Source organism: Mesorhizobium sp. EU05-FHT14A09, from assembly GCF_058790995.1.
The window spans coordinates 392,146-503,432 of the sequence record NZ_JBYTDF010000002.1 but is presented as its reverse complement, the minus strand read 5'-3'; the positions used below and the strand labels follow the sequence as shown (position 1 = coordinate 503,432).

The 111,287-nt window shown below is 62.1% G+C and carries 107 protein-coding genes, 3 tRNA genes, 1 pseudogene and 2 riboswitches; of the genes and pseudogenes, 68 read left to right on the top strand and 43 right to left on the bottom strand.

The window, feature by feature from the left end:
- Positions 1-310 precede the first annotated feature (310 nt).
- Complete coding sequence (locus tag AC3WTO_RS09850; RefSeq protein WP_492460521.1) at positions 311-1,564, top strand: L,D-transpeptidase family protein; 1,254 nt, start codon at positions 311-313, stop codon at positions 1,562-1,564.
- Between the two features lie 12 nt (positions 1,565-1,576).
- On the opposite strand, the gene AC3WTO_RS09845 is transcribed toward AC3WTO_RS09850, so the two are convergent.
- Positions 1,577-2,512, bottom strand: coding sequence for a LysR family transcriptional regulator (locus tag AC3WTO_RS09845; protein WP_492460520.1), 936 nt, complete (start codon positions 2,510-2,512; stop codon positions 1,577-1,579).
- A gap of 141 nt (positions 2,513-2,653) precedes the next feature.
- On the opposite strand from AC3WTO_RS09845, the gene AC3WTO_RS09840 reads away from it, so the two are divergent.
- The 3 genes from AC3WTO_RS09840 (at position 2,654) to AC3WTO_RS09830 (ending at position 7,062) form a co-directional block, all read left to right on the top strand.
- Entirely contained in the window at positions 2,654-4,090 is a 1,437-nt protein-coding gene (locus AC3WTO_RS09840; protein ID WP_492460519.1) for an MFS transporter, read from the top strand.
- A gap of 130 nt (positions 4,091-4,220) precedes the next feature.
- Complete coding sequence (gene pstS / locus AC3WTO_RS09835) at positions 4,221-5,276, top strand: phosphate ABC transporter substrate-binding protein PstS (protein ID WP_492460518.1); 1,056 nt, start codon at positions 4,221-4,223, stop codon at positions 5,274-5,276.
- Positions 5,277-5,325: 49 nt separating this feature from the next.
- Complete coding sequence (locus tag AC3WTO_RS09830) at positions 5,326-7,062, top strand: Na/Pi cotransporter family protein (protein ID WP_492460517.1); 1,737 nt, start codon at positions 5,326-5,328, stop codon at positions 7,060-7,062.
- 75 nt (positions 7,063-7,137) lie between these two features.
- Here the strand turns inward: AC3WTO_RS09830 and AC3WTO_RS09825 are convergent, their stop codons facing one another.
- The 3 genes from AC3WTO_RS09825 to AC3WTO_RS09815 are packed head-to-tail and all read right to left on the bottom strand — an operon-like array spanning position 7,138 to position 9,069.
- A complete protein-coding gene (locus AC3WTO_RS09825) occupies positions 7,138-7,872 on the bottom strand; it encodes an SDR family oxidoreductase (protein WP_492460516.1) in 735 nt (244 codons plus the stop codon).
- Between the two features lie 37 nt (positions 7,873-7,909).
- Positions 7,910-8,749, bottom strand: a complete 840-nt coding sequence (locus AC3WTO_RS09820; protein WP_492460515.1) for an oxidoreductase — start codon at positions 8,747-8,749, stop codon at positions 7,910-7,912.
- 41 nt (positions 8,750-8,790) lie between these two features.
- Positions 8,791-9,069 carry an Atu4866 domain-containing protein gene (locus AC3WTO_RS09815; protein ID WP_492460851.1) on the bottom strand — a complete coding sequence of 93 codons (279 nt, stop codon included), beginning with the start codon at positions 9,067-9,069 and terminating at the stop codon, positions 8,791-8,793.
- Positions 9,070-9,281: 212 nt separating this feature from the next.
- Between AC3WTO_RS09815 and AC3WTO_RS09810 the strand changes: the two genes are divergently transcribed.
- Positions 9,282-10,184 carry a LysR family transcriptional regulator gene (locus AC3WTO_RS09810; protein WP_492460514.1) on the top strand — a complete coding sequence of 301 codons (903 nt, stop codon included), beginning with the start codon at positions 9,282-9,284 and terminating at the stop codon, positions 10,182-10,184.
- A gap of 284 nt (positions 10,185-10,468) precedes the next feature.
- Positions 10,469-12,145: a Na+/H+ antiporter gene (locus AC3WTO_RS09805; protein ID WP_492460513.1), complete on the top strand. Its 1,677-nt coding sequence runs from the start codon at positions 10,469-10,471 to the stop codon at positions 12,143-12,145.
- 21 nt (positions 12,146-12,166) lie between these two features.
- Here AC3WTO_RS09805 and AC3WTO_RS09800 read toward each other — a convergent pair whose 3' ends face one another.
- Both AC3WTO_RS09800 and AC3WTO_RS09795 read right to left on the bottom strand, forming a co-directional pair.
- Positions 12,167-13,696: an ABC-F family ATP-binding cassette domain-containing protein gene (locus AC3WTO_RS09800; RefSeq protein ID WP_492460512.1), complete on the bottom strand. Its 1,530-nt coding sequence runs from the start codon at positions 13,694-13,696 to the stop codon at positions 12,167-12,169.
- A 329-nt stretch (positions 13,697-14,025) separates the two neighbouring features.
- Positions 14,026-14,568 (bottom strand): dihydrofolate reductase family protein, encoded by a 543-nt coding sequence (locus tag AC3WTO_RS09795; protein ID WP_492460511.1) that lies wholly within the window; start codon positions 14,566-14,568, stop codon positions 14,026-14,028.
- Positions 14,569-14,778: 210 nt separating this feature from the next.
- On the opposite strand from AC3WTO_RS09795, the gene glyA reads away from it, so the two are divergent.
- The 3 genes from glyA (at position 14,779) to AC3WTO_RS09780 (ending at position 19,131) form a co-directional block, all read left to right on the top strand.
- Entirely contained in the window at positions 14,779-16,089 is a 1,311-nt protein-coding gene (glyA, locus tag AC3WTO_RS09790; protein WP_492460510.1) for a serine hydroxymethyltransferase, read from the top strand.
- 188 nt (positions 16,090-16,277) lie between these two features.
- Positions 16,278-17,783: a DegQ family serine endoprotease gene (locus AC3WTO_RS09785; protein WP_492460509.1), complete on the top strand. Its 1,506-nt coding sequence runs from the start codon at positions 16,278-16,280 to the stop codon at positions 17,781-17,783.
- A 37-nt stretch (positions 17,784-17,820) separates the two neighbouring features.
- A complete protein-coding gene (locus AC3WTO_RS09780; protein WP_492460507.1) occupies positions 17,821-19,131 on the top strand; it encodes a replication-associated recombination protein A in 1,311 nt (436 codons plus the stop codon).
- 75 nt (positions 19,132-19,206) lie between these two features.
- Here the strand turns inward: AC3WTO_RS09780 and AC3WTO_RS09775 are convergent, their stop codons facing one another.
- The 5 genes from AC3WTO_RS09775 to AC3WTO_RS09755 form a co-directional block, all read right to left on the bottom strand.
- Entirely contained in the window at positions 19,207-19,971 is a 765-nt protein-coding gene (locus tag AC3WTO_RS09775; protein ID WP_492460506.1) for a Stf0 family sulfotransferase, read from the bottom strand.
- Between the two features lie 77 nt (positions 19,972-20,048).
- Positions 20,049-20,615 carry a manganese efflux pump MntP gene (locus AC3WTO_RS09770; RefSeq protein WP_492460505.1) on the bottom strand — a complete coding sequence of 189 codons (567 nt, stop codon included), beginning with the start codon at positions 20,613-20,615 and terminating at the stop codon, positions 20,049-20,051.
- A 78-nt stretch (positions 20,616-20,693) separates the two neighbouring features.
- Positions 20,694-20,781: riboswitch (yybP-ykoY riboswitch) on the bottom strand.
- A 213-nt stretch (positions 20,782-20,994) separates the two neighbouring features.
- The gene (locus tag AC3WTO_RS09765; RefSeq protein WP_492460504.1) at positions 20,995-21,393 is read right to left on the bottom strand and encodes a RidA family protein; all 399 of its coding nucleotides are present in this window, start codon (positions 21,391-21,393) and stop codon (positions 20,995-20,997) included.
- Positions 21,394-21,562: 169 nt separating this feature from the next.
- Positions 21,563-22,354: a phytanoyl-CoA dioxygenase family protein gene (locus tag AC3WTO_RS09760; protein WP_492460503.1), complete on the bottom strand. Its 792-nt coding sequence runs from the start codon at positions 22,352-22,354 to the stop codon at positions 21,563-21,565.
- A gap of 208 nt (positions 22,355-22,562) precedes the next feature.
- On the bottom strand, positions 22,563-23,468 hold the full coding sequence (locus AC3WTO_RS09755; protein WP_492460502.1) for a phosphotransferase family protein: 906 nt from the start codon (positions 23,466-23,468) through the stop codon (positions 22,563-22,565).
- A 155-nt stretch (positions 23,469-23,623) separates the two neighbouring features.
- On the opposite strand from AC3WTO_RS09755, the pseudogene AC3WTO_RS09750 reads away from it, so the two are divergent.
- The 8 genes and pseudogenes from AC3WTO_RS09750 to AC3WTO_RS09715 all read left to right on the top strand — a co-directional run.
- Positions 23,624-24,511, top strand: a pseudogene (locus AC3WTO_RS09750) (GMC family oxidoreductase); the annotation flags it as partial.
- Between the two features lie 234 nt (positions 24,512-24,745).
- Entirely contained in the window at positions 24,746-25,216 is a 471-nt protein-coding gene (locus AC3WTO_RS09745; protein WP_492460849.1) for a GMC family oxidoreductase, read from the top strand.
- Between the two features lie 351 nt (positions 25,217-25,567).
- A complete protein-coding gene (locus AC3WTO_RS09740; RefSeq protein ID WP_492460501.1) occupies positions 25,568-26,395 on the top strand; it encodes an aspartyl/asparaginyl beta-hydroxylase domain-containing protein in 828 nt (275 codons plus the stop codon).
- Positions 26,396-26,427: 32 nt separating this feature from the next.
- Complete coding sequence (gene crcB, locus AC3WTO_RS09735; RefSeq protein ID WP_492460500.1) at positions 26,428-26,808, top strand: fluoride efflux transporter CrcB; 381 nt, start codon at positions 26,428-26,430, stop codon at positions 26,806-26,808.
- A gap of 35 nt (positions 26,809-26,843) precedes the next feature.
- On the top strand, positions 26,844-27,827 hold the full coding sequence (locus AC3WTO_RS09730; protein ID WP_492460499.1) for an RluA family pseudouridine synthase: 984 nt from the start codon (positions 26,844-26,846) through the stop codon (positions 27,825-27,827).
- Between the two features lie 194 nt (positions 27,828-28,021).
- Positions 28,022-28,939, top strand: coding sequence for a DMT family transporter (locus tag AC3WTO_RS09725; protein ID WP_492460498.1), 918 nt, complete (start codon positions 28,022-28,024; stop codon positions 28,937-28,939).
- 13 nt (positions 28,940-28,952) lie between these two features.
- Complete coding sequence (locus tag AC3WTO_RS09720; RefSeq protein WP_492460497.1) at positions 28,953-29,744, top strand: ATP12 family chaperone protein; 792 nt, start codon at positions 28,953-28,955, stop codon at positions 29,742-29,744.
- 148 nt (positions 29,745-29,892) lie between these two features.
- On the top strand, positions 29,893-31,779 hold the full coding sequence (locus AC3WTO_RS09715) for an MFS transporter (protein ID WP_492460496.1): 1,887 nt from the start codon (positions 29,893-29,895) through the stop codon (positions 31,777-31,779).
- Between the two features lie 109 nt (positions 31,780-31,888).
- Here the strand turns inward: AC3WTO_RS09715 and AC3WTO_RS09710 are convergent, their stop codons facing one another.
- Both AC3WTO_RS09710 and AC3WTO_RS09705 read right to left on the bottom strand, forming a co-directional pair.
- A complete protein-coding gene (locus AC3WTO_RS09710) occupies positions 31,889-32,944 on the bottom strand; it encodes an LLM class flavin-dependent oxidoreductase (RefSeq protein ID WP_492460495.1) in 1,056 nt (351 codons plus the stop codon).
- Positions 32,945-33,181: 237 nt separating this feature from the next.
- Positions 33,182-34,123, bottom strand: coding sequence for a LysR substrate-binding domain-containing protein (locus AC3WTO_RS09705; RefSeq protein WP_492460494.1), 942 nt, complete (start codon positions 34,121-34,123; stop codon positions 33,182-33,184).
- Positions 34,124-34,232: 109 nt separating this feature from the next.
- On the opposite strand from AC3WTO_RS09705, the gene AC3WTO_RS09700 reads away from it, so the two are divergent.
- Complete coding sequence (locus AC3WTO_RS09700; RefSeq protein ID WP_492460493.1) at positions 34,233-34,364, top strand: hypothetical protein; 132 nt, start codon at positions 34,233-34,235, stop codon at positions 34,362-34,364.
- Positions 34,365-34,489: 125 nt separating this feature from the next.
- On the opposite strand, the gene soxR is transcribed toward AC3WTO_RS09700, so the two are convergent.
- Entirely contained in the window at positions 34,490-34,945 is a 456-nt protein-coding gene (soxR, locus tag AC3WTO_RS09695) for a redox-sensitive transcriptional activator SoxR (RefSeq protein WP_492460492.1), read from the bottom strand.
- Positions 34,946-35,058: 113 nt separating this feature from the next.
- Between soxR and AC3WTO_RS09690 the strand changes: the two genes are divergently transcribed.
- From AC3WTO_RS09690 to AC3WTO_RS09660, 7 genes are all read left to right on the top strand, one after another.
- Positions 35,059-35,463, top strand: a complete 405-nt coding sequence (locus AC3WTO_RS09690) for an AraC family ligand binding domain-containing protein (protein ID WP_492460491.1) — start codon at positions 35,059-35,061, stop codon at positions 35,461-35,463.
- A gap of 7 nt (positions 35,464-35,470) precedes the next feature.
- A complete protein-coding gene (locus AC3WTO_RS09685; RefSeq protein WP_492460490.1) occupies positions 35,471-35,848 on the top strand; it encodes a hypothetical protein in 378 nt (125 codons plus the stop codon).
- 157 nt (positions 35,849-36,005) lie between these two features.
- The gene (gene yidD, locus AC3WTO_RS09680; protein WP_492460489.1) at positions 36,006-36,383 is read left to right on the top strand and encodes a membrane protein insertion efficiency factor YidD; all 378 of its coding nucleotides are present in this window, start codon (positions 36,006-36,008) and stop codon (positions 36,381-36,383) included.
- A 143-nt stretch (positions 36,384-36,526) separates the two neighbouring features.
- Positions 36,527-37,732, top strand: coding sequence for a serine hydrolase (locus AC3WTO_RS09675; protein WP_492460488.1), 1,206 nt, complete (start codon positions 36,527-36,529; stop codon positions 37,730-37,732).
- Between the two features lie 19 nt (positions 37,733-37,751).
- A complete protein-coding gene (gene blaOXA / locus AC3WTO_RS09670; protein ID WP_492460486.1) occupies positions 37,752-38,582 on the top strand; it encodes a class D beta-lactamase in 831 nt (276 codons plus the stop codon).
- Positions 38,583-38,743: 161 nt separating this feature from the next.
- Positions 38,744-40,729, top strand: a complete 1,986-nt coding sequence (gene thrS, locus AC3WTO_RS09665; protein ID WP_492460485.1) for a threonine--tRNA ligase — start codon at positions 38,744-38,746, stop codon at positions 40,727-40,729.
- 93 nt (positions 40,730-40,822) lie between these two features.
- Positions 40,823-41,764, top strand: coding sequence for a lysophospholipid acyltransferase family protein (locus AC3WTO_RS09660; protein ID WP_492460484.1), 942 nt, complete (start codon positions 40,823-40,825; stop codon positions 41,762-41,764).
- A gap of 34 nt (positions 41,765-41,798) precedes the next feature.
- Here the strand turns inward: AC3WTO_RS09660 and AC3WTO_RS09655 are convergent, their stop codons facing one another.
- The gene (locus tag AC3WTO_RS09655) at positions 41,799-42,764 is read right to left on the bottom strand and encodes an RgsD C-terminal domain-containing protein (RefSeq protein ID WP_492460483.1); all 966 of its coding nucleotides are present in this window, start codon (positions 42,762-42,764) and stop codon (positions 41,799-41,801) included.
- Positions 42,765-42,916: 152 nt separating this feature from the next.
- Here AC3WTO_RS09655 and AC3WTO_RS09650 point away from each other — a divergent pair, with 152 nt between their 5' ends.
- Entirely contained in the window at positions 42,917-43,498 is a 582-nt protein-coding gene (locus tag AC3WTO_RS09650) for a nitroreductase family protein (protein ID WP_492460482.1), read from the top strand.
- 6 nt (positions 43,499-43,504) lie between these two features.
- Here the strand turns inward: AC3WTO_RS09650 and AC3WTO_RS09645 are convergent, their stop codons facing one another.
- Both AC3WTO_RS09645 and AC3WTO_RS09640 read right to left on the bottom strand, forming a co-directional pair.
- The gene (locus AC3WTO_RS09645) at positions 43,505-44,386 is read right to left on the bottom strand and encodes an HpcH/HpaI aldolase/citrate lyase family protein (RefSeq protein ID WP_492460481.1); all 882 of its coding nucleotides are present in this window, start codon (positions 44,384-44,386) and stop codon (positions 43,505-43,507) included.
- The gene (locus AC3WTO_RS09640) at positions 44,386-44,838 is read right to left on the bottom strand and encodes a MaoC family dehydratase (RefSeq protein WP_492460480.1); all 453 of its coding nucleotides are present in this window, start codon (positions 44,836-44,838) and stop codon (positions 44,386-44,388) included. Before AC3WTO_RS09640 ends, AC3WTO_RS09645 begins: the two co-directional genes overlap by 1 nt.
- A 248-nt stretch (positions 44,839-45,086) precedes the next feature.
- Here AC3WTO_RS09640 and AC3WTO_RS09635 point away from each other — a divergent pair, with 248 nt between their 5' ends.
- Together AC3WTO_RS09635 and AC3WTO_RS09630 are read left to right on the top strand one after the other, a co-directional pair.
- A complete protein-coding gene (locus tag AC3WTO_RS09635; protein WP_492460479.1) occupies positions 45,087-46,208 on the top strand; it encodes a DUF2336 domain-containing protein in 1,122 nt (373 codons plus the stop codon).
- Between the two features lie 39 nt (positions 46,209-46,247).
- Complete coding sequence (locus AC3WTO_RS09630; protein WP_492460478.1) at positions 46,248-47,072, top strand: endo alpha-1,4 polygalactosaminidase; 825 nt, start codon at positions 46,248-46,250, stop codon at positions 47,070-47,072.
- Positions 47,073-47,116: 44 nt separating this feature from the next.
- Here AC3WTO_RS09630 and AC3WTO_RS09625 read toward each other — a convergent pair whose 3' ends face one another.
- The 3 genes from AC3WTO_RS09625 to parE are packed head-to-tail and all read right to left on the bottom strand — an operon-like array spanning position 47,117 to position 52,076.
- On the bottom strand, positions 47,117-49,171 hold the full coding sequence (locus AC3WTO_RS09625; protein WP_492460477.1) for an FUSC family protein: 2,055 nt from the start codon (positions 49,169-49,171) through the stop codon (positions 47,117-47,119).
- Entirely contained in the window at positions 49,168-49,998 is an 831-nt protein-coding gene (locus AC3WTO_RS09620; protein ID WP_492460476.1) for an alpha/beta hydrolase, read from the bottom strand. Before AC3WTO_RS09620 ends, AC3WTO_RS09625 begins: the two co-directional genes overlap by 4 nt.
- 14 nt (positions 49,999-50,012) lie before the next feature.
- Positions 50,013-52,076 carry a DNA topoisomerase IV subunit B gene (gene parE, locus AC3WTO_RS09615; protein WP_492460475.1) on the bottom strand — a complete coding sequence of 688 codons (2,064 nt, stop codon included), beginning with the start codon at positions 52,074-52,076 and terminating at the stop codon, positions 50,013-50,015.
- Between the two features lie 216 nt (positions 52,077-52,292).
- Here parE and AC3WTO_RS09610 point away from each other — a divergent pair, with 216 nt between their 5' ends.
- Positions 52,293-53,465: a GGDEF domain-containing protein gene (locus tag AC3WTO_RS09610; RefSeq protein ID WP_492460474.1), complete on the top strand. Its 1,173-nt coding sequence runs from the start codon at positions 52,293-52,295 to the stop codon at positions 53,463-53,465.
- Between the two features lie 123 nt (positions 53,466-53,588).
- On the opposite strand, the gene gcvP is transcribed toward AC3WTO_RS09610, so the two are convergent.
- From gcvP to ald, 4 genes are all read right to left on the bottom strand, one after another.
- Positions 53,589-56,399, bottom strand: coding sequence for an aminomethyl-transferring glycine dehydrogenase (gcvP, locus tag AC3WTO_RS09605; RefSeq protein WP_492460473.1), 2,811 nt, complete (start codon positions 56,397-56,399; stop codon positions 53,589-53,591).
- Between the two features lie 15 nt (positions 56,400-56,414).
- Positions 56,415-56,783, bottom strand: coding sequence for a glycine cleavage system protein GcvH (gene gcvH / locus AC3WTO_RS09600; RefSeq protein WP_492460472.1), 369 nt, complete (start codon positions 56,781-56,783; stop codon positions 56,415-56,417).
- Between the two features lie 6 nt (positions 56,784-56,789).
- Positions 56,790-57,890: a glycine cleavage system aminomethyltransferase GcvT gene (gcvT, locus tag AC3WTO_RS09595; RefSeq protein WP_492460471.1), complete on the bottom strand. Its 1,101-nt coding sequence runs from the start codon at positions 57,888-57,890 to the stop codon at positions 56,790-56,792.
- 154 nt (positions 57,891-58,044) lie between these two features.
- A riboswitch (glycine riboswitch) is annotated at positions 58,045-58,131 on the bottom strand.
- Positions 58,132-58,351: 220 nt separating this feature from the next.
- Positions 58,352-59,467 carry an alanine dehydrogenase gene (gene ald, locus AC3WTO_RS09590; protein ID WP_129414695.1) on the bottom strand — a complete coding sequence of 372 codons (1,116 nt, stop codon included), beginning with the start codon at positions 59,465-59,467 and terminating at the stop codon, positions 58,352-58,354.
- A 159-nt stretch (positions 59,468-59,626) separates the two neighbouring features.
- Here ald and AC3WTO_RS09585 point away from each other — a divergent pair, with 159 nt between their 5' ends.
- Positions 59,627-60,100 carry an Lrp/AsnC family transcriptional regulator gene (locus AC3WTO_RS09585; protein WP_024924815.1) on the top strand — a complete coding sequence of 158 codons (474 nt, stop codon included), beginning with the start codon at positions 59,627-59,629 and terminating at the stop codon, positions 60,098-60,100.
- Between the two features lie 86 nt (positions 60,101-60,186).
- Positions 60,187-61,449, top strand: a complete 1,263-nt coding sequence (locus AC3WTO_RS09580) for an NAD(P)/FAD-dependent oxidoreductase (protein ID WP_492460470.1) — start codon at positions 60,187-60,189, stop codon at positions 61,447-61,449.
- Here AC3WTO_RS09580 and AC3WTO_RS09575 read toward each other — a convergent pair.
- On the bottom strand, positions 61,424-62,083 hold the full coding sequence (locus AC3WTO_RS09575) for a 5-formyltetrahydrofolate cyclo-ligase (RefSeq protein ID WP_492460469.1): 660 nt from the start codon (positions 62,081-62,083) through the stop codon (positions 61,424-61,426). The two genes, AC3WTO_RS09580 and AC3WTO_RS09575, sit on opposite strands and share 26 nt — an antisense overlap.
- A 215-nt stretch (positions 62,084-62,298) precedes the next feature.
- Between AC3WTO_RS09575 and AC3WTO_RS09570 the strand changes: the two genes are divergently transcribed.
- Positions 62,299-64,278 carry a bifunctional 2',3'-cyclic-nucleotide 2'-phosphodiesterase/3'-nucleotidase gene (locus AC3WTO_RS09570; RefSeq protein WP_492460468.1) on the top strand — a complete coding sequence of 660 codons (1,980 nt, stop codon included), beginning with the start codon at positions 62,299-62,301 and terminating at the stop codon, positions 64,276-64,278.
- A 53-nt stretch (positions 64,279-64,331) separates the two neighbouring features.
- Here the strand turns inward: AC3WTO_RS09570 and AC3WTO_RS09565 are convergent, their stop codons facing one another.
- On the bottom strand, positions 64,332-65,588 hold the full coding sequence (locus AC3WTO_RS09565; protein ID WP_492460467.1) for a class I SAM-dependent methyltransferase: 1,257 nt from the start codon (positions 65,586-65,588) through the stop codon (positions 64,332-64,334).
- 294 nt (positions 65,589-65,882) lie between these two features.
- Between AC3WTO_RS09565 and AC3WTO_RS09560 the strand changes: the two genes are divergently transcribed.
- Both AC3WTO_RS09560 and AC3WTO_RS09555 read left to right on the top strand, forming a co-directional pair.
- Entirely contained in the window at positions 65,883-66,011 is a 129-nt protein-coding gene (locus AC3WTO_RS09560; protein ID WP_492460466.1) for a hypothetical protein, read from the top strand.
- 232 nt (positions 66,012-66,243) lie between these two features.
- Positions 66,244-66,534: a Dabb family protein gene (locus tag AC3WTO_RS09555; RefSeq protein WP_492460465.1), complete on the top strand. Its 291-nt coding sequence runs from the start codon at positions 66,244-66,246 to the stop codon at positions 66,532-66,534.
- A gap of 49 nt (positions 66,535-66,583) precedes the next feature.
- Here AC3WTO_RS09555 and AC3WTO_RS09550 read toward each other — a convergent pair whose 3' ends face one another.
- Both AC3WTO_RS09550 and AC3WTO_RS09545 read right to left on the bottom strand, forming a co-directional pair.
- The gene (locus AC3WTO_RS09550; protein ID WP_492460464.1) at positions 66,584-67,012 is read right to left on the bottom strand and encodes a hypothetical protein; all 429 of its coding nucleotides are present in this window, start codon (positions 67,010-67,012) and stop codon (positions 66,584-66,586) included.
- Positions 67,013-67,153: 141 nt separating this feature from the next.
- Positions 67,154-67,228 (bottom strand) — tRNA-Asn (locus tag AC3WTO_RS09545).
- A gap of 212 nt (positions 67,229-67,440) precedes the next feature.
- Between AC3WTO_RS09545 and AC3WTO_RS09540 the strand changes: the two genes are divergently transcribed.
- From AC3WTO_RS09540 to AC3WTO_RS09520, 5 genes are all read left to right on the top strand, one after another.
- Positions 67,441-67,698 carry a hypothetical protein gene (locus AC3WTO_RS09540; protein ID WP_492460847.1) on the top strand — a complete coding sequence of 86 codons (258 nt, stop codon included), beginning with the start codon at positions 67,441-67,443 and terminating at the stop codon, positions 67,696-67,698.
- A gap of 165 nt (positions 67,699-67,863) precedes the next feature.
- Positions 67,864-67,937, top strand: a tRNA-Cys gene (locus AC3WTO_RS09535).
- An 83-nt stretch (positions 67,938-68,020) separates the two neighbouring features.
- Positions 68,021-68,689, top strand: coding sequence for a protein-L-isoaspartate O-methyltransferase family protein (locus AC3WTO_RS09530; RefSeq protein WP_492460463.1), 669 nt, complete (start codon positions 68,021-68,023; stop codon positions 68,687-68,689).
- A gap of 177 nt (positions 68,690-68,866) precedes the next feature.
- A complete protein-coding gene (locus AC3WTO_RS09525) occupies positions 68,867-70,246 on the top strand; it encodes a TolC family outer membrane protein (protein WP_492460462.1) in 1,380 nt (459 codons plus the stop codon).
- A gap of 304 nt (positions 70,247-70,550) precedes the next feature.
- Positions 70,551-71,309, top strand: coding sequence for a PopZ family protein (locus AC3WTO_RS09520; RefSeq protein WP_492460461.1), 759 nt, complete (start codon positions 70,551-70,553; stop codon positions 71,307-71,309).
- A 79-nt stretch (positions 71,310-71,388) separates the two neighbouring features.
- Here AC3WTO_RS09520 and AC3WTO_RS09515 read toward each other — a convergent pair whose 3' ends face one another.
- The 8 genes from AC3WTO_RS09515 to AC3WTO_RS09480 all read right to left on the bottom strand — a co-directional run bounded on the left by AC3WTO_RS09515 (position 71,389) and on the right by AC3WTO_RS09480 (position 78,485).
- Positions 71,389-72,195 carry a DUF72 domain-containing protein gene (locus tag AC3WTO_RS09515; protein ID WP_492460460.1) on the bottom strand — a complete coding sequence of 269 codons (807 nt, stop codon included), beginning with the start codon at positions 72,193-72,195 and terminating at the stop codon, positions 71,389-71,391.
- Positions 72,192-72,401, bottom strand: a complete 210-nt coding sequence (locus AC3WTO_RS09510; protein ID WP_492460459.1) for a hypothetical protein — start codon at positions 72,399-72,401, stop codon at positions 72,192-72,194. Before AC3WTO_RS09510 ends, AC3WTO_RS09515 begins: the two co-directional genes overlap by 4 nt.
- A 211-nt stretch (positions 72,402-72,612) precedes the next feature.
- A complete protein-coding gene (locus AC3WTO_RS09505) occupies positions 72,613-73,020 on the bottom strand; it encodes a DUF302 domain-containing protein (RefSeq protein ID WP_492460458.1) in 408 nt (135 codons plus the stop codon).
- Positions 73,017-75,938 (bottom strand): excinuclease ABC subunit UvrA, encoded by a 2,922-nt coding sequence (gene uvrA / locus AC3WTO_RS09500; protein ID WP_492460457.1) that lies wholly within the window; start codon positions 75,936-75,938, stop codon positions 73,017-73,019. Before uvrA ends, AC3WTO_RS09505 begins: the two co-directional genes overlap by 4 nt.
- A 701-nt stretch (positions 75,939-76,639) precedes the next feature.
- The gene (locus tag AC3WTO_RS09495; protein WP_492460456.1) at positions 76,640-76,939 is read right to left on the bottom strand and encodes a hypothetical protein; all 300 of its coding nucleotides are present in this window, start codon (positions 76,937-76,939) and stop codon (positions 76,640-76,642) included.
- 59 nt (positions 76,940-76,998) lie between these two features.
- A complete protein-coding gene (locus AC3WTO_RS09490; protein ID WP_492460455.1) occupies positions 76,999-77,604 on the bottom strand; it encodes an ATP-dependent Clp protease proteolytic subunit in 606 nt (201 codons plus the stop codon).
- A gap of 120 nt (positions 77,605-77,724) precedes the next feature.
- Positions 77,725-78,174: an SRPBCC family protein gene (locus AC3WTO_RS09485; protein WP_492460454.1), complete on the bottom strand. Its 450-nt coding sequence runs from the start codon at positions 78,172-78,174 to the stop codon at positions 77,725-77,727.
- A complete protein-coding gene (locus AC3WTO_RS09480; RefSeq protein WP_492460453.1) occupies positions 78,171-78,485 on the bottom strand; it encodes an ArsR/SmtB family transcription factor in 315 nt (104 codons plus the stop codon). Before AC3WTO_RS09480 ends, AC3WTO_RS09485 begins: the two co-directional genes overlap by 4 nt.
- A 235-nt stretch (positions 78,486-78,720) precedes the next feature.
- On the opposite strand from AC3WTO_RS09480, the gene ssb reads away from it, so the two are divergent.
- The 3 genes from ssb to AC3WTO_RS09465 all read left to right on the top strand — a co-directional run bounded on the left by ssb (position 78,721) and on the right by AC3WTO_RS09465 (position 80,712).
- A complete protein-coding gene (gene ssb / locus AC3WTO_RS09475; protein ID WP_492460452.1) occupies positions 78,721-79,263 on the top strand; it encodes a single-stranded DNA-binding protein in 543 nt (180 codons plus the stop codon).
- Positions 79,264-79,326: 63 nt separating this feature from the next.
- Complete coding sequence (locus tag AC3WTO_RS09470; RefSeq protein WP_492460451.1) at positions 79,327-80,241, top strand: 5'-methylthioadenosine/S-adenosylhomocysteine nucleosidase; 915 nt, start codon at positions 79,327-79,329, stop codon at positions 80,239-80,241.
- A 45-nt stretch (positions 80,242-80,286) separates the two neighbouring features.
- Positions 80,287-80,712: an OsmC family protein gene (locus AC3WTO_RS09465; RefSeq protein WP_492460450.1), complete on the top strand. Its 426-nt coding sequence runs from the start codon at positions 80,287-80,289 to the stop codon at positions 80,710-80,712.
- A 32-nt stretch (positions 80,713-80,744) separates the two neighbouring features.
- Here the strand turns inward: AC3WTO_RS09465 and AC3WTO_RS09460 are convergent, their stop codons facing one another.
- From AC3WTO_RS09460 to AC3WTO_RS09450, 3 genes are all read right to left on the bottom strand, one after another.
- Positions 80,745-81,374, bottom strand: coding sequence for a MarC family protein (locus AC3WTO_RS09460; RefSeq protein WP_326892444.1), 630 nt, complete (start codon positions 81,372-81,374; stop codon positions 80,745-80,747).
- Positions 81,375-81,456: 82 nt separating this feature from the next.
- Positions 81,457-81,834: a VOC family protein gene (locus AC3WTO_RS09455; protein WP_492460449.1), complete on the bottom strand. Its 378-nt coding sequence runs from the start codon at positions 81,832-81,834 to the stop codon at positions 81,457-81,459.
- Between the two features lie 32 nt (positions 81,835-81,866).
- The gene (locus AC3WTO_RS09450; protein WP_492460448.1) at positions 81,867-82,394 is read right to left on the bottom strand and encodes a hypothetical protein; all 528 of its coding nucleotides are present in this window, start codon (positions 82,392-82,394) and stop codon (positions 81,867-81,869) included.
- Positions 82,395-82,496: 102 nt separating this feature from the next.
- On the opposite strand from AC3WTO_RS09450, the gene AC3WTO_RS09445 reads away from it, so the two are divergent.
- The 3 genes from AC3WTO_RS09445 to AC3WTO_RS09435 all read left to right on the top strand — a co-directional run bounded on the left by AC3WTO_RS09445 (position 82,497) and on the right by AC3WTO_RS09435 (position 87,088).
- Positions 82,497-83,324 carry a helix-turn-helix domain-containing protein gene (locus AC3WTO_RS09445; protein WP_492460447.1) on the top strand — a complete coding sequence of 276 codons (828 nt, stop codon included), beginning with the start codon at positions 82,497-82,499 and terminating at the stop codon, positions 83,322-83,324.
- A gap of 271 nt (positions 83,325-83,595) precedes the next feature.
- A complete protein-coding gene (gyrA, locus tag AC3WTO_RS09440) occupies positions 83,596-86,391 on the top strand; it encodes a DNA gyrase subunit A (protein ID WP_492460446.1) in 2,796 nt (931 codons plus the stop codon).
- Positions 86,392-86,614: 223 nt separating this feature from the next.
- Positions 86,615-87,088 carry a GNAT family N-acetyltransferase gene (locus tag AC3WTO_RS09435; protein WP_492460445.1) on the top strand — a complete coding sequence of 158 codons (474 nt, stop codon included), beginning with the start codon at positions 86,615-86,617 and terminating at the stop codon, positions 87,086-87,088.
- Between the two features lie 57 nt (positions 87,089-87,145).
- Here the strand turns inward: AC3WTO_RS09435 and AC3WTO_RS09430 are convergent, their stop codons facing one another.
- A complete protein-coding gene (locus tag AC3WTO_RS09430) occupies positions 87,146-87,280 on the bottom strand; it encodes a hypothetical protein (protein ID WP_275448200.1) in 135 nt (44 codons plus the stop codon).
- Positions 87,281-87,471: 191 nt separating this feature from the next.
- On the opposite strand from AC3WTO_RS09430, the gene coaD reads away from it, so the two are divergent.
- From coaD to AC3WTO_RS09400, 6 genes are all read left to right on the top strand, one after another.
- The gene (gene coaD, locus AC3WTO_RS09425) at positions 87,472-87,972 is read left to right on the top strand and encodes a pantetheine-phosphate adenylyltransferase (RefSeq protein ID WP_492460444.1); all 501 of its coding nucleotides are present in this window, start codon (positions 87,472-87,474) and stop codon (positions 87,970-87,972) included.
- Between the two features lie 32 nt (positions 87,973-88,004).
- Entirely contained in the window at positions 88,005-88,592 is a 588-nt protein-coding gene (locus AC3WTO_RS09420) for a peptidylprolyl isomerase (protein WP_492460443.1), read from the top strand.
- 23 nt (positions 88,593-88,615) lie between these two features.
- The gene (locus AC3WTO_RS09415) at positions 88,616-89,131 is read left to right on the top strand and encodes a peptidylprolyl isomerase (protein WP_492460442.1); all 516 of its coding nucleotides are present in this window, start codon (positions 88,616-88,618) and stop codon (positions 89,129-89,131) included.
- A 5-nt stretch (positions 89,132-89,136) separates the two neighbouring features.
- Positions 89,137-89,586, top strand: coding sequence for a DMT family transporter (locus AC3WTO_RS09410; RefSeq protein WP_492460440.1), 450 nt, complete (start codon positions 89,137-89,139; stop codon positions 89,584-89,586).
- A gap of 61 nt (positions 89,587-89,647) precedes the next feature.
- Positions 89,648-90,718 carry a tRNA preQ1(34) S-adenosylmethionine ribosyltransferase-isomerase QueA gene (gene queA, locus AC3WTO_RS09405; protein ID WP_492460439.1) on the top strand — a complete coding sequence of 357 codons (1,071 nt, stop codon included), beginning with the start codon at positions 89,648-89,650 and terminating at the stop codon, positions 90,716-90,718.
- Between the two features lie 71 nt (positions 90,719-90,789).
- Positions 90,790-91,059 carry a hypothetical protein gene (locus tag AC3WTO_RS09400; RefSeq protein WP_492460438.1) on the top strand — a complete coding sequence of 90 codons (270 nt, stop codon included), beginning with the start codon at positions 90,790-90,792 and terminating at the stop codon, positions 91,057-91,059.
- Between the two features lie 5 nt (positions 91,060-91,064).
- Here AC3WTO_RS09400 and AC3WTO_RS09395 read toward each other — a convergent pair whose 3' ends face one another.
- Positions 91,065-91,466, bottom strand: coding sequence for a GFA family protein (locus AC3WTO_RS09395; protein ID WP_492460846.1), 402 nt, complete (start codon positions 91,464-91,466; stop codon positions 91,065-91,067).
- 110 nt (positions 91,467-91,576) lie between these two features.
- Between AC3WTO_RS09395 and tgt the strand changes: the two genes are divergently transcribed.
- Positions 91,577-92,707, top strand: coding sequence for a tRNA guanosine(34) transglycosylase Tgt (tgt, locus tag AC3WTO_RS09390; RefSeq protein WP_492460437.1), 1,131 nt, complete (start codon positions 91,577-91,579; stop codon positions 92,705-92,707).
- 113 nt (positions 92,708-92,820) lie between these two features.
- On the opposite strand, the gene AC3WTO_RS09385 is transcribed toward tgt, so the two are convergent.
- Positions 92,821-93,324, bottom strand: coding sequence for a hypothetical protein (locus tag AC3WTO_RS09385; protein WP_492460436.1), 504 nt, complete (start codon positions 93,322-93,324; stop codon positions 92,821-92,823).
- A 157-nt stretch (positions 93,325-93,481) separates the two neighbouring features.
- Positions 93,482-94,699, bottom strand: a complete 1,218-nt coding sequence (locus tag AC3WTO_RS09380; RefSeq protein ID WP_492460435.1) for a serine hydrolase domain-containing protein — start codon at positions 94,697-94,699, stop codon at positions 93,482-93,484.
- Between the two features lie 292 nt (positions 94,700-94,991).
- Between AC3WTO_RS09380 and AC3WTO_RS09375 the strand changes: the two genes are divergently transcribed.
- The 16 genes from AC3WTO_RS09375 to AC3WTO_RS09300 all read left to right on the top strand — a co-directional run bounded on the left by AC3WTO_RS09375 (position 94,992) and on the right by AC3WTO_RS09300 (position 111,194).
- On the top strand, positions 94,992-95,228 hold the full coding sequence (locus AC3WTO_RS09375; RefSeq protein ID WP_492460434.1) for an Lrp/AsnC ligand binding domain-containing protein: 237 nt from the start codon (positions 94,992-94,994) through the stop codon (positions 95,226-95,228).
- Between the two features lie 169 nt (positions 95,229-95,397).
- Entirely contained in the window at positions 95,398-96,810 is a 1,413-nt protein-coding gene (locus tag AC3WTO_RS09370; protein WP_492460433.1) for a circularly permuted type 2 ATP-grasp protein, read from the top strand.
- 46 nt (positions 96,811-96,856) lie between these two features.
- A complete protein-coding gene (locus AC3WTO_RS09365) occupies positions 96,857-97,252 on the top strand; it encodes a four helix bundle protein (protein ID WP_492460432.1) in 396 nt (131 codons plus the stop codon).
- A gap of 69 nt (positions 97,253-97,321) precedes the next feature.
- On the top strand, positions 97,322-98,263 hold the full coding sequence (locus AC3WTO_RS09360) for an alpha-E domain-containing protein (protein ID WP_492460431.1): 942 nt from the start codon (positions 97,322-97,324) through the stop codon (positions 98,261-98,263).
- A gap of 62 nt (positions 98,264-98,325) precedes the next feature.
- Positions 98,326-99,123, top strand: a complete 798-nt coding sequence (locus AC3WTO_RS09355; RefSeq protein WP_492460430.1) for a transglutaminase family protein — start codon at positions 98,326-98,328, stop codon at positions 99,121-99,123.
- 106 nt (positions 99,124-99,229) lie between these two features.
- Positions 99,230-100,642 carry a pyridoxal phosphate-dependent decarboxylase family protein gene (locus tag AC3WTO_RS09350; protein WP_492460429.1) on the top strand — a complete coding sequence of 471 codons (1,413 nt, stop codon included), beginning with the start codon at positions 99,230-99,232 and terminating at the stop codon, positions 100,640-100,642.
- Positions 100,643-100,759: 117 nt separating this feature from the next.
- A complete protein-coding gene (locus AC3WTO_RS09345; RefSeq protein ID WP_492460845.1) occupies positions 100,760-101,527 on the top strand; it encodes a DeoR/GlpR family DNA-binding transcription regulator in 768 nt (255 codons plus the stop codon).
- A 98-nt stretch (positions 101,528-101,625) separates the two neighbouring features.
- Entirely contained in the window at positions 101,626-103,185 is a 1,560-nt protein-coding gene (gene glpD, locus AC3WTO_RS09340; RefSeq protein ID WP_492460844.1) for a glycerol-3-phosphate dehydrogenase, read from the top strand.
- 22 nt (positions 103,186-103,207) lie between these two features.
- A complete protein-coding gene (locus AC3WTO_RS09335; RefSeq protein WP_492460428.1) occupies positions 103,208-104,287 on the top strand; it encodes an ABC transporter ATP-binding protein in 1,080 nt (359 codons plus the stop codon).
- A gap of 9 nt (positions 104,288-104,296) precedes the next feature.
- Positions 104,297-105,364: an ABC transporter ATP-binding protein gene (locus AC3WTO_RS09330; RefSeq protein WP_492460427.1), complete on the top strand. Its 1,068-nt coding sequence runs from the start codon at positions 104,297-104,299 to the stop codon at positions 105,362-105,364.
- 2 nt (positions 105,365-105,366) lie between these two features.
- Positions 105,367-106,233 carry a carbohydrate ABC transporter permease gene (locus AC3WTO_RS09325; protein WP_492460426.1) on the top strand — a complete coding sequence of 289 codons (867 nt, stop codon included), beginning with the start codon at positions 105,367-105,369 and terminating at the stop codon, positions 106,231-106,233.
- Position 106,234: 1 nt separating this feature from the next.
- A complete protein-coding gene (locus AC3WTO_RS09320) occupies positions 106,235-107,149 on the top strand; it encodes a carbohydrate ABC transporter permease (protein WP_492460425.1) in 915 nt (304 codons plus the stop codon).
- A complete protein-coding gene (locus tag AC3WTO_RS09315) occupies positions 107,149-107,556 on the top strand; it encodes a DUF2160 domain-containing protein (protein WP_492460424.1) in 408 nt (135 codons plus the stop codon). Before AC3WTO_RS09320 ends, AC3WTO_RS09315 begins: the two co-directional genes overlap by 1 nt.
- 75 nt (positions 107,557-107,631) lie before the next feature.
- On the top strand, positions 107,632-109,356 hold the full coding sequence (locus tag AC3WTO_RS09310; RefSeq protein ID WP_492460423.1) for an ABC transporter substrate-binding protein: 1,725 nt from the start codon (positions 107,632-107,634) through the stop codon (positions 109,354-109,356).
- A gap of 85 nt (positions 109,357-109,441) precedes the next feature.
- Positions 109,442-110,932, top strand: coding sequence for a glycerol kinase GlpK (glpK, locus tag AC3WTO_RS09305; RefSeq protein WP_492460422.1), 1,491 nt, complete (start codon positions 109,442-109,444; stop codon positions 110,930-110,932).
- 187 nt (positions 110,933-111,119) lie between these two features.
- Positions 111,120-111,194, top strand: a tRNA-Lys gene (locus tag AC3WTO_RS09300).
- The last annotated feature ends 93 nt before the right edge of the window (positions 111,195-111,287 follow it).

The following is a 111,287-nucleotide window of genomic DNA, read 5'->3' as shown; positions in this document are numbered from 1 at the left end:
TCGCTTGGCTACAAAATGCTCTAAATCTCCGGACTGGGCCGGTGCTGAAAAGGCACTGGCCCTTTCTTTCGTACGACGTAGGTCTAAAGCGCGGGCGTTGTGCCCAATTGCCGCCATATTCCGGTGGAAGCGAGAAACCGGACGGTGCAGTCAGATCTGACTGGCTGGTCTGCTCTCGCGAATGTGCGTTTTCCGGCAGCGAGATGCGAGATATGGTTGGCTAAATGTTAAGGATGGCAACCATAGAGTGCGGGCCGCCAACCGGGCCCACTGGCCAATCGTCGAATTGTTGAACAAGTCTGGAACGCCCATGAACACCAGCCGTCGCCTGTTTCTCACCGGAGCTTCCGCACTCGCCGTGGCTTTTGCCGCCGGTGCTGCCAGCGCCCAGGACGCCGTGGACGGTATCCTGAAGGCTTCAGGGCAGGGCGGTTGGGACGACACCTTTGACGCCCGCGCCACGCAGGGCGGCAAGGTCGCCTCGACGCTTCCGATCTTCAGCCCGCAGACCGTGAGCTATACGGAACAAGCCATTGGCCAGTATCGTGACATCGTGGCTCAGGGCGGATGGCCGCAAGTTCCTGCCACCAAGAAGCTGCAGCTCGGTGTTTCCGATCCCGACGTCGTGCCGCTGCGCAAGCGGTTGATGGTATCCGGCGACCTGTCGCAGAGCGCCGGCTTCTCGGAGTCCTTCGATTCCTACGTCGATGCCGCGCTCAAGCGCTTCCAGACCCGCCACGGCCTGCCGGCAGACGGCGTCACAGGCAAGTACACTTTTGCCGCGATGAACATCTCGGCGCAGGTGCGCCTCGGTCAGCTTGAAACCAATCTGGTGCGTCTGCGCGCCATGGGCGGTTTCCTCGGCAACCGTTACGTGATGGTCAACATCCCGGCCGCGCAGATCGAAGCGGTCGAGGGGGATCGCGTCGTGCTGCGTCACACGGCCATTGTCGGCAAGATCGACCGACAGACGCCGATTGTGAATTCGAAGATCAACGAAATCATCGTCAATCCTTACTGGAACGCGCCGGTGTCGATCGTCCGCAAGGACATCATTCCGCTGATGCGCAAGAATCCGAACTATCTTAAGGACAGCCATATCCGCCTGCTCGCGCCGGACGGCACGGAAGTCGATCCGACCACCGTGGACTGGTCGACGGAAGATGCCGTCAAGTATCGCTTCCGTCAGGATCCGGGCACCGGCAACGCGATGGCTTCGGTCAAGATCAATTTCCCGAGCCCGGACGGCGTCTATATGCACGACACGCCGCAGCAGAGCCTGTTCGGCAAGCTGATGCGCTTCGATTCTTCGGGTTGCGTGCGCGTGCAGAATGTGCGCGACCTCGTCACCTGGATCCTGCGCGATACCCAGGGCTGGAGCCGCCAGCATTTCGAAGAGACCATCAAGTCGGGCAACAACACCCCGGTCGCGGTCACCAATCCGGTGCCGGTCTACTTCACCTATGTCTCCGCCTGGTCGACCGGCCCGGGCGTCGTACAGTTCCGCGACGACATCTATCGTCGCGATGGCGTTGACGAGTTGCAGATCACGTCTTCGCTCTAGGACACAGCGCAGTCAGACAACGACAAAGCCATCGGCGAGCGCGCTGGTGGCTTTGTTGTTTTCGGCGCAGACTTCGCGCACGCAGGCGCGCAGCCAACGATGCGCGGGGTCTGCATCGAGCCGTGGGTGCCACAGAAGCGAGATGGTGATTTCCGGCAGTTCAAGGGGCAGCGCGAACCGGAACATGCCGTTCTTCAGGTGGCCGGTGTAGCGTTCGGGAATGCTGGCGATGAGGCCTGTCGCCTGGGCAAAGACCAACGCTTCCAGAAAGCCGCTGACGGTTGTTGCGATCTGTCGTTGCAATCCCAGGATCTGCAGCGCGTCGTCGATCGGGCCCTTGTCGAGGTTGCGGCGCGAAACCAGCACATGTTGCCCGGCTGCGTAGCGTTCGGGAGTGACGATGCCCTCGCACAAGGGATGTCCGGCCCGCACGACACCGACGAACCGATCCCGAAACAGGGTCTGTGCCCGGATTTCCGGTCCGGTCGTGGTTCCGATCACGCCGGTTTCGAGGTCGACACTGCCATCGCGCAGCGGTGTGCTGTCCTTGTCCGGCTTCGGCACAAAACGCATGCGTACGCCAGGTGCGTCCTGCGCGATGCGGGCCAGCAGGGCCGGCCCGAAATTCTCGACGAAGCCGTCGGAATTCCTCATCGTGAACGTCCGCGTCAGCCTCGCGAGGTCCAGCTTTTCCGCAGGGCGCAGCATGGCTTCGGCTTCTTCGACGATACGGCTGACATGCTGGCGCAGTTCGAGCGCGCGCGGGGTGGGGACAAGGCCACGGCCAGCCCGAACCAGCAGTGGGTCGCCTGTCGTTTCGCGCAGCCGCGCCAGCGCTCGGCTCATCGCGGAAGGGCTGAGCCGCAGTCGCCTTGCGGCGCGGGCAACGCTGCCTTCTGCAAGCAGCACATCAAGCGTGATCAGCAGGTTGAGATCGGGGTGCGACATGCCGGAGAGCATAACGCATGTCTGTTGTTTTGATGAGGCGTCATATGCACGAATGAAGTGCAAATGATGCGCCTTCCGCCATATTGGCTCCAGCTCTACCTGTCTTCCCGAGTTTTGAATCTGACAAAGACAGGGCATAGCATGCAATCGAACGCTATCGAACGTGGGGCAGCAAAAGGTCGCGCTTCGGACAGCGCCGGACGCTGGGCGCTGATCAGTCTGGCCCTGTCGATGTTGCTTTCCTCACTCGGTATCAGCATCGCCAACGTCGCCTTGCCATCGCTGGCTGAAGCTTTCGGAACGTCTTTTCAGAGCGTGCAGTGGGTGGTTCTGGCTTATCTGCTGGCGGTCACCGTCACGATCGTCACGGCAGGGCGGCTTGGTGACCTCGTCGGGCATCGCCGCATGTTGATCGGCGGAGTTTCGCTGTTTGCATTGGCCTCGGGTCTGTGCGGCATTGTTTCTTCGCTTTGGCTGCTGATTGCCGCGCGCGCCTTGCAGGGACTTGGCGCGGCCGTGTTGATGGCACTCAGCATCGCGTTCGTTCGCGATACGGTCTCGAAGGATAAAACCGGAAGAGCCATGGGGCTGCTGGGCACCATGTCGGCGATCGGGACCGCGCTTGGTCCTTCGTTGGGCGGGGTCCTGCTGACCGCGACGAGCTGGCGCGCGATCTTCCTGGTCATGGTACCACTTGCTGCGCTGAATCTTTTTCTTGCCTGGCGGTTCCTGCCCGGCGTGAAGCCGTCCGGGAAGGGTGGCGGTTTTGACGGTCCGGGCACGCTACTGCTCGGGCTTGCGCTCGCTGCCTATTCGCTTGCCGCGACCGTCGGCGGCGCGCATCCGGGATGGCCGAACATGGCATTGCTGGCAGGGGCCATCATGGCGGCAGGCTTGTTCGTCGTGGTCGAAGCGAAGGTGGCTTCGCCGTTGATCCAGCTGTCGGCATTCCGCGATGCAGCCTTTAGCGGCAGCCTGGTGATGAACGCGCTGGTTTCGACAGTCATGATGGTCACCTTCGTGGTCGGGCCGTTCTATCTGGCGCGGGCGCTCGGGTTGAACGCAGCGTCCGTCGGCATGGTGATGTCGGTTGGCCCGGTGATCTCCGCCCTGACCGGCATCCCGGCAGGCCGGATCGTCGACCGGTTCGGCGCCGCTTTCGTGGTCATCATCGGGCTTATCTTGATGACAGCCGGAGCCTCTGTGCTGGTTGCGGTGCCGGCATCAGTCGGGGTAGCAGGCTATATTGTGGGCATTGCCGTCCTGACGCCCGGCTACCAACTGTTCCAGGCCGCCAACAACACGGCTGTCATGATGGATGTCGGCCCGGACAGGCGCGGGGTCGTGTCGGGTATGTTGAGCCTGTCGCGCAATCTCGGGCTGATCACCGGGGCATCTCTCATGGGTGCGTTGTTCGCCTTCGTGTCCGGCACGGCTGATGGATCGGCTATGTATGCCGAGAACGTCGCCGCGGGGATGCGAGTGACATTCGCAGTGGCGGGGACGCTGACCCTGGCCGGGATCGTTATTGCGCTTCTTCTACGCCGCAGCGTCGTTGCACAGCCGGTTGACGGGTGATCCGACTACCGATCCGCCCGAGGTCGGGATCGCTGCGGTGGAGCGTTGTTTCGGCAAAGTTTCAGCTGTTTGTCATCTTAGCGTTATGGGCGGCCACTAGCGTTTTCTCACGGACGTAGGGGACGCGCTCGTGAGATCATCATCCGGAACATGGCGGTTTTGTCTTGCAGCCCTGGCGCTGCTCCTGGCCTTGCCCGCGGCGGCCGAGCCAATTCGCGGTGCCGGATCGACATTCGCCGCGCCGGCGATCGCAGCATGGGGAAAGGCCTACAAGGAAGCGCGCGCCGACGGGGGTGACTATTTCACGCTCGACTGGAGTGTCGACTATGAGCCGGTCGGCTCGCTGGCCGGTGTCATGCGGCTTTCGCAGCCCGAGATGGATTTCGCAGCGACCGATGCGCCGCTTTCGGCGGACGAAGTTGCCAAACGCAACGTGGCGCAGTTTCCGATCGTCATGGGCGGCATCGCGGTGGTCGCCAATGTCGCAGGCATCGAAGCCGGCAAGTTGCGGCTGAATGGCCCGGTGCTGGCCGATATCTTCTCGGGCCGGATCAAGAGCTGGGCAGATGCGGAAATCGCCGCGCTCAATCCGGACCTGCAACTGCCTGATCGCCCCGTCAAGGTGCTCTGGCGTCAGGACGGTTCGGGTTCCACCTTTGTTTTCACCAGCTACCTTTCCAAGACCAATGCCGAATGGCGCCAGAAATTCGGCGCCGCCACGCTAATCAACTGGGCGGTTGGGCAAGGTGTGGAAGGTACCGGAAAGCTGGTTGCGTTGTCTGCCGCGACGGCCGACAGCGTGACCTATCTCGAATATGGCCAGGTGGCGCGTGCGGGGCTCCCCGCCGTGCAGCTGCAGAATGGGGCAGGTGTCTTCGTTGCGCCGACGGCGGAGAGTTTCGCAGCCGGATTAAAGAGCATCACGTGGGATGCGTCCCGGCACTTCTTCGCTGATACCACCAACATGCCTGGCGATGGTGCCTATCCAATGGCTGCCGTTACCTATGCATTGGTACCGAAGGATCGCGGTGTCGAGCGGACGGAGCGTGTGCTGGACCTTTTCCGGCTGGCGTATTCGGCGAGGGGGGATGATACCCGTGCCCTGGGTTACGTCCCGGTGTCGTCGGAACTTGCCCGCCTGGTTGATCGCTACTGGTCGCAGACCCTGACAAATCTGAACAACTAGAGCGTCCCCAAAGGCGCGCCGAACCGTCCACACAGGAAGGCATAGCGACATGCAGGTCGACATCTTCAAGGACATCCTTGTCCCGGTCATCGGTGGCCTGGGCATCTTCATGCTCGGCCTGGAGTTCATGGCCAACGGCATCCAGGCGCTTTCCGTCAACAAGATGCGCGATTTCCTGGCGAAGGCTGCCGGAACGCCAATCAAGGGCGTGCTCGCGGGCACGCTCATCACCGGTGTGATCCAGTCCTCGACGGCCATGACCGTCATGGTGGTCGGTCTGGTCAACGCCGGCGTTGTCGCGCTCAGGCCGGCCATCAGCGTCATCATGGGCGCCAATATCGGCACGACGCTCGGCAATGGCCTGATTGCGTTGCCGCTTGGTCCGCTCGGCCTGATCCTGGGCGGGATTTTCGCGCTGATCTATTGCTTCGCGAAGAGCGAGAAGGTGCGCAACATCGCGCTCGCCTGCATGGGCTTTGCGCTGATCTTCTACGGCCTCAACCTGATGACCGGTGGCCTGCGCCCGCTGCGCAACATGCCCGAAGTGATGGAGTTGCTGCAGACGCTGAGGGCAGATTCTTACTTCAACCTCTTGAAATGCGTGTTGATTGCCGCCGGCGTCACGGCAATGATCCATTCGTCGTCGGCAACCATCGGCATCGTCATGGGGCTCGGCGCCGCCGGCGTGCTCGACTGGACCACTGCCGTTGCCTTCTCGCTCGGGGCCGATCTCGGCACCACGATCACGTCATGGATGGCTTCGCTCAACCTGTCCAAGAACGCCAAGCGCGCGGCTTACGCGCATATGTCGTTCAACGTCATCGGCGTCCTTGTCACCGTCCCGCTGTTCTTCGTCTCGATCGAAGTGCTGCGCTGGGCCATGCAGTGGTTCGGCGGCGACCCGAGCATTCCGGTGGTGGTCGACGGCAAGGATACTTTCCCGCTGGTTCCCGTCGCAGTCGGGCTCTACTCCACCTTCTTCAACGTCTTCAACACGGTGCTCCTGTTTCCCTTCGTTGGCGTGTTCGAGCGGGTTCTGTCGCGCATCGGTCATAGCGAGGCCGATGATGTGGAAGATTTCTCGGTGCCGAAATATCTCGATCGCCGCTTCTCCGGGGATCTTGGACAGGCGGTGCCGGCCGTGGAGCAGGAAACCGAGCGCCATCTCAAGGCCGGTGCGCTGTTCCTCGACATTGCCCGTTCCAAGAAGAGCGCGCCGAGCGATCCGGGCGAGCACTATCTGGCCACCGATATCCTGTCACGCGACATCCGCTCTTACTCGGCAGCACTTTTGTCGTCTGACATGCCGATGGACCAGCTCGACCTGGTTGCCAGCCTGATCGAGGAGGCTGACTTCACCGCGGCGCTTGCCGAGCAACTGCATCAGGTGGCACGCCGGGTTCGCCGCGAGACCTTCGGCGCGCAAGGCAAGGCGATCGTCGACACCGCGCTGGACAAATTGGATTTCGACCTGCGTGAAATCCTGCCGGATTTTGGCGTCAAGGCACCGCAGATGCCGGCTGGCCACGTCAATTTCCCGGAGGTCGACCAGCTTCGCGCCCAGATCCTGGCCGCAGGCGGCGGGGTCACTCCCGGGGAGCGCGGCGCATTGCTGGCGCTGCTCGGCAGCGTCGAGCGTGCGGACCTGTTGATCAAGCGCATCGATGCCGAACGCAAGTCGGTCAATCGCCAGGCCGTCATTGCCCGTGCGAGGATCCGGCGCGAACAGCGCGATGAGAAGGGCGGCATGTTCGGCGGCAATCTGGCGCCGGTGCCAGGCGAATGAATGCGCTTTGTCAGGCAAGGCCGGTTGTTGCCGGCCTTGCCTGACGGACTGCCAATTCCGAAGCAGCATCGTATCTCAATGCGGGCTTGCGGTTGGCCGGATGATGATTTCGCTCACATCGACGTCGGCCGGCTGGCTGATCGCATAGGCGATGGCGTTGGCGACCGCTTCGGCACTGATGGTGATCGCCCTCCAGGCCTTCATGGCTTCGCGCGCGGCAGTGTCCGTGATCGTATCGGCCAGTTCCGACGTGGTGGTGCCGGGTGAGATGACCGTGACGCGGATACGGTCGGTCTCCTGCCGCAGCCCGTCTGAAATGGCTCCGACCGCGAACTTCGTGGCGCAATAGACCGCTGCCGTCGGCGAGACGCTGTGGCCGCCGATCGACGACAGGTTGACGATCTGGCCGTGACCCTGCGCCTGCATCAGGGGCAGGGCGGCGGCGATGCCGTAGAGCACCCCCTTGATGTTGGCGTCCACCATCCTGTCCCACTCGTCCACCTTGAGTTCGGCAAGCGGAGACAAGGGCATGACACCGGCATTGTTGACGATGACGTCGAGCCTGCCGAATTCCTGCTGCGCATAGCGCGCAAAGGCTTCGACCTCGGCTCGCCTGGTGACGTCGAGCTGGCGCACGCGGACGGAGCCGCCAGTGGCGGTTATTTCGCTGCCAAGGGCCTGCAACCGCTCCAGCCGGCGTGCGCCGATGACGACATGCGCACCGCCCGCCGCCAGCACCCTTGCCGTTGCCTCGCCGATGCCGCTGCTGGCACCGGTGATGGCGACGACTTTTCCTGCAATTCCGTTCATCTGGGAGTCTCCATGTTCAGGCAGTGGTGGCGGGGGATCAATCGGGAAAATCAGCGCTGCGGGTCGTCTCGGCCCAGGCGTCGAAATTCGACCGCAAGGCGTCGAGGCGCTGGCGCGCGATGGTCAAGGCTGCGGCGCCGAGCAGCAGGCGCAGTGGCGCCTCGTCTGCTTCGAATGCCGAGATGATCGCGGTGGCGGCGCGCGCGGGATCGCCCGGCTGGCGGCCTGATGCGGCGCGGGTCGCTTCGCGGCGCTTTCCTGCGGTTTCGGCGTAGTCGTCGATGACGGTCGCGGATTCGACCATCGAGCGGCCGGCCCACTCGGTGCGGAACGCGCCGGGTTCAATGATGGTCACCCTGATGCCGAGAGGCTCGACCTCGTGGGAGAGCGATTCCGAAAGCGCTTCGACGGCGAATTTCGTGGCGTGGTAGTAGCCGGTTGCGGCGAAAGCGACGAGGCCGCCAAGTGACGAGACGTTGAAGATATGTCCCCGGCGGCGGGCGCGCATTCCGGGCAGCACCCTTTTCGTCATGTCGACGAGGCCGAAGACATTGGTGTCGAACTGGTCGCGGATTTCGCGGTCGGAACCTTCTTCGATGGCGGCGAGGTAGCCATAACCGGCATTGTTGACCAGTACGTCGATCGTGCCGAATTCTGCTTCGGCTTCCGACACGGCCCGCGCGATGGATGCGGTGTCGGTGACGTCGAGCTGCACGGCGAGCGCGCGTTCGCCATACTTGGAGGTAAACGCCTCCAAGTTATTGGAATTGCGGGCAGTTATAGCCGCGCGCCAGCCGCGTTCCAGCACGGCTTCCGCAAGTGCCTTGCCGAGACCGGAGGAGGCCCCGGTGATGAACCATACGGGATCGGTCGTCATGGTGAGTTCCTTTCGAGCGAGAGCGGATGTCCCAGCGGCGCTCACCGGCGGCGCAGGATCATGCCGCCATGGTGGAGGGTGTTGCGGTCGACGAAGTCGCCGTCGGCGGTGAAGCCGGTGTCGTCCCAGTATTCGATGTGAGTGCCGGTGACTTCGTAGCGCCCCTGGTAGGCGCTTTGCCTGCTGCCGCGCGCTTCGTCATAGCGGCCATCCGGCAGCAGTTCGTGGCGGACGCGGCCGTCATCCGTCGACCACATGCCGACATAGGGATGTTGTGTCATCTGTCTTTCCTTGATCTGGATGTTTGAACCCGCGGCCATTTCCGACGGCAGGGCCGGCGCCGCGGAAAGCGCGGCCAGGACCAGGCTGGACAAAACGTAACCTTGGCTGCGTAGGGTCATAGTTCGATCTCCGGTCGCGCCTTGCGTCATGCAATGTGACGTATTCCCTGGCTGGCACGACGGAACATAGGGTCATCGATTGGCGCGATCGACTTGCCAATTGAAAATGCCTTGGTTAGAAATCTTAACCAATGGCGGATGACTTCGAAGGCATTTCGGTGTTCCTGGCGGTTGCGGAAGCGCGCAATTTCCGCCTTGCCGGCGAGCGTCTCGGCGTCACCCGCTCGGCCGTCAGCCAGGCATTGCAACGGCTCGAGGACCGTATCGGCACGGCGCTGGTGCAGCGAACCACGCGCAGCGTCAGCCTGACGGAAGCGGGCGAGATGTTCTACGACCTGGTGCGGCCATCGGCGCAGGACATCAGCGAGGCCGTGCAGGCCGTTCGCGAAACGCAGATGCGTCCGTCCGGACTGTTGAAAGTCGTGGTGTCCTCGATTGCGGAGCGTTTCATTTCCGGGCCGTTGCTCGCAGGTTTCATGGCGGCCCACCCGGACGTGAAACTGGATGTCACCATCACGGACGCCGAGTTCGATATCGTTGCCGGTGGGTTTGACGCCGGGGTCCGACTGGGTGAGGTGATCGAGCAGGACATGGTCGCTGTGCCGGTTTCTGGGCAACAGCGACAGTGCGCTGTTGCTTCACCCGACTACCTTTGCCGACGCGACAAGCCGCTTCATCCGCGCGACCTGGCAGATCATGTCTGCATCGGCTGGCGCGCGCGGCCGGACACCGCGCCATATCGTTGGGAATTCACGGAACATGGCCGCGATTTCGAACTGGCGGTCGATCCGGCGATGACCACCAATGACATGGGCATGATGATCCGCATGGCTTGCGCCGGCGCTGGCATCACCTTCGGCATGATCGAAACATTCGAGCCCTATATCGCGCGTGGCGAGTTGGTGTCGCTCCTGGAAGACTATTGCCCGCCCTTCGCAGGCTTCTACCTGTACTTCCCGAAGCGTCATCGGCAGCCACTGAAGCTGCGAGCACTGGTGGAGCATGTCCGCACTTTCAGGCGGGATGCGGCCTGAGGATCTGATAACGTTCGAGTTCAGAGTTTGAATCATCAGGATGATCCAAGCTTTTTAATATAAATGACAAAAGGAATGGAAGATTGCGCCGGCACGCTGGGAAGGGCCGTTGCAGCGGCAATTGGTGCTTTTCTCGTTGTCTCAAAGCGTCCACAGCGTTTCCGTTTTTCACGGAAACGCGGAAACGCTCCAAGTTTTTGTTTTCGCCGCATTCTTGTAACGCCAAGTGATTCCACTTGGCTGCAAAATGCTCTAGGTCCAGCAGGTCACGTTTGGAGAAACGCTTGGCCGTCGCGACATTGATCCTGCTGCTCCTGGTGCTGGTTGCCGCTTCCGGCGTGCTGGTGCGTTTCCTGCCATTGCCGTTGCCGATCATCCAGATCGGGCTGGGTGTCCTGCTGGCGTGGCCGATCGATGGGCTGCGCGTGGAACTCGAGCCGGAACTGTTCCTGCTGGTCTTCGTGCCGCCGCTTCTGTTCATCGACGGCATCATGCTGCCGAAACGCGAGTTCGCCGAGCTGGCGCCGCGAATCTTCGGCCTGGCTTTCGGGCTCGTCTTCTTCACGGTCGTGGTTTTCGGATACGCGCTGAACTGGCTGCTGCCGCAGGTTCCGTTGCCGGTGGCCTTCGCGCTTGCTGCCGTGCTGTCGCCTACGGATGCAGTCGCGGTCTCCTCCATCGTCGGACGCGATCTCGTGCCGGCACGCATCCGTCACATCCTGGAGGGCGAGTCGCTGCTCAACGACGCCTCCGGCCTGGTCGTGCTGCGATTTGCAGTCGCTGCCGCGCTGACCGGCCAGTTCTCGCTCGGCGAAACGGCCTTGACCTTCGTGCTGGTCGCGGCCGGCGGCGCGCTGGTCGGTTTTGCCACGCTATGGGCCACCGCCAAAGTCCTGCGCATCGTTGCCAAGATCGGCGACGTGCGGCCGGAGGTGCAGGTGGTCATTCTGATCCTGCTGCCGTTTGCTGCCTATCTGCTGGCTGAAAAATTCCATTTCTCCGGCATCCTGGCCGCGGTGACGGCCGGCCTCTATCTCAGCCGTGCCGGCCTGTTCGGCGTGCTCAGCGTTCCTGCGCGCATGCAGAACGCGGCGCTGATCGAGATGCTGTCGTTCACTTTCAACGGCGTCATCTTCCTGCTGCTCGGCCTGCAACTGCCGACGATCATCCGCAACGTGCCGCCCGAACTGTCGCTCTACGGCACCGTCTGGGAACCGGTGCTGGCAGTGATAACGCTGACGCTGATCCTGCTTGCGATCCGTTTTGCCTGGATCTGGTTCGGCTCAGCGGCGCGCGGCTTGATCGCGCGCTGGCGTGGCGACGATACGCTCAGGCTCACCACACGGCTCAAGGTCGTCATGACGCTGGCTGGCGTGCGTGGTGCAATCACGCTCGCCGGTATCCTGTCGCTGCCGCTCGTCATCTCGGAGAACGGTCCGCCATTTCCGGCCCGCGACCTGGTCATCTTCATCGCCGCCGGCGTCATCATCTGTTCGCTGCTGCTGGCCAGCGTGGCACTTCCGGCGGTGGCACGGGGCATTCCGCTCGATGAAGAGGATATGAGCATCAATGAGGAACGCCTGGCGCGGCAGGTGGCAGCCGAGGCGGCGATCGCCCGCATCGAACAGATGGTCGATGAAGCACGCGACGATGCCGCACAGTATGAAACGCGGCTGGCAGCGGCCCAGCAGATCATTCCCTCGTACCGGCAGCGGATCGTCGGTGAAGCCGACGACACGAAGCCAGGTGAGATGCAAGACGCCCTGGAGGCGATGATCGATGCCGCGCTCGGCGCCGAACGGGATGCGCTGCTCAAATTGCTGAAGGCGCGCAAGATCAACGATGACACCATGCGCGCCGTCATGGGCGAGGTGACGCTCGGTCAGGCCCTGAGCGACCGAAAGCGGACAACACCGGCGAAGTCAAACAAACGGCCGAAGAAGGCGGGCGCCAGGAAATAACGGCGCCCACCCATCCATATTTCAGCTTTCATCCCCGGACACGGTTGCAAAGAAGTTCTCCGGTCCATCGACCTCGATCAGCTTGCGGTTTTCGATCTGCCAGAAACGGTTGCCGACCGTGCGCACGAAGCTGCGGTCGTGCGAAACCAGCAGGCAGCTTGCCTCATGTGCCATCAGTTCGGTTTCCAGTGCTTCCTGGCCCTCGATGTCCAGATGGTTGGTCGGCTCGTCGAGCAGATAGAAGTTGGGGTTGGTGAGCCTCAACGCCAGCATGGCCAGCCTGGCTTTCTGCCCGCCGGACAGCCGGCCAATCGGTCGCTCCTGCATGTCGATGCCGATGCCGGCACCGGCGAGCAGCGTTCGGAGCCGTTGATCGCCGAATTCGAAGCGCCGGCCGATCGCTGCCATCGGCGTATCCGTGTTGCCGAGGTCAGCCAGCGCCTGGTCGACATGACCCAGCGCCAGAGATGGCGTGGCGCGGATGCCGGTCTGCGCGCCGTCACTTCCCGAAATCGCATTGCGCAGCATGCCGACCAGTCGTGACTTGCCGGAGCCATTGCGACCGAGAAGCACGATGCGGTCGCCCTGGCAGATCCAGCGCTTGCCGGTTTTGAACAGAAGCGTTCCGTCGGGCGTTTTCACCTCGGCATCATCCAGCGTCACCAACTGTTTGGCGTGGGTGCCGCGGTTGGCGAGACGGATGGCGCCAGCCGAACGTTCCTGATGGGCGGGGCGGGCCGAATCCTCGAGACGCTCGGCGCGGTCCTTCAATTGCTTGGTCTTGATGACCAGCAGATCGCTGCCGGAATTGATGCCGATGTTGTTCAGCTTGGCGGCCTGCCGGCGAAGTTGCTGCGCCACCTTCATGTCGCGCTGATATTGCCGTTCCTGCGAAGCGTCGATCTCATCCAGCGCTATCCGAGCCCTCGAATAGGGCAAAGCAAAGACCTGGCTCTGCTCGGCGCGCAGGAACAGCGTGCGGTTGGTGACGGCGTCAAGGAAGGCGCGGTCGTGGCTGGCCACGATCAGCGGGACGCTTTGCGGCAAGCTGTTCAGCCAGTCTTCCAGCCAGCGGATGCGGGCGAGGTCGAGGTGGTTGGTCGGCTCGTCGAGCAGCAAGGCATCGGGGTCGTTGACCCAGACGCGCGCCAACAGAGCAAGGCGTTGCCAGCCGCCGCTCAACGCGCCGAGCGGGCGTCCGCGCAATTCTTCGGGAACTTCGAAGGTTTCCAGCACGACATCGGCACGCCAGCTTTCGCTTTCTGCCTGCTCCGCCGGCAGAGCCTGCCGCACCGCTTCGTGGAAGGGCAGGGAGAGCAGTGCGGGGGCGATATCCTGTTCGACGTGGCCGATGGTGAGACCACGCGCCTTGGTGATGTCGCCGTCGGTCGGCTCGAAGGTGCCGGCGATGGTGCGCAGCAGCGTCGACTTGCCCCGGCCGTTCGCGGCGACGATGCCGATACGGTCACCAGCCTCCACGGAGAGGTCGAGATTGGAAAACAGGCGTGCGCCGAGCGTGACGCCGAGTGCCTTGAGATTGATGAGTGCCATTGTTGTTCTCTGGTCTATCGCGAGCCTTGCCGGCGGCCTGACACGTCTGATGCCAGGCGGTGTGCCGGATTGCGTTGGCTCGTTGTGGTAACGATTGGCACGACACACCGGCATTTGCCGGTGTCGCGCCACCCCTTGGGGCAGACCAGATAGAGATGCTTAAGTGCGATCGTCTCGTTGGTCAGCCCTGCAAACGCATTTGCAGGGCCTGGATCGGGCCACGCTGACGGTGTTGATCATGTCTGAACACGCAGCCCTCCTTTCTTCTCGACGGTTGCCAAGCCTAGATAAACGCGGCTGCCCGTCGATGCAAGCCGGTTGCGGACCGGTCAAGCAGCATAGCGCAAAAGCACGACATCCTGCGGCAGGATCCGCTGCCCGATAAACCGCAGTTTCGGCGTCTTGCCGGCGAAGAACGGCTTGCCGCCGCCAAGCACCACGGGATTAACATAAAGGTGGTACTCGTCGATCAGGTCCAGTCCATCCAGACTGGCCGCGAGTTCTGCGCCGCCCACATCGATCATGCCGTCGGTCCTGGCCTTGAGACGCCTGAGCGTTCCGACAACATCCTCGTTGATCAGCGTTGCATTCGGCCCAACATCACGCAGCGTCGTGGAACAGACGAATTTGGGTGTTGCCTGCCACGCCGTGGCGAACTCCCGCGCCTCGTCTGGCCAGTCGGCCTGGTCGTCGTCCCAGTACCGCATCACTTGATAGAGCTTGCGGCCGCAGACGCTGACCTGAATGTCCTGCATCAACTGGTTGAAGTATCGGTGCAGCGGCGCTTCCGGTACCGGCAACTCCGGACCGTCTTCCGGGCCGGCGATGTAGCCGTCAAGCGACGTCAGCATGCCGAAGATCATCGTGGCCATGTTGCCCTCCAATCTGATTGCATATTGCAATCAGATTGTGCGGTTGGCAAGGGAAAGCCGGTGTTGGTTGACCCGCATGATTCTGCCCTGCCTCGTGGTTCAAGAAAACGGCGCGATCGGGCCAGAGGATTTCGCAGCGTAAACGTGGCAGTACCCGGACAACTGTGTTAATGGCGCCGTGACTTTTCCGACAGTGAGGATCCCAAGTCCATGGCGACAACAGCCGTTTCGAACTCCCTCGAATCCTTCTTTGGCACAACGCTCGCGGATGCCGATCCGGAGATCTTCGGCTCCATCCGCAACGAGCTTGGTCGCCAGCGTCACGAGATCGAGTTGATCGCCTCGGAAAACATCGTCTCGCGCGCCGTTCTGGAAGCGCAGGGCTCGATCATGACCAACAAGTATGCCGAGGGTTATCCGGGCAAGCGTTATTACGGCGGCTGCCAGTTCGTCGACGTCGCCGAAGAGCTCGCCATCGAGCGCGCGAAGAAGCTGTTCGACTGCAAATTCGCCAATGTGCAGCCGAATTCCGGCAGCCAGATGAACCAGGCGGTGTTCCTGGCGCTGCTGCAGCCAGGCGATACCTTCATGGGCCTCGACCTCAATTCCGGCGGCCATCTCACGCACGGCTCGCCCGTCAATATGAGCGGCAAGTGGTTCAAGGTGGTTTCCTACGGCGTGCGCAAGGACGACCATCTGCTCGACATGGAAGAGATCGAGAAGCTAGCGCAGCAGCACAAGCCGAAGCTGATCCTGGCCGGCGGCACCGCCTATTCCCGCGTCTGGGACTGGAAGCGTTTCCGCGAGATCGCCGATTCGATCGGCGCCTACCTGATGGTCGACATGGCCCATATCGCCGGCCTGGTCGCTGGCGGCGTGCATCCGAGCCCGCTGCCGCATGCGCATGTGGTGACGACCACCACCCACAAGTCGCTGCGCGGCCCGCGTGGCGGCATGGTGCTGACCAATGACGAGGACATTGCCAAGAAGATCAATTCGGCGGTGTTCCCCGGCCTGCAGGGCGGTCCGCTGATGCACGTCATCGCTGCCAAGGCCGTCGCGTTCGGCGAAGCGCTGAAGCCGGAGTTCAAGCTTTACGCCGAGAACGTCGTCGCCAATGCCAAGGCGCTGGCCGAGAGCCTGAAGGAGACCGGCCTCGATATCGTTTCCAACGGTACCGACAACCATCTGATGCTGGTCGACCTGCGGCCGAAGAACGCCACCGGCAAGCGCGCCGAGGCAGCCCTTGGCCGCGCCAACATCACCTGCAACAAGAACGGCATTCCTTTCGATCCGGAAAAGCCTTTCGTTACATCGGGTGTGCGTCTCGGCACGCCGGCCGGCACGACCCGTGGCTTCGGCAAGGCCGAATTCCGCGAAATCGGCCAGCTGATCGCCGAAGTGCTGGACGGCCTGAAGGTTGCCAATTCGGACGAGGGCAACGCAGCCGTCGAGGCCGCGGTCAAGGCCAAGGTGGTGTCGCTGACCGACCGCTATCCGCTTTACCCTTATCTCGGCTGATTTTTGAAGCGCGGAAAGCCCGCCGGGCCTGCCACTGGCACCCGGCGGGCTTTTGCTTTTGCGTGGACCGATCCTCTGGCTGGACCTTACGGACCGTAAATTCGACAAAAGATCGGAAATACCGATCCGGCCTTTCATTTTGCACATTCATCGCGACAATGGCGCGCAATTCCTTCGGAGGATTCGGTATGCGCCCTAACAGGCTGTCCCTCATTCTGTTTTCCGCCTTCGCGGCACTGTCGCTGGGCTTCGGGCCCGGCATTTCGCGGGCGCAGGAGAACGCCCAGCAGCCGCCGGCGAAGAGCGAACCCGGTCTCTCCGATGTGCTGACGGATCTGCTGCACGGGGTCGAAGGTGAAAATGCGACCGGCGGCCCGGACAAGCGCGTGCCGTTCGGTCGTGAGGAAGTGCAGCTCTCCTTCGCGCCGCTGGTCAAGCAGACCGCTCCGGCGGTGGTCAATGTCTACGCCTCGCAGACCGCCAAGGTGCGCTCGCCCTTCGACGGCGATCCTTTCTTCGAGGAGTTCTTCGGCCGTTCCGTACCGCGTGCACAGTCCTCGCTGGGATCCGGTGTCCTGGTTGATCCGAGCGGCATCGTCGTCACCAATTTCCACGTCATCAAGAATGCCGATGAGGTCAAGGTGGCGACCTCGGACGGGCGTGAATTCACATCCAAGGTGATGCTGAAGGACGAAACGCTTGATCTCGCGGTGTTGAAGATTGCCGCCGACAAACCGTTCCCCGTCATTCCGATCGGCGATTCCGACGCGCTCGAGGTCGGTGATCTGGTGCTGGCCATCGGCAACCCGTTCGGCGTCGGCCAGACCACGACGTCCGGCATCGTTTCGGCGTTGGCGCGCAGCCATATCGGCATCTCGGATTCCGGCTATTTCATCCAGACCGATGCCGCCATCAATCCCGGCAATTCGGGCGGCGCGCTGATCAACATGGGTGGCCAGCTGGTCGGCATCAACACCGCCATCTACAGCCGCAGCGGCGGTTCCATCGGTATCGGCTTTGCCATTCCGGCCAACATGGTGCGCGCCTTCGCGGAAGCCGCCAAGGCCGGCAGCGACTTCTTCGAGCGGCCCTATATCGGCGCGGAGTTCGAGGCCGTGACGCCGCAGATCGCTGAATCGCTGGGCATAGAGAAGGTGGCTGGCGCGCTCGTCTCTTCGGTGGCCGAAGGCGGCCCAGCCGCCAAGGCCGGCCTGAAGCCCGGCGATGTCGTGCAGACGCTGAATGGGGCGACGATCGAAGGCATCGAGGCGCTCGACTATCGCATGGCGACGCTGACGATCGGCTCCAACGCCACGTTCGGCATCCTCACCAAGGGACAGCAGCAGCAGATTGCCATCGCACTCGAACGCGCGCCGGAAGGTCTCACCACGCAACAGATCCTTCTGCGTGGCCGCAGCCCGTTCGCGGGGGCAAGGGTGGCAGACCTGTCGCCACGCCTGGCGCAGCGGCTCGGCTTGCGCAGCGACGTCAAGGGTGTGGTGCTGGTCGACATTGCCAGCGCTTCACCGGCCTCGGATTTCGGCTTCCAGCCGGGCGATATCGTGCGCGAGGTGAACGGCATCACCATCGATTCCGCTAAACGGCTGGAAGAAGCTGCACTGCAAAGCACGCGCTGGTGGCGCTTTACGGTGGAGCGGGGTGGGCAGACGCTACGGCAAGTCCTACGTTATTAGGCTCCAACGAACCCTCTGGGACGCCTGAAGCCGCACCATGGCCGATCTGTTCGGAAGCGATGAAGTCGAGAAGGCGCCACCAGGCCGGCCATTGGCGGACCGGTTGCGTCCGAAGACGCTTGCCGAGGTCGTCGGTCAAGAGCAGCTGACCGGACCGGATGGCGCGCTGTCGCGCATGATCGCGTCTGGCTCGCTCGGCTCGATGATCTTCTGGGGACCGCCCGGCACCGGCAAGACGACGGTCGCAAGGCTGCTGGCCGGCGAAACCAGCCTGGCCTTCGAACAGATTTCGGCGATCTTTTCCGGTGTCGCGGACTTGAAGAAAGTGTTCGAGACCGCGCGCCTGCGCCGCTCCAATGGGCGCCAGACGCTGCTTTTCGTCGACGAGATACACCGCTTCAACCGCGCCCAGCAGGACAGTTTCCTGCCGGTGATGGAAGACGGCACCGTCGTGCTGGTGGGCGCCACCACGGAAAACCCGTCCTTCGAACTGAACGCAGCGCTTTTGTCGCGCGCGCGCGTGCTGGTGTTCCAGTCGCTCGGCGAAGACAGCATCGCCAAGCTGCTGGAGCGGGCGGAGGAGACGGAAGGCAAGCCGCTGCCACTCGACGAGGAAGCGAGGGAAGCGCTGGTGCGCATGGCCGACGGCGACGGCCGCGCGTCGCTGACGCTCGCCGAGGAAGTGTGGCGCGCGGCCAAGCCCGGCGAGGTTTTCGATGCCGCCGGCCTGCAGGGCGTGGTGCAGCGGCGCGCGCCGATCTACGACAAGGGCCAGGACGGCCACTACAATCTGATCTCGGCGCTGCACAAATCCGTGCGCGGCTCCGATCCGGATGCCGCGCTCTACTATCTTTCGCGTATGTTCGATGCCGGCGAGGATCCGCTCTATCTCGGCCGGCGGCTGGTGCGCATGGCGGTCGAGGACATCGGCCTGGCCGATCCGCAGGCACTGGTCATCGCCAATGCGGCGAAGGATGCCTACGACTATCTCGGCTCGCCGGAAGGCGAACTGGCCTTCGCGCAGGCCTGCGTCTACCTGGCCACCGCGCCGAAATCGAACGCCGTCTACAACGCCTTCAAGGCAGCGACGCGGGCGGCCAAGGAAAATGGGTCGCTGCTGCCGCCCAAGCATATCCTGAACGCGCCGACCAAGCTGATGAAGGAAGAGAACTACGGCAGCGGCTACCGCTATGACCATGACGAGCCGGATGCCTTCTCCGGGCAGGACTATTTTCCCGAAAAAATGGGGCGTCAGACGTTCTACGATCCGCCGGAGCGTGGCTTCGAACGCGAGATCAGGAAACGCCTCGACTACTGGTCGAAGCTGAGGAAGGAGAGGGGCGAATAGGCCCCGGACGGAGCCATAGGCGACATCTTCGTTGGAGCATGATCTTTTCCGAAAACCGGTTCCCACTTTTCGGGATCATGCTTTTTCCTGGCCGGTTTCGCGCCGGTAGCGTGCAATCCAATCACTGTTGGTCGCGTCGGCCAGTCTGGCCGTTCCGACCTTGACGGTCCTGGCCCGTTCAGGATCCGCGCCGAGGGCCGACAGCACCTGCGACAGGGCGGATCGCGGGTCCGCGGGCATCGTCTCGTAGGTCAGGCGCAGAGGTTCGATGGCGCGAGACGTGAAGAAATCGGCCCAGTTCGCGTCGTCTTGCTGCAATTCCCTGACGATCCGGTCGATCCGCTCGCCGTCATAGGCGACAGGGCGTGGGGTCTCTTCACCCTCGAGCACCGAACCATCGCTGTTCCTGTGCCACAGGCCGCTCTGCTGGGCACGGATCAGCGAGACCGCCTGCGCAACCTTGTCCAGGCGCGAGACGTGGATGTAGAGCACCGGCCCGAAGGTTTCCTCCAGCCTTGCCGCTATGTCCGCCTTGCCGCCGGCAGCATTGTCCAGCTGCCGCGACGCGTCGGCGACGCTGGCCCACATGAGGCGCAGGCCGAAAGTCCCGGTGCCATCGGTGCCGACCCGCCGCATTGCCGCAACATAGGCCTTGTCGAATTGCACGTCGTCCGAGCCTTGCGCCGGCGCGACACCCCATTCCTCAGCCCACTCGGCGATATCCTCCTGGCGGAAATAGGAATGCGGGCATCCTGCCACGCGGGTCTCGGTCAACATGCCGCACAGCAGGGTGCTGCCCGAGCGCGGCGTGCCGCAGATGATGTAGGAAGAAAACGGCATTGTCGGCGATATCTGTGGCACGGTCGCTCAACCCGCGCGTTGAGCGGGAAGGCAATTACCGCGACGGTGCCGGCTTGTCATGAGGCCAGCAGATGCTCGAAGAGTATCTTCGTGCCGAGTCCGACCAGCGCGATGCCGCCGACGATTTCGGCATATCGGCCGAAGCGCGCGCCCAGATACCGCCCTGCCAGGATGCCGCCGGTCGACATCACCATGGTGGCCAGGCCGATGGCCGCCGCGATCACGACGATGTTGACGTTCAGAAAGGCCAGCGAGACGCCGACAGCCATGGCGTCGAGACTTGTCCCGACCGCCGTCGCCAGCAGGCCGAATGCCGAAGGGTTGGCCATGTCTTCCCGGGCGGTGTCCTGCCGCGACAGGGCATGGATCGTCATCCTGCCGCCGACGGCGGCCAGCAGAACGAACGCAACCCAGTGATCGACCGCCTGGATGTACTGGCTGGCGGCGACACCGAGGGCCCAGCCGATGAGTGGCGTCAGCATCTCGACGACGCCGAACACAAGTCCGGTCCGAAACGCCTGCGACAGGGTCGGGCGAACGGGGGAGGCGCCGCGCCCGAGCGCGGCAATCAAGGCGTCGACAGACATGCCGATCGCCAGCACGGCAATGGAAACGGGTGACATTGCTGATCCCGGAGTTAGGACGTTGGCCGGACGAGTGGAGCTTTCCTGTCCAGGAAAAGCTGTCGTCACGGTCTTGCCGAGCGCCAAGGCGCCGGCCGCACCACGCGATAACGCGAGTATGTTGATGCGGCCCCGTTTCCGGTGGCTACTCCCCGATGACCGCTAACTATCAAAGGGTGATGCTTCCGTCAATGTCGTTTTGCTTTTAATTGATGATTTTCAATGGTTTAGCCTTGGCTATGTTTGCGCGATGGAGGCAAGAAACACTGCTTTGGCAAAGCCGTTCTAAGCATCCTCAGGGTCGCGAATGCCGCATAAAAAAACCGCTCCGTTTCGGCGGAGCGGTTTGCTTGTGCTGATCCGGCGTCAGGATGCGCCTTCAGGCGTCTGCGGGAATGCGCGCGATCACCTTGATCTCGAAATCGAAGCCGGCGAGCCAGTTGACGCCGATCGCGGTCCAGTTCGGGTAGGGCGCCTTGTCGAAGATCTGGTTCTTGACCGCCATCAGGGTCTCGAATTGGTTCTGCGGGTCGGTGTGGAAGGTGGTGACGTCGACGATGTCATCGAACGTGCAACCGCCGGCTTTCAGGGTGGCCCGCAAGTTTTCGAAGGCCAGTTTGACCTGGCGTTTGAAATCAGGCTCCGGGGAGCCGTCGGGGCGGCTGCCGACCTGACCCGAAACGAACAGCAGATCGCTGGAACGGATCGCAGCCGAATAGCCGTGGGCTTCGTAGAGAGCATGCCGGTCAGCCGGGAAAACCGGTTCGCGCTGTGCCATGTTTTGTCCTTTTCAGATTTCGCCCCCCTGCCGATGCAGGGTGTGCGAGATTGACATACGCGGCGTATGTAATATCGCGCGACGATGTTTCAATACGCATACGTCGCGTATGTGAGCGGCGGTTCGCGATTGGCGTATCCGGGGTCGTGAAGCGCCCGGATACCCGACGCTAGAATGTCAGCCCGCAGGCCTGGCGAATGGCGATCTGGACCGGCGAAGGCGGCAAGGTGGGGTCGAACTCGCCCGTTGGCAACAGAGGGGGCTGCGCCAGGAAGCGTGGCTCGGTACCCCGATGCAGCTGGGCGGCATGCACGAGAAAGGGGTGGCATAGATAGACAGTGCCGGCCGCACCGGTTGCCAGGTCGACCTCGCAGGCCTGCGTGGACGCATAGCCATCGGCTGAAAGCTGCCTGAGGGTTGCGCCCGCTTCGCCATAGGGCAGGAGCTCGCGTGCGATGGCTGCGTGGGAGCCCCTGCGGATCCTGGTCGGGGCGTCGTCGGGGCCGATGTCGGAAAGCAGGAACAACATCAGCAAGGCGCGGCCGCTGCTCTTCACATTGGCGCGCCACTCCATGAAGTCCGGATTGCTGGTGCCAAAGCTGACATCGACGTGCCAGCCATCGTCTTCGGGAGCTTGTGGTGACGGGAACCGGATCGGAAAGGTTCCGAGCGCCGCGGGCGCATGCCAGCGGCCTTCTCCGACGAGCTGGTCGAAAGCCCGGTGCAGGCGAGGGCTGTTGGCGGCCTCGACAAAAGGCGGCGACGACATCGAGCCGACGCGGACGACGGGCTTCGTCCAGGTCTCCGGTTCATGCGGCGACAGGCCTATTCTTGTCCACAGTTCGTCCCGGCATTGCCGGGCAAGGCTGCTGCTGAAGGCGTTGTCTATCCTGACGAAACCATGGTCGATGAAATGCTGGACCTGAGCGTGCGTCAGGCCGAAAGGTTCAGGTGCGGGCATTGGCTGTTCTTCCTCGAGTGCCGCATAGGCAGCGGCGAAGCTGATCCGGCGGCGTGAAGACGCCGCATGTCGGGTCGTTCGGGAACGACCGTGCGGATCAGATCAGCGGGAAGAATGTCGACGTGAACATGATGCCAAACTTATGGGATGCGCTGCAGGAGTTCAAGCTTGTGTCGAGCAATGGCCTGCATTGCGGATCGCAGGCCGATCAGACAGGCAGGTCGGCGGCGATTTCGTCGCAGCGAGCCATCGCCCAGCGCAGGTCTGCCAAGTCTCCAGCCTCGGCGCACTCGAAGACCTGCTGCAGGCCGATGCGGAGCTGATAGCAGCGCAGCGTCTGCATCTTATCCATCACGTCCGGACGATGCTTCTCGATGTACCGCGCCTGCGCTTCCATGCAGACAAGCCAGGGGCGCCAGAAGAAGATGTTCGCGATGTCGTAGAGCGGATCGCCGAACAGCGCCTCGCTCCAGTCGATGACGCCGGTGATGACGAGACCATCGGTCAGCACATTGTTGGAACCGAAATCGCCATGCACAAGGCGTCTGCTCTCCGGACACGACGGCAGCAACTCAGTGAGCAGGCTCAAATGCTGTTCGACCCAGCGCCGGCCAACAGCCGGTTCGCATCTCGCCCAGTCGTAGAGAACGGGATCGGCGATGGCGGCGAGGAAATCGTGCCAACTCCGGTGTCTGCCGTTGCCGTTGGCATCGAAGGTGCCAAAGCCCGCCGTGCCGTCCAGCGATGCCGCGGCAATGACGCGCATGACGTCGTCGACGCGGGCAACAACAGGCAGCAGTTCGGCCGGCGACAGGTCCTGCAGGGTTCTGCCCGCAGCACGCCGCGAAACGCAATATGCGTGTCCGTCGACCTCGCCGATCGACAGGATGTGCGGGATCGGCAAGCCGGCGGAAGCAAAGTGCTGTTGGCAAAAAGCATCCTTGTGAAAGCTCTCTGCCTGCCGATTGATGCGAAGAATGGCATCTCCATGCGCAAGCCGGATGCCGAAGACCTGTGATTCCTCACCTTCCGATACGGATGTCCAGCCCGAGACAGGCCCGAGGTCGCGCTCCAGGGCCGCCGTTATGGCTTGACGGGACAGTCTGGGCTTCATGTTCCTTCCGAGGCCTCCGGGAACGATTTCAGCCCACCAATGCGGTGCAATCATCCCAAGGAAAAGGGGAAAGTGACGATAACGGCATTTTGGTTGACAAAGTGAACTAAAATAAGTTCACTTCATCAACTACATTCGACCTGTCGTGTGGGCAGGTGCATCGCAAGGGCCGAGACGTGCAAACATACGACTATATCGTGGTCGGCGCCGGATCGTCCGGCTGTGTCCTTGCGAACAGACTGGTGTCCGCCGGCAAGAGCGTGCTTCTGCTCGAAGCCGGCCCGCCCGACAACACGCCATTCATTCACGTTCCGGCCACCTTTGTGCGTGTGCTCGGGACCAAACGCTCATGGATGTATCAGACGGAACCCGAACCCGGCGCCAACGGTCGCGTGATGACCATTCCGCAGGGGCGCACCCTGGGCGGCGGGTCATCGGTCAATGCGATGATCTATATCCGCGGACAGGCAGAGGACTACGACGAATGGCGCCAACTCGGCTGCCGTGGCTGGGGTTACGAAGATGTCTTGCCGGTTTTCCGCCGCTGCGAGGACAACGAGACCTATTCGGCGCCCTTCCACGGCGTTGGCGGTCCGCTGAAAGTCTCGGAGCCACGCCATAGACATCCCATCAGCTCAGCCTTCGTGCGGGCAGCACAGGAAGTCGGATTGCCGTTCAACGCGGATTTCAATGGCGCCCGGCAGGCCGGTGTCGGTTTCTATCAAACGACCACATTTGCCCGCAGACGCGGCTCGACCGCGGCGACCTATCTGAAAGCCGTGCGCAAGTCGCCCTTGTTGACGGTGCGGACCGGCTGCGCCGTGCTTTGACTGCAATTGGAGAACGGGGCCGCCAGCGGGGTGCGCTTCTGTGCCGACAATGGCGAGGCCGGTGTCGCGACCGCCAAAGAGGAAGTCATCCTGTGCGCGGAGGCGCTGGCAACGCCGAAGCTTCTGATGCTCTCCGGTATCGGCCCGGCTGCCGAGCTGTCAGCTTTCGATATTCCCGTTGTCCGTGACCTGCCGGGCGTTGGCGAGAATTTTCAGGACCATATCACCGCGTCGGTCTACGGCATCACCGATCGGCCGATATCGCTCAAAGGACAGGATCGTGGTTGGCGGGCGGCGGTGAACGCTGTGCAATATCTCTGCGGCGGCGGTCTTCTGGCATCGAACGTTGTCGAGTCGGGCGGATTTGTCGATACGTCGGGTTGTGGCAGGCCGGACGTGCAGTTTCATGTCACGCCCGCCCTGGTCGGTGACGCGACACGCCAGGCGATGGAAGGGCATGGAGTCTCCATCAACCCATGCATCCTGCGACCGGTGTCGCGGGGAAAAGTCACGTTGCGCAGTGCGCGCCCGCAGGACGCCATCCGGCTTGTCGGCAACAATCTGACCGCGCCGGAAGATGTCGATACGCTGTTGCGCGGGGTGAAACTGGGACGCTCCATCCTGGCTGCGCCGTCGATGCGGGCGCTGGGTTTCAGCGAACTGACGCCCGGAGACATCTCGGACGCGGAAAACGTGGCCTACATCCGCTCCCTGGCAAAGACGGTCTACCATCCTGCCGGAACCTGCAAGATGGGCAGTGATCCGCTGGCGGTGGTGGACGAACAGCTGCGGGTGAAAGGCGTGGCGCGATTGAGGGTGGCCGACGCGTCGGTCATGCCGACACTGGTCAGTGGAAACACCAACGCCCCCTGCATCATGATCGCCGAGCGCTGCGCCGATTTCATTCTGGCCGCGTAGACCCGTAATACCAAGGTCCTGGATGCTGCCACATCCAGGAACCCCTCAATCGCCGGCGCGGCCCATCCGGGCCGCTTGGCTTGCTCGCCAACGGGCCCGGCGCGCAGTCGCGCGCACCAACGGTCATTCAATATGACCGTTGGTGTTATTGCGCATGCCTGCTGCGGGCGATGTCGATGGATTAAAGGTGAGGATTTTCCTCCAATTTTGTGGACGGTCCACCGGTACGGTTTTTTCGCCGTCTTGTGCGCAACCGCAATTGCGCCTATGCAGCCGTCACTGGGGTGAATGCGTCGCGGCCGAGGGCGCGGCGAAACTCTTAAAAAGGGTGGCGCCAGGCGCCAGGCTCACATGACCAAAGATCAACGCAAGGCAATCCGCAAAGCCGCAATCGCCATCGTGCTTCTGGGGCTTGGTTTCTACTTCATCCCCATCATCACGCTGATCTGGCTTGTTTGCGGGCTCATCGATGTGCTGCGCAACAAGAAGAAGGATCAGCGGCTGTTCAGCCTCTATTTCACGGGCAACGGCATGTTCACCTGGTTGCTGTCGCCCTTCAACCTGCTGATCGACCTGATCAGCTACAAGAACTGGGGCGTGTGGAAGCTGGAGCAGTTTCCGGCCGACTATCAGCGTGAAGTCAACGAAGTGCTCAACGTGTTCAAGGAGCGCCGCAACGAGATCATCGCCGACATCGATGCCAACTTCGGCACCGGCCGGCGCGGCATGTACGTCTACCAGTGGTACGGCAAGCACAAGATCGACAACGTGGCGGAGTTCAACAAGGACTTCAAATACGTGAAGACGATCGCGGTATCGGTGTTTTCGGGACGTGAATCGACGTCCTGGCATTTCGGCCCGCTGCGTCTTTCGCTGCGGGTGCTGTACAACCTGATCCCGGTGAACGCCGAAATCTTCGTCGAATGCCAGGATGCCAGGAACTACTGGCACGACAATCCGATGTATATTTTCGACGACACGCTGCTGCATCGTTCGGTCAACGAATATGATGGCCGCCGCTACTGCGTGTTCATGGACGTCATCCGCCCTTCACCGGTTCCGGGTCTCGTTGCCGGCTTGCTGACCATCGTCTCGATGAGCGTCGAACGCATCAATTCCATGTTCTACAAGAACTGGAAGATGATTTCGTCGAGCAAGGGCAAGAAGGCCCAGGCCTAGGCCTGGGCATCGCGCTGGCGGGATCAGGAGCGATGTACCATCTTCTCCTCGTGGCGGCAGGCGGTGCCATCGGTGCCGCCATTCGCCATCTGTTCAATCTCGGCGCGCTCAGGATCGTCGGTCCCAGCTTTCCCTGGGGCACGATGGCGATCAACATCATCGGCTCTTTCATCATGGGGGCATTCATCGAGATGTTGTCGCGGCGCTATGGCGGTGCCTCGACGGAACTGCGCCTGTTCGTGGCGACCGGCATTCTCGGCGGCTTCACCACGTTCTCCGCGTTCTCGCTGGATTTCGCCACCTTGTGGGAGCGCGGCGACGTCGTGCCAGCCGTGGGCTACGCGCTGGCGAGCGTCATCGGCGCGATTCTGGCACTGTTCCTCGGGCTGTGGCTCGTAAGAACGCTCGCATAGTGCTATTGGCCCGCTTCGAACAATAAAGGCGGACCATGGCAGGCGTCGAACAGATCACGGTGGAAGCCGGCGAAACGGGCATGCGGCTCGATCGCTGGTTCAAGAGCCACTATCCCGGATTGAGCTTTGTGCAGCTGCAGAAGCTGCTGCGTTCCGGCCAGGTGCGCATCAATGGTGCGCGCGCCAAGACCGACACCCGCATCGAGCCGGGGCAGGTGATCCGTATCCCGCCGCTCGATGTCGACAAGAAAGGCGGCGCCGACCAGCTCACCGGTCATTCGATCCGCAACCAGGGCGATGCCGACGTACTCTCCAAGATGCTTCTGCATGAGGACGACAAGGTCTTCGTTTTCAACAAGCCGGCGGGCCTCGCCGTGCAGGGCGGCTCGGGAGTAACCCGCAATGTCGACGACATGCTGGAGGCCTGGCGCAACAAGAAGGGCGAGAAGCCACGCCTGGTGCACCGCCTCGATCGCGACACGTCCGGCGTGCTGGTCATCGCACGCACGCGGCTGGCGGCGATGAAACTGTCAGAAGCCTTTCGTGCCCGCGAAACGAAGAAGACATATTGGGCGCTGGTCAAGGGCGTGCCGCCGAAGCGCGAGGACAAGATCTCGACCTGGCTGATCAAGGAGCCGACGCCGGATGGCGATCGGGTGCGGGTCGCCAAGCATGGCGAAAAAGGCGCGGACCACTCGGTTTCTTACTACCGCATCGTTGAGCAAGCCGCGCAGTCTTTGTCGTGGCTGGAAATGGAGCCTTATACAGGTCGTACGCATCAGTTGCGTGTGCACGCCGCCTATATCGGCTGTCCGATCATCGGCGACCCGAAATATTTCGAAGCCGACACCAATTGGGACTTCCCGGGCGGGATGCAGAACCGGCTGCACCTGCATGCCCGCCGGATCATCATCCCGCATCCGGACAAGGGCGTGATCGACGTCACCGCGCCGATGCCACCGCATATGCGCCAGAGCTGGAACCTGCTCGGCTTCGACGAGACGAGCGCTGAGGACTGAGTGCCGTTCGCAGTGAACCACCGCTGGAGCGTTTCCGTTTTTCACGGAAACGCTCCAGCTCTTTGTTTTCACGCAACTCCGGACGGAAAACCGCTACGTACTTTTCCTGGAATTGCGCTAGCCGGGCCTTGGATCATGCCGCGACTGCCAACCTCCTGTAGGGACGTTGGCAGGGAGAACCTGCGGAGGGCGTCATGAGTACAACAAGCCAGAGCTTTGACCAGCGCGATGCCATCGACGCCGCGGCGGTGGGCTTCATGCTGGTGCTGACCTTTTCGTGGGGCCTGAATGGCGTCGCCGCAAAGCTCACCAATGTCGGCTACAACCCGATCTTCCTGAACGTTGCGCGCTCGGCCATTGCCTGCGTGCTGGTGTTCCTGTGGTGCCAGTTCCGCGGCATCCGCCTGTTCGAGCGCGACGGGACGCTCGTTGGAGGCATCCTGGCGGGCCTGCTGTTCGGGATCGAATTCAGCCTGGTGTTCGTGGCACTGGAATACACGACCGTGGCGCGCAATTCGCTGCTGGTCAACACGATGCCGTTCTGGGTGCTCGTCGGCGCACATTTCTGGCTGGGCGAACGCATGACCGTGCAGAAGCTGGTCGGACTGATGCTCGCCTTCTGCGGGGTGATCGTGATCTTTTCCGATCGGCTGGGCAGCAACGGCCAATCGACCTTGTTCGGCGATCTGCTCAGTCTCGCTGCCGGGTTGTTCTGGGCGTTGACGACGCTGACCATCAAACGTTCCAAGCTGCAGACCGCGGGTGCCGAGAAGGTGCTGCTCTACCAACTCGTCGTTTCAGCGATCATGGCCATCCCGCTGGTGCCGCTAGCGGGGCCGGCGCTGCGCGACGTGACGCCGCTGGCGACCGGTGCGCTGCTGTTTCAGGCTGTTTATATCGTCACGATCACCTATATCGTCTGGTTCTGGCTGATGCGGCGGTATCCGGCGGCGGGACTGTCGAGTTTCGCTTTCCTGTCACCCGCATTCAGCGTGATATGCGGCTGGATGATCCTCGGCGAACCACTGACCTGGAAGATCTTCCTGGCGCTGGGGCTGATCGCTGTGGGCTTGAGCGTCGTCAATCGTCCGAGACGGCCAAAAACGGCATAGTGAGTGTACGGCAATGCGCGATATTCTGAGCGATCTTGAAGCGGGCAAGCAGCTTTCCGATCCGGACCCGACGCGGCGGGCTCAGATCCAGATGCGCACGCCATTGCCCAAGCGCTTCTACAAGACTGCTTCGGTTGCGCCCTCCGACAATGGTTTCGCCGTACAACTCGACGGCAAGCCTGTCCGCACGCCGGGCAAGGCATTGCTGGCGCTGCCGACCGAAAAGGCCGCCGCACTGGTGGCTGCCGAGTTCGAAGCGCAGGAAGACGTGATCGACCCGGTGATGATGCCAGTACTGCGTCTGGCCAACACAGCCATCGACGGTGTCGCGTCCGACACGCAAGCAGTGCTCGAGGATATCCTGCGTTTCGCCTCGTCGGATCTGCTCTGCTATCGCGCTGACAGTCCGCAGGGACTGGTCGATCGCCAGAACACGCACTGGGATCCGGTCATCGACTGGGCACAGAGTTCACTGGGCGCGCGTTTCGAGCTTGCCGAAGGTGTCATGCATGTCGAGCAACCACGCGAGAGCATTGCGGTGCTGGGCGCACATCTTGCCCGGCGCAACGACCCGTTCCGTCTGGCAGCAATGCATGTAATGACCTCGATCAGCGGATCCGCATTGCTGGCGCTTGCGGTGGAGCAGGGGGACCTTGCCGCCGAAGCGGCGTGGGCGGCAGCTCATGTCGACGAGGACTGGCAGATCGAGCATTGGGGCCAGGATTCGGAAGCGGTAGCGCGGCGTGCCTTCCGCAAGCGCGACATGATGGCAGCGGTGGCGCTGCTCGAGGCGCTGGACGGCTAGCGCCCTCACATTAGACCAAAGTCATAATCCCAATTGCTCGGTCCTCAGGACCGACGCTTTCTGCCAGATTCTTCGCGATAGCTGGTCCGAGTCCGTATCCGGAGGAGGGTAGGGACAGCCGGCATCGGGGCATTTGGGAGGAGCACTCATGGCAATGGCACAGACCGCCGGCAGAAGTGGCCGCGGCATGACGCGAGAGGAGAAGAAGGTCATCTTCGCCTCGTCGCTTGGTACCGTCTTCGAATGGTACGATTTCTATCTTTACGGAGCGCTGGCCGCTTTCATCGGCGCGACCTTCTTTGCTTCCTATCCGGAAGCGACGCGCAACATCTTCGCGCTGCTGGCCTTCGCCGCCGGTTTCCTGGTGCGCCCGTTCGGCGCGCTGGTGTTCGGCCGTATCGGCGATCTCGTCGGCCGCAAATACACCTTCCTCGTCACCATCCTGATCATGGGCCTGTCGACCTTCCTGGTCGGCCTGCTGCCCGGGTCGGCCTCCTGGGGCATCGCGGCTCCGGCCATCCTGATCATCCTGCGCATGCTGCAAGGCTTGGCGCTGGGCGGTGAGTATGGCGGCGCAGCCACTTATGTCGCCGAACATGCGCCCGACGACCGTCGCGGCTACTACACCTCGTGGATCCAGACCACGGCAACGCTCGGCCTGTTCCTGTCGCTTATCGTCATCCTGATCATCCAGGGCTCGATGAGCAAGGAGACCTTCGCGGCCTGGGGCTGGCGCATTCCGTTCCTGCTTTCGGTGGTGCTGCTCGGCGTTTCCGTTTGGATTCGACTGACGCTGAGTGAATCGCCAACCTTCCAGCGCATGAAGGATGAGGGCAAGGGCTCCAAGGCGCCGCTGACCGAAGCCTTCGGTCAGTGGAAGAACGCCAAGATCGCGCTGCTCGCACTGTTCGGCCTTACCGCCGGCCAGGCTGTGGTGTGGTACTCCGGCCAGTTCTACGCCCTGTTCTTCCTGCAGAACGTGCTCAAGGTCGACGCCTATTCGGTCAACATCATGATCGCGATCGCCCTGGCACTCGGCACCATCTTCTTCTTGGTGTTCGGCTGGCTGTCGGACAAGATTGGGCGCAAGCCGATCATCATGGCCGGCCTGGCGCTTGCCATCGTCACCTACTTCCCGCTGTTCAAGGCGTTGACCTGGGCAGCCAATCCGGCGCTTGCCACCGCGCAGCAGAGCACCCGCGCCACGGTGACCGCTGCTCCCGGCGACTGCACGTTCCAGTTCAACCCGGTCGGCACCGCCAAGTTCACGACATCCTGTGACGTCGCGACATCGTTCCTGACCAAGAACTCGGTTCCCTATGACGTCGTGACCACGGCGGCACCCAGCACCGCAGCAACGGTCAAGATCGGCAATGAGACGGTGGAATCCTACGATGCCATCGCGGCCGGCGATCAGGCCAAGGCCAAGGATGCAGCTTTCGCCAAGGCGGTGAACATCGCCTTGCATGACGGCGGCTATCCGCTGGTTCGTGGTGCAGCCAAGGTTGCCGACCAGAAGCTCGACGGCTTCGTCACGGCCAATCCGGAACTGAAGCTCGACGCCGCGGCCATTCGCGGCGGCGAAAAGACCACCGTTCCAGCCACCCAGGCGGTCAAGGAGAAGATCCTGACGCAGGAAGAGGCAGGCAGTGCGACAGACGTCACTGTCTACAGCATTCCAGCTGCAGGCGCCTTCGCCATGGTCGCCGATCCGGCGCAGGTAAGCTGGCCGATGGTCATCGGCATCCTGTTCATCCTCGTTCTCTATGTGACGATGGTGTACGGGCCGATCGCCGCGATCCTGGTCGAGATGTTCCCGACCCGCATCCGCTACACCGGCATGTCGCTGCCATACCACATCGGCAATGGCTGGTTCGGCGGCCTGCTGCCAGCAACGGTGTTTGCACTGAGCGCCGCCAAAGGCGATATCTACTACGGCCTCTGGTACCCGATCGTGTTCGCGGCGATGTCGCTCATCATCGGTACGCTGTTCGTCAAGGATACGCTGGGCACGGATCTTAACGCCAAGGATTGAGTGGCCCGTCCAACGGACCTCATCTGATCGAAACGGCCGGCGCGGGAAACCGCGCCGGCCGTTTTCATTGTGTAGAACAGAAATGCCCTGCTCGTGCCCAGGGGGATATTCAGGCCTCGGAAAGCTCCAGCTTTTCCGCCAGAATATCGCGCACCGTCGGGATCACCCTGGTGCCGTAGAGCTCGATGGAACGCATCATGTCTTCATGCGGCAGCGGGCCGGACGAATACTTCATCTGGAAACGCGCCGCGCCCAACGCCTTGACCGTGGCGGCGATCTTGCGTGCCACGGTTTCCGGTGAGCCGACATAAAGCGAGCCGCGTTCCACTTCCGAAAGGAAGTCGGCACGTGTCGCCGGCGGCCAGCCACGTTCGCCGCCGATGCGGTCGCGCATCAGCTTGTAGTGCGGCCACAATTCCTCGCGGGCCTGTTCGTCGGTATCGGCGACATAGCCCGGCGAATGCACTCCGACAGACAACCTGGTTCCGCCAAGCTGATCGAGCGCCTGGTGGTAGAGGTCGACGTAAGGACGGAAGCGCTTCGGGTCGCCGCCGATGATGGCAAGCATCAAAGGCAGATTGTAGCGCGCGGCGCGAACCACGGATTCCGGGCTGCCGCCGACACCGATCCAGGTCTTCAAGGTGCCGTTCTCGATCGGCGGATAGACTGACTGGTCCTCGAGCGGTGGCCGGATCGAACCTTGCCAGGTGACAGGTTCACCCTTGCGAACCGCCGCGAACAGGTCGAGCTTTTCGGTGAACAGCGTCTCGTAGTCGTTGAGCCGGAAACCGAACAGCGGAAAGGATTCAGTGAAGGAGCCGCGGCCGAGGATCACTTCGGCACGTCCGTTCGACAGTGCGTCGACGGTCGAGAAGCGTTGGAAGACACGGATAGGATCGTCCGAGCTCAGCACGGTGACGGCCGAACCCAGCTTGATGCGGCTGGTGCGCGTGGCGATACCGGCGAGCACGGTCTCGGGAGCGGAGACGGCAAAGTCGTCGCGATGATGTTCGCCAACGCCGATAAAGTCGATGCCGACTTCGTCGGCGAGAATGGCTTCCTCGACGAGATTGCGGATCACCTCGGCCTGCGGCAGCAACTTGCCATCCGCACCCAGCGTGACGTCACCAAACGTATCCAACCCGAATTCGACTTTGTCTGTCATATCATCCCCATGGTGGGCTAGAGCAATTCCAGGAAAAGTGGATAGCGGTTTTCCGTCCGGAATTGCGTTAAAAACAAAAAAGCTAGAGCGTTTCCGCGTTTCCGTGAAAAACGGAAACGCTCTAGCGGCGCGCGATGCTGAGGAGCGAACGGCCAGGCCTCGTCTGGCCACCGATCAACCGGTGGCGGATTGTTCAACTCGATGAATGAGATAGGCGAGGCGGACGGAATTGCCTATTCACTCAGCGAGAACGCACCGTTCACTTTCGGTTGACGACAGCGCGGCAACGCTGGCCGCAAACTCCGCGCGCACCCAATCGGCGAAGATCTGAGCGGGTTCACTCAGTTTCGAAAGGCTGCGCGCAACCAGGAAATAGCTGCCGGAATTGAGCCCGGTGGCAAAGGGCCGGACCAGCGTGCCGGCCGCGAGTTCATCCTGCATGTAGAGGAGATCGACCAGGGCCACGCCGTGCCCAAGCAACGCTGCCTGCTTGGACAGCGCCATGTCTGCATACATCGGTCCCGGCGCCCGCACGTCGGCCTCTTCTTCGCCCGCCAGCCGAAACCAGTTCTTCCAGTGTTCGCGGCTTTCCTCATGGAGCAAGGTGAAACGGCGCAGGTCGCCTGGCTTTTCGATGGCGGGGCTTCCGGCCAGCAGAGACGGCGCCAGAACAGGTGTCTCAAGTGCATAGGCGAGGCGCTCGGCTTCGGTGTTCGGCCAGCTGGTGCTGTGGAAGGAAAAGCGCAGGGCGAGTTCGGCCTGGTCCGCTCGGAACTCGATCAGCCGCGGATCGACGTCGAGCACGACATCGATGTCCGGGTTGGCGCGCCGGAAGCGGTCCAGGCGCGGAATGAGCCAGCAGGCGGCGATGGATGCATCGGAACTCACGCGTGCGGTCCTGGTCTGCCCCCGGTTGGTGATATCGGTGAGCATTCTTTCGATGCCGTCGAAACTTGCAGTCAGCTGGGCGAGCAGCGCTTTCCCGGGCTCGGTCAAAACGACCTTGCGATGCAGGCGCTCGAACAGCGGGGTGCAAAGCACGGTTTCCAATTCACGGATCTGGCGGCTGACGGCTGCCTGCGAGACATGCAGCTCCTCGGCGGCCCGGCTGAAACTTGCATTGCGGCCGGCGGCCTCGAACGAACGCAAGGCGGTGAGGGGCAAACGGCTGCGCTTCATTCATATAACCTCAGGTTATCTGAAGGGGAAAATATACTCGTTTGAAAGCAAGCGCCAGAAGGCGTTGAATCCGGTCATGAAACAGCTATGCGAAACCGGAGTGAATGTGATGTCCGAGATCATCCAGGCGCTTCTCGACGCGCTGACGGTTGCCACGTTCCAAAATTTGAAGAAACCGCCGCAGCGGCAGGACACTTATCTGCGCGCAAGGCATGGTCGAGACGGCGGAACCTGGCGATAACGGCCTGCGAGGCCGAGATGAACCTAGAGCGTTTCCGTTTTTAACGGAAACGCGGAAACGCTCTAGGGTTTTGTTTTTGCCGCATTTTTGTAACGCCAAGTGATTCCGCTTGGCTACAAAATGCTCTAGTCGTCGTTCGAAGCCTGATCGCCAAGCCAGTAGTGTGGGCCGGGGCCGAGCGCTCCGGCCTTGTCGTGCGGGTTGACCAGCCGGCAGAATTCCAGCGACAGGCAGCCGCAACTGATGCATTGCGCAAGGCCGGTCTTCAGCCGCTCGAGTTCGGCGATGCGTTCATCGATGCGGGCCGACCAGGGGCCGGAGAGTAACGACCAGTCCGCTCCCTTCGGCACATGGTCGGTCGGAAGTTTGTCGAGTTCCGAGCCAATTTCAGCAAGCGACATGCCAAGCCGCTGGGCAAAGACGATGAAGGCCAGCCGTCGCAAGGTGGCGCGGGTGAAGCGTCTGTGGCCGGTGCCTCTGCGCTCGGATTGAATGAGCCCGCGTTCCTCATAGTAGCGCAGCGCCGAGGCGGCCACGCCACTGCGGCGCGAAAGCTGGTTGATGGTGAGCGTCGTTTCCATTCCGCTCTTTTCGCATGTTTTGCTCTTGACCTCAAGTTTACTTGAACTTGTAGGACGGCGATGACACCAGCAGATCGTTGGTTCGACAGCGCCGGCAAGAGGAAGAAAGAGCGATGAACACGCAGATCATAAACACGCCCGATATCCGCAAATTCACGGCCGCCGCAGCGCGGGACTGGATGGAGTGGTCCGGCGCAAAACTGGTCGACGTGCTCAACGAAGACGAGATGCCGACGGCCAAGCTTGGCGCGGTCGGCTTCCTGAGGGCTCCGCGAGGCGCAACGAGCGATTTCATCTTCGCTTATGACGAGGTGCTGGTCGTCACTCGTGGGCGCTGCACCATTGCGAGCCGGGATGCGTGGCAGACGGCGGGGCCCGGCGATGTGTTCTACCTGCCTGCCGGCACACCGGGGTCATTCAACGCGCTCGATGATGTGGAGCTGGTCTATGTCGCCTCCTCTCCCTATGGCGCCGTAAACCGAACCATCCGAGCTGTCTTGCTCGACGCTGCTGAATGAGACGGCCATGACGCAACGCATCGTACAATTGTCCAGCTTCGACATCCGTCCCGGCAAGCTCGAACGGTTCAAACGGGCCATCCGCGACGCCGTCGCCTTCGCCGAGAGCCAGGGCCCCCAGCTTGTCGTCGAAACCTATATCGACGAGGAGTCCATGCGGGCGAGCAGCCTGCAGGTCATGCCAAACTCGGAGGCCGTGCTCGCACATTGGAAGATGGCGGATCCCCATATTCGCGAGGTGATGGAGAGCTGCATCATGCGCCGGCTCGACGTCTATGGCGAGCCGAACGAAGAGGTGATGCTGGGGCTGCTTTCGCTCATCGAACAGGGCATACCGGTTACCGTCACACCGGCCTTTGTCGGCTTCCGCCGAGAGCTTGACTAGAACTGTCCGCTTTCGGCGGTAACGCTCGAATTCCTTGTTTCCAGCCGACTCCGGCGCAAACTGCAGCACACTTTGCGGGACGGGCGCCGCGGGCTGTTGCGAAATCTGCCGGCGCGCGCCATCTACAGCGGATGAATTCGCGCGCGCGACATCCGCAATGACAGGCGAGCCAGACGGCCACGGCCATTCGCATATGATCGCCCGCAGCCGCAACTGGGCCGGTCCCTGGCGTAAGACGCCGGGCAGGCTGGCCGGAACCGCTCTTGTCCGAACCTACCAGCTCACGCTTTCCGGCTTTGTCGGCAACACATGCCGGCATCTGCCGACCTGCTCGGAATATGCCTATGAGGCGATCGCCCGGCATGGCCTGTGGGCTGGGGGCTGGATGGGGCTGTTTCGTGTCATGCGCTGCGGTCCGGGCGGCACACACGGCATCGACAACGTGCCGGTACTGCTCGACAAGCGCTACGCCTGGTACGCGCCGTGGCGCTACTGGTCGATCGGCCGCAAGGCTGTGGATACGCCAAATCGTTAAAAAACCACCCACTTTTCGTTAATGAATTCCATACAATAGTGCTCGTGGATTTTCGCGCGACGGGGGGCGTTCCCGGCGGGCGGGGTCCTCAGCATTTCAGTCATCGCTACTCCCTCGGGCGTCTCTACATTCACGGAGCGAATATGCCGGTCATCAACACATGGCTCGGGCGCAAGGTCTTTGCTGCCTCGCTGACGCTTGGCGTGGTCCTGCTGGGCGCGACAGCGGCCAACGCCGATGTTTCCTGGCTGGTGCTCGATACGCAGACGGGCGCCGTGCTCGGCCACGAAAACGCCGGCAAGCGGCATGCGCCGGCTTCACTCGCCAAGCTGATGACGATCTACCTTGCTTTCGAGGCGATCGAACAGGGCAAGCTCAGCTGGGACGATGAGGTCGCCATTTCGAAAAATGCGGCAGCCAAGATTCCGATGAAGCTCTGGCTCAAGCCCGGCGAAACCATCAGCGTTCGCGAGGCCGTCAACGGCATGATCGTGATTTCCGCCAACGATGCCGCTGCGGCCATTGGCGAGCATATGGCGGGGTCGGAAGCTGCCTTCGCGCGGCTGATGACCAAGCGCGGCCGGCAATTGGGGTTGCGCAATACGATCTTCGCCAATCCCTCCGGTTTGACCGACAAGAGCAGCCAGCTGACCACGGCCCGTGACATGGCGGTTCTCGGCATGGCGCTGGAGCGGGATTTCCCGAAACTGTTCGGCCTGTTTTCGCAACCTGCTTTCGTCTTTCACGGCAAGCGGCTGAAAGGACACAACAATCTGATGTACCGCTATGCCGGTGTCGACGGCCTGAAGACGGGGTACACGGCTGTCTCGGGCTACAATCTGGTATCGTCGCTGGAGCAAGGCAAAGGCCATCTGATCGGCGTCGTGCTGGGCGGCAAGACGGCCAGCAGCCGCGACGCCAAGATGGAAGCCCTGCTGAAGCGCTTCAGCACCGAGGGAGCCGTCACCGCGGCACCGCTGGTGGCTTCGAATGCGCCGTTGCCGACACGCAAGCCGCAACCGGCTATCGCAGCGGCCGAGACGATCGGCGCGGCGGAAATCGAGCAGGGCGATGGCGACACGGAAGTCGCACTCATCCCTTCAGCCTGGCAGATCCAGATCGGCGCGCTGCCTGACAAGGCCGCGGCGAAAGCGTTGCTTGGCAACGCGCAGAAATTTGTACGTTCTATCCATGGGGAAGCAGCCGGCCAGATCATGCAGACACAAACACGCGGTACAACGCTCTACCGTGTGCGTTTCGACGGCTTTGAAGATGCAAAAGCGGCGAGCAAGACCTGCGCGGCGCTCAAGCGGCAGAAGTTCGACTGCATAACGGTCAAAATCAACTGAGCGCTGTTTCCCGGAGAATATGATGTCTGTTTCCGTTCGCTCCACCCTTTGCGGTGCGGGCTTTGTCGCGATGTCGCTTGCCGCATGCTGGCCAGCGGCGGCGCAATCCTCCAACGCAAAGCCGGCGCTTGAATGCACGGTGATCGCAGATGCCGCAAATGGCGCTGCGCTGTATCGGCAAGGCAGCTGCGACAAGCGTGTCAGCGCTCTTTCGACTTTCAAGGTGCCGCTGGCATTGATCGGCTACGACAGTGGCATCCTTACGAACCCACACAATCCGCGCTGGGACTACAAGCCAGAGTTCAAGGCCATCAAGCGCCACCAGCACACGGTCGATCCGACGATCTGGCTGGCCGAATCGGTCGTCTGGTACTCGCAGGAACTGACTCGCAAGCTCGGCGCTGCGCGCTTCGGCGACTATGTCAGGAAGTTCAACTACGGCAATCGCGACATATCGGGCAATCCCGGCAAGAACGACGGCCTGACACAGGCATGGCTGAATTCCTCGCTCAAGATCTCGCCGGACGAACAGATCGCCTTCCTGCGTGGTGTCGCCAGCCGCAGTCTGCCGGTTTCCACGAAAGCCTATGAGATGACTGAGGCCGCGATGCCGGCTTTCGAGGCTGGTGGCTGGCAAGTGAAGGGCAAAACCGGGACAGGCCGACTGGCTGGCAAGGGCGGCGCACCCAACAGCAGCCGGCCGATCGGCTGGTTTGTCGGCTGGGCCGAAAAAGACGGCAAGCGCATCGTCTTCGCCAAGCTCGTCATCAACAATGGCAAGAGCGACGAGCTGATGGGCCGCGTGGTGCGGGCTTCGTTCCTCGAGGAATTGCCCGGGCTGATCAAGTAAGCGACCCAGCGGGTGGGATCGAGCAAACGGCGTTGCCTTGCCAGGGCAGCGCCGTTTCGCTTTACGTTGGCTGCAAGTGCCCCTAAAAGACCGCTCGCCGCCGGGCGCGATCCGGCACAACACCACCCGCGTTCGTATGCGGGACTGGATAGGAGAAGACCATGGCCAATGTTTCCCTCACATTCCCCGATGGTTCCGTGCGTGACTACGACGCCGCGATGACTGGTACGGAGCTCGCTGAATCCATCTCCAAGTCGCTTGCCAAGAAAGCGGTTGCCTACGCGGTCGACGGCACCCTGCGCGACCTGTCGGAACCGTTGAAGGCCTCCGGCAAGGTCGAGATCGTCACCCGTGACGACCCGCGCGCGCTGGAGCTGATCCGTCACGATACCGCGCACGTGCTGGCAGAGGCGGTGCAGGAACTGTGGCCGGGAACACAGGTCACCATCGGCCCGGTGATCGAGAATGGCTTCTACTACGACTTCGCCCGCAACGAGCCCTTCACGCCGGAAGACTTCCCCGTCATCGAAAAGAAGATGCGGGAGATCATCCAGCGCAACAAGCCCTTCACCAAAGAGGTCTGGGACCGCGATCGCGCGAAGAAGGTGTTCCGCGACAAGGGCGAGGGCTACAAGGTCGAGCTGATCGACGCCATTCCCGAAGACCAGGACCTGAAGATCTACTTCCAGGGCGACTGGTTCGACCTCTGCCGTGGCCCGCATATGGCGGCCACCGGGCAGATCGGCACTGCCTTCAAGCTGATGAAGGTCGCTGGTGCCTATTGGCGCGGCGATGCCAACAACCCGATGCTGACACGCATCTACGGCACCGCCTGGGCCGACCAGGCACAGCTCGACCAGTACCTGCACATGCTCGAAGAGGCCGAGAAGCGCGACCATCGCCGCCTCGGCCGCGAGATGGACCTGTTCCACTTCCAGGAAGAAGGACCGGGCGTCGTGTTCTGGCACGCCAAGGGCTGGAAGATGTTCCAGAATCTGGTCGCCTATATGCGCCGCCGCCTCGGCGACGACTATCAGGAGGTCAACGCGCCGCAGATCCTCGACAAGTCGTTGTGGGAGACCTCGGGCCACTGGGGCTGGTACCAGGAGAACATGTTCGCGGTGAAATCCGCGCATGCCTTCACCCATCCGGAAGATCCGGATGCCGACCAGCGCATTTTCGCACTCAAGCCGATGAACTGTCCGGGCCACGTCCAGATCTTCAAACATGGCCTGAAGTCCTACCGGGACCTGCCGATCCGGCTTGCGGAATTCGGCGCGGTGCATCGCTACGAGGCTTCCGGCGCGCTGCACGGCCTCATGCGGGTGCGCGGTTTTACGCAGGATGACGCGCACGTCTTCTGCACGGAAGAACAGCTGGAGTCCGAGATCCTCAAGATCAACGACCTGATGATGTCGGTGTACAAGGATTTCGGCTTCGAGGAGGTCGTGGTGAAGCTCGCCACGCGACCGGAGAAGCGTGTCGGCACGGATGCCATGTGGGATCATGCCGAGGAGATCCTGAAGAGCTCGCTCGCCCGCATGGCGCGCGAAGACAACCGGATCAAGACCGGTATCAACGAAGGCGAGGGCACCTTCTACGGTCCCAAGTTCGAATACACGCTGAAGGACGCCATCGGCCGTGAGTGGCAGTGCGGCACGACGCAGGTGGACTTCAACCTGCCCGAGCGTTTCGGCGCCTTCTACATCGACTCGGATTCGGAGAAGAAGCAGCCGGTGATGGTGCATCGCGCCATCGTCGGTTCGCTGGAGCGCTTCCTCGGCATCCTCATCGAAAGCCATGCCGGCCATTTCCCACTGTGGTTCGCACCGCTGCAGGTGGTGGTGGCGACGATCACCTCGGAAGCCGACGACTATGCGCGCATCGTCGTCGACAAGCTCAAGGCGGCCGGACTGTCGGTGCAGGCGGACCTGCGCAACGAGAAGATCAACTACAAGGTCCGCGAACATTCGCTGACCAAGGTTCCGGTCATTCTCGTCTGCGGCAAGCGCGAAGCGGAAGAAGAGACGGTCAATGTGCGCCGCCTCGGCTCGCGCGACCAGGAATCGCTGTCGCTGGCCGAGGCGATCGCGCGTCTGGTCGATGAAGCGACGCCTCCGGATCTGAAACGCAAGAAAACCGCCTGATCGCAGGTGTTCCGGTGAACGGCGGTGGCGTGGCCACCGCCGTTTTCATATCGGCGTCATGTTGACGTCATCCAACTCAATTAACGACGAAATATGCTGAAGCTGAGATCGCGCGAAAGACCGTTCCCGGAGCTTTCTTACGCCAATGCCGGCCAGCCGGTGCTCACGCGCTGGTTCATTCGCTCCGTCGAAGGGCTGTCGGGACGCGACCGCTTCGCCGCCCTTTATGATCTGTGGCGCCGCAACATCGTGCCTACGGGCGACCGGGTGTTCGGGCGCATGCTCGACCTGATCGACGTGCGGGTCCGCTGCGTCGATCAGTGGCCGCCGGCCAATCTGCCGGATACGCCGCTGGTGATCGTCGCCAACCATCCCTTCGGCATCGGTGACGGCATTGCCGTGCTGTCGCTGGCCGAAAAGCTTGGCCGGCCGTTCAAGGTGATGATCCACAAGGACCTGCTGCGCATTCGTGAGATGGAGCCCTATTCGCTTCCGGTCGACTTTGCAGAGACCAAGGAGGCGGTGAAGGCCAATATGGCAATCCGCCACGAGGCGCTGCGCCTGCTGAAGGAAGGGGTGACCATCGTCGTTTTCCCCGCCGGCGGCGTCGCCACCGCGCCGAAGGGTTTCGGCCGCGCCCAGGACCTGCCGTGGAAGATGTTTCCGGCGCGCCTGGTGCAGGAAGCCAGGGCTTCCGTCATCCCCATGCATTTTGCCGGCCAGAACGGCCGGCTGTTTCATCTGGTCAGCGGTCCGATGAACCTGGCCGAGCGGGAAGGGCGGCTGGCGCGCCTTGTCGGCAAAGCCTCGCTGACACTGAGGATTTCGCTGCTGATCCGCGAGTTCGCCAGGCTGGCGGGCCGCTCGATCGAGGTGCGGATAGGCAAGGCGCTGATACCGGAAGAGCTCGATCCGCTGCGCGACCGCAAAATCCTACTGGCGCGGCTGCATCGCGCCGTCTTCGATCTGGCGCCGGTCGAGCCGGCCAAGCGGGCAAAATTGCTGCGGCGGCGGTTCGGTCGCGCCGCTGCCTGATCCGGACGAGAGCTAGACCTTTGCCGGAATTGTGCTAGTCCGCGCCCTCGGCCGGGTCGATTGCCGTCGCCTCCGAGGCGACAACCTCGACTTCGCCGTTCTTGCCGGCTTCGACGGTCAGGTCTTTCTGGTAGATACGGTCGCGATTCTTGGCGATGACTGTGTAGTTGCCTTCCGCCAGCACCATGGGTGCAAAGGCGCCGACGGCTTCCTTGATCGAATCGCCGGATTCGTTGAGCACCGACCAGGACGTGTCGGCCAGCGCTTCGCCGCCGGCCTCGCGCACCAGTTTCAGGGTGACTTCGGCGGCACGGTGTTCGACGGTCGCTTCCGTCAGCTTGCCGGCTTCGACCCTGATGTCGGAACGAATGACGGCATTCACCGAGCCATAGGTCGAGACGACATTGTAGACTCCGGCATTCAGGCGCACGACGCTGTTCGGCTGCACGTTCGGGATGATAAGGGCCTTTTCATCATCCTTGCCGCCGCGCGCTTCATAGATCGAAAAGCGCAGCTTTTCGCGCGGGATGCGGATGCCGCCGGCCAGCGTCGCATCGAGCTTCAGGCCACCGGCCTCGAGAACCAGGTTTTCGCGCTTGGCCTCGCGCCCGACAGTGATGCGTTTGGTGGCGCCGGCGCGGCCGTAGGAGGCATGCACGAGATAGCTGCCGGGTTGCAGCTGAAACGCCGCCGTCCCGCCTTGCGCGGAAGCCACCAGCGGCAACTTGCCGTCGGCGCCGGGTTCGGGCCGGAAAACCCGCCAGACCAGGCCGCGTGTGACGTCCTCGCCTTTGTCGGTGAGCTGCGCGCTGAGCGTGATTTCCCCTTCGCCGCGAGCGAGTTGCGCGCCTGTCGCATGCGGAGGCGCATAGGTCGAAATGCCGGGCAGTTTCAGCTTGTCGAGCGAGTCGGGATCTTTCGCGCCGGCAGGCAGCGCCAGAGCCATGCCGAGCGTGGCTCCGAGAATGGTCAGCGAAAGTCGGCGAAGCCCGGCGAACATGCCTTGCGTTGAAGCCCAAGCCGGTGGCAATTTCAAGGCTGAAGAGTCTGGCGGGAAGCCACGAGGCTCTTTTTCGGTGCATCCCGCGCCGTCGCCAGAGCAGCCGATGCCTATCGCGCGCTTCAGCCCAAACGAATCCAGGAGAATCGCGCATGAACATTATCGACACCCTGCTGATCCGGAATTCCGCCCCGATACCGGAGTTGAAAGCGCCGGCACCGTCGGACGCTGAGATCGCCACCATCATAGCGGCAGCTTCGCGCGTGCCTGACCACGGCAAGCTCGAGCCGTGGCGCTTCATCCTCTATCGAGGCGAGGCGCGGGTGGAGGTCGGCAAGAAACTCGCCGCACTGGCTGAAACCCGGGAAGGTCCGCTCAGCGATGTCCGCCGCGACCAGGAGCTCGCGCGCTTTTCGCGCGCGCCGCTGGTGATCGGCGTGGTGTCGGTGCCGAAGGCGCATCCGAAAATCCCGGACTGGGAGAAATTCCTATCGGGCGGCATGGCGGCGATGAACCTGATGATCGCTGCCAACGCACTGGGCTACGGCACCAACATGATCAGCAACTGGTATTCCGACGTGCCGGAGGGGCGCGCGATTCTCGGCCTCGCACCCGACGAACGCGTCATCGGCTTCGTGCACATCGGCACGTTCAGCGGCACGGCACCGGAACGCCCGCGGCCGAATGTTTCGACGCTGTATGCCGATTATGCGGGGCCGTGGAAGGCTCAATAGCGAGAGCTAGACGCCGACGCCTGCTGCTTTTGCTCGTGCCAGCAGGCGTTCGGCCAGCCGCAGATGCGGGCGATCATACATCTTGCCTTCGATGCCGACGACGCCGGGATTGCCGGCAGCGGCGAAGGCCGCGACGATGGTTGCCGAGCGTTCGACCGCTTCGCTTGAGGGGGTGAACGCCGCGTTGATGACGGGCACCTGGGCTGGATGGATCGCCATCTTAGCGGTGAAGCCGTCGCGCTCGGCCTCGCGGCATTCGGCTTCGAAAGCGGCCATGTCGCTGAAGTTCGGAAAGACGGTGTCGACGGCGGAAACTTCCGCCGCGGAAGCGGCCAGCAGCGTCATCGTGCGGGCAAGGCGAAAGACGTCGGTGTAGCGCCCATGCTCGTCACGCGCCGTGCGTGCACCGATCGCCGCCGACAGGTCTTCTGCGCCCCAGGTCAGGCCTGACAGGCGGCTGCTTGCACCGGCATAGCTGGCGGCGGCCAGCACACCGGCTGGGGTTTCGGTGATGATGGGCAGGATACGGATCGCGCCGTCGGCAAGGCCCGCGCGTGCCTCCTGGACACGCAGTTTCGCGGACAATTGCTGGACGTCCTGCCCGCTGTTCGATTTCGGCAGCATGATGCCGTCCGGCTTCGAGCCGACGACGGCTGCCAGATCATCGTCGGTCAGGCCGGTGGTCAGGTCGTTGACGCGGACATAGATGGCAGCCCTGGTGCCAGTGCGGTTCCGGGTGATGAAACCGGCGGCGATTTCCCGGGCCGCCGCCTTGTTCTGCGCGGAGACCGAATCCTCGAGGTCGACGATGACAACGTCGGTCTCGGAAGCAAAACCCTTTTCCAGCTTGCGTTCCGAATCGCCCGGAACAAACAGCAGCGACCGCATCAGGCAGGCCTCTTCAGCATCATCGCCTGCCGGAGGCATTTGGCGACGAGCACGTTGTCCTGATTGTAGGCGCGATGCTCCAGTTCGACGATGCCGCGATCCGGTTTCGACTGCGACTCACGCGCTGAAATCACGGTTGTCTCGACGCGAATCGTGTCGCCATGGAAGACCGGGTGAGGGAAGGTCGTTTCCTTCATGCCGAGATTGGCGACGGTGGTTCCTACGGTGAGGTCGTTGACCGCAATGCCGATCATGAGACCGAGCGTGAACAGGGAGTTCACCAGCGGCTTTCCCCATTCGCTCTTCGACGCGAAGTCGAAATCGATGTGCAGGGGTTGCGGATTGAGCGTCATGACCGAGAACAGCATGTTGTCGCTCTCGGTCACCGTCTTGCGCAGCGTGTGCTGGAAATTGCGGCCGACGGTGAACTCTTCCAGATAGAGACCAGGCATGGCGATCCTCCGTTTGCAGCTTGATATGCCTAGCGCATCGATCCGAAAATCGGAATCGATTTTCGGATCGATGCGCAATTCAAAGTTCTAGAGCGTCCTTTGCGCGTTCGAAGGGACGCGCGGCGCTCTAGCCGCGAGAGGCCGCAAGCTGGTTAAGAATTATGGTGAACGCTTCGTAAACCATTTCTGCCTAACGTCTTTTTTGGGTTTGCTGGGTTGTGCGCCGGCTGGGGTAAGAAGCTTTGAACATGGTTGTTCCTCATTTTTTGAAATGGGTAGGCACGGCGAGGGTCTCCGAGCGTGCCGCGGCGGCGAGTGCGCTCGCCAGGGCTTATGTCAATCGCGATCTCCCCTTCGAGGATCGCTGCGCAGCCGAGGCGGCATTGACGCTGTTGCTCGACGATGCCTCGTCGAAGGTGCGCGCGGCGATGGCCGAAGCGCTCTCGATGAGTCATCACGCTCCGATCCAGATCATCGCCGCGCTGGCTTCCGACCAGCCGGAGGTCGCCGCTCTGGTTCTGGCGCGCTCTCCCTTGTTGACGGATGCCGACCTCATCGACCGCGTTGCCAGCGGCCAGAAGGCGACGCAAGAACTGATCGCCGATCGACCGGCGGTTTCCATGACGGTTGCGGCGGCGATCGCCGAGATCGGCGAAGCCGTGGCCTGCGTGACGCTGCTTTCCAATCCGGGCGCCGTGATCGCATCGATGAGCTATCGGCGGATCGCCGAACGGCATGGTCATGTGCCGGCGGTACGCGAGGCGCTGATCGCCCATGAGACGCTGCCCGCGGATTGCCGCCATATGCTTCTGGTCAAGCTCGGCGAGGCACTGAAGGGTTCGCCGCTGGTGCTGGCGCTGATGGGATCGGCGCGCGCCGAGCGCGTGTTGCGCGATGCCTGCGTGAAAGCTTCCGTCACCCTGATCGAGAGCACGCAGGCGGTCGAACATCCGGCGCTTGTCGAGCATCTGCGCCTGCGCGGCGATCTGACGGCCTCCTTCATCATCCGCACCGTGGCGCATGGCAAGGTCGACTTTTTCGGCGCGGTTCTGGTGGCGCTGACGGAGCAGTCCGAACAGCGGGTGAGGGCGTTGCTGGCAGGCGGCAACGACGTCGCGCTGCAGGCACTGTTCACCTCGGCTGGCCTGTCGTTTGGGATGCATGGGGTCATCCTCAGGGCGCTCAAGGTCTGGCGCGAGGTTGCCAATGGCAAGCGTGTCGCCGGCGTGCAGGAGGTGAGTTGGCTGATGCTCAAGGAACTGGGCGGACAGCAGGCCGAAGGCGATCTCGCCACCCTCGTCAAGTCGATCCATCTCGATGCGCTGCGCCAGAACGCGCGTGGTCATGCATTGGCCATCGCCGCTGCCTAATCTTCGGCGATCAGCCATCGTCATGGATGAAACAGCACGATGTATCGATCGAATTGGGTTGCAGCTTTCGTTGTCCTAAGCGCCGGTGTCTCCGGCGTTTCAGAGCAAGGGATGGCGCGGCCATTCAAGCCGTTCCCTTCCAGCGCCGTCGCCGACTACCAGCTCGGCGGAGCCTATGATCCGCCGGCCCGAACGGATGTCGTCGTCCGCGACAGCACGGCTGCACCGGCCCCCGGTCTCTACAACATATGCTATGTCAACGGCTTCCAGACACAGCCGGGAGCGGCGTGGCCACTCGAGCTGCTGGTCAAAGACAGCAAAGGCAAACCATTGGTCGATCCGGACTGGCCGGATGAACATCTCCTCGACATTTCCTCGGAAAAGCCGCGGGCCGCGATCCTGGAACGGCTTGCCATCAGCCTTTCCAGTTGCGCTCGTGCCGGATTCGATGCTGTCGAGTTCGACAATCTGGATTCTTTCACAAGGTCGAAAGGAGCGCTCAGCCAAAAAGATGCAGTCACCTTTGCGGCAGCGCTGGTGCGCAGCGCGCACAGCCTGGGGCTGGCGGCCGGGCAAAAGAACACACCGCAGCTTTCCGAAGGCGAGCGCAGGCGGATCGGCTTCGATTTCGCAGTTTCGGAAGAATGCCATCGCTATGACGAATGCGGCGCGTACACCCGGTTCTACGGTGAGCGGGTCATCAATATCGAATATGTCGACAATCTTCGCGGGCGTTTTGCCGATGTTTGCCTGGACCCAACCACGCCTCGTGACACCCTACTCAGGGACCGTGCGCTCAAAGCAGCGAAGCGCAAAGGCTACCGCCACGATCATTGCATAGCGCACAGGATTGGCCAGAAGTAGCCGGTTCGACCCGCGGATGCCGTGCCCAGCCGCCGTCGCCCTGGCTAGTCCTTGCGGAAAAAATCCGGATAGTCTTCGGCGGCAGCCGCAACGACACGCAACGATGCGGCGACGCGTAGCGCGTCCGGCGTGCCGATCGTGGCGATTGCGCTTGCGTCGGCGCGCATGGCGGCGATGCTGGCGCTCCAGGATTCGTTCGGCATGCGCACGAGCAGGTTGCGGGCCAGCTGGCGCAGAAAATCGCTGACGGTTTGTGTCATCGCAGAGGGCAGGCTGCCGGCTTTCTGGTCGATGCGCAGGCGAAGCAGCTCCAGCCCCACCATCACCGAAGCAACGCTGCCGTCGAACAGGGCTTCGCTCTTGCGAGCGGCCTGCTGCATCAACGGCATCATCTGATTGACGCGGTCGTAGGCAAGGCTTTCGAAAGCAGAGCGGCGCGGGATACGATCGTGTAGGCACAAGCGTACCAGGTCCTCACGCATGGCATCGGCAATGCGGCGTGCGGTGGCGATGGGGTCGACCGGCAGCACCACCATGAAGACGCCGATCGCAATCAAGATGCCGACCAGCACGGAAATCGAGCCGGTGAAGAAGGCGATGGGATCGTAGCTCATGCCCTGGTGCGGGTTGAGAAAGGCGAGGAAATTGATGGCAAAGGCCGTCGCGGCGCCGACGAGACGCGGATTGGCCATGGCGAGGGCGGCGGGCACCAGGACCGGCACGACGAACAGGACAAACCAGCCGAAGCCGGGAAAGGCCGGCAAAGCAAGCTGGCCAATGACGAAGGCAACCGGCAGCGCCAGCAAGGTGCCCTTGAAAAAGCCCCATGAGACCTGAGCCGGGTTGGGTCTCGATGCGAACAGGCTCGATACGACCGCGACGAGGATCAGCGTGCCAGCCGCCTCGGACCAGCGGGTGGCCAGCCAGAAACTGGCGACAAGCATGGTCGCGACCGTGGCACGGATGGCATTGCGCCAGGCGGCATGATGGTCGCGATGCACGATCAGTGCCGGCTGCCGGCGCTGCCGCATGGCCTTTTCGGTGGTCGGCCGGCGCACAGCATCGAGGCCGCGCAGCACCTCGCGCAGCGATTGCGCAAATTCGCCGGCGACGGTGAGGCGGGTGATCGTTCCCACCGGGTCCTGACTGTCGTTCGGGACGCGATCCGGGGCGTGCAGGGCCTCGTTGGCAATCGCGGTGAGCTCGGCCTCCCAGAGCTTTGTGTCTTCGAGCGAATTCGGCGTTTCGGCGATGTTGGTAACAAGCGCCTTCAATTGCCCGCGCACGGGCAGCAGGGCGGCGTTCTGCGGCGCGGCGTGAGCGTGCAGCATGCGGGCCGCCGAAAGGGCGGAAAGCAGGTGGCCGATGGTTCGCCGCACCGGATGGGCGCGTGTCGCCACGCTGGGCGCCTCCAGCCGTGCATAGGCGCGCATTTCACCCAATGTCTGCGTGTCGGCGACCAGCTTGCGGTAGAGGGCGTCGAGCTTGGCCGGTTCGGCCCCGGCGAAGGCACCGCGCGTGTAGGCGGCAAGGTCGAGAATGCAGCGTTCCAGCCGCGCCTTGATCGCCGAGCCGGCGAGCCGGGGCAGGATCAGCCGGCTGGTGACCGCCGCGCAGACGATGCCGAGGATGATTTCCTCGCAGCGGGCAATGGCGAGATCCGTAATCAGATGCGATTGACCGAAAGCAGGCAGGCCGACGATCATCGCGGTATAGCCGGCAAGCGCCGCGCCATAAGCCTCCGGATTGCGCAGCAGCGACGAAACGAGCGTGCAAAGACCGATCCAGAGCGAAAGAACCGAGACGAAGAGCCAGGGGTTGCCGCCAAAGGCAAATGTGAAACCGATGGCTGCCGCGGCCCCGACAACCGTGCCGATCAGCCGGTAGAAACCTTTCGCCAGAACCATGCCGGCGACCGGCTGGGCGACGATGAAAACGGTCATCATTGCCCATTGCGGGTGTTCGAGCTTCAGGGCATAGGCCGCCAGAAGCGCGATCAGCCCGGCCGAGGTGGTGCGCAGCGCGAAGATCCAGTCCGAGCGGGTTGGCCGCAAGGTGCTTCTCGCTGCGGTGAGCATGTCGCGCAGGGCGAGACTCATTGGCCCATTTGATCCGGTGACTGGGTGGCTGTGTCGACGAACGTCACCATTTCCTGGACCAGCGCCGGCGTCCAGATGTCGTTGTGACCACGGCCGGTCTGGACGCTGAAGGTCTTGGGGTGCGGCGCGGCATCGAAAAGAGCCCTGCCTGACGTCAATGGGACGGAGCTGTCGAGATCACCATGGAAGAACAGTTTTGGCTCCGCCACCCGAGCGATCCTGAGGTCGGAACGGAAAGTATCCTGGATCAAGGCGCCGACTGGCAGGTACCGATATTGCTCTTGTGCCACGGCCAGCACCGATCGGTAGGCTGAGACAAGCACAATCGCCGCTGCATCCCGTTCCGCTGCCGTGTTGACGGCTATTCCGGTGCCCAGCGAGCGCCCAAGGACGACAATCGGCGAATTGCGATCCGTCGCCGAGAGCCAGTCGAACGCCGCAAGTCCGTCGACAAGCAGACCGGATTCCGTCGGTGATCCCGTCGACCCGGGATACCCTCGGTATGACACCGCCAGCAGTCCATATCCGTAAGACGACAATTGATTGGCGAGAAAACCGTAGTTGGCAACATTGTCGCCATTGCCGGGGAAAAACAGGAGCGTAGGCCGTCCCTGGTGCGCGGGGAGATAGAGCGCTGCGAGCGTCTGACCGTCGGGTGTCACAATCGCGACGCGTTCACCCCAGGGGGCGATGGCGGGCAAAACGCCGACGGCGTTCGTGGCTCCCGGGTAGAGCAGGCTGCGCTGCATGAAATACATCAGCGCAACGACGGAAACGTAGCCAAGGGCAATGACGATCAAGAGCGCTTTCAGGCCCTTCCAGATCAAGCCCACCTTCGTGCTCAGATATCCAGGGCGTCGGCGGCTGCGAATTCGGCGCGTTCCTGGATGAACCTGAAGCGTGCCTCGGGCTTGGTTCCCATCAGCGCGTCGACCGCATCCTTGGTCACGGTCTCTTCGTCCAGCACATCGACCCGCAGCAAGGTGCGTTTCCTTGGGTCCATGGTGGTTTCCTTGAGCTGGCTCGCCATCATCTCGCCGAGACCCTTGAAGCGGCCGAGCTCGACCTTGCCGCGGCCGGTGAATTCGGTGCGCAGCAATTCGTCCTTGTGCGCGTCGTCGCGGGCATAAGCGATCTTGCCGCCCTGGCGCAGAGAATAGAGCGGAGGCACGGCCAGGAAGAGATGGCCGCCACGGATCAGGTTCGGCATCTCCTGATAAAAGAAGGTGATCAGCAGCGAGGCGATGTGGGCGCCGTCGACGTCGGCGTCGGTCATGATGATGACGCGGTCGTAGCGAAGGTCCTCGTCCCGGTATTTCGAGCGCGTGCCGCAGCCCAGCGCCTGGACGAGGTCCGAGATCTGCTGGTTGGCGGCAAGCTTGTCGCTGCCGGCGCTGGCGACGTTGAGGATCTTGCCGCGCAGCGGCAAGACGGCCTGCATGGCGCGGTCACGCGCCTGCTTGGCGGAGCCACCGGCCGAGTCACCCTCGACGATGAACAGTTCGGCGCCGGCTGCCGCGTTCTGCGTGCAGTCGGCCAGTTTGCCGGGCAGGCGCAGCTTGCGCACGGCGCTCTTGCGCGAGACTTCCTTTTCCTGGCGGCGGCGCACGCGCTCATCGGCGCGGGCGATCACCCAGTCGAGCAGCTTGGAGGCTTCCTGCGGATTGTCGGCCAGCCAATGGTCGAATGGATCACGCAGGGCAGATTCGACGATACGCATGGCCTCGACGGTCGCGAGCTTGTCCTTGGTCTGGCCGACGAATTCCGGTTCGCGGATGAAGACGGAGAGCATGCCGGCGGCCGAAATCATCACGTCTTCGGAGGTGACGATGGAGGCGCGCTTGTTGCCGACCAGATCGGCATAGGCGCGCAGGCCGCGCGTCAGCACGTTGCGGAAGCCCATTTCATGGGTGCCGCCTTCGCCGGTCGGGATGGTGTTGCAGTAGGAGTTGAGGAAACCGTCGCCACCATACCAGGTGACCGCCCACTCCAGGGAGCCATGGCCACCCTGCTTCTCGCTCTTGCCGGAGAAGAGTTCGCGCGTGACCTGCATCTCGTCGCCGAGCGACGCCTTGAGGTAATCGCCAAGGCCGCCGGGGAAGTGGAATTCGGCCTTGACCGGCGTCGGATCCTTGTCCGTGATCAGCGACGGGTCGCAAGACCAGCGGATGTTGACGCCGCCGAACAGGTAGGCCTTCGAACGCGCCATGCGGTAAATGCGGGCCGGTTCGAAATGCGCGCCCTTGCCGAAGATGTCGGGATCGGGGTGGAAGCGGGTCCGCGTGCCGCGCCGGTTCTGTACATCGCCGAGGAATTCGAGCCCGCCCTGCGGGATGCCGCGCGAAAAGCGCTGGCGGTAGAGCTTGCGGCCACGCGCGACTTCGACTTCGAGGTCATCGGAAAGCGCATTGACCACCGAGACGCCGACGCCGTGCAGGCCGCCGGAGGTCTCGTAGACCTTGGAATCGAACTTGCCGCCGGCATGCAGCGTCGTCATGATCACTTCGAGCGCCGACTTGTCCTTGAACTTGGGATGCGGATCGACCGGAATGCCGCGGCCATTGTCGGTGACGGTGAGGTAGCCGTCGGCTCCCAGTTCCACGTCGATGAAGGTGGCATGGCCGGCAACCGCCTCGTCCATCGAGTTGTCGATGACTTCGGCAAAGAGATGGTGCAGCGCTTTCTCGTCGGTGCCGCCGATATACATGCCCGGCCGGCGCCGTACCGGCTCCAGTCCCTCCAGAACCTCGATGTCGGCCGCGCTGTAGCCTTCACTGCCATCCTTGGTCGCAGGTTGCGTGCGCTTGGCCGCCTGCACGAGCGGGTCGGCAGGGCGCGCGGTGGCGCGGGCTGGCTGCGGGGGTTGCTTGTCCGGATTGCCGAAAAGGTCGTCCATTTCGTCCATGAGCTTTGAAAACGAATCAGGGAATGATACTGCCATGTTTTGCAGGCCGGATCACAGCAGTTCGTGTTCCGTTCATGGCTGGCGAGTGCTCTACTCCGAATAGAGACGTCTCGTAAACCATCTGGCGAGTTTCTCCTGAGCGTTTGAGCCAGGTTGCCGCAAAATGGGTGATGATAGCGTACACTGTACGCCGTCGTGTTAGCGGGGAAGCGAACAATGCTGGACTATCAGTCCTTGCTGCTGGCGGCAGCATTGTCCGGCACATGCCTCAGCATAACCATGCTGGTGATCTGGAGCGCGATGCGCCAGAGCCACTATTTCCTCACGGCCGCCATCGGCCTGATCGTGGTCGCAGGGCACGTCATCGCCTTCTGGCGCTACACCAGCGATCCACAACCCTGGATCGGAGCGCTGCTGATGGCGCTGCTGCCCAGCGGCTTTGCGCTGGTGCTGGTCGCCGCCGGCCAGTTCTACGGGCACGTCCATATCACGCGGAAAGTCCTGACCGTCGTTGCCATTTCGGTACTTTCCACCACCTATCTGATGATGGTCGGGCTAGACGGCGTGGCCTTCATGGTCGAATACGCCTTCGCCACCACGTTGCTGGTCTGGATCGGCTGGGTTTTCTGGCAGGCCCGCGACGAGTTTCCGGCGCTCATCACCCTGATGACCGTGCTGTTTGCGATCTGTGCGACCTCGTTTGCGCTGTGCGGCCTGGTGCTGCTGTTCAATGGAACCTGGGTGCTGGGCAAGGCGCCCGACAATTGGGCCGAGCGCGTCAACATCATCGTTTCCGTGGCCTGTCTCACCGCACTCGGCGCGCTGCCGATGACCATGCACAATCTGCGGGTGGCTGCTCGTCACCGCAACGAGGCGCTGACCGATCCGCTGACCGGATTGCAGAACCGGCGCGCCTTGATGGACGGCTACCCGGACAGGGCATTCGGCGAGGAACTGGCGGTCGTGATGTTCGATCTCGACCATTTCAAGAACACCAACGACGTCTACGGCCATTCGGCCGGCGACGAGGTGCTGAGGCGCTTCGCCGATGTCATCAGGACGAATCTGCGCGCCGGCGACAGCGCGTTCCGCCTCGGCGGCGAAGAGTTCGCGCTGGTGATCGCGCGTGTCGAAGGCAACTATGTCGAGGCTGCCGCCCGCAACATCCTGGCGGACTTCGCAGGACAGGACATTCACACTCAGGTCGGCGTGTTGCGCTGTACCGTCAGCGCCGGTGTCGCCTTCGGCTCGATGAAGAAGGCCACGCTGACGGAGATGCTGACCCGTGCGGACCGGGCTCTCTATCAGGCCAAGCGAGCCGGCCGGAACAGGGTCGTGGTCGATGGCTGGATCACGGAACCGACGCGGCGGCCCGCGCTGCGCGCCTAAAGTATTTCCCTCTAACTCTTTATTTTTACGTGACCGCCAACAAACCGCTATGCGCTTTGCTGGCGTTGCGAAAAACCCCTCGCGACGGATCGCGAGGGGTTCGGTTAGCCTGATGAGGCCGCCTTATTCGGCGGCGCCGAGATATTCAGAAACCGGCGGGCAGGAACACACCAGGTTGCGGTCGCCCGCGACATTGTCGATGCGTGACACCGGCGGCCAGTATTTGGCTGCGGTATCGGGATCGGATGCCGGGTAGGCGGCTTCCATGCGCGAATAGGGATGAGCCCATTCGCCGGCAAGCGTCTCGGTTGCCGTATGCGGGGCATTGACCAGCGGATTGTCATCCTGCGGCCATTCGCCCCTGGCGACCTTGCCGGCTTCGTTGGCGATGGAGATCATCGCTTCGCAGAACCGGTCGAGCTCATGCTTGGGCTCGGACTCGGTCGGCTCCACCATCAGCGTGCCCGCCACCGGCCAGGACATGGTCGGCGCGTGGAAGCCATAGTCGATGAGGCGCTTGGCGACGTCGTCGACGGTGATGCCAGCGCTGTCCTTGAGCACGCGGGTGTCGAGGATGCACTCATGCGCGACGCGGCCGTTGGCGCCCTTGTAGAGCACCGGATAGTGCCCTTCGAGCCGCTTGGCGATGTAGTTGGCCGACAGGATCGCCGCTTCCGTCGCCTGCTTGAGGCCCTGGCCGCCCATCATGCGGATGTACATCCAGGTGATCGGCAGGATCGAAGCGCTGCCGTAAGGCGCCGCCGAGACCGGGTATTCCGTGCCGAGGTCGATATGACCGGGCAGGAATGGCGCCAGATGCGACTTGACGCCGATCGGCCCGATGCCTGGACCGCCGCCGCCATGCGGGATGCAGAAGGTCTTGTGCAGGTTCATGTGGCAGACGTCGCCGCCAATGTCGCCCGGACGGGCGAGGCCGACGAGCGCGTTGAGGTTGGCACCGTCGAGATAGACCTGGCCACCATTGTCGTGGATGAGCTGGCACAGCTCCTTCACGCCTTCCTCGAACACGCCATGCGTCGAAGGATAGGTGATCATCAGGGCGGAGAGGTTGGCGGCATGCGCGGCGACCTTGGCGCGCATGTCCTCCATGTCGATGTCGCCGCTTTCCATGCAGCGCACCACCACCACTTCCATGCCCGCCATCGCCGCGCTGGCCGGATTGGTGCCGTGCGCGGAGGAGGGGATGAGGCAGATGTTTCGGTGCGCTTCGCCACGCGAGGCGTGGTAGCGGCGGATGGCCAGCAGGCCGGCATATTCGCCCTGGCTGCCGGCGTTCGGCTGCAGCGATACGGCCTGGAAGCCGGTGATTTCCGACAGCCAGCGCTCGAGATCATCGGTCATCGCCTTGTAGCCCTTCGAATGGGCCTTCGGCGCGAAGGGATGCATGTTGGCGACGCTCGGCCAGCTGACCGGGATCATCTCGGCGGCGGCATTGAGCTTCATGGTGCAGGAGCCGAGCGGGATCATGGTGCGGTCGAGCGCCAGATCCTTGTCCGCCAGCTTGCGCAGGAAGCGCATCATGTCGGTCTCGGAGCGGTTCTGGTGGAAGACCGGCTGCGACAGGAAACCCTGCACGGCGCGCTTGCCCGGCAGTTGCCGTTCCGCCTTATCGGAAAGCGTCGCGCCAAACAGGGCGGCGATCGCCTGCAGGTCGGCTTCGGTCGAGGTTTCGTCGAAGCAGATGCCGACGAGGTCGTCGTTCACCATGCGCAAAAGGCGTCCATCGGCCTGGGCTTCCTTGGCTTTCTCCTTGGCCCGTCCCTTCAGTTCGACCGTTACCGTGTCGAAGCGGCTGTCGCCCAGGACGGTGTGTCCCTTGGCCTTGAGGGCCGCAGCCAGCCGCGCCGTCAGGCCATGAACATGCTCGGCGATGCTCTGCAGGCCTTCCGGCCCGTGCCAGATGGCGTAGGCGGTCGCCATGTTCGCCAGCAGCGCCTGTGCGGTGCAGATGTTGGAGGTGGCCTTGTCGCGGCGGATGTGCTGCTCGCGGGTCTGCAAAGCGAGGCGGAAGCCCGGCCGGCCCTTGGTGTCGACCGACTGGCCGACCAGACGGCCGGGCATCAGGCGCGTCAGCTTGTCCGAAACGGCGCAGTATGCCGCGTGCGGTCCACCGAAACCGATCGGCACGCCGAAGCGCTGCATGGATCCGACCGCGATGTCAGCGCCCAGATTGGCCGGCGTGTCGCTGACGACGAGAGCCAATGGATCGGCGACGAAGATGACAACGGCACCTGCCGCCTTGGCTTCGGCGATCTTGGCCGAATGATCGCCATAGACGCCATAGGTGTCCGGCCAGGCTACGACCAGGGCTGCGGTGTTGTCGTCGATGACGTCGCCGTCGACCTCGATGTCGAGCGGCTCGGCGCGAGTGATGACGACGTCGCGGGTCTGCGGATGCAGCTTGCCGGCGAAGGCGATCCTGGCGCGCTTGTCGCGGTGGTGGCGGTAGGCCATGCCGACCGCTTCGGCGAGCGCGGTCGCCTCATCCAGCAACGAAGCGGACGCCACCGGCAGGCCGGTGAGCTCGGTTACCAGCGTCTGGAAATTGAACAGCATCTCCAGGCGGCCCTGGCTGATCTCGGCCTGGTAAGGCGTATAGGCGGTGTACCACGCCGGATTCTCGAACAGGTTGCGCAGGATCACCGGCGGCGTGTGCGTGCCGTGATAGCCGAGGCCGACGAAGCTCTTCAGAACGACGTTGGTCGCCATCTTCTCGGCGAGTTCGGTGAGGGCTTCGGCTTCGGAAGCCGCGGCCGGCAGGTCGAGCGGGCGATCGAGCCGGATCGACTTGGGCACGGCCTGCGAGATCAGCGTTTCCACGGATGGCACGCCGATGGTGGCCAGCATGGAGCGAGCGTCGGTCACGCTCGGCCCGATATGCCGGGTCGAAAAGGGATAAGGGGCAGCGGTCATGGTTTCACGTCCTGCTTAGCCGATATGGGCTTTGTAACCGGCTTCATCGAGAAGTCCGGCGAGCTGGCTTTCATCGGCGAGCTTCATCTTCCAGAGCCAGCCGTCGGTGGTGGCGGCGGAGTTGACCAGCGCGGGATCGCCGGAGAGCGCGCCGTTCACTTCGGTGATTTCGCCATCGAGCGGCGCATAGACGTCCGAAGCCGCCTTGACCGACTCGACCACGACAGCGGTGTCGCCCTTGGCGAGCTTGCGGCCGATTTCCGGCAGGTCGACGAAGACCAGATCGCCGAGCTGTTCCTGCGCATAGTCGGTGATGCCGACGGTAACGACGTTGCCGTCGACGCTCAGCCACTCGTGATCTTCGGTGAAATAGGTCTTGGCCATTGCAAATTATCCTTTGCGGTAACGGTGAGGCGTGAAGGGAAGGGCGCTGACCTCGACCGGAACCCTGGTTCCGCGAACGTCGGCGAACAGCTTGGTGCCGGCCTTGGCCAGCGCAGTGGAAACGTAACCCATGGCGACCGGGTGGCCGGCAGACGGGCCGAAACCGCCGGAGGTCACGGTGCCCGCGGGATTGCCGTCGGCGTCGAACAAGGCAGCGCCGCCGCGCACCGGCTGGCGGCCCTCGGGTTTCAGGCCGACGCGCTTTTGTGCAGCGCCCTTTTCTAGGATAGCGCGCAGCGCTGCGGCACCGATGAAGGTTCCGGCGGCGCGGATTTCCTTCGGCACGGCCCATATCAGGGCGCCGCTCGCCGGATCCGTATCCGGGCTGATGTCGTTGCCATGCAGGCAAAGGCCTGCCTCGAGCCGCAGGCTGTCGCGTGCCGCGAGGCCGATCCACAGGGCGCGCTCGTCGGCCAGCAGCTGCGTGACCAGCGCGCGCGCGTCCGCTTCCGGCAGGCCGATCTCGAAACCGTCCTCGCCGGTGTAGCCGGAACGGGTCATGAACCAGTTCGGCTTCGGCTCGAAGCCATGCATGAAGGTGAGTGCGCTGCCGTCGACACCGGCTTTCGCCAGGACGGCCTCGGCCTCAGGCCCCTGGATGGCGAGGAAGACGCGGTCGAGCGGTTCGACCCTGGCGTCGAAATCCCTGGCGAGCGCCTTGAGATGCGCCTCGTCGGCGACCGCGTTGCCGGCATTGGCGACAACCATGAAACGGTCGACGCCCAGCCGGGTGACGATGAGGTCGTCAAGGATGCCGGCCTGGTCGTTCAGGAAAAAGGTGAGCTTGGACTGCGAGACTTCCAGCGCCTCGGCGTCGATCGGGCAGGCGCGGTTGAGCAAGGCGGCGGCGCCGGGACCGCTGACCGCGAACAGTTTCATGTGCGAAATATCGAACAGGCCGACATGCTCGCGTGTGTGCAGGTGTTCCTTCATGACGCCGGCCGGATAGGTCAGCGGCATGGACCAGCCGGCAAAGGCACCAAATTTGGCGCCTGCGGCCTGATGCAGATCTTCAAGTGGAAGGGTCTTGGTGACTTCGCCCGTCATGTCTTCTCCAGAGCAGCACGATGGTCGGCCGCTGGATGCGACCGCTCCGTGCCCCTCTGTCTGAAGCCTGAGAGACTCGCGCCCCGGAACCCTGTCGGAAACGCTTACACCTTCGGCGCGAGGGTTTTGGTGCCCTCGACTTTCCAGAGTGTCTTTCCCGTTTACGGTTCTTTTGCCTGAGAGATTTCGGGCGATTTCCCCTTCGGCGGCAGCTCGCGCTGCTCTCTCCCGCAAACAAGTGGAGCCCCTCGCGAAGCCCCAGACGACTCATCCTTAGCCCGACCGCGACGGATTGTCACCTCTGCGCGACAGATTTTGTCGAGGCTTGAAACATCGCCGGTGGCGTTTGCACGGGAACGTGATTGCCCGTGAAAGCCCCAGCGCAAAAAAGAACCGCCGAAACGAGACTGTTCCGGCGGCGCTGGAAGGAAGGATCGGGGCGGCGGTGCCGCCAGCTGTTGTTAGGCGGCGAGGACGGCCTTCGGTTCGACCATCTCATAGCCGAGCGCTTCGGCAACGGCCTTGTTGGTGATCTTGCCCTTGTGGACGTTGAGGCCGTTGCGCAGGTGGTGGTCGTCAAGAATGGCCTTCAGGCCCTTGTCGGCCAGCTGCAGGCCGTAGTGCAGGGTGGCGTTGTTGAGCGCATGCGCCGAAGTGACCGGCACGGCGCCCGGCATGTTGGCGACGCAATAGTGGATGATGTCGTCGACCACATAGGTCGGCTCGGCATGGGTGGTGGCGTGCGAGGTCTCGAAGCAGCCGCCCTGGTCGATGGCGACGTCGACGAGAACCGCGCCCTTCTTCATGCCCGACAGCATCTCGCGGGTCACCAGCTTGGGGGCTGCCGCACCCGGGATCAGCACGGCGCCGACGATGATGTCAGCCGAGAAGCATTCTTCTTCGAGCGCCTCGACGGTGGAATAACGCGTGTGCACGCGGCCGCCGAAGATGTCATCGAGGTAGCGCAGACGCGGGATGGAGCGATCGAGGATGGTGACATCGGCGCCGAGGCCCGCAGCCATCTTGGCCGCATGCAGGCCAACGACGCCGCCGCCGATGACTGCGACCTTGCCCGGCAGCACGCCCGGCACGCCGCCGAGCAGCACGCCGCGGCCGCCATTGGCCTTCTGCAGCGCGGTGGCGCCGGCCTGGATCGACAGGCGGCCGGCGACCTCGGACATCGGTGCCAGCAGCGGCAGGCCGCCGCGGTCGTCCGTAACGGTCTCGTAGGCAACGGCGGTGACGCCGGAGGCCAGCAGGCCCTTGGTCTGCTCCGGATCCGGAGCAAGGTGGAGATAGGTGTAGAGGATCTGGCCTTCGCGCAGCTGCACCCACTCGTTCGGCTGCGGCTCCTTGACCTTCACGATCATGTCCGACTTGGCGAAGACGTCGGCGGCGGTCTTGGCGATGGCAGCACCGGCGGCGCGATAGGCGTTGTCGTCGGCGCCGATGCCGGCACCTGCGCCGGTCTCGACCAGCACTTCATGGCCGTGGGCGACATATTCGCGGACCGAGCCCGGCGTCAGGCCGACCCGATATTCATGATTCTTGATTTCCTTGGGGCAACCGACGCGCATGGTGAGTGATCTCCTCTTGGTCCTGGCGGACCTTCTCCCTGTAAGGAGACCAGTGAACCACCAATCGGGTTGCATGTGTTTGCGAATGCGCTTGCTGATACGACCTCGATTCGTTAGTCGTTGCGCGAAGCCATTACTTTTTCGCAGGAATCGCGAAGAATGCCGCTGGACAAGATTGATATCGCTATTCTCGACACGCTGCAGAAGGATGGTCGCATCCCCAACGCAGCGCTTGCCGAGCGGGTCGGGCTGTCGCAGTCGGCCTGCTCGCGTCGGCTCGACAATCTGGAGAAATCCGGCGCCATTCGCGGTTACCACGCGCGCCTGTCGAATGCCGCGCTTGGCCATCAGATGACGGCCATCGTGCATATATCGCTCTCCGGCCAGTTCGAGAAGACGCTGTCGGATTTCGAGACGGCGATCAAACGCTGCCCGAACGTGCTGTCGTGCCATCTGATGTCGGGGGAATACGACTATATCCTGCGCATCGCTGCCCGCGACCTCGCCGACTATGAGCGCATCCACAAGGAGTGGCTCTCAGCCATGCCACATGTGACGAAGATCAACTCTTCCTTCGCGCTGCGCGAAATCGTTGATCGCACGGCGATGGGGCTGAAGCCGGAAATGGCATAGCCGGCAAAGCCGGTCTCAATCTCCGGACTGCTTGAAATTCCGCGCCTGCGCCCGCATGTTTGCTGCGATGCACAAAAGATGTTGCGATGAACAGCGAACCCCATCATGTCGTCGTGGTCGGCGCCGGTTTCGGCGGCCTGGAATTCGTCAGGGCGATCGGCAAAGCACCGGTGCGGGTGACGCTGATCGACCAGCGCAACCATCATCTTTTCCAGCCATTGCTCTATCAGGTCGCGACGACCTCGCTGGCGACGTCCGAAATCGCCTGGCCGGTCCGCCATCTCGCGCGCCGCGAGCCGGCAGTGACGACCTTGCTGGCGACGGTGGCCGGTGTCGACAGGGAGAACAAGCAGGTGCTGCTGACTGACGGCAGCCGCATCGCTTACGACACGCTGGTGCTGGCGACAGGAGCGCGGCATGCCTATTTCGGCCATGACGAGTGGGAAGAATTCGCCCCCGGTCTGAAGACGCTGGAAGATGCGACGACGATCCGTCGTCGCATGCTGCTCGCCTTCGAGCGGGCCGAGCGCGAAACCGACCCGGCGACACGCCAGGCCTTGCTTACCTTCGTCATCATCGGCGGCGGTCCGACCGGCGTCGAACTGGCCGGAACGATCGCGGAGCTGGCGCACGCCACCTTGCGAGAGGAATTCCGCAACATCGATACCCGCGACACCAAGGTCGTGCTGATCGAAGCTGGTGAGCGCATCCTGCCGGTGTTCAAGCCGGCTCTCTCGGCCTATGCCAAATCGGCGCTGGAAAAGCTCGGCGTGACCGTCGAGCTTGGCCGTGCCGTTTCGGCCTGCGATGGCGACGGCGTGGTGTTCGGCGGTCAGAGGCTGACAGCGCGCACCATCATCTGGGCCGCCGGCGTCGCAGCGTCACCAGCCGCGCAATGGCTGGGCGCGGAAGCCGACAAAGCGGGCAGGGTGGTTGTCGAGGACGATCTGACGGTGCCCGGGCATCCGGAAATCTTCGTCGTCGGCGATACCGCACTGGCCAAGCGTGGTGACGGCCGCCCGGTGCCGGGAATAGCTCCCGCCGCAAAGCAGGCTGGACGCCATGTCGCCGCGACGCTGAAGAGCCGACTGGCCGGAGACAATGCAAGACGGCCGTTCGTCTATCGACATCAGGGCGATCTCGCGACGATCGGCAAGCGGGCCGCCGTCATCGATTTCGGTCGCTTCAGCGTGACGGGGTGGCTGGCCTGGTGGCTGTGGGGCATTGCCCACATCTTCTTCCTGATCGGCCTGCGGAACCGGATCGCGGTGGCGCTGAGCTGGCTATGGATCTACACGACAGGCCAGAGGAGCGCGCGGCTGATCACGCAGGGGCGGCAGTCTCCGTAACCACGACGTCCATCGGGATGTCGTGCTGCTGGGGATAGATGGTCGGGATGCGCTGCATCTCGTATCCGATGCCGATCACCAGGGGCTTGCGCGGCAGAGACGCGAGCGTCCGGTCGAAAAAGCCGCCGCCATAACCCAGCCGGTACCTGTCGGGATCAATACCGACGATCGGTGAAATGACGACGTCGGGAACGACCGGATCGCCAATGGCCGGGATCGGGATGTTCCAGACGCCTCGTTCCAGCGCGTCGCCATGTCTGTAGGCGCGGAAGATCAGCGGCTGGCCCTTTTCGACGACGATGGGCAGCGCGGTGCGCCCGCCACGTTCGTTGACACTTTCCATCCAGCCACGCAGATCCGGCTCGCCACGGAACGGCCAGTAGAGGCTGATCATTTTGCCGGCAACATTGCCGATCGCCGCATCGAGCCCTTCGGCGATGCGCCTGGCCATCGCGGTGCGGACATCGGCCGGGATGGCGAGCCGCGCCGCGATCAGTCTTTCGCGTTCTGCCTTGCGCCACCTCCGCACGTCGCTCCAGTCGGCAAGCGGCTGCCGGAAGGCTGGGTCGAGCTCATGCATGAAACAGGGTGGCGAAGCGTATTGCGCCGGTGTCGTCTCGTCATTGTCGCCCATGCCGATCTCCCTGTGTCGATCGTTCGCCCTCAAGCCTATGCCTGCACGTTTGCGCAGGTTTATCGTATCACGACATATCCGGGGCCAGGGAGGTCGTATTCCTCGGTCTTTCGTCGCATGGGCGTCATGTCGGCCTGCTGGACTTGCGACGGTTTTAGCGCAAGATTTGCGCTGGGCGATAGGGTAGCAAAACGCAAGCGAAGAGATCATCCGTCATGTCAGAACCGCTCCCGCCGATGTCCCGCCGCGCGTTGCTACAGGGTGCAGCCGCAACCGGAGCATTGATCATGCTGCATCCGTTTTCGGCGCGCGCCGCGGCCAACCAGGCCCATCTCAGGATCATGGAAACGACCGACATCCATGTGAACCTGCTGCCTTATGATTATTACGCCGACAAAGCGAATGACACGCTCGGTCTGTCGCGTACCGCTGCGCTGATCGACGCCGTGCGCAAGGAGGCCGTCAATTCGATGCTGGTCGACAATGGCGACCTGCTGCAGGGCAGTCCGATGGGCGATTTCGTCGCCTATGAGCGAGGCATGAAAGAGGGTGATGTCCATCCCGTCATGAAGGGCATGAACCTTCTGGACTATTCCTGTTCGACGCTGGGCAACCACGAGTTCAACTATGGGCTGTCCTTCCTAGACAAGGTGCTGGCGGGCGCCAAGTTCCCGTTTGTCTGCGCCAATCTGATCCGCGGCACCGAGAAGGCCGCCAACCCACGCGACGACAAGCTCTATCTCAAGCCGTATCTGATCCTCGACAAAATGCTGAAGGACGGCGCCGGAGCCGAACATCCGATCAAAATCGGTGTCATCGGCTTCGTGCCGCCGCAGATCCTGGTGTGGGACGCCAAGAATCTCGCCGGCAATGTGATGACCCGCGACATCGTCGAGGCGGCCAAGGCGTGGGTGCCGCAGATGAAGGAAGAGGGGGCCGATATCGTCATCGCGCTCTCCCATTCCGGCATCGACATCAAGCAGGCCGACATGATGGAGAATGCTTCGTTCTTCGTTGCCGGGGTGGAAGGCATCGATGCGGTCTTCACCGGCCATCAGCATCTAGTCTTTCCCGGCAAGAAGGACTTCCAGCAGCTTGCCGGCGTCGACACCGAAAAGGGAACGCTGCAAGGCAAGCCCGCGGTGATGGCCGGCTTCTGGGGCTCCCATATGGGGCTGGTCGACCTGCTGCTCGAACGTGACGGCGGAAAATGGCGCGTCGTTTCGGCGACATCGGAAGCACGGCCGATCTTCGAGCGCGTCGACAACAAGAACAAGGCAATCGTCGAGGACGTGAAAAGCGTGGTCGATGTGCTGAAGGAAGACCACGAGGCGACGCTGGCTTACGTGCGCCGCCCGGTCGGCAAGACGTCTGCGCCGCTTTATTCCTATTTCGCACTGGTTGCCGACGATCCCTCGGTGCAGATCGTCAGCCAGGCGCAGAGCTGGTATCTGAAGGATATCCTCAAGAGCACGCGGTGGAAGGACCTGCCACTGCTCTCGGCGGCCGCGCCTTTCAAGGCAGGTGGCCGTGGTGGCGCCGACTATTATACCGACGTGCCGGCCGGTGACATCGCCATCAAGAATGTCGCGGATCTCTATCTCTATCCCAATACGGTGCGTGCCGTGGAGATCACCGGCGCACAGGTGCAGGAATGGCTCGAGATGTCGGCCGGTGTCTTCAGGCACATCGAAACGGGCAAGACCGACCAGCCGCTGATCAACACGGATTTCCCATCCTACAATTTCGATGTGATCGACGGCGTCAGCTATCGGATCGACCTGTCGCAGCCGCCGAAGTATGACGCCAAGGGAAATGTCGTCAATGCCGGCTCCAACCGGATCAAGGACCTGACGTTCGGCGGCAAGCCGATCAATCCGGCGCAGAAATTCGTCGTCGCCACCAACAATTATCGCGCCGGTGGCGGTGGCAACTTCCCCGAGATCAACCAGGGCAAGGTGATCTACGAGGCCCCCGATACCAATCGTGACGTTATCGTGCGCTACATCGTGGCTGAGGGCACCATCAACCCATCCGCCGACGGCAACTGGTCGTTTGTACCGCTGCCGGGAACCAGCGTGGTGTTTGAAACGGGCGCCAAAGCGCGAGATTTCATCAGCCAGGTCAAGACGCTCAAGATCGAGCCGGCAGGCGAAGCCGAGAACGGCTTCGCACGGTATCGTATTCTGCTGTAATTGCCGGGTAGAGGGTCCGCGGCCGCCTGTTTCGGCGGCCGCAAATGCCTGGTTCAGGCCTTGTAGATGACCTGGCGCACGTCGATGTAGCTCGAGCGGAAGCCTGCCTCGCAATAGTGGAGGTAGAATTCCCAGAGCTTCTTGAAGCGGTCGTCGAAACCGAGTGGAACGATACGCTCCCACGATGACCAGAAACGCTGGCGCCATTCTGCCAGCGTGCGCGCGTAATCCTGGGCAAAGACACGTTCGGCCAGATAGGCGAGGCCATGATCGGCGCCGAGTGATTTCAGGATTGTCGGCGTGGGCAGCATGCCGCCCGGAAAGACGTAACGCTGGATGAAATCCGGCCGGACGCGATAGGTCTGGTAGGCGGCTTCGTTGATGGTAATGATCTGGAAGCCGGCGGTGCCACCGGGTTTCAGGCACTCCTTCACCTTGCCGAAGAAGGTCGACCAGTATTTTTCGCCGACCGCCTCGAACATCTCGATCGACGCGATGCGGTCATATTTGCCGGTTTCGTCGCGATAGTCCTGCAGCTTGATGTCGACTTTGTCGGCAAGGCCCGCGCGCTGGATTCGCGCCTTGGCGAAGTCGTGCTGTTCGCGGCTGATGGTAAGGCCGGTGACGCGACAGCCGATCTCGCGCGCGGCAAACTCGGCAAAGCCGCCCCAGCCGCAGCCGATTTCAAGAACATGGTCCTGCGTGCCGATGCCGATGTCCTTGGCAAGGGCCCGGTATTTCGCGGCCTGTGCGCTTTCCAGGTCATTGGCGCCGGTCGAATAGAGCGCCGACGAATAGGTCATGCTCGGGTCGAGCCAGTTTTGATAAAAGGCGTTGCCGAGATCGTAATGCGCGGAGATGTTGCGTTTCGAGCCGGTGCGGGTGTTCTCGTTCAGCCAGTGACGGATCCGTTGAACGGTGTTGACGATCCAGCTGGCTCCGCCGGCCACTTTTTCGCCGGTTTCGGTGTTGACCACGAAAAGCTCCAGGAAGCTCGTCACATCCGGGCTTTCCCAGTCACCGTCCATGTAGGATTCGGCCACACCTATCGTTCCACCTGTAAAAGCACGCTTTGGCAGGCGCCAGTTGTTCAGCACCAGCTCGGCGTTAGGACCCGGCGCCTTGCCTTCGACGAGCACGGCGCGACCGTCGGGCATACGAACTTTGAGCGTGCCGCGCGGCATGGCCATGGCAGCCCTGAACACCATGCGTGCCTTGGCAGGCAGCCCTTTGACGATTTCGGCGAAGTTGCGCTCGTCGAGGCGGATGGCGTCCGTCATCGGCGTCGCAGTTCGGTGATTCTCACTCATAAAGTCCCCTCCTGTTCAGAAGCAATTCCCTCTGCCGCTCCTGATTGGATCCATTTGTTGCTGCGCAGTGCCTTGCACGGCGCGGATTTCCTCTCCCGAAAAACAACAAAACGGCGCGCCCGGCAGGGCCCGTCCGCTTCATGATGGTTCCATTGACGATTTTCTATCGTGTCGCCGCCGCTGGCAAGGGGCAGGTGCGGAGCCCGGTTGGGGCACCAGTCGTGCTCGCGGCTGACGCATCGGGGGCATGATGAAGTTATGATTGTGGTAATCGAAATCGGCTAATATCGGCTCATGCGCCTCGTCATCTTCATCGCTGCGATCGCCTTCTTCCTGATCTGGGACGGCCTTTACAACCACGGCCGCTACATGGATGCGGGAACGAAGAGCGTCAAACACGCGGTTGCCTACGTCACCGGCTGATTCCGGGGATCAGGCCGGCCTGCCGCGACAACCTGCCGGTTGACGCCCGTCTGTCGCTGGCCCAGAAACTCTCCTAGAGCGTTTCCGTCTTTCGCTGAAACGCGGAAACGCTCTAAGTTCTTGTTTTCGACGCATTTTTGTAACGCCAAGTGATTCCGCTTGCCTACAAAATGCTCTAGAGCGCACCATTCCGCTGGGCAACATCGCGTGAGCAAGGTGCAGGGAGACTGGATTGATCCGGCACATCGTATTTTTCAGCGTGCGGCCAGCCGAAGATGTCGAAAACGTCCGTGCCGGCCTGCTGGCCCTGGGGCAGATCCCGCATTCACGCCTGTTCGAAGTGACGCTCAACTCCAAGGTCGATCCGATGTGCGACAAGATCGACATCGTGGTTTATGCCGAGTTCGAGGACGCCGCCGCACTCGCCGCCTACAAGGCGCATCCGATCTATTCGGAAACGACCAACAAAGTCCGTCCGATGCGCGAGTTGCGATTCTCAGCGGATGTCGTGGCGGGCGGCTAAACGATCCGTGTCCTCCGGCTGCAAGGCGGCATAAGCGCCTTTTGGGAAATCAGGATCTTTGCGACAAAGATCTCCCGGCATTTGCTACTGGCGTGCACCCTCTGCTTCCATTCCAGTATGACCAGTCCGTCGAAACGACATTGGTCGTCGTCCATTGCCCCTGAAAAGTGCAAAGGCTGGGATCGAATTCCATCTTCAGGAGGCCTGTGCCGTAGCGATCGTGCCACTGACAGATGAGGACCCGCAGTTCTATCTTGCAGGCATCCAGTGAACCCGAAGTCGTTTGACCGGTTTGTTCGACAAAGCTGTATTCACCGCTCAAGACCAGATCGCGTCCTATCTTTAAAGTGGTGATACTGGGCAAATCCCCGTCGCCGCTCCAAAGTGACCCGCGATAGGTGCCCACAAATGCTGCCGGCTCAACTGTCGAAGCGTCGATGAGCAGCAATCCCGTGAAAGTGAAGACCAGAAAATTCATGAATGGTCCTCCTGCTCACGCGATTTCCAAGCACCGATTGTCTGAGAGTGACCGCTATCCTGCGAGAAACCGTTCAAGCCCTAGCACTCTGTGCAGACGCTTTCTGTAGGCTCCGGTATGGCTGCTGATGAGCGAATAAAGTGGCTCCCCGGGCCGGATTCGAACCAGCGACCAACCGGTTAACAGCCGGTTGCTCTACCACTGAGCTACCGGGGAACAGCGCTCTTGTGCGAACGGGGGTGGCTATAGCGATCCTTTTCGGCTTTGCAAAGCGGGAATTCGATTTTTTTAAAAGGTTTTTCTGTGGCGCGTTCTCGCAATCGCAGCCCGACGCCATCATATCAGGCGCCAACGCCGGCAAACTGGCGTTTTGGGGCCAGCGAGAGGCACCAGGCATAGGAGCAAGGATGAACGGAGCGGTGCAAGGCATGAATGCCGACAGCGAGCCTCGCCAGCGAAAGCACAAGATTTCCGCCTTCGGGCGGGACTTCGCGTTGCCGCGGTCGCGCGCGCTGCGTATCGCCATTGGCGTGGCGTTCCTGTTCGGCGGCGTCCTGTGGTTCCTGCCTGTGCTCGGCCTGTGGATGCTGCCGGTCGGTTTCCTGGTGCTGTCTTATGAATTCGCGATGATTCGACGCCATCGCCGGCGCTTCGTGGTGTGGTGGGAGCGTCGTCGTCGCTCCTAATCGGCCCTTTGACCGCGAAAAGCCCATGTGCGCTCCGAATTTGCGCGGCTCCGTCCGACCGTCATTCACAATAGGTTAGGGAATTGTCTGCGGAATAAAGGTTGTGTCCTTGACTGCCCAAACGGCCCAACCTATTGAAGCGCCGTGGAACGCCGGGAGCGATGAGGCCTCGTGGCGGAGTGGTTACGCAGAGGACTGCAAATCCTTGCACCCCGGTTCGATTCCGGGCGAGGCCTCCAATCCCGACACCGGTACTGATGCCGGCGGGCGTTCCGTATGACCATAGGCGCATGAATTGCGCCGGAAGCGGGACGGTTGGAACATGAGCGCTGATTTTTCCGCACGCCGCGTGAAGATGGTCGATGGGCAGTTGCGCACCACCGATGTGACGAATGCGCCGGTGCTCGATGCTTTCCTCGCCGTTCCGCGCGAAGCTTTCCTGGCTGCCAGCCAAAGCGACCTTGCCTATATCGACGAGGACATCCGCCTCGCAGGTGTGGCTGGGGAGCCGCGCTACATGATGGAGCCTTCGCCACTGGGCAAGCTGCTGCAGCTTGCTGCAATCGGCGCTGACGACACCGTGCTCGATGTCGGATGCGGCACCGGTTATTCCGCGGCGATCCTGTCGCGGATCGCGAAATCCGTCATTGCGCTGGAAAGCGATTCGTCCCTGGCTGAAACCGCACGCTCGACGCTGTCGTCGCTCGGTTACGACAATGTCCTGGTGGTCGAAGGCGCGCTGCGTGACGGTCACGCCGCGAAGGCACCATACAATGTGATTCTCCTTGGCGGCAGCGTGGAAGAAGTGCCGCAGGCGCTGCTCGACCAGCTCGCCGAAGGTGGCCGCCTTGTTGCCGTTGAAGGCCATGGCAACGCAGGCGTCGCACGTCTGTTTTTCAAGACTACTGGAATCGCGGCAGGGCGGCGTGCATTTAATGCGGCAATAAAGCCACTACCGGGATTCGAACGTGTGCGTGTTTTCGAATTCTAAGATATTTGCTCTTGCGGCTCACGTCGCGGCATGATGGCTTGTGTTAACAGATCGTTGCCGTCGGTTCGGACTTTGGGGAGCACGGGCTCGCGGCAGGGAACACAAACACGCAATGACGGTTGCCCCAATCACGGCAGCCGTTCTTGCGTGGTTTCCAATGAAGAATGAGGATTTGCCGTGCATTCTGTAAACAAGAGTCTCCTCGCCATTCTGCTTGCTTCGGTGACCGCGCTCGCTCCTGGCGCGGCATCCGCCGAAACCATTCTCGGCGCATTGTCCAAGGCCTACCAGAACAACTCGACGCTGAACTCTTCACGCGCAGGGGTGCGGGTGACCGATGAAGGCGTGGCGATCGCCAAGTCCGGCTGGCGCCCGACCATCACCGGCTCGGCCAACATCGATTATTCCAGCACGCGCGGAAACAATGCCGGCCGCCTGACGACCGGCAATTTCGGCGTGCAGATCAACCAGACCCTGTTCGATGGCTTCCAGACCAAGAACAATGTGGCTGCTGCCGAAGCGCAGGTTCGCGCCTCGCGGGAAGGGCTGAACAACACGCAGAACGACACGCTGTTCAGCGCAGCCCAGGCTTACATGAATGTCATCCACGACCGTCAGGTCGCCAAGCTGACGGAACAGAACCTGAAGGCGCTGACCGAACAGGTGCGCGCCGCGCGGTCTCGCTTCGAGGTCGGCGAAGGCACCCGCACCGAAGTCGCGCAGGCAGAGGCCGGGCGTTCCAACGCACAGGCACAGGTGAGTGCGGCGCAGGCGCAGGCACTGTCGAGCGCCGCCACCTATCGCCAGATCGTCGGCGAAAAGCCAGGCAAGCTGAAGGCGCCGTCGCCGTTGGGCAAGCTGCTGCCGTCGAACCTGGAAAATGCCATCGCCGCCGCAGACAACGAAAACCCCGCCATCCTGGCCAATCAGCATCTGGTCGATGCGTCCGGCTTCAGCGTCAAGGCGGCTGAAGGTGCGTTGCTGCCGACCCTGAGCGCGAATGCCGGTATTTCCCGCAATTACCGGGATGCATCACCCGGCAGCATAGCGAGCCCCGACGGGTCGTCGACCTCGGCCAGCGTTGGCGCGACGTTGTCGGTGCCGATCTATTCCGGGGGCCGCACGTCCGCGCAGGTTCGCCAGAAGAAAGAACAGCTCGGTCAGGCCCGCATCGAAGTCGATGTGACGCGCGACCTGGTGCGCAAGAATGTTGCTGCTGCCTGGAATTCCTATACGGCTGCCCGCGAAAACGTCGATGCCAACCGGGCTTCGGTGGCGGCGGCGCAGCTGGCGCTGAATGGCGTTATCGAAGAGCGCAATGTCGGCCAGCAGACGACCCTGGACGTGTTGAACGCGCAGAACGTGGTCTTCAGCGCGCAGATCAATCTGGCCGGTTCGGAGCGTGACGTGGTGATTGCCAGCTACGGCATCCTGCAGGCGATGGGCCGCCTGTCTGTCGAGCGCCTCGGGCTGCAGGTGGCCAAGTACAATCCGGAAGAGCACTACAAGGCCGTCAAGGACAAGTGGATCGGCCTGCGCACGCCGGACGGCCGCTAGAGCGCTTTCGTTTTTCGGACTTGATGAATTTGGCAGCCCCGCTTTGCGGGGCTGCTTCGTTTCTGGAGCGTTTCCGTTTTTCCCGGAAACGCTCCACCTCCTTATTTTTCCGCAATTCCGGACGGAAAACCGCTGCGCACTTTTCCTGGAATTGCTCCAGGGTGCTCTAATCTGTTGAAACTGCACAAGTCCCCGGTTTGGGGATTCTCTGATCGCAATCGGTCGGTTACCCTTAGACTGTGATTCGAACCGGCCTTGGTGTCGGACGAAAATGCAACTGGTTTCCAGGGCGGCGAATGTGACAATGGCCACGGCAGCAAGCAGCGTGCAGCGCGAACCTTCGATGGAAGAGATCCTGGCCTCCATCCGCCGGATCATCGAAGACAGTGACACCGGCCGCAAGAGCGCGATCGAGACTGTCGATGCGCGCCAGGACGATGAACCGGTCGCGGCGGAAGCCACACCTGCCGAAAGTACAGCACCTGAGGTCGATGCGTTTCGCAGCGAATTGCGCACCGAAGTGCCGAGCAGGCCGATCAGCCTGGCTGACGTTCAAGCGCAGCTCGCTGTGGCTGAGCCACGCCCGGCAGCTTCCGTCATCACGCTCGCCGAAATCGGTGCGATGACAGCGCCGGAACAGTTCGTGCCGGCAGCGCCGCAACCGGTTGTCGAAAAGGAAGAAGCCGCCAGCCACGCGGGTTGGCCTCGCGAAGTCGAGATCGTCTCGGACAGACGCGCCGATGAGCTCCCGGGGCAGGTCGAGCCGGTTTTCTCGACTCAGCCGGGCAACGATCCGGTCCATGAGCCTTTGGAATTCACCGCGCCGGCGTTTGAAAGCGCGCCCCTGCGGCCTGCATTGATCTCGGAACATACCAGCCGCCAGGTTGCGGCTTCTTTCGAAGAATTGTCCGAAGCCTTCGCCGGTCGCGCCAAAAAGACCTTCGACGACATGGCCGCCGAGATGCTGCGCCCGATGCTGCAGGACTGGCTGGACAACAATCTGCCAACGCTGGTCGAACGCCTGGTGCGCGAAGAGATCGAGCGCGTTGCACGCGGCTCCTGATCCAAGCCGCGGATTTTCCGCGCCTTCCTGCTAAAAGAAGCAAACGCCGCCTCATGAGGCGGCGTTTGTCTTTTGGGTCTTAGACTCCGACGCGTTTCATCAGTGCCATGGCGCCGAAGGGAGCCCGGACTTTACCTTCGGTGATGAAGTAGGCGAACACGTCGCGCGGCGTGGCCTCTGCCTTGGTACCAGGGTCGGCGCGCTTCAGGTCGTCCGGTTCTCCGCCCGCGGCCCAGGTCTTGACGCGTTCGGCCCACCGATCGAGCGCCTTGGGCGTATAGCAGTCGGGATTGTCGTCGCTACCGGTCTGCAGCCGCGCATAGACGAAGTCGCCGGTCGCGTCGGCAATCGCCGGATATTTTGCATGGTCGGCATAAACAATCGCGACGTTGTGCTTGCGTGCGAGTGCGGCGAATTCGGGCACGATGAAAGAATCGTGACGGACCTCGACTGCGTGGCGCAGTGCGACGCCATCCTGCTTTTCGGGCAGAAGCGCCAGGAATGCACCGAAATCATCAGCGTCGAAACGCTTGGCCGGCGCAAATTGCCAAAGAATAGGCCCGAGCTTGTCGCCGAGTTCCGAGACGCCTGAGTCGAGGAAGCGCTGTACAGATTCGCCAGCTTCAGCCAGCACCCGACGATTGGTCGCAAAGCGGATCGCCTTCAACGAAAAGACAAAGTCGTCCGGCGCATCCTTCGCCCATTTGGCGAACGTCGGTGGCTTGAAGGTCGAGTAGTAGGTGCCGTTGACTTCGATGGTAGGGACCTGCCGCGAAGCGTAGCTGAGCTGCTTGGCCTTCGACAGCGTTTCCGGATAGAACGACGTATCCCAGGGCTCGAAGGTCCAGCCGCCCATACCGGACCGGATTGTTCCCGCTGCACTCATTCCATCCCTCCATGTACCGTTCGATGCCGTCGGTCAGTCAAACCACGGCGAAGCGCCGCAAGCCATCCGAAATCGGCAAAGCCGACGATCATCCTGCCAATTCCGTTCAGCACCAGGAGCATCAGCGCGTTTGGCAAAATCTCCTTGATCGCGCGGGTTGTGTTACAGGGCCGGCGCTCCAGCTCAAAGCTCCCCATCTCCTCCATTTGAGGTATGTACCTTGGATTAAGATGCGCTAACATTAAGGTAGACCGTTAATACCGTTCTCCCGGTTCTTTGGCTCGGGGGCGCGGCGCGGTGCCAACGGCCGCGTTGCCGCCAAATGCTAGGGGAGAGCAGGCGAAAGATTTCGTCTGCTTTTTTTTTGTTCTTGTTTCCGTGTCTGCTGCTGTCCTGCATCGGACAAACTCGCCAGGGCTATTCCTGGCCGGCCGCCATCCTGACGACCTTGTCCATGCCGCCGACAATCGCCTGGATCGCTTTTGCGCTGGCATCACCGAGTGCATGCCGGGTGGCGATCCACTCCGCCGTGTTGTAAGAGAGCCAGACCTTGCCGTCCTGATCTTCCCAGGCGAGCGCTTTTACCGGCAGGTCGATACCGGCAATCTGCCTGTCCAGCATCAGCGGCGTTCCGCCCTTCGGATTGCCGAAGATCAAAAGCTGTGTCGGGCGAAGTGTCATGCCGGCGTCAAGCGCGCCGGCTCCATGATCGATGCGGGCAAACACGTAGAGGCCCAGTCCTGTCACCGTCTCTACCAGGCGATCGACGGTTTCGGATACCCCGAACCGGCTTTCGACGGAGACGACGCCTTCGCTGTCGCTCACTCGGCCGCCTCTCGTTTGCCTTTCGGCCGGCGTTCGAGAAGTTCCTTCAGGAACTGGCCGGTGTAGCTGCGCGGTTCCGCGACGATATCTTCCGGCGTGCCCGAGGCGACGAGTTCGCCGCCGCCGTCGCCACCCTCAGGGCCGAGATCGAGCACCCAGTCGGCAGTCTTGATGACCTCGAGATTGTGTTCGATGACGATCACCGTGTTGCCCTGGTCGACCAGTTCATGCAGCACCTCCAGAAGCTTCGCGACGTCGTGGAAATGCAGCCCGGTGGTCGGCTCGTCGAGGATGTAGAGCGTCTTGCCAGTGGCCTTGCGGGACAGTTCCTTGGCAAGCTTGATGCGCTGCGCCTCACCACCCGACAGCGTGGTTGCCTGCTGGCCGATGTGGATATAGCCGAGGCCGACCTGATTGAGCGTGATCAGCTTGTCGCGCACCGCAGGCACCGCAGCGAAAAACTCGACGCCTTCCTCGACGGTCATGTCGAGCACGTCGGCGATCGACTTGCCTTTGAAGGTGACGTCCAGCGTTTCGCGGTTGTAGCGTTTGCCGTGGCAGACGTCGCAGGTGACATAGACGTCCGGCAGGAAGTGCATCTCGATCTTGATAACGCCATCGCCCTGGCATGCCTCGCAGCGACCGCCCTTGACGTTGAAGGAGAAGCGGCCTGGCTGGTAACCACGTGCCTTGGCTTCGGGCAGGCCGGCGAACCAGTCACGGATCGGCGTGAAGGCGCCGGTGTAGGTGGCGGGATTGGAACGCGGCGTACGGCCGATCGGGCTTTGGTCGATGTCGATGACCTTGTCGAGGAATTCCAGGCCCTCAATGCGGTCATGTTCGGCCGGGTGCTCGCGCGAACCCATGATGCGGCGGGACGCGGCCTTGAACAGCGTCTCGATCAGGAAGGTCGACTTGCCGCCACCGGAGACGCCAGTCACCGCGGTGAAGGTGCCGAGCGGGAATTCGGCGGTCACGTTCTTCAGATTGTTGCCGCGCGCGCCGACAACCTTGACGCGCTTGCCCTTCTTGCCTGGGCGCCGTTCGACAGGCGTCGCCACTTCAAGCTCGCCGGACAGATATTTGCCTGTGATCGAGGCCGGGTTGGCCATCACTTCGCGTGGCGTGCCCTGGGCAATGATGCGGCCGCCGTGAATGCCTGCCGCCGGGCCGATGTCGACGACATAGTCGGCGGTGAGGATGGCGTCTTCGTCGTGTTCGACGACGATCACCGTATTGCCGATATCACGCAGGTGTTTCAGCGTCTCCAGCAGGCGTGCATTGTCGCGCTGGTGCAGGCCGATCGACGGCTCGTCCAGCACATAAAGCACGCCGGTGAGACCGGAGCCGATCTGCGAGGCAAGACGGATACGCTGGCTTTCACCACCCGAAAGCGTGCCGGAATTGCGCGACAGCGTCAGGTAGTCGAGACCGACGTCGTTGAGGAAGCGCAGCCGCTCGCGGATTTCCTTCAGGATGCGGATAGCGATCTCGTTCTGCTTATCGTTGAGCTGCGCCGGCAGTTCATTGAACCAGAGATCGGCCTTGCGGATCGAGAGCTCGGTGACCTCGCCGATGTGCCTGCCGGCAATCTTCACCGCCAGCGCCTCCGGCTTCAGCCGATAGCCGGCGCAGGCGGGGCAGGGAGTGGCGGCCATGAAGCGCTCGATTTCCTCGCGCATCCAGGCCGATTCCGTCTCTTTCCAGCGCCGTTCGAGATTGGGGATCACGCCTTCGAAGGTCTTGGTGGTCTTGTAGGAGCGCAGGCCGTCATCATAGTTGAAGGTGACTTCACGCTCGCCGGTGCCGCGCAGGATAGCCTGCCTGGCGTCGTCCTTCAGATCCTTGAATTTGTCGCCGAGCTTGAAGTCGTAGGCCTTGCCCAGTGCTTCCAGCGTCTGCGAATAGTAGGGCGAGGTCGACTTTGCCCAAGGCGCCACCGCGCCATCGCGCAAGGTGATGTTGTCGTCCGGGACGACGAGGTTCTCGTCGATGGCACGCTGGCTGCCGAGGCCATCGCAGGTTGGGCAGGCGCCGAACGGATTGTTGAAGGAGAACAGCCGCGGCTCGATTTCCGGGATGGTGAAGCCGGAAACCGGACAGGCGAACTTTTCCGAGAAAAGAATGCGCTCGTGCGTCTCGTTCTTCGACTTGTAGGCAGATTCTTCCGCCGTCGCTGCCGCCGGCAGGGGCCGATCGGCGAATTCCGCAACCGCCAGCCCTTCAGCCAGCTTCAACGCGGTTTCCATGGAGTCGGCCAGGCGGGTGGCAAGGTCGGCACGCACGACGATACGGTCGACGATGACGTCGATATCGTGCTTGTATTTCTTGTCGAGCGCCGGAACGTCGGCGATCTCGTAGAAGGTGCCGTCGACCTTGACGCGCTGGAAGCCCTTCTTCTGGAGCTCCAGCAGTTCCTTCTTGTACTCGCCCTTGCGCCCACGCACCATCGGGGCGGTGATGTAGAGGCGCGTGCCTTCCTCCAGGGCCAGCACACGGTCGACCATCTGCGAAACCGTCTGGCTCTCAATTGGCAGGCCGGTGGCTGGCGAATAGGGAATGCCGACGCGTGCGAACAGCAGGCGCATGTAGTCGTAGATCTCGGTGACGGTACCGACCGTCGAGCGCGGATTGCGCGAGGTGGTCTTCTGCTCGATCGAGATGGCGGGCGACAGACCGTCGATCTGGTCGACGTCCGGCTTCTGCATCATCTCAAGGAACTGGCGGGCATAGGCCGAAAGACTTTCGACGTAGCGACGCTGCCCCTCGGCATAGATCGTGTCGAAGGCGAGGGACGATTTGCCCGAGCCGGACAGGCCGGTCATTACAACGAGGCTGTCTCGCGGCAGGTCCAGATCGACGTTCTTCAGATTGTGCTCGCGCGCGCCGCGAATGGAAATGTACTTATGGTCGGCCATGCCGCTCCGCCGCCTCAGCTAGCAATGTTTCGGATCGGCGACCCCAGCCGCCGTCCGTTCATATGGGTATTGTTGCCGCAAGATCGAGACTCTCGGGCGATCATGAGCGTTTAAGCGTCTTTCGCGCGGGCGAGCAAGCAAAAAAGAACAAAGGCCGAACGCGCTCCTGACAATGCGATGTCAGCAGAACGTGACGTTCCGGACCGTTCCGATCACAATTTTCGCAATCGGGCGACTGCCGGTTGACGCTGCGGAAGTGAAGGCGCAAGGTTAGCCGTCGCCTGAACCGATCGCCCCGTGGCGATCCTCGAGCCGGAAGGCGGTCTGCGAGGCGCCGCAGACCAGACGAGTGAGAGTTCGGCAGACAGCAAGAGCAACCAACAGAGGAGCGAGGCATGACCCCACCGGACAGTCCCTTCAGGCTCCAGCTGTCGTTGGAGCCACGGCGGGCATAGGTGTCAGGAAGGCTGCGCTTTCCGCGCAAACCGTGACCTGCCGATCCCCTACAATCAGAGACCACAAGTCGGGTCGTCGGCCGTGAGCCGCGAAGAACCCGAAATCCAAAGCCGGTAAAACGCTCCCGGCAAAATTGGGTAAAGCCCTAAAAAGCCCCGTCCGCATGCCAAGGCAGCGGCGGGGCTGTTCTTTTGTGGTGAGCCGCGTTTCAGCCTGCCGGCGGCAGATGCATCAGAACCCGCCGGCTATCGTCGTGGCGCGGGAAGATTGCCCGCCCCAACATCCACGATCACCGAACCGGAAATGCGCACATCCATATCGCCGACCTTGAACTGGCGGCCGGAGGCTGGATCATAGTCATCCGGCTCCGGTTGCGGGGCCGCCGGCTTGACAATGCTGTAGCCACCATTGACGCCGGGCAGCGGCTTTGCCGCCTGTTTGCCGGCGTCGCCGGCAAATCCAGACGATGTCGAAAGCAGGCCGGCTGCGAGCGCGGCGAGACACAACGGTGGCAGGCGACGAATGAGGACCATGGTGTTCAACATAGGTGTCTTCACCCGCCAGGGCCAGTGCCGTGGTGAAAGATGCGATGTGCGGTGACTTCTTACGCCGCCCGTTTGCGGGTGCCGTAAACATGGTCGACCACGCCCCATGTCCTGGCTTCCTCCGCATTCATGAAATGATCGCGATCGAGCGTGCTCTCGACTTCCTCGCGCGTGCGGCCGCAATGCTCGGCATAAAGATCGATCATCTGCCGCTTGGTCTTCAGTATGTCCTCGGCATGTCGCTGGATGTCCGAAGCCTGGCCCTGGAAGCCGCCGAGCGGCTGATGCAGCACGATCTTGCTGTTGGGAAGCGCGATGCGCCGGCCGGGGTCGCCAGCCATGAGCAGGAACGAGCCCATCGAGGCGGCAAAGCCCATGCACACGGTCGAGACCGGGCAGGAGATGTAGCGCATCGTGTCATAGATGGCGAAGCCGGAACTCACCACGCCGCCGGGTGAGTTGTTGTAGAGCGACACTTCCTTCTCGGGATTGTCCGCTTCGAGCGACAGCAGCTGCGCGCAGATGATCGCGGCCATGTTGTCCTCGATCTGGCCGTTGACGAAGATGATGCGTTCACGCAGCAGACGGGAGAAGATGTCGAAGGCGCGTTCGCCGCGGCTCGACTGTTCGATCACCATCGGCACAAGATTGGCGACACCGGACATTGTCTTGGTTCCTTCCTGTTTGCGCATGATCCCGAAAATCGGAATCGATTTTCGGAAAGGATCATGCGCCAAATCAAAGTGTTAGAGCGTCCTTTTGCGCGTCCGAATGGACGCGCGGCGCTAAGCGGCCATGCGCCATTGCGGCGCATTCGCCGCCGCGAGGGTTTTGGTGGGTTTTAGGGCATCGACGACGACGCTGCAGCGGGCACCTGAGATGCCGCAGACTGCCGTTGTCGCGGCGACGAAGCCGTCATGGACGACACGCAGATGCGTGCCGCCACCGGCGGCGCGTGTCAGTTCGAAGGTGACGACGCTGTCGAACCCTTCCGTAGCATTGGTTTTGTCGGCTTCGCGCCAGGAATAGCGCAGCAGGCGGCAAGGCTCGGCTTCCAGCACCGTGCAGTCGATGCGGCTTTGCGTGCCGAGCGAAAAGCGATGCCCGGTCTCGGCCTTGATGTCGCTGGGCATCAGCCAGGCCGCGACGATCTCCGGTTCGGTGAGCGCGCGCCATACTTTTTCGGGCGCTTCCGGCAGATCGCATTCAACAACGATGTCGTCGGGTGAGGTCATTGATCCATCTCCTTCAGCACGGTCTTCAGCCTTTCGATGCGGTCGGGCCAGAAGGCGCGGTAACGTTCGATCCAGGTAAGCAGCGGCGACAGCCCCTCTGGGGCGGCCCGGTAGAAGGCGTTGCGGCCGACGCGGCGTTCGCTCACCAGCCCGGCGCCGCGAAGGACAGCAAGATGCTGCGACACCGCCGGCTGCGACACCGGCGTGCCGGCGCGCAGCTCGGTGACGGTCATCTCCTCGTCGACCAACCGTTCGAACAGCGCGCGGCGGGTCGGGTCGGCCAGGGCCTTGAAGATCTCGGATTCGATCATGCCGAAAACATAAGTGGATACTTATTCGTTTGGCAAGGGCCTTTTCGCGCAAGGAATTGAATTGCGGCGCACAGGCTCCTTGGCAGGCGTTCCTTGACAAGGAGAGGTTGCAGGATTTAGAACAGAAATAGAACAAAAACCTTGTGGGAAAGGGCATGTCCATGGAGGCGGGCAGGCCCCCCAGCCTATATGGTGCGGCGAGAATTCTGGTTTCGGACGAGCGCGGAGAAGTGTGATGGCTGGTAGCGTCAACAAGGTCATTCTGGTGGGTAATCTGGGAGCGGATCCCGAAGTTCGCCGGCTGAACTCGGGTGAGCCGGTGGTGAACATCCGCGTCGCCACCTCAGAAAGCTGGCGCGACAAGAACTCGGGCGAGCGCAAGGAAAAGACCGAGTGGCACAACGTCGTCATCTTCAACGACCAGCTCGCCAAGGTTGCGGAGCAGTATCTGAAGAAGGGCATGAAGGTCTATGTCGAGGGGCAGTTGCAGACCCGCAAATGGCAAGACCAAGGCGGCCAGGAGCGGTACACGACCGAAGTCGTGCTGCAGAAGTTCCGCGGTGAGCTGCAGATGCTCGATGCGCGTGGCGGCCAGGGCGATGGCGGCCAGGTCGGCTATTCCGGCGGCAACCGCGACAGTTTCGGTCAATCCGGCCCGAGCGACTTCGGTGGCGGGCGCAGCTCCGGCGGCGGTGGCTTTGGTGGCGGAAACGGCAATCGCAGTGGCGGTGGCGGTGGCGGCGGTTCGCGCGAACTGGACGACGAAATTCCATTCTGATTGCTGGCGCCGGAACGCGCGGGGCCAGGGACCTGAATGGTCATCCCGGCAAGGAGCTAAGGCATGAGCGTAATGGCACGCGTGGTGGCGTTCGGCCTGCTGTTCCTTGCCATGCTGTCCTCTGCCGTTTCGGCGGCAGAGCGGCTCGACGACAAGGCGCGCATTGCCGTCGTCTCGGCGTTTCCGCCCGAATGGCTGGCGTTGCAGGCCGATCTTTCCGACCGCGCCGAACATGAAATCAACGGCGGCAAATTCATCACCGGCAAGCTTGCCGGCAAGGACGTCGTGCTGTTCCTGAGCGGCGTCAGCATGGTCAATGCGGCCATGACCACGCAAGTGGCGCTCGACCGTTTTGTCGTGACGTCCGTGGTCTTTTCGGGCATCGCCGGCGGCGTCGACCCAGCGCTCAGCATTGGCGATGTCGTCGTTGCCGATCAGTGGGGCGAATATCTGGAAGCGGTTTTCGCGCGCAAGGTCGGCGACGGTTACGAAATTCCGCCGTTCCTTCCGAAAGACCAGTTTGCCGGTTACGGCATGATCGTGCCGCGGTCGGTAACTGTCACCCGCAAGGGCGGCGAGGAAACAAAGTTCTGGTTCCCCTCCGACCCGGCCCTGCTGGAGGCCGCTCGAAAGGTCGCTGACAAGCTCGACCTGCAGGCTTGCGCTCCAGAGAACAAATGTCTCGCCAAGCCGCCCAAGATCATTGTCGGCGGCAATGGCGTTTCCGGCCAGGCTTTCGTCGACAATGCCGAGTTTCGTGACTATGTGCACAAGACCTTCGATGCCAAGGTGCTCGACATGGAAAGTGCGGCGGTCGCGCATGTGACCTACAGCAACGGCGTTCCGTTCCTGGCAGTGCGCAGCCTTTCCGATCTTGCCGGCGGCGGAGAGGGAGCCAACCAGATGGCGACCTTCATGGCACTGGCGTCGACAAATTCAGCCAGTGTCGTCAAGGCACTGCTGGCCGAGATGCCGTAAGGCGAACATCAGAATACAAGATGCCTGAAATGTAGGGATGCAGGGATGAAGGCGCGTATCAAATGGGTCGAGGGCCGCACATTCGTTGGTGAATCCGGCAGTGGCCACAAGCTGGTTCTCGGCACGACGCATGGCGATGACGGCAAGACACCAGGCCCTAGTCCGATGGAACTGCTGTTGATCGGCACCGGCGGCTGCTCGGCCATCGACGTCGTGCACATCCTGGAAAAGGGGCGTGAGCAGGTCGAGGATTGTGTCGTGGAGCTCGATTCCGATCGCGCGCCGACCGACCCGAAGGTGTTCACGCGGATCCACATGCATTTCATCGTCAAGGGCAAAGGCCTGTCGCACGACAAGGTCAAGCGCGCCGTTCAGCTGTCAGCTGAAAAATACTGCTCGGCCTCGATCATGATGAGCAAGACGGCGACGGTGACGCATGATTTTGAAGTGGTCGATACCGCTGCCGGATAGAAAGCGGCTGCGGTAATCCGATCCTCGATCGATCAGCTCGCTGCCAGCGCCTTGATGCCGTCGGCCACGAATTGAACGGCGAGCGCGGCCAGGATCACGCCCAGCAGCCTGGTCAGGATCGAGCGTCCGGTCTGTCCGAGGATGCCGTCGATGCGTTCCGCCAGCACGAACACCAGATAGGTGATAAGCAGGCAGGCGAGGATGATGCCGAGCAGCGCCAACTGCCCGCCAATGCCCTGGAACGAGCTCGACAGCAGGACGGTGGCCGAGATGGCGCCTGGGCCGGCGATCAGCGGGATCGCCAGCGGGAAGGCCGCGATGTTGTGGATGTGATCCTTGGTGATGGCGACATCCGCGCTTTTCTCCTTGCGGTCCTGCCGGCGTTCGAAAACCATCTCGAAGGCGATGAAGAACAGCAGGAAGCCGCCGGCCACTCGGAAGGCCGGCAAGGTGATGCCGAACACCGAAAGGATCGAGGCGCCAGCGACGGCAAACAGCGCGATGACCAGAAAGCCGATGATGGAGGCGCGAACCGACACCTGGCTGCGCTGTTCGCGATTCATGCCGCGCGTCACCGCGAGGAAAAGCGGCGCGAGTCCCGGCGGATCGATGGTCACGAGCAATGTCACGAAGGCGTTGAACAGGCTTTCGTAGCTCGGCATGCCGTTCCCCTCTCTCGGCGCAACCGTGTCATTGGTAGCGCGATATCAGGGCGTTGCCAACGCTTTGCGGACAGCGTTCGGGTTAGATGCCTGCACCGCAGTACGCCTCTATCCGATAGCCGTCCGGATCGATGGCGAAGGCCGCGAAATAGCTGTCGCCATAATCTGCGCGCAGGCCTGCCTTGCCATTGTCTCCGCCGCCATGGGCAAGTGCTGCGGTGTGGAAGTCACGCACGCTGTCGCGGCTTGGCGCGGCGAAGCAGAAATGAAGGCCGGACGCCATATCGGCCGGGACAGGCCGCTCGACCTCGAGAACCCAGAGCGAAACCTGATCGCGGCCATAGCCCAGTGACCCCGGTGATTCACTGAGGCATGAATAACCGAGCGACGTCAGGACCGCGTCATAGAAGACCTTTGAACGGGACTGGTCGGCGACACCGATCGAGACGTGGTCGAGCATTTTGAACCTCGCTTTGTGTTGGAATGGGAGTGTCAGGCGATCCGCTGCGCCAGGAATTCGACTTGCAGGCGCCAGCCTTCCTCGCCGTCGGCGCGTTCGCCCAACCAGCGGAAGGCGTTGTCGGAGATCTCGGTGAAGCGCCAGCGTGTCCTGGCGCCACTGCCTTCGTTGCCGATCTGGACGATATCGGCACCGTCAGCCCGGCCAGTCTGCCGGCTGTGATATTGCGTGCGCGGATCGCTCCACAGGATGTGCCAGGCATCGATGCCGGGATCATAGATCCGCAGCGTGGTGCCATAGAACGTCCAGGGGCCGAGTTCCGGTGACGGTCCGGCGTCGCGGGCAGGCAGGATCCAGACGTCCTGGATGGCGCGTCCCTCCAATGTCCAGCCAAACTGGATCTCGCCGCGGCCCGTGAGCAGCTTGCCATCATCCGTCCAGCGTCTGGCGTCGAAGCGCCATGCCCCGACAAAACGACCATAGAGGGCCAGCTTGTCGGCGTGCGTGGCTAAAGGAGCTTGTGCCAGCAAGGCTTCGGCGAAAGCGTCCTGATGATGCATGGTAACCTCTAACCTGTCAGGAGACATGACAGGCGTAGTGCTGGCCCGCTGTCCGGGCTTGGGAAAAATTGCTAAATCGCGGCGATGAGCCAGCAGATGCGAATGCTTGCCACAGGGGCCGGATGGAGCGTGGCCGACATCGTCTGTACGGCGACGGTGGGCGAGCGGCCGTTCGAGGAGGAACACGGCTCGTTTTGTATTGCGGCCGTTACGCGTGGCACTTTCCGCTACCGATCGAGGCAAGGAACTGCGGTGATGACACCGGGTTCGCTGCTGCTTGGCAACGCACGGACCTGTTTCGAATGCGGGCATGAGCACAGCAGCGGCGACCGCTGCCTATCGTTCCAGTTCTCTCCCGAGATGCTGGAAAGCGTTGTGGCCGATGTGCCCGGCGCGAAACATGTGGAGTTCGACGTCCCGAACCTGCCGGCACGCCGGGAGCTCGCCGCGCTTTTCGCCGATACCGAAGTTGCGTGCGACGAGGCCGATGCCAATGCGCTGGAGGAGATCGCGCTGCGGCTGGCAGGCGCTGCCACAACGTTGTCAGGCTCGCGGATACCGGCCAAGATCAGCCTGCGCGATGAAAAGCGGGTCGCTGCTGCAGTAGGTCTGATCGAGACCCATGGCGAGGAGCATCTCTCGCTATCCGAACTGGCGGACCAGGCTGCGACCAGCCCGTATCATTTCCTGCGTTCGTTCCGCGCGATCGTCGGCATGACCCCGTATCAGTTTCTGCTGAGGACACGATTGCATCGCGCCGCCGTCCGATTGCTTGCCACCGGCGACGCCATTTCCGAAATCGCCTTTGACGTCGGGTTTGGTGATCTGTCGACGTTCAATCGCCGTTTCAGAAGGGTGATGGGCCAAACGCCGACCGGTTACAGGCTGGCCAGACGGGCTGTCCCGAAGCTGCGCCGGCTATCGGCTTGAGTGGCAAAAACCGCCGCGACCTCAGGTTGTTGCGAGGGGGATTTCGTGGTTGTCCTTGCGTGAGCAGACAGGCGCATTTCACACGGTCGCCACAATCTGTCGAAGGTCATTTGAGTTGCGTTTTCCGGCTCTGCTTATCTATTTGAAATAATTTGAAAAATAAGCACTGGAAAACATCGGGTCGGCAGCGAAAAAGCGAGCCCTCGCATTGGAGAACGGCGCGGCTTTCCTATATAAGAGGCCAGTGATTCCCAGCTGATTGCGATCTAATTTGACCGACCAGAAAACACCGCAGGGGCCGGACGGCCCTTCAGGCATCGAACCGATTTCCATCATCGAGGAGATGCAGCGCAGTTATCTCGATTACGCCATGAGCGTCATCGTCAGCCGTGCGCTGCCCGATGTGCGCGACGGCATGAAGCCGGTGCATCGGCGTATCCTGTTTGCCTCGCATGAAAGCGGTTATCACTGGAACCGCAAATATGTGAAGTCGGCGCGCCCGGTCGCCGATGTGATGGGTAAATATCACCCGCACGGCGACGCCTCCATCTACGACGCTTTGGTGCGCATGGCGCAAGACTGGTCGATGAGCGTGCCGCTCATCGACGGGCAGGGCAATTTCGGTTCGATCGACGGCGATCCACCGGCTGCCATGCGCTACACGGAATCGCGACTGACCAAGGTTGCGCACGAGTTGCTGGAGGACATCGACAAGGACACCGTCGATTTCCAGGACACTTACGACGCCTCGGGGCAGGAACCGCGTGTTCTGCCAGCGCGTTTTCCAGCGCTGCTGGTCAACGGTGCCGGCGGTATCGCCGTCGGCATGGCCACGAACATCCCGCCGCACAATCTGGTGGAAGTCTGCAACGGCGCCATCGCCGTCATGGAAAATCCGGCCATCGATCTTACCGAGATGATGGAGATCATCCCTGGGCCGGACTTCCCGACCGGCGGCCTGATCCTTGGCCGCACCGGCATCTACAATGCCTATTCGACCGGCCGTGGTTCGGTGGTCATGCGCGGCAAGGTGCATGTCGAGGACATACGTGGCGATCGTGAAGCCATCGTCATCACCGAGGTTCCCTATCAGGTGAACAAGGCCTCGATGATCGAGAAGATGGCCGAGCTGGTGCGCGAGAAACGCATCGAAGGCATCTCCGATATCCGCGACGAAAGCGACCGCCAGGGTTACCGCGTGGTGATCGAGCTGAAGCGCGACGCCAATACCGAGGTCATCCTCAACCAGCTCTATCGCTTCACGCCGCTGCAGACGTCGTTCGGCGCCAATATGGTGGCACTCAACGGCGGCAAGCCGGAAGTGATGACGCTGCTCGACATGCTGCACGCCTTCGTGGCTTTCCGCGAGGAAGTCATCAGTCGGCGCACCAAGTTCCTGCTGCGCAAGGCGCGTGACCGCGCTCACGTCCTGGTCGGCCTGGCCATCGCCGTGGCCAACATCGACGAGGTCATCAAGCTGATCCGCCATGCGCCGGATCCTCAGTCGGCGCGTGATCAGTTGATGACACGCCGCTGGCCGGCGGCCGATGTCGAAGCGTTGATCCGGCTGATCGATGACCCGCGTCATCGCATCAACGAGGACGGTACCTACAATCTGTCCGAAGAGCAGGCCCGCGCCATTCTCGAACTGCGCCTGCAGCGCCTGACCGCGCTCGGACGCGACGAGATCGCCGACGAATTGAACAAAATCGGCGCCGAAATCGCTGATTTCCTTGAGATTCTGGCATCCCGTGCGCGCATCCAGCAGATCGTCAAGGACGAGCTCATCGCCGTGCGTGACGAGTTCGGCACGCCGCGCCGCACCGAGATCACCGATGCCGGCTCGGACATGGAGGACGAGGACCTTATCCCGCGCGAGGATATGGTCGTCACCGTCTCGCATTCGGGCTACATCAAGCGTGTGCCTCTGTCGCTCTACCGGGCGCAGCGCCGCGGCGGCAAGGGCCGCTCAGGCATGTCGACCAAGGACGAGGATTTCGTCACGCGGTTGTTCGTGGCCAACACGCACACGCCGATCCTGTTCTTCTCCTCGCGCGGCATCGTCTACAAGGAGAAGGTCTGGCGCCTGCCGATCGGCAACCCGCAGTCTCGCGGCAAGGCGCTGATCAACATGTTGCCGATCGAGAATGGCGACCGCATCACGGCCATCATGCCGCTGCCGGAAGACGAAACGAGCTGGGGCGAACTCGATGTGATGTTCGCCACGACGCGCGGCACCGTGCGCCGCAACAAGCTGTCTGATTTCGTCGACGTGAAGCGCAACGGCAAGATCGCGATGAAGTTCGACGAGGAAGGCGATGCCATCCTGGCGGTCGAGACCTGCACTGACAATGACGATGTCTTGCTGACCGCCAATACCGGTCAGTGCATCCGCTTCCCGGTCAATGACGTGCGTGTGTTTGCCGGTCGCTCGTCGCAGGGTGTGCGTGGCATCAACATGGGCGATGGCGACAGCGCCATTTCCATGGCGATCATCGAGCATGTCGATGCGGATCCGGCGGAGCGCGCGGCTTATCTCAAGCGCTCGGTCGCGGAACGTCGTCTTGCCGGTGCCGGCGAAGAAGAAGAGGTCGCGCTGACCAATGAGGAGGTTTCGGAGGAAGCTCAGCTTTCCGATGAACGCTACGAATTCCTCAGGCAGCACGAGCAGTTCGTGCTCACCGTTACCGAATATGGCTATGGCAAGCGGTCTTCGTCCTATGACTTCCGCCTGACCAGCCGCGGCGGCAAGGGTATCCGCGCCACCGACGTCTCGAAAGTCGGCGAGATCGGTCCGCTCGTGGCCGCCTTCCCGATCGGCAATGACGATCAGATCATGCTCGTCTCCGATGGTGGTCAGGTCATCCGCGTGCCCGTGCACGATATCCGTTTCGCCAGCCGCGCTACCAAGGGTGTCACCATCTTCAACACCGCCGAGGGTGAAAAGGTGGTGTCGGTGGAGCGCATTTCGGAACCGCAAGGTGAAGACGAGGCGGGCGACGGGGATGCCGTCGAAGGCAGCGATGACGCGACTTCAAGTGACGGTAACGAAGGCACGGAAGCCTGATCGATCAGGCGGCCGGCTGTGAAGCGTCCGGCCTAAGTGCAGAAATTGCATGTTGTTTAAGAAAGGGCGGCTTTCTCAAGCCGCCCTTTCTTTTTGCCTGCCGAAGGCTGGATCTCGGATCTTGCCCAACCGACGTCGGACCGGTGGCGCATTGGGCGGCCTGTGATCCGGTCTATGGTGTCGAACAGGCGACCTGGGACGAAAGTGAGTGCGGGAGAGACAAATGGAACAGAACGATCCTCTTCTCCGCCTGGCAGCACCATCCGATGTCGCGGCGGTGGCTGCGCTGACCGAGCAGGCCTATGCCGTCTATACGCAGTTGCTTGGCGCGCCGCCCATCCCCGTCACCGAGGCGTACGGGCCGCGCGTCGATGCAGGGCAGGTGTGGCTGCTGGAGCTTTCAAGCAAGCTGGCCGGATTGATCGTGCTTGAACGACATGCCGACCACATGCTGATTTTTTCTGTCGCCGTGTCGCCGGACTTCCAGGGAAAGAAGCTCGGCATCCGACTACTCGACTGGGCCGAGCAGCAGGCGCTCGAAGCCGGGCTTCATCTGGTCAAGCTCTACACAAACGCCAGAATGGAGCGGAATATCAAACTCTACTCGGCCTATGGCTATCGGGAAACCGGCAGGCGGGCCAACCCGAAGCGGCCGGGTTGGACTGTCGTGGATATGGAAAAGCGACTGGCTGGCTGAACCCGATGCGGGCTACTCAATTCCGGAGAACCGTCACACGCTTTTCCCGGGATTGCTTCACCGATGTTTGCCGAAACGATGACGACGATCGAGATCGTCGAGGCGAACGCGTTCGGCTTCCTGATGCAGGCCGAAAACGGTCGCGATCAGCATGGCTACGGTCATTGCGGTGGCGAGCATGAGGATCATCATGACTTATATCTCCTGTTCCCTAAACGAGCAGAAGGTGAATTGGTTTCACCGCGCATGATCATCTGTACGTGAACAGACTTTAACCGTGTGTGATCACGCCGTTCATCTGCTGTTCATGGTTGACGAAGGGTTCACGCCGCAGTCCGGCTGGCCATTTGCGTTCCGGCCCGGTGCCCGCTAGAAGCAGCATCATGACCGAACGCACCGCTCTCTATGCTGGCTCCTTCGACCCGTTGACCAACGGCCATCTCGATGTGCTGAAGGCGTCTTTGGCGATCGCTGACACGGTTTATGCCGCGATCGGCATACAGGCGTCGAAGACGCCGCTGTTTTCCTTCGAGGAACGTTCCGAGCTGATCGAAAAGGCCGCAACCGCCGAGTTCGGCAGCGAAGCCAAGCGTATCCGCGTGGTCTCTTTCAGTGGCCTGGTGATCGATGCTGCCCGCAAGCATGGTGCCGCAATCATGATCCGCGGCCTGCGCGATGGCACCGATCTCGACTACGAGATGCAGATGGCCGGCATGAACGAAACGATGGCTCCGGAACTGCAGACCGTCTTCCTGCCTGCGAGCCCGTCGGTGCGCACGATTACCGCCACATTGGTCCGCCAGATAGCCTCGATGGGCGGCGACATTCGTCCCTTTGTGCCGGCGGCCGTTGCCGGGGCGCTCAAAGCCAAATTCGCGAAATAGGTCCAGACCCTAGATATTTCGGAGATCATTCCATGCAGCTCAAAAAGCTCGTCGCTTTCCTCGTCGTGCTCGCCGGCCTGTTCGGCGGTGCGTCGCAGGCTTTCGCGGCAGACCCAGAAAACACCATGATCATCACGCTGAAGGATGGCGACGTCGTCGTCGCCCTGCGGCCTGACCTTGCGCCCAAGCATGTCGCCCAGATCAAGAAGCTGGTGCGTGAAGGCGCCTACGACAACGTCGCCTTCCATCGCGTCATCGACGGCTTCATGGCGCAGACCGGCGACGTGCAGTACGGCAACATGAAGAAGGGCTTCGATGCCAGCCTTGCCGGCACCGGTGGCTCGAAGGAAGCTGACCTGCCTGCCGAGTTCTCCAAGGAGAAATATGCACGCGGTGTCGTCGGCATGGCACGCGCGCAGGATCCGAACTCGGCGAACTCGCAGTTCTTCATCATGTTCGCGCCGGCACCGTCGCTGAACGGCCAGTACACCATTGTCGGCAATGTCGAGAAGGGCATGGAACTCGTCGACAAGATCAAGAAGGGCGATGCCGCCAGCAACGGTTCCGTCTCGGATCCGGACCGCATGGTCAAGGTTCGCATCGCTGCCGACAAGAACTGAGTTTTATCAAAAGGATAGCAGAAATGGCTGAAATCAAGGATCGCGAAAACGCGCTCATCATGGAAACGACCAAGGGCCAGGTCGTCATCGAACTGTTTCCGGATCTGGCGCCCGGCCATGTCGGCCGCATCAAGGAGCTGGCTCGTGAAGGCGCTTATGACGGCGTCGTCTTCCACCGCGTTATCGACGGCTTCATGGCGCAGACCGGCGACGTGAAGTTCGGCAAGTCGGGCGGCAAGGATTTCAACCCGTCGCGCGCCGGCATGGGCGGTTCCGACAAGCCGGACCTGAAGGCGGAGTTCTCCAACGTCAACCACGCTCGCGGCACCTGCTCGATGGCACGCGCGCAGAACCCGAACTCGGCGAATTCGCAGTTCTTCATCTGCTTCGAGGATGCCGGCTTCCTCAACCGTCAGTACACGGTATGGGGCCAGGTCATCGAAGGCATGGACAATGTCGACAAGATCAAGCGCGGCGAGCCGGTGCAGGATCCCGACAAGATCGTCTCGCTGAAAGTTGCAGCGGACGTGAAGGCCTAATTCCGATGGCTGGCGCTCTCTGGTCGCTTCTCGGCGTCCTTGCGGGCGCCTTCATCGCCATCCAGGCTCCCATCAATGCCCAGCTCGCCCGCGGGCTGGGCGTGCCGGTCGCCGCCGCGGCGATCTCGTTCCTGGCGGGCGCGATCGTTCTCGGCATCGTCACGTTCTTCACCACGCGGGCCCAGGGCATCGCCATCGACTGGCGTGCACCGGCGCCATGGCTGTTCATCGCCGGTGGAGCGCTCGGCGCTTTCTATGTGACGAGCTCGGTGCTGCTGACGCCCAGGATCGGCGCCGCCGCGCTGATGGCATTCCTGGTTGCCGGCCAGTTGCTGGCTGGCATGCTGGTCGACCGGATCGGCTTCCTCGGGGTTGCCGTGCGCGAAATCTCGATGGGCCGTATCGTCGGTGCGGCGCTGCTGCTGACCGGCGCGCTGATGATCCGCCTCTACTAACCCGGCCTTTCGGCAACGAGCATGGTGGCGGATCGACCGAGATCGCGCTATTGCCGCTGCCATGAAAGTGGATCTCTTCGATTTCGACCTGCCGGAGGAGCGCATCGCGCTTCGCCCGGCCGAACCGCGCGATACCGCGCGACTTCTGGTGGTTCGCCCGGGCGAAGGGCTGACCGACAAGCTGGTGCGCGACCTGCCGTCGCAACTCGATCCCGGCGACGTGCTGGTCTTCAACGACACCAAGGTCATTCCCGCGCAGTTGCGCGGTATCCGTCGGCGCGGCGAGGCTTCGGCCCAGGTGGAAGCAACGCTGCATATGCGCACCGGCGCCGATCGCTGGCTGGCCTTCATGCGGCCGGGCAAGCGTATCGCCGAGGGCGATCGTATCCATTTCGGCCATGACGGCAGTTCCTGTTTCCTTGGCCAGCTCGATGCGACGGTGCTTGAAAAGCGCGATGGCGGCGAGGCGCTGCTGGGCTTCGATCTTTCCGGCGCGTTCCTCGACGAGGCGCTGCACGCCGTCGGCCATATTCCGCTGCCGCCTTACATCGCCTCGAAGCGCGATGACGATGCGCGCGACCTCGCCGACTACCAGACGATCTATGCCAGGGAAGAGGGGGCGGTGGCTGCGCCGACCGCCGGCCTGCACTTCACGCCCGATCTGTTCGCGGCATTGGACGCAAAGGGTATCGAGCGCCGGTTCGTGACCTTGCATGTCGGCGCCGGAACCTTCCTGCCGGTGAAAGCCGACGACACGGCCGACCACAAGATGCATGCCGAGATCGGTCATGTCTCGGCTACGGTGGCGGATGCGCTGAACGCGGCCAGGGCGCGGGGCAATCGTATTGTCTGCGTCGGCACGACATCGCTGCGGCTGCTGGAAAGCGCTGCGCGCGCGGATGGCATACTTCGGGAATGGTCCGGCGCGACCGACATCTTCATCACGCCTGGCTACCAATTCCGGACCGCCGATGCGCTGATGACGAATTTCCACCTGCCGCGCTCGACGCTGTTCATGCTGGTTTCGGCCTTCGCCAGACTGGACACCATGCATGCCGCCTACCGGCATGCCATCGAGACCGGCTATCGGTTCTATTCCTACGGTGACGCCAGCCTGCTGTTCAGGGCGTGACGAGGTTCGGCATTTCGGTGCTTTGCGCTTAAGGTGCCCTTGCGGGGGCGGCCATAAGCGGAGGAGCAGGGATGGACCACGATCTCGACGCCATGAGCCGCGACCAGCTTGTCGCGGAAGTAAGGAAGCTTCGCCAAGGCATTCGCCAGCATCGCGATTCGACCGGTCACGATCTGTGCTGGCATCACCCGGATTTATGGGCGCTTTTGCCGGAGAGGACCGATCCGGCAATCGCGGTGCCGCCCTGGCCGAAATTCATGCGCGGCTGCATCCGCTACCGGCAATCGCTCGAGGAGCAGGCAGCCACGGCGCCGGTGCACGACAAGGAGTTCGGCGAATAACGGCGTCAGAACCAATAGTCGGCGACGCTGCGGCCGTCACGGGGCAGGTCGGTGTGCGTGGTCAGGCCGTCGAAATGGTCGATCGGCAAACCAGCTACGGTTTGCGGTTCGGCAAGTCGCACGTTGACAGCCATGCGCCGGCGGCCTTCCCGGTCCAGATGCAGGCCGCGCCACCATGCCAGGTTGCCGCAGGTCGGACAGAAATGGAACGTGAGATAGTCGCCTTCGCTGTCGCTGCGCCTGTAAGAGCGCGTCTCGCCGGAGACCTCGATTTCCTCGCCCTGGTGGCCGTAAATCCACAGCACTCCGTAACGGCGGCAAGCGGTGCAGTTGCACGCTGTCGCGCCATCAGGCACCCCGTTGAACTGCCAGCGCACGGCGCCGCAGTGGCATGCACCTTCGAGCATCGGCATCGGAGAGCCTCACGTTTGCGCTTTCACAAGCTAGGCGCGCGGGCAGAACCGAACAAGGGTTCGTCCCGATTGTCTTGTGACGCGGCGGCGGTTAAAGGCAGCGCATGATCGAGAATTTTTCCTTTTCCGTGCTTGCCACGGACGGCAAGGCGCGGCGCGGCGAAATCGCCATGCCACGCGGCAGAATCCGGACACCGGCCTTCATGCCGGTCGGGACCGGCGGGACGGTCAAGGCCATGTATATGGACCAGGTGCGTGGCGTTGGGGCGGACATCATCCTCGGCAACACCTATCACCTGATGCTGCGGCCCGGAGCGGAGCGTGTGGCGCGGCTGGGCGGCCTGCATGAGTTCGCGCGCTGGCCGCACCCGATCCTGACCGATTCCGGCGGTTTCCAGGTGATGTCCCTGTCGAAGCTGAGGAAACTGACGGAACAGGGCGTCACCTTCCGCTCGCATATCGACGGCTCGCCTTACGAGATGTCGCCGGAGCGTTCGATCGAAATCCAGGGGCTGCTCGATTCCGATATCCAGATGCAGCTCGACGAATGCACGGCGCTGCCCGCGGATGCCAAGGAGATCGAACGGGCAATGGAATTGTCGCTGCGCTGGGCGGAACGCTGCAAGACAGCTTTCGGCCACCAGCCCGGCAAGGCGATGTTCGGCATCGTCCAGGGCGGCGACATCGCGCCGCTGCGGGTGCGCTCGGCGCAGGCGCTGTCGGCGATGGATCTGAAGGGCTACGCGGTCGGCGGCCTTGCGGTGGGTGAGCCGCAGGCGGTGATGCTGGACATGCTGGACATCACATGCCCGGAATTGCCGGTGGAAAAGCCGCGCTATCTGATGGGTGTTGGCACGCCTGACGACATATTGAAATCGGTGGCGCGCGGCATCGACATGTTCGATTGCGTGATGCCGACCCGGGCTGGGCGCCATGGGCTTGCCTACACAAGGCGCGGCAAGATCAATCTGCGCAACGCGCGTCATGCCGACGATCCGCGTCCGCTGGACGAAGAGAGCGATTGCCCGGCCGCGCGCGATTATTCGAGGGCTTACCTGCATCATCTGGTGCGTTCGCAGGAAGCGCTGGGCGCGATGCTGCTGACCTGGAACAACCTGTCCTATTATCAGAAGCTGATGCAGCACATCCGCGACGCGATCGAGGCGGGACGGTTCGAGGATCGGGCCGCCGTGATCACCGAAGGATGGGCGAGGGGCGATCTGCCGCCACGCTAGAGCATTTTGTAGCCAAATGAGATCATTTGGCGTTACAAAAATGCGGCGAAAACAAAAGCTTAGAGCGTTTCCGTAAGAAACGGAAACGCTCTAGTCGTGTTGACCGTCGTCCATCAATCGAGCTTCGACCAGCCGAAAACCTGCCATTTGTATTTGGAGGTTTCTTCAGGCTCTGCCGTGTAGGTCATCTGGATGTCGCCACCCTCGGCGTAGATGTCCAGCCGTGGTGCCGTCTCCAGTTCGAGCCAGAGCGAATCGTTCTTGAACGACCAGCTGCCACACCACACGCAGGGCCCGGAGGCAGGGTCACCCGGCTGATGGAAATTGTAGCTGCCATCGGCCTTGATCTCCAGATAGTCGAAGGCGGAGTAGAAAGCGGTTACCGTCTGCTGGAACTCATTGGCGGCCGCTTCATCCTTCTCCGTCGGGGATCCCTGTAAATCCCGTGGCGGTCGGATCGCCGATCCGCTCAGCTTCCACTTGCCGATGAAGTCCTTCTTGGTCGGCAAGTACTCGGACTGTGCCCATGCCGATGACACAGGCGCGATGGATGGCGCTGCAGCGATCTGGCCGATTGCGAGCAACATTACCGCGGCCGCTTTGGTCCGGGTCTTCATGGGGCGCCTCTCTTGATCTGGAGGGTTGCCGCAGAGCCTTGGTGAGCCGAGGTTAGGCAGCAACTCGTTTACGGATCTCGCGCTGCGGCTATCACCGAGCGCGCGCATGCGTCAATCGCTGCTCGTTTCGATCGGAATGATCCGGGATGCCGGTGCGCTAAAGCGCGTTGGCAATCGCCTGAAACACGTCGATGGCTTCGTATTCCATAGCATTGCCGCTGTTGTTGTAGTCGGCATAGGCCGAGGTCTTGGCAATCACTACTTTGCGCGCCGGATTCACGTAGATGAACTGGCCGTAGATGCCGATTGCGGTGAAGTCGCCTTGCGGCTTGCCGGGTATCCACCATTGGTAGCCATAGCCGAACGGGATGCCGGCGGCAGGGTCTTCGCGGCCCGGCATCAGATAGGGAGCATCGGGCGTTACCGATGCATGCACCCATTGCGCCGACACGATCTGCTCGCCTTTCCAGTTGCGTCCTTCATTGAGATAGAGCAGCCCGAAGCGGGCATAGTCGCGCAAGACCGCGTTCAGGCCGCCCGCAGCCAATGTTTCCTTGTTCTGGTCGATCAGCCAGAAAGCGTCCGCCTCGGGCCCGAGCCTGGACCACAGCTTTTCCTTGAAATAGTCGGGCAGGGGCTTTCCGGTTACGCCCTCCAGGATCATGCTGAGCACCTGGGTGTCGGCGGAGACGTAGCGGTTGACGGTGCCCTGCGGCCTTTCGTTCCTGAGATGCGCGGTGAAGTCATTCACTGAACCGGTCAGGATCTGGATGATGTAGCGGACGACGTCGGAGTTGAGGTCGCCGTAGTCCTCGTTGAAGCCGATGCCGGACGACATCTGCAGCACGTTCTTGACCGTGACGCCCTTGTAGCCGCCTTCGGCCAATGCCGGCGCGTATTTCTCGACAGGATCGTCCAGCTTGATCAGCCCGTCGGCGACGGCATTGCCGACCAGGAAGGAAACGGTCGACTTGGACACCGACATGGCGATTGATTGTGTTCCGGCGTTGTTGCCGCGTCGGTATTCCTCATGGACGATCCTGCCGTCCTTGATCACCAGCAGGCCGGTGGTCTGTGTCTTTTCGATCCAGTCTGCGATCTTGCGGGTTTCTCCACTGGAGACATAGGTTTGCGGCAGCGGTGCTTCCGCCCGCGGCAGTTCGCTCACCTCGGGACCATGCTCGACGCGAATGGCTGGATAGAGTTTGTAGAGCGAGCGGAAATTCTCGTCGATGACGTCGGGCTTGAACGCGTTCGCGTAGGTGTAGACGGCGTGCAGTTCCCTGATCTTCTGGCGGAAGACGAAGCCACCGACCAGCGTGATGGCAACGAGCAGCAGACCGACGCGCAGCGCCCATCGCCAGAATCCCCGCATGATGTCCTCCTTAGCGCATGATCCCGAAAAATCGGAATCGATTTTCCGAAAGGAACATGCGCCAAATCAAAGTTTTAGAGCGTCCTTTGCGCGTCCAAAATGGACGCGTGGCGCTCTGGTGCCGGAACTGCATTGGTTCCGATCGCCTTGAGCCGAATTTGAAGCGATGGCGATCATGCCTGTCAACATACCGCCACGGCAAGCGCAGGAGCTGCCGTCCTGCTCGAAAGCAGCTTGAATGCGTTGGGCGCGTCTGCCAAAACGGAAACGAAACACAAAGGAAGGCCGCTCCGTGAAGACGTTTTTTGTGCAGTTCAAATGCGAACTCGGCAAGGCCTACGAAGTGGCCGCCGCGCTTGCTGACGCCGAACTCGCCTCAGAGATCTACTCGACTGCCGGCCATTATGATCTGCTCGCGAAATTCTACATCGACGACGATCAGGACATCGGCCATTTCGTCAACGAGAAGGTGCAGGTCATTCCCGGCATTTCCGACACTTTCACCACAGTGACGTTCCGCGCGTTCTAAGTCGCGGCGCAATGCACGCCAAACGGGCATCCGCTGCCTCGAAAGCTGCTTTGCCGCCTGCCGATCGTGCAATTTTGACGGATGGGCGGCTGTAACGATGCAAATCGCCGATTGCGCTTGATTTTCTCCTCCGACGTCAGTTGAAATGGCGTCAGAGGGGAGTACGCGTTTGGCAGCTTTCGATGAGATGCTTCCGGAAACGACCGGGCTGAGGAGACCATACTCGGCATATGATCGCTGGCTAAAAGAACAAGACCCAAACCGACTTACCCAGAAGATGGAAGATGCCGAGCGCGTCTTCCGCAAAACCGGCATCACCTTCGCCGTCTATGGCGAGCAGGAGGCTTCGGAACGCCTCATTCCCTTCGACATCGTGCCACGCATCATCTCGGGCCGGGAATGGCGCCGCCTGGCGTTGGGTATCGAGCAGCGGGTACAGGCACTCAATGCCTTCCTGGATGACATCTATCATCGCCAGGAGATTCTGCGCGCAGGGCGCGTTCCCAAACAGCTGATTGCAGCCAATGAGGCATTCCTGCCAGAGATGATCGGCGTGCGGCCCCCGGCCGGCGTCTACACGCACATCATCGGCGTCGACATCGTGCGCATCAGCGAAAACGAATTCTATGTGCTGGAGGATAATGCCCGCACGCCATCGGGTGTCTCCTACATGCTGGAGAACCGCGAGACGATGATGCAGCTCTTTCCCGAGTTGTTCCAGCAGATCAAGGTGCGGCCCGTCGAGAACTACCCTGCGCTGCTCAGGCAATCCCTGGCTGCCGTGAAGCCCAGAGGCGTCGAAGGAACGCCGACCATCGCGGTGCTGACGCCGGGCATCTACAATTCCGCCTATTATGAACACGCTTTCCTGGCCGATCAGATGGGCGTGCAACTGGTTGAAGGGCCGGACCTGCGTGTCGTCGATGGTCATGTCGCGATGCGCACCACGGAAGGCTACAAGCAGATCGACGTACTGTATCGCCGCGTCGATGACGCGTTCCTGGACCCGCTGACCTTCCGGCCGGATTCCACACTTGGCGTGCCCGGCATCATGGATGTCTACCGCGCCGGCAACATCACGATCGCCAATGCCCCGGGCACCGGCATTTCCGACGACAAGGCGATCTATTCCTACATGCCGGAGATCGTCGAGTTCTACACCGGTCGCAAGCCGATCCTCGGCAACACCCCGACCTGGCGCTGCTCCGAACCGGACAGCCTGAAATATGTCCAGGAACACATCTCGGAACTGGTCATCAAGGAAGTGCACGGGTCGGGCGGCTACGGCATGCTGATCGGTTCGGCTGCGACCAAGAAGGAATGCGAGGAGTTTTCCAAGAAGCTCGCCGCCAAGCCCGCCAACTACATCGCCCAACCGACGCTGGCCCTCTCGACCTGCCCGATCATGACCGAGAAGGGCCTCGCGCCACGCCATGTCGATCTGAGGCCTTATGTACTTGTCTCCGACCGCATTCAGCTGGTGCCAGGCGGGCTGACGCGGGTGGCGCTTAAGGAAGGCTCGTTGGTGGTCAATTCCTCTCAAGGGGGAGGCACAAAAGACACATGGGTGCTGGATGATTGAGTGGGCATTAGGCAGTGGGCAGTAGGCAGTAAGGGAGACGCCAAGGGTGAGCCAGATTGGCGAAGGCCTGACCAAACGTCTCATCGAATCTTATCGAGATCTGCGGGTTTGGCAGGTGGCGATGGACTTGGCGGTTGCCTGTTACGATGAGACGAAGGCTTTTCCCACGAGCGAGACGTATGGCCTGACTTCGCAAATCCGTCGATCAGGCGCCTCCGTCGCTGCAAACATTGCAGAGGGGTACGAGAGAGAACAAACTGGATCATATGTCCAGTTCCTGCGCACGGCTCAAGGATCGCTCAAGGAGTTAGAAACGCATATCATCATTGCCACGCGGGTCGGTTACCTCACCTCAATCCAGCAGGACGAGCTGCTTCGAAAATCGGAGGAAGTTGGGAAGATGCTTCGTAGTCTTATCAGAGGCTTACAGAGGAGTGTCTGACTTGGCGTTTTTCTCAATTGATCCTACTGCCGACTGCCTATTGCCTACTGCCTGCGGGAGGCCCTGCTAATGCTTCTCGGACGCACCGCCAACGGCCTCTACTGGATGAACCGCTACATCGAGCGGGCGGAAAACATGGCGCGGCTGGTCGATGCCGGGTTGCGCATGGCGTTGACACGCACCCAGGATGCTTCGGAAGAATGGCATTCGGTGGTGATCAGCGCCGGTTCCGATGTAGCTTTCGCGCAGAAATACTCGGAGTTCACGGCGGCCAATGTCGCCGACTTCCTGCTGCGCGACACGTCGAACCCGTCCAGCGTCATGTCGTCGATCGAGACGGCGCGCAACAATGCGCGCATGGTGCGCACCGCGCTGACGCGCGAGACCTGGGAAAGCACCAACGAGGCCTGGATGGCGCTGAAGCGCATGCTGGCCAGGCCGATCGATCAGCGCGACCTGCCTTCGGTGCTGGATGCGGTCAAACGCGAGACGGCCTTGATCCGCGGTTCGCTGTTCGGCACGCAACTGCGCAACGAGATTTTCGATTTCTCGCAGCTCGGCACCTATCTCGAGCGGGCCGACAACACCGCCCGTATCCTGGATGTGAAGTACTACGTGCTGTTGCCGTCGATCTCCTGGGTCGGCTCGACGCTCGACAACTACCAGTGGGAATCGATCCTGCGCTCGGTGTCGGCGCATCGCTCCTATCGCTGGGTCTACGAGGCAGAATACAAGCCGACGAACATCGCCGACTATCTGATCGTCAATGCGCGCATGCCGCGCTCGCTGACCTTCTGCTATCGCTTCATCCTCGAACACCTGAATTTCCTGTGCGGTGACTATGGCGCGCGCCACGACAGCCATGCCACGGCGGAGCGAATTCATGCGATGCTGAAGGTCGGCTCCATCAAGGATGTGTTCGATGCCGGGTTGCATGAATTCCTGGGCAACTTCATTGCCGAGAACACGCGGCTGGGCGACCAGATCGCCGAAGACTACCGTTTCTATTAGGAGATGGAGTCCGTGATTTCAACTCGTCCCGATTTGAACGCAATACGTCCCAGTTGGCCATCATGCGCCTGAAGATCACGCACCGGACCGAATACAGCTACGACACCCCGGTCAGCTATGCATTGCAGCGCCTGCGGCTTCTGCCGGGTTCGGGTCCGACTCAGACGGTGCGCTCCTGGGCGTTGCAGATCGAAGGCGCCAAGGAAGAGGTGCACTTCCGAGACCAGTTCGCCAACGACACGCGCCTGGTCAGTGTCGAAGGAGCATCGCGCGTCATCGCAATCGAGGCGTCTGGCGAAGTGGAGACGATCGACAAGGCAGGCGTGTACGGACCGCACCAGGGTTTCGCACCGCTGTGGCTGTCCCTGCGCGAGACGCCGCTGACGACAGCCGGCGATGGGATCCGTGGCCTTGTCGCAGATCTCGGCGATGGCCCCGAGATCGAACGGCTGCACAGGTTGATGGGGCTGGTGCGCGATCGCATCAACTATCTGCCGGGCAGCACCAGCGCCGAAACGGCGGCCGAGGAAGCGCTCAGCCTGGGCACCGGCGTGTGCCAGGACCACAGCCATGTCTTCATTTCGGCGGCGCGGCTTCTTGGTCTGCCAGCCCGATACATCAGTGGTTACCTGATGATGGACGGTGTTTCACAGCAGGTGGCGAGTCACGCGTGGGCCGAGGCGCATGTCGCAGGATTGGGCTGGGTGTCGTTCGACGCCGCCAACGGCATTTCACCGGACGAGCGTTATGTTCGTGTCGCGACCGGTCGCGACTATCGCGACGCGATGCCGGTTTCCGGCATTCGGCTGGGCCAGGGGCGCGAGCAACTCGCCGTTTCCATCACCGTCGTGCAACAATAGCCGCGCAAGCGACGTCAAATAGCGCCAGCGCAGTCTTGCGCGCGGTTGCCCAGCGCCATAATGCACTCGTTAATCATTATCGGACCGAGCTCAAGGAGGAGGCGGTATGGATAGCGAAGAATTCCGCGCGTGGTCGCGGCGCGCTGCGGACTGGGGCGCGGACTACCGGGACACCGTGCGCGACAGGCCGGTGCGGCCGCAGGTGGCGCCGGGATCGATCCTGAAACAGATCGCGGCATCGCCGCCCGAGCAGCCCGAGGCAATGGAAGCGATCTTCGCCGACTTCGAGGCCAAGGTGATGCCCGGCATGACGCATTGGCAGCATCCGCGTTTCTTCGCGTATTTTCCGGCCAACGCCGCGCGCGTATCGGTGATTGCCGAATATCTTGTCACCGCCGTCGCCGCGCAGTGCATGTTGTGGCAGACGTCACCTGCCGCGACCGAACTCGAAACGAAGATGATCGACTGGTTGCGCCAGGCTCTGGGGCTGCCGGACGGTTTCTCCGGCGTGATCCAGGACTCGGCCTCGTCCGCTACGCTGGCCGCCATCCTCACCATGCGTGAGCGGGCCCTCGACTGGGATGGCAACAGGAAAGGCCTGCCCGGGCAGAAGCGACTGCGTATCTACAGCTCGAACCAGGTGCATACATCGATCGATCGCGCCATTTGGGTCGCCGGAATCGGTGACGAGAACCTTGTCCGGATCCCAACAACCGGACCGTTGCGCTCCATGGATGCAGCCGCACTGGAAGCTGCGATCCTTGCCGACAAGGAGGCAGGGTTCCTTCCCGCAGGCATCGTCGCCTGTGTCGGCGGCACCAGCACGGGCGGTACGGACGACATCGAAGCGGTGGTGGAAATCGCCCGCCGTCACGATCTTTACCTGCATGTCGATGCGGCCTGGGCAGGTGCGGCAATGATCTGCCCGGAATATCGTCATTTCTGGCATGGCATCGAGAATGCCGATTCCATCGTCTTCAACCCGCACAAATGGCTTGGCGCCAGTTTCGACTGTTCGATCCAGTTCGTGCGCGACCCCGAGAGCCATGTACGCACGCTGGCGATCAAACCGGAATATCTGAAAACACATGGCCACGACGGCATCATCAACTACTCGGAATGGACGGTGACGCTGGGCCGGCGTTTCCGTGCACTGAAACTGTGGTTCCTGATGCGCGCACATGGGCTGGAAGGCCTGCGCACCATGATACGCAACCATGTCGCCTGGAGTGCCGCTCTGGCGGAGCGGCTTTCGAAAGAGCCGGATTTCGAGCTGGTGACTGAGCCGATGTTGTCTCTGTTCTCGTTCCGCCATCGCGCAGGCGAGGGGCGTGACGCGGACGAACACAATCTGCGGCTGGTCAACGCCATCAACGATGATGGCCGCATCTATCTCACGCAGACGCGCGTCGACGACCAGGTCGCGATTCGTTTCCAGGTCGGACAGTTCGAAGCGACACGAGAGGATGTCGAGGCCGCCTTCGGCGTGATCGTCGAGATCGCGCGCAACCTTTCGTAGCCTTCTTAAAGATACAACGGATGCGGCGGGCTGGACGTTCGCCGCTGCTGGCTCTTGCATTTCTTCCATTTTCGTTTTTGGCTAGCGAATAACAAAACGAAAATGGGAACTGCCTTAATGTATCTGTCGCCGCGCCATGCCGAGATCATCCAGATGGCCAAGGAGGCAGGGCGTGTGCTGGTGGATGATCTTGCCGCGCATTTCGATGTGACGCCCCAGACGATCCGCAAGGATCTCAACGACTTGTGCGACCAGCGACTTCTGACGCGCGTCCATGGCGGTGCGCTGTTCCCGTCCGGCATCGAGAATATGGAATACGAGGCGAGGCGACAGATCGCGGCCAATGAAAAGGAAGCGATCGGTCTTGCCGCTGCACGGCTCATCCCGGACAACGCCTCGCTGTTCATCAATATCGGCACCACGACCGAAGCTGTCAGCAAGGCTCTGCTCGATCATGCCGGCCTCATGGTGATCACCAATAACATCAATGTTGCCAACAGGATGCGGGTCTATCCTTCCATCGAAGTGGTGATAGCCGGCGGTGTGGTCCGCGGCTCTGATGGCGGTATCGTCGGCGAGGCGGCAGTCGATTTCATCAAGCAGTTCAAGGTCGACTATGCGGTGATCGGCGCGTCGGCCATCGACCATGACGGGGCTTTGCTCGATTTCGATTTTCGCGAAGTGAAGGTCGCGCAAGCCATCATTGCCAACACGCGCCACGTCATCCTGGTTTCGGACCGCACGAAATTCGAACGCACCGCACCGGTTCGTATCGGTCATCTCTCGCAGGTCAACACCTTCATAACCGACCGTTGCGACATCCCGTCAGTACGCAAGATCTGCACGGAATCCGAGGTTCAGCTCATTGAGACGTCACGATCCTGATATGGAGACGCGCTAGCGTTTTTGGTTGATCTGAATTTCGTTTGACATTCGTTCTGTTTTCGAAATAACATCCAAGTGCTTTCGAAATGCGGCTTGTTATGCTGCAATGCGAAACGTGGGAGGGCATTTTGGACGGAACTCCGGTCCATGACATTTTTGTCATCGGCGGCGGCATCAATGGTTGCGGCATTGCGCGCGACGCGGCCGGTCGTGGCTATTCCGTGTTCCTCGCCGAGATGAGTGATCTGGCGAGCGGGACATCCTCCGGCTCGACCAAGCTTATTCACGGCGGCCTGCGCTATCTCGAATTCTATGAATTCCGTCTCGTGCGTGAAGCGCTGATGGAGCGTGAGGTTCTGTGGCGCAATGCGCCGCACATCATCTGGCCGATGCGTTTCGTGCTGCCTTTCTTCGACGGCGGACCACGTCCGGCATGGATGCTCCGGCTTGGGCTTTTCCTTTACGACCATATCGGCGGGCGTAAGCTTTTGCCGGCTACCAAGACGCTCGACATGCGGCGCGATCCAGCCGGAAAGCCACTCAAGCCGCTGTTTTCCAAGGCGTTCGAATATTCCGACGGCTGGGTCAACGACGCGCGACTGGTCGTGCTGAATGCCCGCGATGCCGCCGACCGAGGGGCGATCATCAGGACCCGCACCAAAGTGGTTGCCGCGCGTCGCGAAGGCGACCTCTGGGCGATCACGATCGAAGACCTGCGCGACCACAAGACCGAGACGGTCAAGGCGAAGCTGCTGGTCAATGCCGCCGGTCCCTGGGTCGATCATGTCCTGGCGAAGACAGTCGGCAAGAACGATGTGCACAATGTGCGCCTGGTGCAGGGCAGCCACATTGTCGTGCGCAAGAAGTTCGACGATCCGCGTGCCTATTTCTTCCAGAACAAGGATGGCCGCATCATCTTCGCCATTCCTTACGAAGATGAATTCACGCTGATCGGCACGACCGACCGCGACTATTCCGACGATCCGCACAATGTGACAATCAGCGAAGGCGAGATCGACTATCTGTGCGCGGCGGCAAGCGATTACTTCACCGATCCGGTGACGCGAGCCGACATTGTCTGGACCTACTCGGCGGTTCGCCCGCTTTTCGACGACGGCGCTTCCAAGGCGCAGGAAGCGACGCGCGATTATGTGCTGAAGGCCGAAGGCGGGGAGGGCGTCGCCCCCCTCATCAATGCCTTTGGCGGCAAGATCACCACCTATCGCCGGCTGGCGGAATCCATGCTGGAGAAGATCGAAGGCTTTCTTGGCAAGCGCGGCGAGCCCTGGACGGCAAAGGGTGCACTGCCGGGCGGCGATTTCCCGGCAACCGGCTATGAAGCAGAGGTCGCGAAACTCAAGGCTTCGTACCCGTTCCTGGAAACCCGCATGGCGCGGCGTCTGGTACGGCTCTACGGTACGCGTGCGTGTACGCTGCTGGGGTTGGCCAAGTCGACGAGCGACCTCGGCCAGGATTTCGGCGCGGACCTCTACGAGGCGGAGGTTCGCTATCTCGTTGAACATGAATGGGCGCGGACTGCCGAGGACATCCTCTGGCGCAGGACCAAGCGCGGCCTGCATTTCGACCGTGAACAGACCGCCCAGCTGGAAGCATTTCTGCGCCGTATCAGCGGCCCGCACATCGCCGCCGCCGAATAGCGCGGCATAGGGAGGAAACCGAATGCTGGAATTGCGGAACGTCTCGAAGGTCGTGGGTGCTGCAACGCACATCGACGACGTATCGCTGACGCTGCAGCACGGCTCCCTGAACGTGCTTCTGGGGCCGACGCTGTCTGGCAAGACGAGCATGATGCGACTGATGGCCGGGCTCGACAGGCCAACCGCGGGCTCGATCTGGTTCGACGGCAAGGATGTCACCGGCGTGCCGGTGCAGAAGCGCAATGTCGCCATGGTCTACCAGCAGTTCATCAACTACCCGGCGATGACGGTCTATGAGAACATCGCTTCGCCGTTGCGCGTCGCCGGCGTTGACAAGGCCAGGATCGATCGCGAAGTGCGGCAGGCCGCGGACCTCCTGAAACTCACGCCTTATCTGGAGCGCACGCCGCTTCATCTGTCCGGCGGCCAGCAGCAGCGTACGGCGCTCGCTCGCGCCATCGTCAAGAATGCCAGCCTCGTGCTGCTCGACGAGCCGCTTGCCAATCTCGACTACAAGCTGCGTGAAGAACTGCGCGCCGAATTGCCGAGGATTTTCGCCGAAGCGGGCACCATCTTCGTCTATGCGACCACGGAACCGCATGAGGCTCTTCTGCTCGGCGGCAATACAGCGACGCTGTCGGAGGGCAGGGTCACGCAGTTCGGGCCGACCATCGAGGTCTTCCGCAAGCCGAACGACCTGATCACAGCCCGCACCTTCGCCGATCCGCCGCTGAACACAATCGTCCTGCGAAAATCCGGCGCCAAATTCCTGCTCGATGGCGGCGTGAGCCTGCCTGTGCCGGCCGACATCACCGGCGTTGCCGATGCCAGCTATACGATCGGCTTCCAGCCGCATCACCTTTCGCTGCAGCGGCCGAACGACCAGGCCGTGCCGGTGCGGGCCAAGGTGTCGATCACCGAGATCACCGGCTCGGAAAGTTTCGTGCATCTCGATTTCGCCGATGCGCGCTGGGTCATGCTGTCCCACGGCATTCTCGACCTCACCACCGACGACGAGGTCGAGGTGTTCATCGATCCCCGCCACATCATGGTCTTCGACGCGGCAGGCCGTTCGGTCGGCGCGGCTCGGCTGGCGGCATAGGAGCGCGGCATGGCACGCATCGATCTCGATCACATCCGCCACTCCTACCTGCCCAATCCGCAGAAGGACACGGACTTCGCGCTGAAGGAGGTGCATCACACCTTCCAGGACGGCGGCGCCTACGCGCTGCTCGGGCCCTCCGGCTGCGGCAAGACCACGCTGCTCAACATCATTTCCGGTCTGCTGCATCCTTCGCACGGTAGGCTGCTGTTCAACGGCAACGACGTCACCAACCTGTCGACCCAGGAACGCAACATCGCGCAGGTGTTCCAGTTCCCGGTCATCTACGACACCATGACGGTCTACGACAATCTGGCGTTCCCGCTGCGCAATCGCGGGGTGCCGGAGGCCGATATCGATCGCAAGGTGCGCGAGACGCTCGACATGATCGATTTGGCCGACTGGGCCAAACGCAAGGCGAGAGGACTGACCGCCGACCAAAAGCAGAAGATCTCGCTCGGCCGCGGCCTGGTGCGCTCCGACGTCAACGCGATCCTGTTCGACGAGCCACTCACCGTCATCGACCCGCATATGAAATGGGTGCTGCGTTCGCAGCTGAAGCAGCTCCACCGCCGCTTCGGCTACACCATGGTCTATGTCACGCACGACCAGACCGAAGCGCTCACCTTCGCCGACCAGGTGGTGGTCATGTATGACGGTGGCATCGTTCAGATCGGTACGCCGGCCGAGCTTTTCGAACGGCCGAAACACACGTTCGTCGGCTATTTCATCGGCTCGCCGGGCATGAACGTGCTGCCGATCGAGGTCCAGGGCAAGACGGCCAAGCTGGGATCCCTGGCGATCGTGCTGCCCGGAGCCCCGGAGAAGACCGGTGGCTCGATGGAACTCGGGATCAGGCCCGAATATGTGCGCCTCGGCCGAGTCGGCATTGGCGTGTCGATCAGCAAGGTCGAGGACGTCGGACGCCACAAGGTGGTCCGCGCCAGGCTGGAAGACCGCGAGATCGCGGCGATCATCGGCGAAGACGAAGAAATTCCTGCTGAGCCGAAGCTGCGTTTCGAACCGGCCGGCATCAATGTCTATGCCGATTCCTGGCGCGTCGAGATGAGGGCCTGACGATGGAGAAGACCTGGAACAACAAGGCCTGGTTTCTTGTCCTGCCGGTGCTGGTGCTGGTGGCTTTCTCCGCCGTTATCCCGCTGATGACCGTGGTCAACTATTCGGTACAGGACACTTTCGGCAACAACCAGTTCTTCTGGGCCGGTACCGAATGGTTCGAAGAATTGCTTGGCTCCTCGCGCTTCTGGCAGGCGATGGGCCGCAACCTGGTGTTCTCGGCCATCATCCTGGCCGTCGAGGTGCCGCTCGGCATCCTGATTGCGCTCAACATGCCGAAGAAGGGCTGGGGCGTTCCGGTCTGCCTGGTGCTGATGGCGCTGCCGCTGCTGGTTCCATGGAACGTCGTCGGCACGATCTGGCAGGTTTTCGGCCGCAGCGACATCGGCCTGTTCGGCTACTACCTGAACCAACTGGGCTTCAACTACAACTATGTGCAGGACCCGATCGACGCCTGGTTCACCGTCATCATCATGGATGTGTGGCACTGGACGAGCCTTGTGGTGCTGTTGTGCTACGCGGGTCTGGTCTCGATCCCGGATGCCTTCTACCAGGCCGCCAAGATCGACGGCGCCTCGCGCTGGGCAGTCTTCCGCTACATCCAGCTGCCGAAGATGCAGCGCGTGCTGCTGATTGCCGTCCTGTTGCGTTTCATGGACAGTTTCATGATCTACACCGAGCCGTTCGTCGTCACCGGCGGCGGCCCCGGAAACTCGACCACCTTCCTGTCCATCGATCTCGTCAAGACGGCGCTCGGCCAGTTCGACCTCGGTCCGGCGGCGGCGATGTCGCTGGTCTACTTCCTGATCATCCTGTTGCTGTCATGGGTGTTCTACACCGTCATGACCAACTACGACGCGGAGCGCTGATATGGCGAACGCAAACGAACGGACCAACCCGACGGATACGGCGATCGCCGCCGGTTCGCTGAGAAGCGGTCTTTCGCAGGAACAGCTGGCGCGCCGCATGCGCAAGCGGGGCGAGGAATCGAAATTCTGGTGGGTGATTCCCACGCTCTACATCCTGTTCCTGCTGCTGCCGATCTATTGGCTCGTCAATATGAGCTTCAAGACCAACACGGAGATCGTGTCCGGCCTGACGCTTTATCCGCACGAACCGACGCTGCGTAACTACCGGATCATCTTCACCGATCCGTCCTGGTATATGGGTTACGTCAACTCCATCACCTATGTCGTTATGAACATGGTGATTTCGGTCGCTGTCGCCTTGCCCGCGGCCTACGCCTTCTCGCGCTATCGCTTCCTGGGCGACAAGCACCTGTTCTTCTGGCTACTGACCAACCGCATGGCGCCGCCCGCCGTGTTCGCACTGCCGTTTTTCCAGCTCTATTCCGCCTTCGGCCTGATCGACACGCATATCGCGGTGGCGCTGGCACACTGCCTGTTCAACGTGCCGTTGGCGGTGTGGATACTGGAAGGCTTCATGTCCGGCGTGCCGAAGGAGATCGACGAGACGGCCTATATCGACGGTTATTCGTTCCCGCGCTTCTTCTTCAAGATCTTCATGCCGCTGATCGCGAGCGGCATCGGTGTCGCCGCGTTCTTCTGCTTCATGTTCTCATGGGTGGAACTGCTGCTTGCACGCACACTGACCACCACCGACGCAAAGCCGATCGCTGCCGTCATGACGCGCACGGTCTCGGCCTCCGGCATGGACTGGGGCCTGCTTGCCGCGGCCGGCGTGCTGACGCTGATCCCCGGCGCCATCGTGATCTGGTTTGTCCGCAACTACATCGCCAAGGGCTTCGCCCTGGGGAGGGTCTGATGGCTGTTTCCCGGAACTGGATCGTTCCCCTCATCATCGTGATCGCCGTCTATCTCGGCGCATCGGGGCTGCTGGCCGCATTCGTCCCGGCTCAGGACGGCGTGCGCGCCTGGGGGGCACCTTTGATCGCCGGCGGCTGGATGGCCTGGACCTTCCCGACTGCCATGTTCTTCCTCACCATCTTCGGCATCCTGTCTTTGATGGCAGTGTGGGAATATGCGTCGCCCGGCGGCAATCCGCGTGTCGGCGTGCTGCGTTTCGAGACGACGCGCGGCGACCGTCTGTTCATCACGCTGCTTGGCAGCGCCTTCATTCATCTCGCTTGGCTGGGTCTCGTTGGAGCCGGCCTGTGGTGGGCTCTCGCTCTCTCCGTGGCCTACGCCGTAGCGGTGTTCCGCTACGTTTAGAGGGAGAAAACCGTCGGGGAGGCAGCCAGTCCGCTGCCGATCCGGAGCATATCAAACTTATTGAGGAGGAGACTTATGCGACGGCAATTTCTGATATCGACCACCGCGCTTGCCCTGCTTGCTGGCATGGGCAACGCCTACGCAGGCATGGACGAGGCGAAAGCCTTCCTGGACAAGGAAATCGGCGACGTATCGACGCTTCCGCGCGCCGACCAAGAAAAGGAAATGCAGTGGTTCATCGACGCCGCCAAGCCGTTCGCCGGCATGGAGATCAAGGTGGTGTCGGAAACCATCACCACGCACTCCTATGAATCGGAAGTGCTGGCGCCGGCCTTTTCGGCAATCACCGGCATCAAGCTGACGCACGACCTGATCCAGGAAGGCGACGTCGTCGAAAAAATCCAGACCCAGATGCAGACGGGTCAGAACCTCTACGACGGCTGGGTCAACGATTCCGACCTGATCGGCACGCACTGGCGTTACAAGCAGGTCCGCAACCTGACCGACTGGATGGCGAACGAAGGCAAGGATGTCACCAATCCGAACCTCGACCTTGCCGACTTCATCGGCACGTCGTTCACGTCGGCGCCGGACAAGAAGCTCTATCAGCTGCCCGACCAGCAGTTCGCGAACCTGTACTGGTTCCGCTATGACTGGTTCAACGACGAGAAGAACAAGGCCGACTTCAAGGCGAAGTACGGCTACGACCTCGGTGTGCCGGTCAACTGGTCGGCCTATGAGGACATCGCCGAGTTCTTCAACGGTCGCGAGATCGACGGCAAGAAGGTCTTCGGCCATATGGACTACGGCAAGAAGGATCCGTCGTTGGGCTGGCGCTTCACCGACGCCTGGCTGTCGATGGCCGGCAACGGTGACAAGGGCATTCCGAACGGTCTTCCGGTCGATGAATGGGGCATCAAGGTCAACGAGAAGTCGCAGCCTGTCGGTTCCTGCGTGGCGCGCGGCGGCGACACCAACGGCCCGGCTTCCGTCTACGCCATCCAGAAATACCTGGACTGGCTGAAGGCTTACGCGCCGGCTGAAGCCCAAGGCATGACCTTCTCCGAAAGCGGTCCGGTTCCGGCGCAGGGCAACATCGCCCAGCAGATGTTCTGGTACACCGCCTTTACCGCCGACATGGTCAAGGACGGTCTACCGGTGGTGAATGCCGACGGCACGCCGAAGTGGCGCATGGCTCCGAGCCCGCATGGCGTCTACTGGAAAGACGGCATGAAGCTCGGCTACCAGGACGTGGGTTCCTGGACGCTGATGAAGTCGACACCTGAGGACCGCGCCAAGGCCGCCTGGCTCTATGCGCAGTTCGTCACATCCAAGACGGTCGACGTGAAGAAGAGCCATGTCGGTCTGACCTTCATCCGCGAGAGCACGATCCACCACAAGAGCTTCACGGACCGCGCGCCGAAGCTCGGCGGTCTGATCGAGTTCTACCGTTCGCCGGCCCGCGTGCAGTGGTCGCCGACGGGCACCAACGTGCCGGACTATCCGAAGCTGGCACAGCTGTGGTGGCAGGCGATCGGCGATGCGTCCTCCGGCGCCAAGACCGCGCAGGAAGCGATGGACTCGCTGTGCGCCGAGCAGGAGAAGGTGATGGGCCGCCTCGAGAAGGCCGGCGTGCAGGGCGATATCGGTCCGAAACTCGCCGAGGAGCACGATCTCGAATACTGGAACAAGGATGCCGTCTCGAAGGGTAATCTTGCGCCGCAGCTCAAGATCGAGCCCGAGAAAGACAAGCCGATCACCATCAACTATGACGAACTGGTGAAGAGCTGGCAGAAGTAACCTGGTGCGGGCTACGGCCCGTATCCGAAACAAGGGGAGGCGGCGTCATGCCGTCTCCCTTCTCGTATCGCCATGAGGGGAAGAGATGACAGGTTTCGTCTTAGCGATCGACCAGGGCACGACATCCTCGCGTGCGATCCTGTTCGACGGCGCCATGAAGGTGGCCGGCGTCGGCCAGCAGGAGTTCACCCAACACTTTCCGGCGTCCGGCTGGGTCGAGCACGATCCGGAAGAAATCTGGGCAAGCGTCGTCCACACCGTCAAGACTGCGTTGAAAAAGGCGAGTTGCAAGGCTTCTGACGTCGCCGCCATAGGTATCACCAACCAGCGCGAGACGGTCGTCATCTGGGACAAGGTAACCGGAAAGCCGATCCACAACGCCGTCGTCTGGCAGGATCGCCGTACCGCGCCGCTGTGCGCGAAGCTGCGCAAGCAGGGCCTGGAGCCGAAATTCACCAAGAAGACGGGCCTGCTGCTCGATCCCTATTTCTCCGGCACCAAGATCGCCTGGATGCTGGACAAGGTGAAGGGAGCACGCAGGCGCGCAGAGCGTGGCGAGCTTCTGGCCGGGACCATCGACAGTTTCCTGATCTGGCGGCTGACAGGTGGCAAGGTGCATGCGACCGACGCAACCAATGCCTCACGCACGCTGGTCTATAACATCGCCACCAATGCGTGGGACGACGAACTGCTACGCATCCTGAACATCCCGGCACAATTGCTGCCACAGGTGAAGGATTGCGCCGATGATTTTGGCGTGACGGAAAAAGACCTGTTCGGCGCTGAGATCAGGATCCTCGGCGTCGCCGGCGACCAGCAGGCAGCGACGATAGGCCAGGCCTGTTTCGAGCCAGGCATGATGAAATCCACCTACGGCACCGGCTGCTTTGCGCTTCTGAACACCGGCGCCGACATCGTGCGCTCGAAGAACCGGCTGCTGACGACCATCGCCTATCGCCTGAACGGCAAGACGACCTATGCCCTGGAAGGTTCCATCTTCGTCGCGGGCGCGGCGGTGCAATGGCTGCGTGACGGCATCAAGGTGATCGGCAAGGCCGAACACAGCGGCGAACTCGCAGCCCAAGCCGACGAGGCCCAGAATGTTTATCTGGTGCCAGCTTTCGTCGGGCTCGGCGCGCCACACTGGGATGCCGACGCCCGTGGTGCGATCTACGGGTTGACGCGCAATTCCGGCCCTGCGGAATTTGCCCGCGCGGCGCTGGAATCGGTGGCCTACCAGACGCGCGACCTGCTCGATGCGATGAAGAAGGACTGGAAGACCGGCAACGGCAAGACGGTGCTGCGCGTCGATGGCGGCATGGTGGCGTCTGCCTGGACTATGCAGCGTCTCGCCGACATCCTCGATGCACCGGTCGATCGCCCGACCATCCTGGAGACGACGGCGCTCGGCGCTGCCTGGCTGGCCGGCTCCAAGGCAGGGGTGTGGCCGAAGATGAAGGACTTCGCCAAGGCCTGGTCGCTCGATCGCCGCTTCAAGCCGGAAATGGATGCGAAAATTCGGACTGCCAAGCTCAAGGGCTGGCATGACGCCGTCAGGCGAACCCTGACAGCATGATTTCAACGCCTATGGACGTTGTTTTTGCTGGAAAAAAGCCGGTTGTCCGCTGCGGTTTGGAAATCGGCTTTTTTCCGGTTGACCATGGTGGGTACTCTCCCTATGTTCCGCCCACTTTTCAGGCGGACCGGCATTCGGAAACGCGGTCGGCAAAAGCCGGGCGATGTTCCGGCCAGAAAGCCAGGATGGGCCGGTAGCTCAGCGGTAGAGCACGTGACTTTTAATCATGTGGTCGAGGGTTCGATCCCCTCCCGGCTCACCATCTTAACCAGCTGAAAGATTTTACATTGTTCTAATTTAGTGGACTGCTACGCTGTGCAAAACGCGCGTGGCCCAATTGCCTGTTACGATGCCC

What these genes read in the sequence shown, in the direction of transcription:
- AC3WTO_RS09510 (WP_492460459.1), bottom strand. Translation starts at nt 72,401, where the DNA reads ATGGAGGAGATGGGGAGCTTTGAGCTGGAGCGCCGGCCCTGTAACACA.
- AC3WTO_RS09515 (WP_492460460.1), bottom strand. Translation starts at nt 72,195, where the DNA reads ATGAGTGCAGCGGGAACAATCCGGTCCGGTATGGGCGGCTGGACCTTC.
- tgt (WP_492460437.1), top strand. Translation starts at nt 91,577, where the DNA reads ATGATCGAGAATTTTTCCTTTTCCGTGCTTGCCACGGACGGCAAGGCG.
- AC3WTO_RS09650 (WP_492460482.1), top strand. Translation starts at nt 42,917, where the DNA reads ATGAACATTATCGACACCCTGCTGATCCGGAATTCCGCCCCGATACCG.
- AC3WTO_RS09780 (WP_492460507.1), top strand. Translation starts at nt 17,821, where the DNA reads ATGGCCGATCTGTTCGGAAGCGATGAAGTCGAGAAGGCGCCACCAGGC.
- AC3WTO_RS09540 (WP_492460847.1), top strand. Translation starts at nt 67,441, where the DNA reads ATGAATGCCGACAGCGAGCCTCGCCAGCGAAAGCACAAGATTTCCGCC.
- AC3WTO_RS09635 (WP_492460479.1), top strand. Translation starts at nt 45,087, where the DNA reads ATGGTTGTTCCTCATTTTTTGAAATGGGTAGGCACGGCGAGGGTCTCC.
- AC3WTO_RS09315 (WP_492460424.1), top strand. Translation starts at nt 107,149, where the DNA reads ATGGCTGTTTCCCGGAACTGGATCGTTCCCCTCATCATCGTGATCGCC.
- AC3WTO_RS09585 (WP_024924815.1), top strand. Translation starts at nt 59,627, where the DNA reads ATGCCGCTGGACAAGATTGATATCGCTATTCTCGACACGCTGCAGAAG.
- AC3WTO_RS09410 (WP_492460440.1), top strand. Translation starts at nt 89,137, where the DNA reads ATGGCTGGCGCTCTCTGGTCGCTTCTCGGCGTCCTTGCGGGCGCCTTC.
- AC3WTO_RS09350 (WP_492460429.1), top strand. Translation starts at nt 99,230, where the DNA reads ATGGATAGCGAAGAATTCCGCGCGTGGTCGCGGCGCGCTGCGGACTGG.
- crcB (WP_492460500.1), top strand. Translation starts at nt 26,428, where the DNA reads ATGTACCATCTTCTCCTCGTGGCGGCAGGCGGTGCCATCGGTGCCGCC.
- ald (WP_129414695.1), bottom strand. Translation starts at nt 59,467, where the DNA reads ATGCGCGTCGGTTGCCCCAAGGAAATCAAGAATCATGAATATCGGGTC.
- AC3WTO_RS09420 (WP_492460443.1), top strand. Translation starts at nt 88,005, where the DNA reads ATGCAGCTCAAAAAGCTCGTCGCTTTCCTCGTCGTGCTCGCCGGCCTG.
- AC3WTO_RS09325 (WP_492460426.1), top strand. Translation starts at nt 105,367, where the DNA reads ATGGAGAAGACCTGGAACAACAAGGCCTGGTTTCTTGTCCTGCCGGTG.
- AC3WTO_RS09660 (WP_492460484.1), top strand. Translation starts at nt 40,823, where the DNA reads ATGCTGAAGCTGAGATCGCGCGAAAGACCGTTCCCGGAGCTTTCTTAC.
- AC3WTO_RS09520 (WP_492460461.1), top strand. Translation starts at nt 70,551, where the DNA reads ATGGCCACGGCAGCAAGCAGCGTGCAGCGCGAACCTTCGATGGAAGAG.
- AC3WTO_RS09810 (WP_492460514.1), top strand. Translation starts at nt 9,282, where the DNA reads ATGGCGGATGACTTCGAAGGCATTTCGGTGTTCCTGGCGGTTGCGGAA.
- AC3WTO_RS09740 (WP_492460501.1), top strand. Translation starts at nt 25,568, where the DNA reads ATGACCAAAGATCAACGCAAGGCAATCCGCAAAGCCGCAATCGCCATC.
- AC3WTO_RS09335 (WP_492460428.1), top strand. Translation starts at nt 103,208, where the DNA reads ATGCTGGAATTGCGGAACGTCTCGAAGGTCGTGGGTGCTGCAACGCAC.
- AC3WTO_RS09640 (WP_492460480.1), bottom strand. Translation starts at nt 44,838, where the DNA reads ATGCCTGGTCTCTATCTGGAAGAGTTCACCGTCGGCCGCAATTTCCAG.
- AC3WTO_RS09470 (WP_492460451.1), top strand. Translation starts at nt 79,327, where the DNA reads ATGAGCGTAATGGCACGCGTGGTGGCGTTCGGCCTGCTGTTCCTTGCC.
- AC3WTO_RS09415 (WP_492460442.1), top strand. Translation starts at nt 88,616, where the DNA reads ATGGCTGAAATCAAGGATCGCGAAAACGCGCTCATCATGGAAACGACC.
- AC3WTO_RS09725 (WP_492460498.1), top strand. Translation starts at nt 28,022, where the DNA reads ATGAGTACAACAAGCCAGAGCTTTGACCAGCGCGATGCCATCGACGCC.
- glpK (WP_492460422.1), top strand. Translation starts at nt 109,442, where the DNA reads ATGACAGGTTTCGTCTTAGCGATCGACCAGGGCACGACATCCTCGCGT.
- AC3WTO_RS09800 (WP_492460512.1), bottom strand. Translation starts at nt 13,696, where the DNA reads ATGGCACTCATCAATCTCAAGGCACTCGGCGTCACGCTCGGCGCACGC.
- ssb (WP_492460452.1), top strand. Translation starts at nt 78,721, where the DNA reads ATGGCTGGTAGCGTCAACAAGGTCATTCTGGTGGGTAATCTGGGAGCG.
- AC3WTO_RS09710 (WP_492460495.1), bottom strand. Translation starts at nt 32,944, where the DNA reads ATGACAGACAAAGTCGAATTCGGGTTGGATACGTTTGGTGACGTCACG.
- AC3WTO_RS09825 (WP_492460516.1), bottom strand. Translation starts at nt 7,872, where the DNA reads ATGAACGGAATTGCAGGAAAAGTCGTCGCCATCACCGGTGCCAGCAGC.
- AC3WTO_RS09320 (WP_492460425.1), top strand. Translation starts at nt 106,235, where the DNA reads ATGGCGAACGCAAACGAACGGACCAACCCGACGGATACGGCGATCGCC.
- AC3WTO_RS09730 (WP_492460499.1), top strand. Translation starts at nt 26,844, where the DNA reads ATGGCAGGCGTCGAACAGATCACGGTGGAAGCCGGCGAAACGGGCATG.
- AC3WTO_RS09490 (WP_492460455.1), bottom strand. Translation starts at nt 77,604, where the DNA reads ATGTCCGGTGTCGCCAATCTTGTGCCGATGGTGATCGAACAGTCGAGC.
- AC3WTO_RS09565 (WP_492460467.1), bottom strand. Translation starts at nt 65,588, where the DNA reads ATGAGTGAGAATCACCGAACTGCGACGCCGATGACGGACGCCATCCGC.
- AC3WTO_RS09675 (WP_492460488.1), top strand. Translation starts at nt 36,527, where the DNA reads ATGCCGGTCATCAACACATGGCTCGGGCGCAAGGTCTTTGCTGCCTCG.
- AC3WTO_RS09765 (WP_492460504.1), bottom strand. Translation starts at nt 21,393, where the DNA reads ATGGCACAGCGCGAACCGGTTTTCCCGGCTGACCGGCATGCTCTCTAC.
- AC3WTO_RS09465 (WP_492460450.1), top strand. Translation starts at nt 80,287, where the DNA reads ATGAAGGCGCGTATCAAATGGGTCGAGGGCCGCACATTCGTTGGTGAA.
- thrS (WP_492460485.1), top strand. Translation starts at nt 38,744, where the DNA reads ATGGCCAATGTTTCCCTCACATTCCCCGATGGTTCCGTGCGTGACTAC.
- AC3WTO_RS09330 (WP_492460427.1), top strand. Translation starts at nt 104,297, where the DNA reads ATGGCACGCATCGATCTCGATCACATCCGCCACTCCTACCTGCCCAAT.
- AC3WTO_RS09850 (WP_492460521.1), top strand. Translation starts at nt 311, where the DNA reads ATGAACACCAGCCGTCGCCTGTTTCTCACCGGAGCTTCCGCACTCGCC.
- AC3WTO_RS09630 (WP_492460478.1), top strand. Translation starts at nt 46,248, where the DNA reads ATGTATCGATCGAATTGGGTTGCAGCTTTCGTTGTCCTAAGCGCCGGT.
- coaD (WP_492460444.1), top strand. Translation starts at nt 87,472, where the DNA reads ATGACCGAACGCACCGCTCTCTATGCTGGCTCCTTCGACCCGTTGACC.
- AC3WTO_RS09705 (WP_492460494.1), bottom strand. Translation starts at nt 34,123, where the DNA reads ATGAAGCGCAGCCGTTTGCCCCTCACCGCCTTGCGTTCGTTCGAGGCC.
- AC3WTO_RS09690 (WP_492460491.1), top strand. Translation starts at nt 35,059, where the DNA reads ATGAACACGCAGATCATAAACACGCCCGATATCCGCAAATTCACGGCC.
- AC3WTO_RS09430 (WP_275448200.1), bottom strand. Translation starts at nt 87,280, where the DNA reads ATGATGATCCTCATGCTCGCCACCGCAATGACCGTAGCCATGCTGATC.
- AC3WTO_RS09610 (WP_492460474.1), top strand. Translation starts at nt 52,293, where the DNA reads ATGCTGGACTATCAGTCCTTGCTGCTGGCGGCAGCATTGTCCGGCACA.
- parE (WP_492460475.1), bottom strand. Translation starts at nt 52,076, where the DNA reads ATGGACGAAATGGACGACCTTTTCGGCAATCCGGACAAGCAACCCCCG.
- AC3WTO_RS09400 (WP_492460438.1), top strand. Translation starts at nt 90,790, where the DNA reads ATGGACCACGATCTCGACGCCATGAGCCGCGACCAGCTTGTCGCGGAA.
- AC3WTO_RS09495 (WP_492460456.1), bottom strand. Translation starts at nt 76,939, where the DNA reads ATGTTGAACACCATGGTCCTCATTCGTCGCCTGCCACCGTTGTGTCTC.
- AC3WTO_RS09760 (WP_492460503.1), bottom strand. Translation starts at nt 22,354, where the DNA reads ATGCCCGCACCTGAACCTTTCGGCCTGACGCACGCTCAGGTCCAGCAT.
- gcvH (WP_492460472.1), bottom strand. Translation starts at nt 56,783, where the DNA reads ATGGCCAAGACCTATTTCACCGAAGATCACGAGTGGCTGAGCGTCGAC.
- AC3WTO_RS09445 (WP_492460447.1), top strand. Translation starts at nt 82,497, where the DNA reads ATGCTTGCCACAGGGGCCGGATGGAGCGTGGCCGACATCGTCTGTACG.
- AC3WTO_RS09645 (WP_492460481.1), bottom strand. Translation starts at nt 44,386, where the DNA reads ATGCGGTCGCTGCTGTTTGTTCCGGGCGATTCGGAACGCAAGCTGGAA.
- AC3WTO_RS09345 (WP_492460845.1), top strand. Translation starts at nt 100,760, where the DNA reads ATGTATCTGTCGCCGCGCCATGCCGAGATCATCCAGATGGCCAAGGAG.
- AC3WTO_RS09570 (WP_492460468.1), top strand. Translation starts at nt 62,299, where the DNA reads ATGTCAGAACCGCTCCCGCCGATGTCCCGCCGCGCGTTGCTACAGGGT.
- AC3WTO_RS09685 (WP_492460490.1), top strand. Translation starts at nt 35,471, where the DNA reads ATGACGCAACGCATCGTACAATTGTCCAGCTTCGACATCCGTCCCGGC.
- AC3WTO_RS09460 (WP_326892444.1), bottom strand. Translation starts at nt 81,374, where the DNA reads ATGCCGAGCTACGAAAGCCTGTTCAACGCCTTCGTGACATTGCTCGTG.
- AC3WTO_RS09550 (WP_492460464.1), bottom strand. Translation starts at nt 67,012, where the DNA reads ATGAATTTTCTGGTCTTCACTTTCACGGGATTGCTGCTCATCGACGCT.
- AC3WTO_RS09785 (WP_492460509.1), top strand. Translation starts at nt 16,278, where the DNA reads ATGCGCCCTAACAGGCTGTCCCTCATTCTGTTTTCCGCCTTCGCGGCA.
- AC3WTO_RS09755 (WP_492460502.1), bottom strand. Translation starts at nt 23,468, where the DNA reads ATGAAGCCCAGACTGTCCCGTCAAGCCATAACGGCGGCCCTGGAGCGC.
- AC3WTO_RS09395 (WP_492460846.1), bottom strand. Translation starts at nt 91,466, where the DNA reads ATGCTCGAAGGTGCATGCCACTGCGGCGCCGTGCGCTGGCAGTTCAAC.
- AC3WTO_RS09580 (WP_492460470.1), top strand. Translation starts at nt 60,187, where the DNA reads ATGAACAGCGAACCCCATCATGTCGTCGTGGTCGGCGCCGGTTTCGGC.
- AC3WTO_RS09435 (WP_492460445.1), top strand. Translation starts at nt 86,615, where the DNA reads ATGGAACAGAACGATCCTCTTCTCCGCCTGGCAGCACCATCCGATGTC.
- AC3WTO_RS09560 (WP_492460466.1), top strand. Translation starts at nt 65,883, where the DNA reads ATGCGCCTCGTCATCTTCATCGCTGCGATCGCCTTCTTCCTGATCTGG.
- gcvP (WP_492460473.1), bottom strand. Translation starts at nt 56,399, where the DNA reads ATGACCGCTGCCCCTTATCCCTTTTCGACCCGGCATATCGGGCCGAGC.
- soxR (WP_492460492.1), bottom strand. Translation starts at nt 34,945, where the DNA reads ATGGAAACGACGCTCACCATCAACCAGCTTTCGCGCCGCAGTGGCGTG.
- AC3WTO_RS09775 (WP_492460506.1), bottom strand. Translation starts at nt 19,971, where the DNA reads ATGCCGTTTTCTTCCTACATCATCTGCGGCACGCCGCGCTCGGGCAGC.
- glyA (WP_492460510.1), top strand. Translation starts at nt 14,779, where the DNA reads ATGGCGACAACAGCCGTTTCGAACTCCCTCGAATCCTTCTTTGGCACA.
- AC3WTO_RS09355 (WP_492460430.1), top strand. Translation starts at nt 98,326, where the DNA reads ATGCGCCTGAAGATCACGCACCGGACCGAATACAGCTACGACACCCCG.
- AC3WTO_RS09715 (WP_492460496.1), top strand. Translation starts at nt 29,893, where the DNA reads ATGGCAATGGCACAGACCGCCGGCAGAAGTGGCCGCGGCATGACGCGA.
- glpD (WP_492460844.1), top strand. Translation starts at nt 101,626, where the DNA reads ATGCTGCAATGCGAAACGTGGGAGGGCATTTTGGACGGAACTCCGGTC.
- AC3WTO_RS09480 (WP_492460453.1), bottom strand. Translation starts at nt 78,485, where the DNA reads ATGATCGAATCCGAGATCTTCAAGGCCCTGGCCGACCCGACCCGCCGC.
- gcvT (WP_492460471.1), bottom strand. Translation starts at nt 57,890, where the DNA reads ATGACGGGCGAAGTCACCAAGACCCTTCCACTTGAAGATCTGCATCAG.
- uvrA (WP_492460457.1), bottom strand. Translation starts at nt 75,938, where the DNA reads ATGGCCGACCATAAGTACATTTCCATTCGCGGCGCGCGCGAGCACAAT.
- queA (WP_492460439.1), top strand. Translation starts at nt 89,648, where the DNA reads ATGAAAGTGGATCTCTTCGATTTCGACCTGCCGGAGGAGCGCATCGCG.
- yidD (WP_492460489.1), top strand. Translation starts at nt 36,006, where the DNA reads ATGACAGGCGAGCCAGACGGCCACGGCCATTCGCATATGATCGCCCGC.
- AC3WTO_RS09745 (WP_492460849.1), top strand. Translation starts at nt 24,746, where the DNA reads ATGGAAGGGCATGGAGTCTCCATCAACCCATGCATCCTGCGACCGGTG.
- AC3WTO_RS09845 (WP_492460520.1), bottom strand. Translation starts at nt 2,512, where the DNA reads ATGTCGCACCCCGATCTCAACCTGCTGATCACGCTTGATGTGCTGCTT.
- AC3WTO_RS09655 (WP_492460483.1), bottom strand. Translation starts at nt 42,764, where the DNA reads ATGTTCGCCGGGCTTCGCCGACTTTCGCTGACCATTCTCGGAGCCACG.
- AC3WTO_RS09815 (WP_492460851.1), bottom strand. Translation starts at nt 9,069, where the DNA reads ATGGCCGCGGGTTCAAACATCCAGATCAAGGAAAGACAGATGACACAA.
- AC3WTO_RS09380 (WP_492460435.1), bottom strand. Translation starts at nt 94,699, where the DNA reads ATGCGGGGATTCTGGCGATGGGCGCTGCGCGTCGGTCTGCTGCTCGTT.
- AC3WTO_RS09795 (WP_492460511.1), bottom strand. Translation starts at nt 14,568, where the DNA reads ATGGCCACGATGATCTTCGGCATGCTGACGTCGCTTGACGGCTACATC.
- AC3WTO_RS09700 (WP_492460493.1), top strand. Translation starts at nt 34,233, where the DNA reads ATGTCCGAGATCATCCAGGCGCTTCTCGACGCGCTGACGGTTGCCACG.
- AC3WTO_RS09385 (WP_492460436.1), bottom strand. Translation starts at nt 93,324, where the DNA reads ATGAAGACCCGGACCAAAGCGGCCGCGGTAATGTTGCTCGCAATCGGC.
- AC3WTO_RS09625 (WP_492460477.1), bottom strand. Translation starts at nt 49,171, where the DNA reads ATGAGTCTCGCCCTGCGCGACATGCTCACCGCAGCGAGAAGCACCTTG.
- AC3WTO_RS09450 (WP_492460448.1), bottom strand. Translation starts at nt 82,394, where the DNA reads ATGCATCATCAGGACGCTTTCGCCGAAGCCTTGCTGGCACAAGCTCCT.
- AC3WTO_RS09530 (WP_492460463.1), top strand. Translation starts at nt 68,021, where the DNA reads ATGAGCGCTGATTTTTCCGCACGCCGCGTGAAGATGGTCGATGGGCAG.
- AC3WTO_RS09455 (WP_492460449.1), bottom strand. Translation starts at nt 81,834, where the DNA reads ATGCTCGACCACGTCTCGATCGGTGTCGCCGACCAGTCCCGTTCAAAG.
- AC3WTO_RS09720 (WP_492460497.1), top strand. Translation starts at nt 28,953, where the DNA reads ATGCGCGATATTCTGAGCGATCTTGAAGCGGGCAAGCAGCTTTCCGAT.
- AC3WTO_RS09840 (WP_492460519.1), top strand. Translation starts at nt 2,654, where the DNA reads ATGCAATCGAACGCTATCGAACGTGGGGCAGCAAAAGGTCGCGCTTCG.
- AC3WTO_RS09770 (WP_492460505.1), bottom strand. Translation starts at nt 20,615, where the DNA reads ATGTCACCCGTTTCCATTGCCGTGCTGGCGATCGGCATGTCTGTCGAC.
- AC3WTO_RS09575 (WP_492460469.1), bottom strand. Translation starts at nt 62,083, where the DNA reads ATGGGCGACAATGACGAGACGACACCGGCGCAATACGCTTCGCCACCC.
- AC3WTO_RS09310 (WP_492460423.1), top strand. Translation starts at nt 107,632, where the DNA reads ATGCGACGGCAATTTCTGATATCGACCACCGCGCTTGCCCTGCTTGCT.
- AC3WTO_RS09360 (WP_492460431.1), top strand. Translation starts at nt 97,322, where the DNA reads ATGCTTCTCGGACGCACCGCCAACGGCCTCTACTGGATGAACCGCTAC.
- AC3WTO_RS09830 (WP_492460517.1), top strand. Translation starts at nt 5,326, where the DNA reads ATGCAGGTCGACATCTTCAAGGACATCCTTGTCCCGGTCATCGGTGGC.
- blaOXA (WP_492460486.1), top strand. Translation starts at nt 37,752, where the DNA reads ATGATGTCTGTTTCCGTTCGCTCCACCCTTTGCGGTGCGGGCTTTGTC.
- AC3WTO_RS09485 (WP_492460454.1), bottom strand. Translation starts at nt 78,174, where the DNA reads ATGACCTCACCCGACGACATCGTTGTTGAATGCGATCTGCCGGAAGCG.
- AC3WTO_RS09820 (WP_492460515.1), bottom strand. Translation starts at nt 8,749, where the DNA reads ATGACGACCGATCCCGTATGGTTCATCACCGGGGCCTCCTCCGGTCTC.